At 61.0% G+C, this 115,085-nt stretch carries 107 protein-coding genes and 5 pseudogenes (2 of these 112 cut by a window edge); 79 read left to right on the top strand and 33 right to left on the bottom strand.

Translation table 11 applies throughout. From position 1 onward, the window contains the following. The 4 genes from M3I53_RS16475 to M3I53_RS16460 all read right to left on the bottom strand — a co-directional run. On the bottom strand, positions 1–86 hold the beginning of the coding sequence (locus M3I53_RS16475; protein WP_254316971.1) for a hypothetical protein. The gene continues 808 nt to the left of window position 1, outside the view; 86 of the gene's 894 nt are visible here — the first part of the coding sequence; it begins with the start codon at positions 84–86; the stop codon falls past the left edge of the window. A gap of 396 nt (positions 87–482) precedes the next feature. Continuing rightward, positions 483–1,442, bottom strand: coding sequence for a DUF2971 domain-containing protein (locus tag M3I53_RS16470; protein ID WP_254316970.1), 960 nt, complete (start codon positions 1,440–1,442; stop codon positions 483–485). Positions 1,443–1,682: 240 nt separating this feature from the next. Next, a complete protein-coding gene (locus M3I53_RS16465; RefSeq protein WP_254316969.1) occupies positions 1,683–1,874 on the bottom strand; it encodes a hypothetical protein in 192 nt (63 codons plus the stop codon). Next, entirely contained in the window at positions 1,855–2,403 is a 549-nt protein-coding gene (locus M3I53_RS16460; RefSeq protein ID WP_254316968.1) for a hypothetical protein, read from the bottom strand. Before M3I53_RS16460 ends, M3I53_RS16465 begins: the two co-directional genes overlap by 20 nt. A 2,847-nt stretch (positions 2,404–5,250) precedes the next feature. Between M3I53_RS16460 and M3I53_RS16455 the strand changes: the two genes are divergently transcribed. The 3 genes from M3I53_RS16455 (at position 5,251) to M3I53_RS16445 (ending at position 8,994) form a co-directional block, all read left to right on the top strand. Beyond that, positions 5,251–5,904, top strand: coding sequence for a ParA family protein (locus M3I53_RS16455; protein ID WP_238467015.1), 654 nt, complete (start codon positions 5,251–5,253; stop codon positions 5,902–5,904). A 2-nt stretch (positions 5,905–5,906) separates the two neighbouring features. Continuing rightward, positions 5,907–6,935, top strand: coding sequence for a ParB/RepB/Spo0J family partition protein (locus tag M3I53_RS16450; RefSeq protein WP_254316967.1), 1,029 nt, complete (start codon positions 5,907–5,909; stop codon positions 6,933–6,935). Between the two features lie 1,216 nt (positions 6,936–8,151). Further along, positions 8,152–8,994, top strand: coding sequence for a replication initiation protein (locus M3I53_RS16445; RefSeq protein WP_254316966.1), 843 nt, complete (start codon positions 8,152–8,154; stop codon positions 8,992–8,994). Between the two features lie 4 nt (positions 8,995–8,998). Here the strand turns inward: M3I53_RS16445 and M3I53_RS16440 are convergent, their stop codons facing one another. Further along, positions 8,999–9,634 (bottom strand): hypothetical protein, encoded by a 636-nt coding sequence (locus M3I53_RS16440; RefSeq protein ID WP_254316965.1) that lies wholly within the window; start codon positions 9,632–9,634, stop codon positions 8,999–9,001. A 464-nt stretch (positions 9,635–10,098) separates the two neighbouring features. Here M3I53_RS16440 and M3I53_RS16435 point away from each other — a divergent pair, with 464 nt between their 5' ends. From M3I53_RS16435 to M3I53_RS16420, 4 genes are read left to right on the top strand one after another with little or no spacing between them, the layout of a single operon-like run. Further along, positions 10,099–10,806 carry a type IV secretion system protein gene (locus tag M3I53_RS16435; RefSeq protein WP_254316964.1) on the top strand — a complete coding sequence of 236 codons (708 nt, stop codon included), beginning with the start codon at positions 10,099–10,101 and terminating at the stop codon, positions 10,804–10,806. 2 nt (positions 10,807–10,808) lie between these two features. Continuing rightward, positions 10,809–11,678, top strand: a complete 870-nt coding sequence (locus tag M3I53_RS16430) for a TrbG/VirB9 family P-type conjugative transfer protein (protein ID WP_254316999.1) — start codon at positions 10,809–10,811, stop codon at positions 11,676–11,678. 4 nt (positions 11,679–11,682) lie between these two features. Further along, positions 11,683–12,957 carry a TrbI/VirB10 family protein gene (locus M3I53_RS16425; protein ID WP_254316963.1) on the top strand — a complete coding sequence of 425 codons (1,275 nt, stop codon included), beginning with the start codon at positions 11,683–11,685 and terminating at the stop codon, positions 12,955–12,957. Next, on the top strand, positions 12,950–13,759 hold the full coding sequence (locus M3I53_RS16420) for a transglycosylase SLT domain-containing protein (protein ID WP_254316962.1): 810 nt from the start codon (positions 12,950–12,952) through the stop codon (positions 13,757–13,759). The genes M3I53_RS16425 and M3I53_RS16420 overlap by 8 nt, the downstream gene beginning before the upstream one ends. Before the next feature lie 13 nt (positions 13,760–13,772). On the opposite strand, the gene M3I53_RS16415 is transcribed toward M3I53_RS16420, so the two are convergent. Next, positions 13,773–14,825 carry a transposase gene (locus M3I53_RS16415; RefSeq protein ID WP_254316998.1) on the bottom strand — a complete coding sequence of 351 codons (1,053 nt, stop codon included), beginning with the start codon at positions 14,823–14,825 and terminating at the stop codon, positions 13,773–13,775. A 92-nt stretch (positions 14,826–14,917) separates the two neighbouring features. On the opposite strand from M3I53_RS16415, the gene M3I53_RS16410 reads away from it, so the two are divergent. The 11 genes from M3I53_RS16410 to M3I53_RS16360 all read left to right on the top strand — a co-directional run bounded on the left by M3I53_RS16410 (position 14,918) and on the right by M3I53_RS16360 (position 26,864). Further along, positions 14,918–16,153, top strand: coding sequence for a TrbG/VirB9 family P-type conjugative transfer protein (locus tag M3I53_RS16410; protein WP_254316961.1), 1,236 nt, complete (start codon positions 14,918–14,920; stop codon positions 16,151–16,153). Further along, positions 16,153–16,569: a lytic transglycosylase domain-containing protein gene (locus M3I53_RS16405; protein WP_254316960.1), complete on the top strand. Its 417-nt coding sequence runs from the start codon at positions 16,153–16,155 to the stop codon at positions 16,567–16,569. Before M3I53_RS16410 ends, M3I53_RS16405 begins: the two co-directional genes overlap by 1 nt. Before the next feature lie 7 nt (positions 16,570–16,576). After that, positions 16,577–17,227 (top strand): toxin co-regulated pilus biosynthesis Q family protein, encoded by a 651-nt coding sequence (locus M3I53_RS16400; protein WP_254316959.1) that lies wholly within the window; start codon positions 16,577–16,579, stop codon positions 17,225–17,227. Between the two features lie 2 nt (positions 17,228–17,229). Further along, positions 17,230–18,846, top strand: a complete 1,617-nt coding sequence (locus tag M3I53_RS16395) for a type II secretory pathway protein (RefSeq protein WP_254316958.1) — start codon at positions 17,230–17,232, stop codon at positions 18,844–18,846. 8 nt (positions 18,847–18,854) lie between these two features. Next, positions 18,855–20,153 carry a hypothetical protein gene (locus M3I53_RS16390; protein WP_254316957.1) on the top strand — a complete coding sequence of 433 codons (1,299 nt, stop codon included), beginning with the start codon at positions 18,855–18,857 and terminating at the stop codon, positions 20,151–20,153. Between the two features lie 166 nt (positions 20,154–20,319). Further along, on the top strand, positions 20,320–20,886 hold the full coding sequence (locus M3I53_RS16385) for a hypothetical protein (RefSeq protein ID WP_254316956.1): 567 nt from the start codon (positions 20,320–20,322) through the stop codon (positions 20,884–20,886). Further along, positions 20,886–23,120 (top strand): ATPase, T2SS/T4P/T4SS family, encoded by a 2,235-nt coding sequence (locus M3I53_RS16380; RefSeq protein ID WP_254316955.1) that lies wholly within the window; start codon positions 20,886–20,888, stop codon positions 23,118–23,120. The genes M3I53_RS16385 and M3I53_RS16380 overlap by 1 nt, the downstream gene beginning before the upstream one ends. Continuing rightward, positions 23,117–24,259 carry a type II secretion system F family protein gene (locus M3I53_RS16375; protein WP_254316954.1) on the top strand — a complete coding sequence of 381 codons (1,143 nt, stop codon included), beginning with the start codon at positions 23,117–23,119 and terminating at the stop codon, positions 24,257–24,259. Before M3I53_RS16380 ends, M3I53_RS16375 begins: the two co-directional genes overlap by 4 nt. An 8-nt stretch (positions 24,260–24,267) precedes the next feature. Continuing rightward, positions 24,268–24,867: a type 4 pilus major pilin gene (locus M3I53_RS16370; RefSeq protein WP_254316953.1), complete on the top strand. Its 600-nt coding sequence runs from the start codon at positions 24,268–24,270 to the stop codon at positions 24,865–24,867. A 9-nt stretch (positions 24,868–24,876) separates the two neighbouring features. Then, complete coding sequence (locus M3I53_RS16365) at positions 24,877–26,097, top strand: hypothetical protein (RefSeq protein ID WP_254316952.1); 1,221 nt, start codon at positions 24,877–24,879, stop codon at positions 26,095–26,097. Positions 26,098–26,108: 11 nt separating this feature from the next. Continuing rightward, entirely contained in the window at positions 26,109–26,864 is a 756-nt protein-coding gene (locus M3I53_RS16360; protein WP_254316951.1) for a hypothetical protein, read from the top strand. A 100-nt stretch (positions 26,865–26,964) separates the two neighbouring features. Here M3I53_RS16360 and M3I53_RS16355 read toward each other — a convergent pair whose 3' ends face one another. The 6 genes from M3I53_RS16355 to M3I53_RS16330 form a co-directional block, all read right to left on the bottom strand. Further along, positions 26,965–27,798: a CAP domain-containing protein gene (locus M3I53_RS16355; protein ID WP_309249526.1), complete on the bottom strand. Its 834-nt coding sequence runs from the start codon at positions 27,796–27,798 to the stop codon at positions 26,965–26,967. 366 nt (positions 27,799–28,164) lie between these two features. Further along, positions 28,165–28,533: a hypothetical protein gene (locus M3I53_RS16350; RefSeq protein ID WP_254316949.1), complete on the bottom strand. Its 369-nt coding sequence runs from the start codon at positions 28,531–28,533 to the stop codon at positions 28,165–28,167. A gap of 13 nt (positions 28,534–28,546) precedes the next feature. Next, complete coding sequence (locus tag M3I53_RS16345; protein ID WP_254316948.1) at positions 28,547–28,714, bottom strand: hypothetical protein; 168 nt, start codon at positions 28,712–28,714, stop codon at positions 28,547–28,549. Next, positions 28,715–29,890 (bottom strand): FlhC family transcriptional regulator, encoded by a 1,176-nt coding sequence (locus M3I53_RS16340; protein WP_254316947.1) that lies wholly within the window; start codon positions 29,888–29,890, stop codon positions 28,715–28,717. It abuts the gene before it with no gap. A 107-nt stretch (positions 29,891–29,997) separates the two neighbouring features. Continuing rightward, positions 29,998–31,299, bottom strand: coding sequence for a hypothetical protein (locus M3I53_RS16335; RefSeq protein WP_254316946.1), 1,302 nt, complete (start codon positions 31,297–31,299; stop codon positions 29,998–30,000). Positions 31,300–31,459: 160 nt separating this feature from the next. After that, positions 31,460–32,179 (bottom strand): nuclease-related domain-containing protein, encoded by a 720-nt coding sequence (locus M3I53_RS16330; RefSeq protein WP_254316945.1) that lies wholly within the window; start codon positions 32,177–32,179, stop codon positions 31,460–31,462. A 454-nt stretch (positions 32,180–32,633) separates the two neighbouring features. On the opposite strand from M3I53_RS16330, the gene M3I53_RS16325 reads away from it, so the two are divergent. From M3I53_RS16325 to M3I53_RS16300, 6 genes are all read left to right on the top strand, one after another. Next, positions 32,634–32,975, top strand: coding sequence for a hypothetical protein (locus tag M3I53_RS16325; RefSeq protein WP_254316944.1), 342 nt, complete (start codon positions 32,634–32,636; stop codon positions 32,973–32,975). A gap of 111 nt (positions 32,976–33,086) precedes the next feature. Beyond that, positions 33,087–33,515, top strand: coding sequence for a hypothetical protein (locus M3I53_RS16320; RefSeq protein ID WP_254316943.1), 429 nt, complete (start codon positions 33,087–33,089; stop codon positions 33,513–33,515). Positions 33,516–33,598: 83 nt separating this feature from the next. Beyond that, positions 33,599–34,327, top strand: coding sequence for a hypothetical protein (locus M3I53_RS16315; protein ID WP_254316942.1), 729 nt, complete (start codon positions 33,599–33,601; stop codon positions 34,325–34,327). Between the two features lie 12 nt (positions 34,328–34,339). Beyond that, positions 34,340–34,942: a single-stranded DNA-binding protein gene (locus M3I53_RS16310; protein WP_254316941.1), complete on the top strand. Its 603-nt coding sequence runs from the start codon at positions 34,340–34,342 to the stop codon at positions 34,940–34,942. A gap of 244 nt (positions 34,943–35,186) precedes the next feature. Continuing rightward, on the top strand, positions 35,187–36,323 hold the full coding sequence (locus M3I53_RS16305) for a primase-helicase zinc-binding domain-containing protein (RefSeq protein ID WP_254316940.1): 1,137 nt from the start codon (positions 35,187–35,189) through the stop codon (positions 36,321–36,323). Positions 36,324–36,419: 96 nt separating this feature from the next. Continuing rightward, complete coding sequence (locus tag M3I53_RS16300; protein WP_254316939.1) at positions 36,420–36,638, top strand: hypothetical protein; 219 nt, start codon at positions 36,420–36,422, stop codon at positions 36,636–36,638. A gap of 74 nt (positions 36,639–36,712) precedes the next feature. Here M3I53_RS16300 and M3I53_RS16295 read toward each other — a convergent pair whose 3' ends face one another. The 4 genes from M3I53_RS16295 to M3I53_RS16280 form a co-directional block, all read right to left on the bottom strand. Next, complete coding sequence (locus M3I53_RS16295) at positions 36,713–36,928, bottom strand: hypothetical protein (RefSeq protein ID WP_254316938.1); 216 nt, start codon at positions 36,926–36,928, stop codon at positions 36,713–36,715. Between the two features lie 32 nt (positions 36,929–36,960). Next, positions 36,961–37,116 carry a hypothetical protein gene (locus M3I53_RS16290; protein ID WP_254316937.1) on the bottom strand — a complete coding sequence of 52 codons (156 nt, stop codon included), beginning with the start codon at positions 37,114–37,116 and terminating at the stop codon, positions 36,961–36,963. Between the two features lie 185 nt (positions 37,117–37,301). Then, positions 37,302–37,736: a hypothetical protein gene (locus M3I53_RS16285; RefSeq protein ID WP_254316936.1), complete on the bottom strand. Its 435-nt coding sequence runs from the start codon at positions 37,734–37,736 to the stop codon at positions 37,302–37,304. After that, on the bottom strand, positions 37,733–38,740 hold the full coding sequence (locus M3I53_RS16280; protein ID WP_254316935.1) for a PRTRC system protein D: 1,008 nt from the start codon (positions 38,738–38,740) through the stop codon (positions 37,733–37,735). The genes M3I53_RS16285 and M3I53_RS16280 overlap by 4 nt, the downstream gene beginning before the upstream one ends. 1,102 nt (positions 38,741–39,842) lie before the next feature. On the opposite strand from M3I53_RS16280, the gene M3I53_RS16275 reads away from it, so the two are divergent. After that, positions 39,843–40,973 carry an integrase domain-containing protein gene (locus tag M3I53_RS16275; RefSeq protein ID WP_254316934.1) on the top strand — a complete coding sequence of 377 codons (1,131 nt, stop codon included), beginning with the start codon at positions 39,843–39,845 and terminating at the stop codon, positions 40,971–40,973. 252 nt (positions 40,974–41,225) lie between these two features. On the opposite strand, the gene M3I53_RS16270 is transcribed toward M3I53_RS16275, so the two are convergent. From M3I53_RS16270 to M3I53_RS16240, 7 genes and pseudogenes are all read right to left on the bottom strand, one after another. Next, positions 41,226–41,603, bottom strand: coding sequence for a hypothetical protein (locus tag M3I53_RS16270; protein ID WP_254317002.1), 378 nt, complete (start codon positions 41,601–41,603; stop codon positions 41,226–41,228). 15 nt (positions 41,604–41,618) lie between these two features. Next, a pseudogene (locus M3I53_RS16265) lies at positions 41,619–41,897 on the bottom strand (Lar family restriction alleviation protein); the annotation flags it as partial. A gap of 106 nt (positions 41,898–42,003) precedes the next feature. Continuing rightward, positions 42,004–42,594 carry a hypothetical protein gene (locus tag M3I53_RS16260; protein ID WP_254316933.1) on the bottom strand — a complete coding sequence of 197 codons (591 nt, stop codon included), beginning with the start codon at positions 42,592–42,594 and terminating at the stop codon, positions 42,004–42,006. A 39-nt stretch (positions 42,595–42,633) separates the two neighbouring features. Continuing rightward, positions 42,634–43,698, bottom strand: a complete 1,065-nt coding sequence (locus tag M3I53_RS16255) for a phage Gp37/Gp68 family protein (protein ID WP_254316932.1) — start codon at positions 43,696–43,698, stop codon at positions 42,634–42,636. A gap of 2 nt (positions 43,699–43,700) precedes the next feature. Then, positions 43,701–44,282 carry a hypothetical protein gene (locus tag M3I53_RS16250; protein ID WP_254316931.1) on the bottom strand — a complete coding sequence of 194 codons (582 nt, stop codon included), beginning with the start codon at positions 44,280–44,282 and terminating at the stop codon, positions 43,701–43,703. 101 nt (positions 44,283–44,383) lie between these two features. Then, positions 44,384–45,601, bottom strand: coding sequence for a DUF1173 family protein (locus M3I53_RS16245; RefSeq protein ID WP_254316930.1), 1,218 nt, complete (start codon positions 45,599–45,601; stop codon positions 44,384–44,386). Positions 45,602–45,979: 378 nt separating this feature from the next. Next, a complete protein-coding gene (locus M3I53_RS16240; RefSeq protein ID WP_254316929.1) occupies positions 45,980–46,699 on the bottom strand; it encodes a hypothetical protein in 720 nt (239 codons plus the stop codon). Positions 46,700–47,057: 358 nt separating this feature from the next. On the opposite strand from M3I53_RS16240, the gene M3I53_RS16235 reads away from it, so the two are divergent. From M3I53_RS16235 to M3I53_RS16065, 34 genes are all read left to right on the top strand, one after another. Then, the gene (locus tag M3I53_RS16235) at positions 47,058–48,062 is read left to right on the top strand and encodes an N-6 DNA methylase (protein ID WP_254316928.1); all 1,005 of its coding nucleotides are present in this window, start codon (positions 47,058–47,060) and stop codon (positions 48,060–48,062) included. Positions 48,063–48,281: 219 nt separating this feature from the next. Next, positions 48,282–49,958, top strand: coding sequence for a PRTRC system ParB family protein (locus M3I53_RS16230; RefSeq protein WP_254316927.1), 1,677 nt, complete (start codon positions 48,282–48,284; stop codon positions 49,956–49,958). Positions 49,959–50,038: 80 nt separating this feature from the next. After that, positions 50,039–50,506, top strand: a complete 468-nt coding sequence (locus tag M3I53_RS16225) for a PRTRC system protein E (protein WP_254316926.1) — start codon at positions 50,039–50,041, stop codon at positions 50,504–50,506. Positions 50,507–50,517: 11 nt separating this feature from the next. Beyond that, positions 50,518–50,736 carry a PRTRC system protein C gene (locus M3I53_RS16220; protein WP_254316925.1) on the top strand — a complete coding sequence of 73 codons (219 nt, stop codon included), beginning with the start codon at positions 50,518–50,520 and terminating at the stop codon, positions 50,734–50,736. Beyond that, positions 50,729–50,947 (top strand): hypothetical protein, encoded by a 219-nt coding sequence (locus M3I53_RS16215; protein WP_254316924.1) that lies wholly within the window; start codon positions 50,729–50,731, stop codon positions 50,945–50,947. Before M3I53_RS16220 ends, M3I53_RS16215 begins: the two co-directional genes overlap by 8 nt. 23 nt (positions 50,948–50,970) lie before the next feature. Next, the gene (locus tag M3I53_RS16210) at positions 50,971–51,975 is read left to right on the top strand and encodes a PRTRC system protein F (RefSeq protein WP_254316923.1); all 1,005 of its coding nucleotides are present in this window, start codon (positions 50,971–50,973) and stop codon (positions 51,973–51,975) included. Positions 51,976–51,990: 15 nt separating this feature from the next. Continuing rightward, the gene (locus tag M3I53_RS16205) at positions 51,991–52,719 is read left to right on the top strand and encodes a PRTRC system protein B (protein ID WP_254316922.1); all 729 of its coding nucleotides are present in this window, start codon (positions 51,991–51,993) and stop codon (positions 52,717–52,719) included. Continuing rightward, complete coding sequence (locus M3I53_RS16200) at positions 52,716–53,351, top strand: PRTRC system protein A (RefSeq protein WP_254316921.1); 636 nt, start codon at positions 52,716–52,718, stop codon at positions 53,349–53,351. The genes M3I53_RS16205 and M3I53_RS16200 overlap by 4 nt, the downstream gene beginning before the upstream one ends. After that, a complete protein-coding gene (locus tag M3I53_RS16195) occupies positions 53,348–54,151 on the top strand; it encodes a PRTRC system ThiF family protein (RefSeq protein WP_254316920.1) in 804 nt (267 codons plus the stop codon). The genes M3I53_RS16200 and M3I53_RS16195 overlap by 4 nt, the downstream gene beginning before the upstream one ends. Positions 54,152–54,270: 119 nt before the next feature. Continuing rightward, positions 54,271–54,762 carry a hypothetical protein gene (locus tag M3I53_RS16190; protein WP_254316919.1) on the top strand — a complete coding sequence of 164 codons (492 nt, stop codon included), beginning with the start codon at positions 54,271–54,273 and terminating at the stop codon, positions 54,760–54,762. A gap of 357 nt (positions 54,763–55,119) precedes the next feature. Then, on the top strand, positions 55,120–55,371 hold the full coding sequence (locus M3I53_RS16185) for a hypothetical protein (RefSeq protein WP_254316918.1): 252 nt from the start codon (positions 55,120–55,122) through the stop codon (positions 55,369–55,371). Positions 55,372–55,505: 134 nt separating this feature from the next. Further along, positions 55,506–55,967 carry a glycine zipper 2TM domain-containing protein gene (locus tag M3I53_RS16180; protein ID WP_254316917.1) on the top strand — a complete coding sequence of 154 codons (462 nt, stop codon included), beginning with the start codon at positions 55,506–55,508 and terminating at the stop codon, positions 55,965–55,967. A gap of 494 nt (positions 55,968–56,461) precedes the next feature. Then, positions 56,462–56,929: a hypothetical protein gene (locus tag M3I53_RS16170; RefSeq protein ID WP_254316915.1), complete on the top strand. Its 468-nt coding sequence runs from the start codon at positions 56,462–56,464 to the stop codon at positions 56,927–56,929. A gap of 206 nt (positions 56,930–57,135) precedes the next feature. Next, positions 57,136–57,555 (top strand): hypothetical protein, encoded by a 420-nt coding sequence (locus tag M3I53_RS16165; RefSeq protein ID WP_254316914.1) that lies wholly within the window; start codon positions 57,136–57,138, stop codon positions 57,553–57,555. A gap of 82 nt (positions 57,556–57,637) precedes the next feature. Continuing rightward, positions 57,638–59,158: a hypothetical protein gene (locus tag M3I53_RS16160; RefSeq protein WP_254316913.1), complete on the top strand. Its 1,521-nt coding sequence runs from the start codon at positions 57,638–57,640 to the stop codon at positions 59,156–59,158. A gap of 9 nt (positions 59,159–59,167) precedes the next feature. Beyond that, complete coding sequence (locus M3I53_RS16155; RefSeq protein ID WP_254316912.1) at positions 59,168–59,632, top strand: hypothetical protein; 465 nt, start codon at positions 59,168–59,170, stop codon at positions 59,630–59,632. Positions 59,633–59,883: 251 nt separating this feature from the next. Then, positions 59,884–60,108, top strand: coding sequence for a DUF3717 domain-containing protein (locus M3I53_RS16150; RefSeq protein WP_254316911.1), 225 nt, complete (start codon positions 59,884–59,886; stop codon positions 60,106–60,108). A gap of 123 nt (positions 60,109–60,231) precedes the next feature. Then, positions 60,232–61,257, top strand: a complete 1,026-nt coding sequence (locus M3I53_RS16145; RefSeq protein WP_254316910.1) for an ATP-binding protein — start codon at positions 60,232–60,234, stop codon at positions 61,255–61,257. Positions 61,258–61,370: 113 nt separating this feature from the next. Then, on the top strand, positions 61,371–62,285 hold the full coding sequence (locus tag M3I53_RS16140) for a hypothetical protein (RefSeq protein WP_254316909.1): 915 nt from the start codon (positions 61,371–61,373) through the stop codon (positions 62,283–62,285). A 7-nt stretch (positions 62,286–62,292) separates the two neighbouring features. Continuing rightward, positions 62,293–63,486 carry a VWA-like domain-containing protein gene (locus M3I53_RS16135; protein ID WP_254316908.1) on the top strand — a complete coding sequence of 398 codons (1,194 nt, stop codon included), beginning with the start codon at positions 62,293–62,295 and terminating at the stop codon, positions 63,484–63,486. 267 nt (positions 63,487–63,753) lie between these two features. Next, complete coding sequence (locus M3I53_RS16130) at positions 63,754–64,800, top strand: CpaF family protein (RefSeq protein ID WP_254316907.1); 1,047 nt, start codon at positions 63,754–63,756, stop codon at positions 64,798–64,800. A 20-nt stretch (positions 64,801–64,820) separates the two neighbouring features. Continuing rightward, a complete protein-coding gene (locus tag M3I53_RS16125) occupies positions 64,821–65,207 on the top strand; it encodes a TrbC/VirB2 family protein (protein WP_254316906.1) in 387 nt (128 codons plus the stop codon). Continuing rightward, positions 65,194–65,526: a hypothetical protein gene (locus M3I53_RS16120; RefSeq protein WP_254316905.1), complete on the top strand. Its 333-nt coding sequence runs from the start codon at positions 65,194–65,196 to the stop codon at positions 65,524–65,526. The genes M3I53_RS16125 and M3I53_RS16120 overlap by 14 nt, the downstream gene beginning before the upstream one ends. Then, positions 65,520–67,994: a VirB4 family type IV secretion system protein gene (locus tag M3I53_RS16115; RefSeq protein ID WP_254316904.1), complete on the top strand. Its 2,475-nt coding sequence runs from the start codon at positions 65,520–65,522 to the stop codon at positions 67,992–67,994. The genes M3I53_RS16120 and M3I53_RS16115 overlap by 7 nt, the downstream gene beginning before the upstream one ends. Before the next feature lie 10 nt (positions 67,995–68,004). Then, a complete protein-coding gene (locus tag M3I53_RS16110) occupies positions 68,005–68,754 on the top strand; it encodes a DUF4141 domain-containing protein (protein WP_254316903.1) in 750 nt (249 codons plus the stop codon). A gap of 8 nt (positions 68,755–68,762) precedes the next feature. Beyond that, positions 68,763–69,806: a type IV secretion system protein gene (locus M3I53_RS16105; protein WP_254316902.1), complete on the top strand. Its 1,044-nt coding sequence runs from the start codon at positions 68,763–68,765 to the stop codon at positions 69,804–69,806. Then, positions 69,803–71,203 (top strand): TraI domain-containing protein, encoded by a 1,401-nt coding sequence (locus M3I53_RS16100; RefSeq protein WP_254316901.1) that lies wholly within the window; start codon positions 69,803–69,805, stop codon positions 71,201–71,203. Before M3I53_RS16105 ends, M3I53_RS16100 begins: the two co-directional genes overlap by 4 nt. Continuing rightward, positions 71,200–73,080: a conjugative transfer system coupling protein TraD gene (gene traD, locus M3I53_RS16095; protein ID WP_254316900.1), complete on the top strand. Its 1,881-nt coding sequence runs from the start codon at positions 71,200–71,202 to the stop codon at positions 73,078–73,080. The genes M3I53_RS16100 and traD overlap by 4 nt, the downstream gene beginning before the upstream one ends. A gap of 11 nt (positions 73,081–73,091) precedes the next feature. Then, positions 73,092–73,613, top strand: coding sequence for a hypothetical protein (locus M3I53_RS16090; RefSeq protein WP_254316899.1), 522 nt, complete (start codon positions 73,092–73,094; stop codon positions 73,611–73,613). After that, positions 73,570–73,830: a hypothetical protein gene (locus M3I53_RS16085; RefSeq protein ID WP_254316898.1), complete on the top strand. Its 261-nt coding sequence runs from the start codon at positions 73,570–73,572 to the stop codon at positions 73,828–73,830. Before M3I53_RS16090 ends, M3I53_RS16085 begins: the two co-directional genes overlap by 44 nt. Further along, positions 73,823–74,422, top strand: coding sequence for a DUF4400 domain-containing protein (locus M3I53_RS16080; RefSeq protein ID WP_254316897.1), 600 nt, complete (start codon positions 73,823–73,825; stop codon positions 74,420–74,422). The genes M3I53_RS16085 and M3I53_RS16080 overlap by 8 nt, the downstream gene beginning before the upstream one ends. 234 nt (positions 74,423–74,656) lie before the next feature. Further along, a complete protein-coding gene (locus M3I53_RS16075) occupies positions 74,657–75,550 on the top strand; it encodes an ATPase (RefSeq protein WP_254316896.1) in 894 nt (297 codons plus the stop codon). A 10-nt stretch (positions 75,551–75,560) separates the two neighbouring features. Next, on the top strand, positions 75,561–77,273 hold the full coding sequence (locus M3I53_RS16070) for an ATP-dependent helicase (protein WP_254316895.1): 1,713 nt from the start codon (positions 75,561–75,563) through the stop codon (positions 77,271–77,273). 52 nt (positions 77,274–77,325) lie between these two features. Then, positions 77,326–77,697, top strand: coding sequence for a hypothetical protein (locus tag M3I53_RS16065; protein ID WP_254316894.1), 372 nt, complete (start codon positions 77,326–77,328; stop codon positions 77,695–77,697). 549 nt (positions 77,698–78,246) lie between these two features. On the opposite strand, the gene M3I53_RS16060 is transcribed toward M3I53_RS16065, so the two are convergent. The 3 genes from M3I53_RS16060 to M3I53_RS16050 all read right to left on the bottom strand — a co-directional run bounded on the left by M3I53_RS16060 (position 78,247) and on the right by M3I53_RS16050 (position 80,160). Beyond that, positions 78,247–78,660, bottom strand: coding sequence for a polymer-forming cytoskeletal protein (locus tag M3I53_RS16060; protein ID WP_254316893.1), 414 nt, complete (start codon positions 78,658–78,660; stop codon positions 78,247–78,249). A 13-nt stretch (positions 78,661–78,673) separates the two neighbouring features. Beyond that, positions 78,674–79,462 carry a hypothetical protein gene (locus M3I53_RS16055; protein ID WP_254316892.1) on the bottom strand — a complete coding sequence of 263 codons (789 nt, stop codon included), beginning with the start codon at positions 79,460–79,462 and terminating at the stop codon, positions 78,674–78,676. 83 nt (positions 79,463–79,545) lie between these two features. Continuing rightward, positions 79,546–80,160 carry a DUF1845 domain-containing protein gene (locus tag M3I53_RS16050; RefSeq protein WP_254316891.1) on the bottom strand — a complete coding sequence of 205 codons (615 nt, stop codon included), beginning with the start codon at positions 80,158–80,160 and terminating at the stop codon, positions 79,546–79,548. A gap of 643 nt (positions 80,161–80,803) precedes the next feature. Here M3I53_RS16050 and M3I53_RS16045 point away from each other — a divergent pair. The 16 genes and pseudogenes from M3I53_RS16045 (at position 80,804) to M3I53_RS15970 (ending at position 95,111) form a co-directional block, all read left to right on the top strand. Then, positions 80,804–81,073: a hypothetical protein gene (locus M3I53_RS16045; RefSeq protein ID WP_254316890.1), complete on the top strand. Its 270-nt coding sequence runs from the start codon at positions 80,804–80,806 to the stop codon at positions 81,071–81,073. Beyond that, positions 81,070–82,371, top strand: coding sequence for a hypothetical protein (locus M3I53_RS16040; protein ID WP_254316889.1), 1,302 nt, complete (start codon positions 81,070–81,072; stop codon positions 82,369–82,371). The genes M3I53_RS16045 and M3I53_RS16040 overlap by 4 nt, the downstream gene beginning before the upstream one ends. A gap of 109 nt (positions 82,372–82,480) precedes the next feature. Then, positions 82,481–83,860 (top strand): metallophosphatase family protein, encoded by a 1,380-nt coding sequence (locus M3I53_RS16035; RefSeq protein WP_254316888.1) that lies wholly within the window; start codon positions 82,481–82,483, stop codon positions 83,858–83,860. A gap of 241 nt (positions 83,861–84,101) precedes the next feature. Further along, on the top strand, positions 84,102–84,632 hold the full coding sequence (locus M3I53_RS16030) for a hypothetical protein (RefSeq protein ID WP_254316887.1): 531 nt from the start codon (positions 84,102–84,104) through the stop codon (positions 84,630–84,632). Then, the gene (locus M3I53_RS16025) at positions 84,620–86,941 is read left to right on the top strand and encodes an SMC family ATPase (protein WP_254316886.1); all 2,322 of its coding nucleotides are present in this window, start codon (positions 84,620–84,622) and stop codon (positions 86,939–86,941) included. Before M3I53_RS16030 ends, M3I53_RS16025 begins: the two co-directional genes overlap by 13 nt. A gap of 73 nt (positions 86,942–87,014) precedes the next feature. Next, the gene (locus tag M3I53_RS16020) at positions 87,015–87,197 is read left to right on the top strand and encodes a hypothetical protein (protein WP_254316885.1); all 183 of its coding nucleotides are present in this window, start codon (positions 87,015–87,017) and stop codon (positions 87,195–87,197) included. A 55-nt stretch (positions 87,198–87,252) separates the two neighbouring features. After that, entirely contained in the window at positions 87,253–87,453 is a 201-nt protein-coding gene (locus M3I53_RS16015) for a hypothetical protein (protein ID WP_254316884.1), read from the top strand. 268 nt (positions 87,454–87,721) lie between these two features. Further along, positions 87,722–88,096: a hypothetical protein gene (locus tag M3I53_RS16010; RefSeq protein WP_254316883.1), complete on the top strand. Its 375-nt coding sequence runs from the start codon at positions 87,722–87,724 to the stop codon at positions 88,094–88,096. A gap of 13 nt (positions 88,097–88,109) precedes the next feature. After that, positions 88,110–88,430 (top strand): GntR family transcriptional regulator, encoded by a 321-nt coding sequence (locus tag M3I53_RS16005; RefSeq protein WP_254316882.1) that lies wholly within the window; start codon positions 88,110–88,112, stop codon positions 88,428–88,430. 136 nt (positions 88,431–88,566) lie between these two features. Further along, a complete protein-coding gene (locus M3I53_RS16000) occupies positions 88,567–89,148 on the top strand; it encodes a hypothetical protein (RefSeq protein ID WP_254316881.1) in 582 nt (193 codons plus the stop codon). 119 nt (positions 89,149–89,267) lie between these two features. Then, positions 89,268–89,966 (top strand): hypothetical protein, encoded by a 699-nt coding sequence (locus M3I53_RS15995; protein ID WP_254316880.1) that lies wholly within the window; start codon positions 89,268–89,270, stop codon positions 89,964–89,966. A gap of 688 nt (positions 89,967–90,654) precedes the next feature. After that, the gene (locus tag M3I53_RS15990; protein ID WP_254316879.1) at positions 90,655–91,608 is read left to right on the top strand and encodes an IS5 family transposase; all 954 of its coding nucleotides are present in this window, start codon (positions 90,655–90,657) and stop codon (positions 91,606–91,608) included. A gap of 305 nt (positions 91,609–91,913) precedes the next feature. Then, positions 91,914–92,258 (top strand): RidA family protein, encoded by a 345-nt coding sequence (locus tag M3I53_RS15985; RefSeq protein ID WP_254316878.1) that lies wholly within the window; start codon positions 91,914–91,916, stop codon positions 92,256–92,258. A gap of 55 nt (positions 92,259–92,313) precedes the next feature. After that, positions 92,314–93,738, top strand: a complete 1,425-nt coding sequence (locus tag M3I53_RS15980) for an FAD-binding oxidoreductase (protein WP_254316877.1) — start codon at positions 92,314–92,316, stop codon at positions 93,736–93,738. 228 nt (positions 93,739–93,966) lie between these two features. Continuing rightward, a pseudogene (locus tag M3I53_RS15975) lies at positions 93,967–94,047 on the top strand (histidine ABC transporter permease); the annotation flags it as partial. A gap of 68 nt (positions 94,048–94,115) precedes the next feature. Next, positions 94,116–95,111, top strand: coding sequence for an IS5 family transposase (locus M3I53_RS15970; protein ID WP_254316876.1), 996 nt, complete (start codon positions 94,116–94,118; stop codon positions 95,109–95,111). 423 nt (positions 95,112–95,534) lie between these two features. Here the strand turns inward: M3I53_RS15970 and M3I53_RS15965 are convergent, their stop codons facing one another. After that, positions 95,535–100,982: an AAA family ATPase gene (locus tag M3I53_RS15965; RefSeq protein WP_254316875.1), complete on the bottom strand. Its 5,448-nt coding sequence runs from the start codon at positions 100,980–100,982 to the stop codon at positions 95,535–95,537. Between the two features lie 249 nt (positions 100,983–101,231). Between M3I53_RS15965 and M3I53_RS15960 the strand changes: the two are divergent. From M3I53_RS15960 to M3I53_RS15945, 4 genes and pseudogenes are all read left to right on the top strand, one after another. Continuing rightward, positions 101,232–101,931: pseudogene (locus tag M3I53_RS15960) on the top strand (IS6 family transposase). A 378-nt stretch (positions 101,932–102,309) separates the two neighbouring features. After that, positions 102,310–103,188: a site-specific integrase gene (locus M3I53_RS15955; RefSeq protein WP_254316874.1), complete on the top strand. Its 879-nt coding sequence runs from the start codon at positions 102,310–102,312 to the stop codon at positions 103,186–103,188. Positions 103,189–103,196: 8 nt separating this feature from the next. After that, positions 103,197–104,417, top strand: coding sequence for an IS91 family transposase (locus tag M3I53_RS15950; protein WP_254316873.1), 1,221 nt, complete (start codon positions 103,197–103,199; stop codon positions 104,415–104,417). A 399-nt stretch (positions 104,418–104,816) separates the two neighbouring features. Further along, positions 104,817–106,489: pseudogene (locus M3I53_RS15945) on the top strand (phage integrase family protein). 1,204 nt (positions 106,490–107,693) lie between these two features. Here the strand turns inward: M3I53_RS15945 and M3I53_RS15940 are convergent. From M3I53_RS15940 to M3I53_RS15915, 6 genes and pseudogenes are all read right to left on the bottom strand, one after another. Next, a complete protein-coding gene (locus tag M3I53_RS15940; protein ID WP_254316872.1) occupies positions 107,694–108,461 on the bottom strand; it encodes a glycosyl hydrolase in 768 nt (255 codons plus the stop codon). Positions 108,462–108,567: 106 nt separating this feature from the next. Further along, entirely contained in the window at positions 108,568–109,422 is an 855-nt protein-coding gene (locus tag M3I53_RS15935) for a sterol desaturase family protein (RefSeq protein WP_133191099.1), read from the bottom strand. A gap of 741 nt (positions 109,423–110,163) precedes the next feature. Then, positions 110,164–111,105 (bottom strand): annotated as a pseudogene (locus M3I53_RS15930) (IS5 family transposase). 558 nt (positions 111,106–111,663) lie between these two features. Next, on the bottom strand, positions 111,664–113,010 hold the full coding sequence (locus M3I53_RS15925; RefSeq protein ID WP_254316871.1) for a carboxyl transferase domain-containing protein: 1,347 nt from the start codon (positions 113,008–113,010) through the stop codon (positions 111,664–111,666). Positions 113,011–113,081: 71 nt separating this feature from the next. Continuing rightward, positions 113,082–114,434: an amidase family protein gene (locus M3I53_RS15920; protein WP_254316870.1), complete on the bottom strand. Its 1,353-nt coding sequence runs from the start codon at positions 114,432–114,434 to the stop codon at positions 113,082–113,084. A 23-nt stretch (positions 114,435–114,457) separates the two neighbouring features. After that, a protein-coding gene (locus M3I53_RS15915; RefSeq protein WP_133189702.1) for an NAD(P)/FAD-dependent oxidoreductase crosses the window boundary here: on the bottom strand, positions 114,458–115,085 show its 3' end. Its footprint extends 1,061 nt past the window's final position; the window shows 628 of its 1,689 coding nt (coding positions 1,062–1,689); the start codon falls outside the window, past its right edge; its stop codon occupies positions 114,458–114,460.

Below are 115,085 nucleotides of genomic sequence, written 5' to 3'. Positions count from 1 at the left end.
TACAGCTGCCCAAGATAGGCTGAGACAGCAAGAAACAACGAACCGGCAAGCCATTTGGCAAAAGATGCGATTTTGGTTTGAGCCATATAGTCAGATCAGTTTGTCCGTTTACTTCGCGAAACGCCTCGAAGGGCAAATCACGGTTGGATACCCACGTTTTGGTGATCGGACAAAATGGCTCTAAATAAAGGGGGGATCGCGAATATTTTTTACGCCCGCGTAGCGACTTGCGTTTGCCTAGCGAGAACCGCCCAACGTACTCGTGGCGCCTCTGCCTCGCGCCGACCCAAGTAACCTTCCCTGTTCGGCAGGGCCGCTTTGCGAGCAGAACCGCGGTCTAGAAGGTAAAAAGGGTGGGCCAGTTTGGCGTCCGGTACCCGAGGCGGCCGCGCGTTTTTGGCGGCCTACGCCTAGCCGACCGACACCCCCTGCGGCGTTGGCGACCGTCAGTTCGTAACTTCCATGGGGCAACACCCTCACCGTTAGGCCGCGCCGGAAGCATCAGCGCTGCAATGTTCGGCGGCAGCCGACGGACGTGTGATCCGACGTGATCGTCTGCGCGATGCTGGCCTGCCACGCCACCTTTGTGGCGCCGGCTTTCCGTGCGGGAAAATGCCGATCGCGTACCTTTCGCTGGCGAGATGCGCATCGAAGAGCGCTGGAGACGTCCCTCCGGCTCTGATACGCCGCTCGACAAGCGCTTTCACCGTTTCCTTGTTCTCGGCCGAACATCTTGCACCAAAAATGATCCCCGTCAGCGCACGCCGCTCAAACGGCAGGAGGGTTTTTGCACCGTGCGTGCGCAGGATCCGGCTTTCCTGCTCGTAGGACCACTCGGTACTCTTTGTCAGAAGAGACCTCAGCGCGTCGGTCCTGTCAGGATTGGTCCACTCCATCGATGGATAGGTGTCACCGTATTCGACCGGCAACGCGTACGTGAAGACATCGGGGTCGGCGGGAACATAGAAGACGAGGCAAACACCACGATGGTTGTGCGCGTAGTGCGCCCACATCAGCAAACTACGGGGCGTTTCCGCCATTGAGTAGATCCCGTAGGCGTTTGCATTCAGGTCATACGCTCTCTGCGCCCGTATCTTCGCACGGCCGTGCGTCAGCATATCGCCATGCAGCGCTTCCCGTTGTTTCATGTTGAGGCCGGCAGGCTGCCCTGCCCGCCTACCCTTCGCGCTCGACTTGAGCTGCTCGAGCCTGGCTCTGCGCGCCTGCAAGTCTGCGCTGACGCGGACAACGCATTGGGCATCGAAGGGATCGTTGAACTGCTCGCGCGACGACAGATAAAACGTGGAGCTGAGCAAAAGCGGCTCGAGATGCTGCGCCGAAACGTGACGGTACTTGTAGAGCAGCCGCGGATACCTGCTTTGCTGGTTCAACACACGCCGAACATCCCAGCACGGATCCGGAAACAGTTCACTTTTCTTCATGTTGATAACAGGTAGACGGCAAGCTAAAGGAGGACCCTAGCGCCTCGCCATTCGTTGCTGGTGATCGCTGCAACGATAACCGCGCGGCTGACTTCTCCGGCGCGTTTTAAGAAACAGCCCGGCACAGCAGCTGTTAAATTGCCATAAGGCCAAGTGCCACGGGGTCGGCCGAAGAACCGCCGCCGCGCGCCGCCAACAAAAACGCCACCCGAAGGTGGCGTTGTCGGTGCCCGGGCGGAATCAGTCCTGCCGGGATTCGGCGGTGCGCCGTGCGCGCACGCGCAGCGTCGCGCGATAGATCGGCCGGGCAGGCTGCTTCGGCAGCGTGCCATTCGCCATCGCGGCCTCGGTGTGTTCTAGGACCACGGCAAAGCCGCGCTTCTGCATCGCGACCACTTTCGGGCGCAACCTGCTAGATGCGTTCAAAGCCATAGAATCCTCCTTCGTCAGTGGCGGGCCGCGTCACACACCGGAACGACGCCCCGAATTCGCCCCGGCCAAACCGGCGCGACATCCTATTATAGAGCGAGTCGAGCTTGCCGTTCTGCGGCGCATAGAAATACTGGCGCACGGCCGGAAACGCTAGGGCATGCCCTTCGACGGCCACAGCGAGCACCTCCATGAACTGCCAGATCATGCCGGGGTCCGGCAGCGGCCACGCGCCCGGGTCGAACATGGTGTCCCGGTCGGCGCCGGCACGCAGGAACTTGACGATGCGCGAACCCGTCGCCGGAATGAAGCCATTGTTCCATGCAGTGGCTGTGTCGCGAACGAAATCGGGGTCGTTTCCCGCGTACGCCATGACGTCGGCGAAGAAAACGAGAAACCGCGTACCGGCAAAGTCGATGCCGACCGCTTCCACGGTTAGGTCAATGGGCAGGGGCTCGGTCACGACGATGGCGTCGTCGGGCGGGTCCGGAAACAGGCGGGCGATCAGCGCCGGGGTCACATAGTCGATCATTCGTCGGTCGGGCTTTTTCGCTCCATTGTATCCACACACGGGCTCTCAGGCCCCGCCGCGCGATTCGCGCCGCCAGGCCCGTTGCCGGGTAGACAGCTCTAATTTTACAGGTTTGCCAACATCGTCAAGTCTGATAGCGGGATTATCAGACATGCGGTTTCATTCGCCGGGCCGGGGTCAATTGCGCCAATTCGGACGGGCCGTCTTCGAGGTGAATTAACCCGACGGAGTTGCCGTAACTTGAGGCTGGAATTCGCGGTTCGGAACTGGGCAGACTGGCCGGCGCCACGCTCCTCGTACGATTAAGTCCGCCAAACACCGGGCTTGAGACGCTTGCGACTTGCTACAAATTACGTATCGTTCGATACATGCATGCCTCAAAGACGAGGCCTCCGATGATTGGCCGGTCTTCCCAGTGAAATTTGCTGACCCTCGATCTCGGATTCCGTGAAACAAAACCTTGCGGAACGTCCGAAAGTCCCATCACATATGGTTCTCAGGTCGGATAGCCTGCTCATTCGAATGTTTCACGATTTTGCACCGAGCGCTCCGATTCCATTAAAGCCGCCCGGGGCTTTGCGCCCGGGTTAGGTTAGGTAGGAGCGCGCCCGACGGTCCGCGAGACTGCTCATCGTGTCTCGCTCGCGCTTTCAACTGCCGCGAAATGAGTGTCTGGCGGCGACGACATTGCCACTTTTTGCCTTGCCTGCCGTCGCGCGTCCGAGCGGACACTGCTCCGCGCCGCAGGCGTTTTCTTTGCATTCGAGTCGGTGACGGTTAGTTGTGAAACTCCGCGCGTTGCAGAGATCATGTCGGCTGGACGACAGATCCCCAGGGACTGCGCTCGACGTGGTCGCCACGCTGCGCGCATTTCGCGTTGCTCATAGACTGATGCGGCCCTTATCCCCAGCGTGACTTTATCGACACGGCGGTTGCGTTGATATTGCTGGCGATTGAGCGCGGCGATGCCCCACTCCATGGACCGGGTTCGGAGAAACCAATAGGGATTTGCCGTGAGACCTTTGCGCCAGTCGCCAGCAGCCGACTCAGCGCCGAGATTCTTCCCTGGCCGCTATCCGTACGGGGTCCCGAGAGCGGAAAGCGTAGTCGAGCGCGGCAATTGTCACATCATCGGATGCGTACGAGAGACCCGTGAAACCGAAAACACCCTACTCCCCCGTTCGTTTTTGCGCTGAGAATCGCGACCACACTCGGCGCAGTCCCTTATCAAAACAGACCTGCTTACCGCGCTCCCGCCGGTGATTTATCGTCACGCGAGAAGGGGTGACCACCTAAAGCGTCACTCGATCGTTCCCTCGCCCGCTGCTGGCACTCTTTCAGCGTGGCAGCAGCGAATAACCAAGGGGGCTTCGACGTCGTAGAGAAGATTCTCGATCAACATCCGGCGCGGATCGAGTCGAGCAACGTCTAGCGGAGAAGTCTCCGGGGGAGAACGTCGGAGATAAACTCCGGCTCTATCCCGGAGAACGGATCGTGCGCAGAGCCAAACTGCGACCTTATCCAGGAGTCAGTGACGCCTACTGCCCCGGGCCCCGTGGGATACGTTCGCCTCAACAAGGGGGACTCGCCCGTCTTGTGGGTGGAGAAGGCGAGGCTGCCCGTACGTTTCGTCATCGGGAAACGTGGTGCTTTTCCCGCGCGCACACTGTCCCGACCCGTTTACCAATCATTGCCTAGATACTGCGTACCTGACTTGCCGGTTTCTACGTAGAAACTCGTTTGTGCCGGCCTCGCGCTAAGACGATCGCAGATGGAACGGGGCGCTCACAGTCGCCGGTTTCTACGTAGAAACTGGCCGGCCCCCAGTTAGCATCAAGCTCTCACTCGGTACGTCAAAGGCTCAGTTTCTACGTTGAAACTGCGATCTCCTTCGCCGCAGGGTGTAACGCAACTACGGGACGATGCGCCCCGAGAATTAAATTTAAATGCCACTGATGACCGTTGCCGTACAGAGGGCTAGCGTCAGCCAACCTTCACGGACTCGCCGGCTTTTAATAGAAATCTGCGTGGACGCCGGGTCGGAGCGGAAAGGCCATTCGCTTCTACGTCTGGTTGCCATCTCGGTAATGGGAAGTTTCTACGTAGAAACTCGTTTGTGCCGGCCTCGTGCTAAACCGATTGGAACGGGGCGCTCACAGTCGCCAGTTTCTACGTAGAAACTGGCCGGCGCCCGGCCAGCATCGAACGCTCGGTCGATACGTCGAAGCCTCAGTTTCTACGTGGAAACTGTGCTTTCCTCCCCTGCGGTGGTGCAACGGAACTAATGGGACGATGCGCTCGGTAATCGACTTTTTAAATGTCACCGTTGATCGTTGCCGTACAGAGGAGCTAGCTTCAGCCACCCGTCACGGACTCGCCGGCTTTTACGGAAAGCTGCGTGAACGCCGGGTCGGAGCGAAAAGGCCGTTCGTTTCTATGTCCGGTTGCCATCTCGGTAATGGGAAGTTTCTACGTAGAAACTCTTTCGTTGCGGGCTGTACCACGTCACGCTATTCGCTAAAGCGCGGGGTGTGCCTGTCGCTCCCGAAGATCTACACATTTTGCGGCGTGTGGCTCCGGGGAGAACTCCAACTCAAATCTAATCTCCAAATGACTTCCGTAGCGCTGATCCAAAACCTCCGTTGTTGAACATCTTCTCTCCCGGACCTTCGACACGAGATAACGAAGGCTTCAGGCTCGATTCCCACAAAATTTCATTGAAATCGGCAAATTTCCTTGAAATATTTTGCCGCGCTGCCTAACATTCTGCGAACCTTATATCTGCCGGTTTCTACGTAGAAACCGCAAGTGATGAGTGTCCTGAGCGGAACAACGAATGGAGCCCGCATGGCAGCAAAAATAATTACTGTCTTTAATCAGAAAGGTGGGTCCGGGAAGACGACAACCTCCTGCAACCTCGCCGGCGTTCTCGGCTTAAGGGGACATAAGACGCTGCTCGTAGACTTGGACGAACAAGGCACGGCAACTCTTTCAGTTGGCGCAGCGTCTGATGATCGGCCGTTCCCGGCTGCATTAACGAGCCTGTCTAGAAGTCCACGGCCGGATCGTGAAATCGCAAAATTCGTTGATGACTATGACTTCATAATCATCGACTGCCCGCCGGCGATTCGGTCCAGTGCCCCGTCCGTTGCGCTGCTGATCTCCGATCTTGGTTTAATCCCGGTTGGCGCCTCGGGCGGTAACCTCTGGGCGGTTCAAGAAGCGAAAAAGCTTGGGGTTACCGCTCAGGTGACAAATCCCGACCTAAAGCTTCGCTCGCTCGCCAACATGGATCAAAAGGTGACGATTGTTCAGCAAATATTTGAAGCCGCTGAGCAAGATGAAGATATTCCGATGCTAAAGACGCGTCTGGGCTTCCGGACTGCGTACAAGGAGGCGGAGGTCTCCGGGAGCACCGTTTTGCAGATCCGCGGTGCCAAAGCAGCGCACAAGGAGATCAACGCATTCGTCGACGAAGTACTGAAGGTCCTAGGGGAGTAACGATGGCGAAGAAGAACTTCTCAGCGGCACTGAACGCCGGCGTGCAACGCGATAAGGAACTGCGGGACACGAGCATCGCTTCTCGCTTTGAGCGCGTTGAAGCCGCCCTCGACGGTCGCGAGACGCTTCTGGAAACCGCCCCGGACGAGTCCCCGATCCGGGCGGTGGCTCCCAATACCTACGTAGAGACGCTGGAGCGCGACGGCAAGATTACAGCGATCTACGCTATGTGGCCTATCGACAAGATTGACGATAATCCGCTGAACAGCCGGACCATCTATCAAGAGGAAAAGATTTCGGCCCGTGCCGCTTCAATGGCAAAGGACGGGCAGCTTGTGCCCGCGCTTGCAGCGAGACACCCTAGCGACAATACGCGAACGATACTGATCGACGGACACTATCGAAAGCAAGGGGCACTGCGGAATCGCGGCACCACGTTAGACCTCAAGATCCTGGATGGCCTCGCGCCGATCGATTTCTACAGACTCGCGCGGGCCGCGAACAATGAGCGCGAACAAGAGACGGTCCTTGACGTGGCACTCGGATACAAAAAACTGCTCGACGAGGGCTATGCGAAAACGAACGACGAACTCGCACTCTTGGTTGAGGAGGGAAAGTCCAAGGTCAGTAAGACCCTGGCTGTGCTGGAGCTGCCGACGTCGGTGCAAGAGTTCATCGCTCTGTATCCAGAGCAATTCGGTCTCAACATTTCGTACGAACTCTCGCAATTTTTGAAGGCAACTGACGAACCGAAGACGCGCGAGCTTGCTCAGAAAATCGTCGATGAAGGCTTGTCATTCCTGAAGGTGAAGGCGATACGCGAGGGGCTTTCGCAGGGCCGCGCTCCACGAAAGACGTTCACAAGGCAATACAAAATCTCGAGCTCTGAAGGCGCTTCGATTGGAGCAATCAAGGAGTGGGGTAACGGCAATATTCAGGTTAGTTTGGCCTTGGAAAATCCAGAACGCGCCGCGGTCTATATCGAAGCACTCAAAAAGCTTCTCGACGAAGACGGCCACAAGGCACATTGAACTTCGTTGACGATGTACCCGTGGTGGGCGCCGCTATCCCGCGCGCGCTCCCGCATCCGCCTTCGGGAAAGCTGATGGCCCCCCGCCCGCGGACGGCGGGACTCGAAAGGTGACGTTTTCCGGGCCACGGATGCGATGTATCGCATTGGCAGAGTCGACATCACAGCGTTAGCCCGGGAAACGTCACCTTTCTGTTCAGCTATTCATCCCGTTCCTGTTGAAAGACCGCCCGACACAGAGGGGTTTCGCGCCGCGGGTCGGAAAGCGTCACCTTTCGCGTTTTTGACCTCAAGGACGAGTGCAAGCGCTCACTTCAAGGCACACGTCGGTGATTCTGGGTCGGAAAGCGTCACCTTTCAACCTGCCCATCGGCAAAAGCGGGTCGCCAAACGTCACTTTTTGCTGGGGCGGGGTCGTGCGGGTCGGAATACGTCACCGAGAACTTGACTAAGTTTGGGGGCGCGGGTCGGGAAACGTCACTTTTCGGATTTTGCGCAACTGCACTGGCTCGTCACTTTGCTCGTGACTCAGGTTTCCGGGTCGGGAAACGTCATCTTTTAGCCGCGAAAGCAGCCCGGAATGAGTCACCTTTCGGAGACGGTATCGTCAAAAGCAGGTCGGAATAGGTCACCTTTCCGTCTAGGGCCTCGATTGGGTCGGATAATGTCACCTATGTTCGGAAGGCTGACGGAAAAGTTGTTTGGAATCTGCGAGTTAGTGCCGCCAACACTCAGCGATTGCGCCCAGGTCTTGCCAGCTAACAGAGTGCCTGTGGAGCACTCGTCTCATGGGTGACATTTTCCGACCTGGATTGGCGCTCCTAAGATCGTTTGTCGCGGCGCATCAAAAGTGACGTATTCCGACCTTTGATAGGCTCCGAAGCCCGTTCGAAACCTCTTACGCTCCGCGCTTTGGGCCTTTTGTTGTTTCGCAGCGACTTTATCTAGGCTTCTTTTGTAAGACAGTTAGTAAACTCGTTTGTAAAACCTTTTGTAAACGGTCGGCGAATCTTCGCAACTATTTGTTTATTCGAGATTTTTGGCGTCTACTTTTACTTTTGAGGTGACGCATTCCGACCTCGACGTGACGCAATCCGACCCCAAGTTGACTTATTCCGGTCTGGAGTGGACGCATTCCGACCGTTATCCACAATGGTGACTTGATTAGTGCCGATGTCACCTTATAATTGTGACGTCCATGGTGAGGAGTCACTTTTGTGCCGCGAAAGAAAAAACAACCCGAAGAGCAACCGCAGGTAGAGATTGTAGAAGTTGAACCGATCACAATCGAGAGTTCGGACGAGCCCGCAACGGACGGCGACGGTCGGATCAGGGGCACTGTCGCCATGAGTCGGGCGCTGGTGAATGCTCAGCAAGGACTCTCGCTAAACGAGAAGCGCGTGATGATGGCGGCGCTCCGTTGCGTCGACAGCAAAAAATCTCCTTTCTTGCACGGGCGCTCGAACGGCTATGTCTCGGTTCGTGTGAGAGCGGACGAATTCGCTGCGTTGGCAGCGCTGGCTCCTAGAACTGGCGAGAAGCAGGCAACGGCAGCGTACGAGGGGTTGCGGGATGGTTGCGCGAGCCTCCAAAAGAGAACGCTGACCTACATGGATGGTCCACGGAAGGTATCTCTCAATTGGGTCTGGAAAGCCGTGTACCACGAAGGCGAGGGCTGGGCAGAGATTTCATTCTCGCCGGACCTGACGCCACACATCTTCTTGCTGCAGCGACGGTTTGTGTCGTATCAGATCGAGTTTGCGCGAGGCCTTCAATCACTCTATTCGTGGCGCCTCCTCGAGTTGTTAATGCGCGAGCGAGATCGAGGTCGTTTGCTGATCACCTTGGAGGATTTTCGCAACGTGCTTGAGATACCGGACACATATCGATTCGCGGACATCAAGCGCAGAGTGATTGAGATGGCTGTGAATGAACTGAACTCGAAGGCCGATCTCGTGATCAGTTGGAAGCCCGTAAAGCTCGGGCGCGCCGTAAATTCTCTGGACTTTCAGTTCATCCAGCATCCACAGAGTCGTCTTGACCTAGGCGACGCGGCTTGACGTTTCACCGGGTCCTGGTTTTTGGGCCCGGCGATTTCGTTCTCAGCCGGCGTTGAGCTTTCTCGGCATTGGCGGCGATGTCCGCGTCGAGCGCCGCTTTAAACATTACGAACGCCGTTGAAATAAACGTCTCCACTCGTGGAAGATGCGGTAGCAGCTCATCGAGATCAGGAATATCTACGCGTAGTGACTTTTTGTCGCGCGCCAAGTGAACTTGAATCTTGTTCGGCGCGCGCTGCGGGATTCTATCGAACACGGCGAACTCCAAGATGTCATCCACCGCGGCGTAACCTACACGTACAGCCTCGCGCGCTCTTCGGATGAAAACGGCCTCGCCAATCTTGTCGATCGCGTCCAACAAGAGTGGACCAATGCGAAAGCTGATGTGCTCCGCGCCACCGATAGCGTCGACGACTCCTGATGGAATGCGCGCTAACGCGATCGCTTTCGATACGTTCGGTCTGGAAACGCCAAATGATTCCGCTAGATCACGGTGTGAAGACCATAGGCGCCTCTTAAGCATAGCTTGATAAAACAGGCCAAGTTCGTAATGCGAGGCGGAGTTAGCGCGCATGCGCGCATGGACAGCTATGGCCGTCACTCTGTTGGGAATAGGTTTCGGACTGGTTTTCGGTTCCATGATCGTCAACGTTGTCGGATCTCCAAAGCTTAATTGCCCTGAGTTAGTGTCAAGTGTGGGAGCCCGGAAGTCGTGTTTTTGGGTTGATTGCTTGTATTGATTGCAATAATTGAATTTTAGAATCTAAAAATGTCATATATTGACATGAAATTTGCAATAATCCCGTTTAGGCGCCTAAACGGAAAAGCCTCGCTTCTCGTCGTAACTTAATGTTTTTAAAGGATTTTGGCTGAGAGCGAAAGTGTGAACCGTTTGAACCGAAGGCTACTACCTCTGCGCAATCGGATTCCGGTCAAAAGCTACCGAAAAACTGCACCATTCCGGGTTTAAGCGTTTAGGCGCCTAAACGAAACGGCTTCCAAAATGCTGCTGCCGCAATCGTATGCAAAATAGCTTGTCTTTTGCTCCGGGGACCGACGCCCTGGACTGATTCAATTGACGCGAGCCCACAGTCTGCGCGCGTCATGCCCCTCTTTCGTAGTCGTTCCCGTAAAGAAATTGCCCTTTCCACCGCACCGGGAGGGTATTCCGAAGAAGATCCGGAAGGGATCATCTTCGATCGTGGCACGCGCCTGCGCGTCAGTCTCAACCACTCGAAGATCCTGAACTTCGTTCTGGCCTTCGTCGCGGCCGGCGCCGTGTGGACGCGCCAGCCGCCTCCGTCCGTCGTGAAGTCTTACGGCATTTCCGCCGACGCCGGCGGCCGCCCGCTCGTCCGGCAACTCGCAGCCTACAAGCCAGACGATCAGGCGCTGCGTTCGTCCGTCACCGAGTCGGTGCAGCGCTGGTTCACGATTGAGCCGGTGCTGTCTCCGACCATCGAAACCTCGCGCCTTGCCCGCAATATCAATTCGGTGAAGTCGCAGATGGTCGACAACGGCAAGAACCAGTTCGCGGCCTGGCTCAAGGACGATGCGCCGTTCCAGGAGATCACGCGTAATCCGAAGCTCGTTCGCGAGGTCAAGGTCAGCAGCGTCTCGGTGCTGGACGATTCGACCGTCGTGGTCGAGTTCACGACCTCTACGACCCAGTTTCCCGCCGACAAACCGGTCGACAAACGCTACGCACTCACGCTGCGCTACCAGATCCTCCCGGCCAGTTCGGACGATGCGGTCGGCACAAACCCCTTCGGGATCTACTTCCCGTTCTTCACGCTCCAGAAAACCGCATGACGATCCCGGCATCCCGCTCACTGCTGCCGCTCGCCGCGCTCGCCTGCGCGCTGGCGATTTCCCATCCCGCGATTGCCGCGCGCAAAGTTACGTCGGCTGCCGGTTCGCTCGACGTCGGCGCTATCCTGGGCGACCCGATGAGTCCGGTGAATCCGTACAACTCCGGCACGGATCCGGTCACGATGCCCAACGACGCGCGCATCGTAGTTTTCAACTACAGCCGCGACCAGATCTTCCGCATCATGGCTGCGCCGCTGAAGCTCACGACCATCGAACTTGCGACCGGCGAGAAGCTGATCACCGACCCAGCGATGGGTGACTCCGTCCAGTGGATCATCGACACGGATGGCGCGAACCACGTCTATATCAAGCCGGTAAAGCCGGGGCTTGTGAATACGCTCCACCTCACGACCAACATGCGCGAGTACGACATGACGCTCGTCTCGTCGCCGGTGGGCGGGCTCTTCTACCAGAGCGTGCGCTTTCACTATGCCGAGTCGCTTATGGCCAAGGTCCGCGCTCGCGACAACGCTGATGGGAGTGCCATGGCAACTGGTGCGGGTGGACCGAACGACACTGGCCCGCTCGGTGTCTCGCCCGACAAGCTCAACTTTGACTACAAGATAGACGGGTCTGCGCCCTTCAAGCCGGAGACGGTGTTCGACGACGGTAAGGCCGTATGGCTGCGCCTGCCCGCGGACGCGCCGTTCGCCGTGCCGATCGTCAAGGATCACGGCGATGACGTGAGCCCGAACTTCATCCGTCGCGGGCAGTACATCGTGGTCCAGCAGATGGCCGACAAGATTGTGCTGCGCGCCGCCAACGACGAGGTGACGATCACGCGCCGTCGCCCGGGCCTCTTCGGGTTCTGAACGCATGTCGACGCAGAACTCCTCCCCGACCTCCGACCAGGACCGCGTCGTCAAGGGCAAGTCGCCCCGCAACGCGCTCGTGGCTGTTGGCGCGATCTTCGCCGTGCTCATCGGCGCAATGGGCTACTACTACCAGTCGAAGGCAAGCGACAAGGCCGAACAGCAGGCGAAAGATGACAAGGCAGCAAAGGCCGCCGCCTCCGTCGATCACGGGCCCAGCGGGAACGACATCGACCGGATCATCAGCGATCAGCAGGCCGCAGCGCGTCGCGACGAAGAGCGCGCGCGCAAGGCCGCGGCTGCCGGGGCGTCTGCGCCTCAGACCGCCAGTTCGAAGCCGGCGTTGTCACTCGACCAGTTTGAAGCTGGCTCGCGTACCGCAGACCTGTCGGCTGGCGCAAAGGAAGACAACGTCTACGCCTCGCCGATCTTCATCCCCGGTGTAAAGGTGAAGGCGCCGGCCGACGCGCAGAACGCGGGCGGCGTGAACGGCATCCTGACGCCCCAACAGATGGCGTTGCAGCAAATCGCCGCGCAGCAAGCCGCGGCTGGCAGTGCAGACGCGCAGGCAAAGGTGCTTGCGGCTGCAATGGGTCAGGGCAACACCAAAACCTCGTCGGCAGACCGCGATCTCGATTTCCTCAAAGACGCAAAGGCGCAGTCCGCGTCGGGTGAGGGTTTCCTGAGTGCCGGCTTCGTGGGCCAGTCGGGTTCGTGCACGCTCTCGCCGCCGCACCACATTCCGGTGCTGGTGATGGAAGGGGAGAACTCGGATCGGCCTGGAACCGCCGCGCTCATGGTCGAACAGGACGTCTACGACAGCGTCACGGGCACCTGCCTGATGATTCCCAAGGGGGCCATGATCACCGCGCCGTACCAGAGCGACATCAAGGTTGGCCAGGAGAGCATTCTCGTCGCTGCTACCGAGATGCGCCTGCCCAACGGCAAGCAGGTTCCGCTCTATGGTTCCGAGGGCGCGGACCAGAACGGCTACGCCGGTTTCTCCGGCGACGTGAACAACCACTTCCTGAAGATCTTCGGTGCGTCGTTTTTGACCGCGATCCTGCTGAACCACTTCACCAGCGACACGAGTTCCACCACGACCGGTCCATTGGGCGTCACGCAAGTGGGTAACACGGCTGGGCAGGTCGCGGCGCAGACGTCGCAGTCCATCCTGAACCGCTACCAGAATATTCCACCGACGATCACGATCAAGCCGGGCCAACGCTTCATGATCAAGGTGAACCGCGATATCCATCTGGAGCCGTATCGTGGTTAAGCGCGCCCTCAGTTCTCTCGCGATATCTGCGCTCCTGTCCGGCACGGCGCACGCGGCCTCGATTGCGCAACTCATCAGCCCGGTTTCGCTCGTGCTGTCCTCGAGCGGCGCTCGCGAAGTTGCGGCACTGGACGGAAAGCCTGTGCTGTATTGCGGCCTGGCCGCGTTCGACTCATGGGCGTCGCCTCTCGTTGGGCAGTCCGTGCGTAGCACGCCGGAGCAGGGAATGACTGTCTCTGTCGACGCGCGCGACGTCTCGCTCGCGGGGCTCATGATTCGCAGCGGCTGGCTGCAGCCGGACGAACTCGACGACGAAGCGCAGGCCGCGATCACGGAAGGCCGCGGAGGATGGGCGTGCGCAAGGGCGGAGACGCCCTTCGTGCTGCTGCATACGAGCGTCGATCCGAAGGTGCTTGCGGGCATCGCCCTGAACGAGTCGGCCTACAACGGCCGCGCATGGCCGTGGACGCTCAACGTTGCAGGCCGGGGCTTCTTCTTTCGCTCGCGCTCCGACGCCTATGGCGCGATCCGCGCGCTCATCGCGGCGGGCCGGTGCGACTTCGATGTCGGAATCATGCAGATCAACTACTGCTACCACCGGTGGCGCTTTGCCTCGCCGTGGGATGCCCTTGCGCCCGCAACGAACATCCATGTTGCGGAAGCGATCCTCAACGAGAACTACAGCCGCACGCATTCCATTGCGAAGGCCATTGCCTACTATCACAGCGCCAACCCGGTGCCGGGCAGTGCTTACCTCGCGCGTTTCGTGCGTCATCTCAACCAGATCAACGCGGGCCTTTGACGTCCTCCCCCGCCTAATGGCAGGGGATTCCCACAACCGGCGATGCACGTCCGCATCGGAGAATGTTTAACGCAGCATTGGTATCACGATCATGCACGACACCACAGCTACTGCAGATCCACTCCCTTATTCGCAGTCCCGCGATACCTTTCGGCCGCGTCGTGCTGCTTTTCGAGCCGCACGCCGAACAGGACTGGGTAGAACCGCTTTCGTTCACTTCCTCGAACGTGGCCCCGTGCGCCATCGCTTTATAACGGAGCTTGTCCCGGAAGGACGACCAGGATGCGTCATAGACACTCTTCGCCATCCTGGTTTTGGCGAGTTTTGCAGCCGACACGTTGCCGACCGCGATGTAATCGAAGCGCCGCACCAGATTGAGCGCGAGCTTGTGCTGGAAATCGGCGCGGGCATTCGCAACCTTGGCATGCAGCTTCGCGATATGCCGCTTATGCTTGCGCGCACGCTGTGCCTTCGCCAGCTTGTCAGACGCGCTTCGACCAAACCGGTCATTGGGCAGTTTTTCGCCGGTAGAAAGCGCAGCAAAGTCCTTCAGACCAAGGTCGATGCCCACACCCGCGCGGATCGGACGCGCGGACACGTCAGCGACCTCAATCACGATGTTCAGGAACCAGTTGCCGCGTGCGTCGCGGGCGAAGTTGGTGCCGTCCTTGATCTTGCCTTCGGGCAGCGGGCGGCTGCTGAACACGCGGAACGTATTGCCGGCGAAGCGGAACGAGTCACCCTCGCGTTTGAGATCGCGGCCCTTCAGAGGCAGCCAGCCAAGAGCGTTCCGTCCGCGGTAGCGCAGGTAAGGACGCCGGTGCTGGCTGCGCGACTTCGCGTACTGCTCGCACGTCGCGTTGACCGTGCCGGAATGGATACCAAGTTCCTTGCTCGAGCCTGTTGTCAGCACATTCAGGTCGAAGCCCGTTGGCCACTTCTTGCTCCACTTGAGCGCGTGCTTCTGCGTGTCGTTGCAGAAGTTCCATACGTAGTTCACCGCCCGGCTCTGCGTGTTGAGCAGGCCGTTGAGCGACTTTACGCGGTAGCGGTAGACAAGGATCATGCCGGTCATTTTAACCATGGGATGCCACTGTCAAGCGGCGGCGCTCCGTTCCTCGCCGCCATGAATGACCGGGTTGATCGGAGCCAAATCAGATGACGCGCAGGCTTCTTACTCTCGCGACCTTGTGCGCCATCGGTGCTGCGCAGATTGCCTCTGCGGCAAATACCGACCCGTTCGATTTCGACTACGAGATCGCGGGAGGCATCGCCGAGCGGCCCGCGCTCGTCTTCAACGATGGATCGAAGACCTACATCCAGCCTCGCGCCGGCCAGACCATCTCGGTGACGGGCAGCCACCAGGAAGGTCCATACGTGGTGGTGGAGGGCATACCTGCCACGATCCAGTTTAGCGTCGCGGGCCACACTGCCACGGCAACGTGGAACCGTGCGAATTCGTTCATCGGTGGTCACGGCGTGGTGCCCGGCGCAGGCGACGACCAGCCTGTCGCGTTCTCCGGCTTCAGCGGGCGACTGGCGCTTGTCGGTGACCGCGGGCCGCTCGAGCCTGTGCGAAGCCTCAACGCCACCATGCCTGTTGGCTCGATCGTCAAGGCACTTGTGCCACAGGGCTGGAGCGGCTCCGCGCAGAAAGATGTGGACCTGACGGCGGCGAACCGCTTCGAGACGCAGCCGGGCGAGAACTGGATGCACGCGCTTGATCGTCTGATGACACAGACCGGCCTCTATGCGGACGTCGATTTCGACAAACGCCATGTTCGTCTGCGCCGCGAGGTCGAGAAGTCCGGTGCGCTGGCCTATGCTGCGGCAACGGTGACGCATGCCGACCCGGTTTCGGCAGCGTCGGACGCTGTCGCAGTGGTGCCCACAGCGGAGTCACTGCTCGCAAAGTACTTCGGTGCGAACGCGATCCGCGATGGTGACGACACCCACACGCAGATCCGTTTTGCCGCGAAACCGAAGGATCTCAAGTTCACGCGCGCGGATGGGAGCTCGCTGCATCCGAAGTGGGATGCGGATACGGGCGTGATGACGTTCGACCGTGCGGATCGTTTCGTTGTCGCTGATGCGACGAACCGCGTCGAGGTGGCGCGTAGTGCGGGCACCGTCTATGACTTCCCGGCTGGCAACGGCGCGCACCTCGAAGCCGTATTCGACGAAGGCGGGCAGACGTACTTCAAGTTTGCGCCGACCGTCATCAACGTCACCGTCGCGGACGTGCATCACCTGGGCTCGGGCGAGCAGAAGGGCCGTTTCTACAAGTTTAGCGGCACCTCTGAGCAGTTCATCGTCACAGCCGACGGCAATATGGTGAGCGTGCTTCGCCGCCACGACGTGAAGTACTTCGAGCGTGCGGGGGCGGCTTCGTGATGCGCTACGCCGTCCTGCCCGTTCTTGCGCTTCTCGTTCTGCCCGCCGTGACTCGGGCCGACTGCATCGACGACGCTGCGGCGTACCGCCATATCAGCCCGCGCCTCGTGCGCGCGATCGCGCAACAGGAGTCCGGTATGCGCGCGAACGCGATCAACGTCAACGCGAACGGCAGCGAGGATATCGGCCTCATGCAGATCAACTCCTCGTGGCTTCCGAGGCTCGCACGCTTCGGCATCCAGCGCGAGCACCTCTTTAACGCCTGCGTGAATGCCTACGTGGGCACGTGGATTCTCGCCTCCAACTTTCGACAGTTCGGGCCGACCTGGAAAGCCGTCGGCGCGTACAACGCGACGTCGAGCTCACGCCAGCTTGTCTACGCCAATTCGATCTACCGACGCCTGCAGGGCCACTAAGAAAATCATGAGCAAACACTTCCCGAAGGTTTCCGGCCCTTGCGTCCGGAAGGTCGCGCAGGCGCTGCTTGCACTCGCGTTCGGTGGCGCCGTGACGATGGCCGTCGCTGCCATGCAACCCGACCAGTCGAAGGTCCCCGCGCCCGCCGGCGACGGTTGGCAGATGCTGGGCAGCGGCGGTGCGCCGGCAGCCCCTCAGGCGGCAAGCGCCGGGACCGCGGCGCCCGGCCAGCAACCTGCCCCGGCACCTGTGTCCGGCCAGACGCCGGTCGTGTCGACGGTTCTCGCCTCGGCCGCGCCGATCACGCCGGCCACGCCACAGGCCTCGGCCCCGGTATCCGTTGACGTGAGGACTGTGGTCGTCCCCGGTGCGGCAAGCGGCGAACCGACGGGCATGGTGTCCTTCACGATCACGCCGCAGGACACGAATCTGCGCAACGCGCTCGACCGCTGGCTGCAGACCGAAGGCTGGCAGCTCGCATGGAAGATCGACGACGACCTGCCGGTCGAATTCAACGCATCGTTCTCGGGCGACTTTCGTTCAGTGCTCACGCAGGTCATGCAGGCAACCGACCACATGCGCACGCCCGCACGCGTGTGCGAACACACCAACAACGTCATTCGCGTGATCGCCCGCGCGGCCAACTGCAAGGAGTGATCATGCGCCTCTATCCCATCCGTACCCTGATCGCGGCGGCGAGCGCTGTAGCCCTCGCGGGCTGCGCTGTCACGCAAAGCGATGTCAATGGCGCGTACGACCAGGCGAATGCGACAGCGAGCGCCGCGCTTGGCGGCGCGGGAAATGGCATTCCGCTCGTTGAGATTGTGCCAACCGCGTTCCTCGGCGATCGCCCGGTGCCCCTCGCGTATGAGGCGACGCTGCCCGCTGTGTTCCGCGAGAAGAAGGTGACGTTTCCGCCGAAGCTCGACATGAAGACACTGGCGACGCTGGTGTCGAACGCTTCCGGCTATCCGGTGCGTGTGAGCCCTGACGTGTTCATCGCGCGCGACAGCCTGATTCCGCGTGCATCGAGCGACGGAAAGAATGTGCAGGCGAGCTTCGGCGCGAAGGTGTACGACAACCCGGTGTACGACCAGCCCTGCGAATCGTGCGGGATCGGTCGCTATCTGCACGACGTGACGGAGAACCTCGGCCTTGACTGGTCCTTCGATGGTTCGACCATCAACATCAACCGGTTCGTCACGCGCATGTACCAGATCGCCGCGATTCCCGGCAAGGTGTCGATCGAATCGCGGATGTCCAAGGGCACGGACACGTCGACAGGCAACCAGTCGACCGGTTCGACGGGCGGCGCAAGCACGGATACCGGGTCGTTCTCGGCCATGACGTCGAGCGGGCGCAAGGGCGATTTCGACCAGATCCAGTCGATCGAGAATACGCTCAACCAGCTGAAGTCCCCCATGGGCCGTATCACGGTGAATCCGCAGAGCCGCCTCGTGATCGTGTACGACACGAAGGAAGCGGCGGACCGCATGGGCGACATGCTCAAGCGCGAGAACGCCATCTCCACGCGCCAGGTGATGCTGCGCGTGCGCACCATCCAGATTGCGCTGAATCGCGGCACCCAGTCGGGGGTGAACGCCGACATCGTCTACAACAGCATTCAGGGAGGGCTGGCCAAGTGGGCGGTGACCTTTGCATCGCCGACGTCGCTCTCCTCGGGCGGCGGCACGGTTGGCCTCTCCGTCCTGCAGCCGAACGCGCCCTTCTCGGGCACGAACGCGGTCATCAACGCCCTGAACCAGTATGGCCGCACGGTTTCCGACAACACGGTCTCCAAGCTCACGCTCAATGGCCTGCCGGTGTCGGTGGCGAACTTCCAGTCGGACGATTACCTGCGCACGACCTCACCGTCGTCCGGCAGCATTACCGGTACGTCGAGCGGTGTCGTGGGCCTCACGCCTGGCACCCTCACGACCGGCGACTTTCTGCACATCCTGCCAGCGGTCAACGATCACAACCAGATCCTGCTCGCGTACTGGCGTGACAGCTCGAAGCAGAACGGACCGTTCACTACCGCGGGCGCAGGCTCGGGCCAGACGGCGCAGGCCATCCAGCTCGCACACACGATCGGCAGCAAGGATGACGAGACCATTGCGCTTTCGGACGGTCAGACCGTTGTCCTGTATGGCGCTGTCACGGACACCGCCGACAGCACGACCAACGGGGGCCTCGCCGGTATCACGGGTACGTGGAACAAGTCGCGCACGTTCCAGATTGTGATGCTGACGGCCACTGTCGTGCCTTCGATGTGAGCGCGCCGATGCATATCACCGAACCGCTGCCTGGAGAGAAGCGAGCGCGTCTGGCGTTCGGCCTGGACTGGAGCGCCTATCCCGAGAAAGGTGCGAAGGAAAGCCGCACGCGCTATGCGGGCGACTTCTCCGCGACGCACTACGTCGAAATGAAGGTGGGCGCGGAACTCATCGGCGGTTTTTGCGCGCCCGACACGGGCGAACTCCGTCGGGTAAAGCTGTTTTCGGGTGCTGCGCGCGTCGCGATGCTCGAGCGGGTGCGCGCGAAGCCTGCCGTGCTCGTGCTCATGCAGGACGGCGCGCAGGTGCACCTTGTTCACGTGGTGCGCGGCGCGGTGCGCCACGACGAAGTGGTGACGTTGGGCACAGTGGCGAAGCGGCGCAGCGAGATCGCGCAGCAGAGCGCGAAGCTTGGACTGCCGCTCACGGTGCTGGCCTCGGGCGACGCGATCACGCCGGGCGATGAGCCATTCAGCCCCGCGGAGTTGCTGCAGCAGAAGAAAGCTGGTCGCATCGCGCGCGTGCCTGCGGGCATTCCGAACTCCATCGTCGTGCTGCTCGCGCTTGCGATCGCCGGATTCGGGGCAAAGCAGATGTGGGGTGCGCTCAACCCGCCGCCGATCGTGAACGCGGCACCCAGCTGGAGCCAACTCTACGAAAAGGCGATGCATCAGGTCTTTGCGGGCCGCACGCCGCTCGCATCGCAACTGGCGCCCGACGCACTGGCGTTGCTCGACTACATCGACACCAACCGCAAGGGCTGGCAGTTCGAGAAGGCCGACTGCCCGTCAACGGGCTTCTGCTCGCTGACCTATCAGCGTGCGGGCGGCTCGTTCGAAGACTTCGCGCGCGACGCACCGGCGGCCATGCAGCCCGTCACGTTCGCGCCGGACGGACGGCACCTGTATGCGCGCGGTCCAGCGCTTCCACGGGCAGCCACGCTGGGCGTGACGGGCATGAAGGCCTGGCCCGATGAGCAGCGCCTCATCGAGATGCTGCAGACGCCGCCGCAACGCATGTCCGTCCAGCCGTTCGATATCAAGAGCTTTGGCTACGAGGTGAAGCTCGAACCGAGCCATCCGCTGCTCGCGTCGCCGCCACCAGCAGGCGAGCGGCATAGCGCGCTGCTGCGCGAAGGACGCTGGGAGATCGACGGCTACCGGTGGCAGGCGCCGCTGCTCGCGGCGCTGCCGCCAAACATGACCCTCGAATCACTGAACGTGAAACTCGACACCGCCGCACCCGAGGAACTGGGCAAGGTCGGCATCCATTTCGTTGCGAAGGGCAAATACTATGTCGTCCAATAAATCACTTCGCCTGGCGGTGGTCGCTGCTGTCGTGGCTGCGCACACCGCGTCTGCGGCGACACCGTCTTTCGAGTCGGCTATAGCGCACGCTCCGGCACCCGCCTCCGTCGCAGCGTCGCCGGCATCGCATCCCGCAGTTGCGCCCGCTACCACCGCAACGACGGCAGTGCAGGTATCGCCGCAGACATCCGCGAGCGGAGCCGCAGCATCGACATCCGGTCCGGCCAGCGTGCCCGGAGCAACCGGCGACACGCACCTTACCCTTCGCGATATCGACGACCTCGCACGCAGCAAGCTCACGCGCGCGCTTCGCGGTGACGGTGATGCGCCCGCGAGCAGTGCGGCCGTCACGCTCAAGACGCCCGCGCCGGTGGAGAGCGCTCCGGCGGTTGTCGTGCGACCGTATGTGCCCCGCGCGCGTACCTCTCCCGTCACGTTTGTCGGTGCATTCGCCGACGGCAGTGGGCAGCACGTCCTGTACGACTACAACGGTGCGGTCTATCCGGCGCGCCTTGGCGAGAAGCTCCTCAATGGCTGGATCGCGCGCCGGGTCGACGGCCTTTCGGTCACGGTTGCCGACGGTAAGCGCACATGGAGCGTGCCGATGAGCGGCAACTCACAGGAATCCTCAGCTTCAACGTTCGTGACCGGCGCGGCACTCGGTGACCTGTCGTCACCGTTGCCACCAGGCGTGAACATGGCTCAACCGGTCTCAAGCTTCGGGAGGCACTAATGTCGCTCTTTGGAAATCTGGAAAGCAACGAAAAGCCCCGTAGCGGGATGATGGCGCGCCTTCGCGCGTGGCGCGGCAGCTTCGTGGAGGAGTCGGAATCGGCCGCGCCTGTGGAGCCCGGGTTCGGCGCGACGCGTCCGGTGCGCAGGGGGCCCGGTGCGCCGGCAGGCTCGCTCGGCGCGTATCTGCGCGATGCGGACGTGACCGATGTGGAGGCGTTTGAAAAGGCTGGTGAGGGGGGCGCTCCCGATCTGCATGCCACGGCAGCGGCCACACCCCCGGTTGTGGAGGATGTCGAAGTACGAAGTGCGGAGCCATCCGTTGTCGAAGGCGCGAACGGCGCAGCTGAGGCTGCAGGCGATGGACAGCGCGGTACCGAAGAAGTCGTCCGCGCCGGGGTGCCGACGGAATCGGCGCGCGCGCAAGTGATCGATGCGCATACGCCATTTGACGAAATTCGTGAAAGCGCAGCCAGCGATGAACGGCGCGCCGAGACAAGCGAGCCACGCGACACGCCCGAGCCTGCCGCAGCAGATGGCCACGCGCTCGCGATTCCCGACATCGAGTACACGCCGGTGGGCATGCCGCGGCTGAGTTCGGCCCAGGCGCTCGTCGACTTCAAGCGCATCCTCTGTGACACGACGCCCGAGGCGACGCTGCACATCACACCGGAGGCACGCCGCGAGTTCGTGGCGGTGGACATGCAGGCGGGCCTGGCGGTCGTGATCGCGACACGCGAATTTCATGAGACCGCTCTGTATGCGACCTATCTGAACGACCTCAAGCGCGCGCATATCTCGGTGCGTGAGGAGATGGTGGCGACGGCCGCCGTCATCGCAGACGTCTACGACCGGGCGCGCATCCGGGTGTCGAACCACGTTCCCGAAGGCTCTCGTGCGCTTGCGCTCTTCAGGGACGTCAATGACGCCGCACACGGATACGGTTCGAGCGACGTGCACTGGGAATCACGCGATTACCAGTCTGATGCAGAACTCCGCTTTCGCGTTGACGGCGATCTTTATACCTATCGCCGGATGCCGAAGGCGACCGTTCTGCGTGCGCTGTCCGCCGCCTATCAGGATCTCGTCCAGAGCAACACCAACAGTGGCAATGCATTCCAGCCTACCGCGCCGCAGTCGGCCATGATCCCGCTCGCGCTCGCCACGGCCACGCTGAACCTGCGCTGGCAGAGCGCCCCGCAGATGGGCGGTTTCGACGTGGCGATGCGCATCCTGGACGGCAACTTCCGCAACTACACCGTGCGCATGCCCGACACGATGGGGCTCGAGGAAAGCCAGCTCTCGATCATCGAATCGCTGGGGCATGTCAGCGGTGGTGCCGTGCTTATCTCCGGCGAGACAGGCTCCGCCAAGAGCACGTTGCTGCGTGCGCTTTCGTACATGGTCGATGGGCGCGAGCTCAAGAAGCAGTACGCCGTGAGCATGCCTTCGGAGTATCCGATGCCCTGGCTTTCCGATCAGTCGGTGCCGCGCGGGCTGGACGAAACCGAAGAAGACTTCCGGCGCAAGGTGGCGACAATCATCCGCACGCTCATGCGCATGGACCCGGACGACCTGACCGTGGCGGAAATCCTCGACTCCACCATTGCAGGTCTCGTTGTCGAACTCGCGCTGACCGGCCACCCGGTGCGCACCACGATCCACGCCGACAGCATCATCGGCGTCTTCATGCGCCTGCTGGGCGATCGCCTGCGGCTGGCCGCCGATGAAGTGGCGTCCGACAAGTTCATCAACGCGGTGGGCAACCAGAAGCTGATTCCGTTGCTTTGCCAGCACTGCAAGAAGCCAGCGGCCGACGTCATGAGCCCAGCCGAGCTTGAGCTGCTGCGCACGAAGTTTGGCCTAGATACGTCGAAGATGGCATGCCGCAACGACGATGGCTGCGAGCATTGCCGCAAGAAGGGGCTGTTCACGCGTGACGGCAAGGTGGCGGGGGGTACGAAGGGCCAGACGCTTGCGATGGAGCTTTACCGGCCCACGCCCGAGTTCCTCGAACACATCGTTGTACGCGACTGGCGCGGGGCCGAGGCGGCGTGGCGCAAGGAACGGGTCGCAGGCTTCGATTCGGCCGACATGACCGGCAAGACGATTTATGAGCACGCTCTCTACAAGGCTTCGCAGGGGTTGATCGATCCTCGTTTTATCGACCGCTCGATGAAACCGTTCCGCGTCTACACGGTGCTGCCGGATCGAGACGGGAGGATGCCATCGTGATTGGCCGTGTTTTCTATGGCATCTGCATGCGCCTGCCGCGTGCGGAGCGACTCAAGATCGCCCGCTGGCGCTTCCAGAAGGCGCGCGAGGGCTTCTATCGCGAGTCACGCCTCGACATCGAGCAGGCCACGGGCCTGCGAAACCGCGAGACGCTGATCGAGCGCCTCCAGGTGCTCAAGAAGCGTGCGCGGGATCGCAGGCAGATCGTCTGGCTTGCGTACGACGAGATGGAGGAGCGTATGCGTAAGGGCGATGGGCTCGCGCTCGCGATCAAGCCGTTCGTGCCTGTCGACGAGTATTCGCTGCTGGATCTCGCGTTCGCTTCCGACAAGGATGACGCGGCGCGCCGCGGCTTCGACCTGTGCGAGATGGCGGCTTCCGCCAAGCGCGTGCTGTCGAGCACGACTGCCATTCAGATGGCCTATCCCATGGTCCTGCTCTGCTACATGTACGGCCTGAGCATGCTCTTTGGCGGGATGGTCTATCCGCAGGTCCTCGAGGTGCGGCCGCTCGACCAGTGGATGCCCGCGGGCAGGGTGCTGTACGCGATCGACACGTACTGCTACGACTACTGGCTGCTGAACGTCTGCCTGCTCGCAGCGGGTGTGTTCTCGTACTACTACGGGCTCAAGCGCTGGACGGGAACGTTGCGCAACCGCATCGATGCGACGCCGATGATGTGGCGCAACCGTCGCGACCTGCGCGCCGCGCTGCTGATCGTCTCGTTGTCGGGCCTGCTCGACTCGGGGCTCACGCTCGCGGGGGCGCTTGGGCGCCTGCGCCGGCACGCCGACCCGTGGCTGCGCTGGCACATTTCGACGATGGAACGACGCCTGAAGGCCTCGCCCGAGCTACCCATGCGCGCGTTCGCGACAGGCATCTTCTCGGAAGTGCTCGTCGACCGCATCGCCGACGCAGAGCGTCGCGACAACTTCGTGGATGCGATCAAGTCGCTCGGCCGCAGTTCGCTCGATCGCGTCGTTGAGGCGGTACGCCGCAACGCCCGCACTACCCATTACGTGCTGCTCGGCATTGCCGCGGCGGCGTTTATCGGCATCGGTGTCGGCTCCTACGTCGTCACGGGCGTCACGAGTATGCAAAGCGCACTTGGCGCCGCGACCGGCAACACCTCCAATTAAGGACCTCCATGAAAACCAACGTCTCCCAACGCACGCCCGAGCAGAAGGAATTCCATCGTCGTCTCGGCCGCCTGAAAAAGCAGAGCGGCGAACTGTCGCTGATCGAGGCGGGCGCGGTGCTCGGCGCTGCCGCCCTGCTATCGCTTGCGCTCTTCTACGGCGTTCCGTTCGTGCGCAACATGGTGCAGTCGTCCACCTTCAAGAGCGAGGCGGGCATGTTCCACACGGGCATCCAGAACGCCACCGCGAACGACTCCGACTTTTCGGCCGAGTCGCTGGCGACGCTCGCGCAGAATCACGCGTTCGATGCGGCAGGCGCTCGCGTGGCTAGCGACAACTCCTCGGTGACGGGGATTTTCGGTGGCCAGGTGACCGCGGAACCCGGCACGGTCACGTCGTCGAACGACGCGATCGTGACGAGCTATCCGGTGCCGAAGGCGGTCTGCTCGATGTCGATCAGCGCGGTCGCCGACATCTTCACCGAGGTGACGGTGAATGGCACCGTCGTGTCGAGCCCGTCGACGAAGTTCAGCAGTGCGACGGCGGGCAATGCGTGTGCCTCCGGTGGCGACGTGGCCACGGTGGCGATGTACACGACGCGCAGCTAAGGACCAGGTATGGGCAGCATTATCGAGATGGCGGTTTTCCTCGCGGCGTCCGCGATCCTGACGGTGTACTCGATCCGCGAGGACATCCAGAAGCATCTGGCATCGTTGCTCGCTACTGAAGGCCAGAACGAGGCGGTGATCACGGACGCTCTGGGCCGCTGGGCCAACGAGAACTTCTCGACGCTGCTCACCCAGTACACGCAGTCGGGCAACTCGACGTTGACTGCGCCTACCATTGCGGACCTGCAGACCGCTGGCAATCTGAAGCAGGCGTACCGCGCCGGGCCGTTCTGGGGCGGGACCTACACGATCCAGATGAGCATGCTTCCGGCTGGCTGTACGGAAACGGCAGGCAACTGCCACGTGTCCTGGATCTTCTACCCGTCGCTTCCATACGCGCGGAACGGCAAACCGGACGTGTCGGGCGCGGCGCAGATCGCTGTAGCGGCGAACTCACAGGACGTGCAGTTCGGCTATTCGTCGACCCGCAATGCCGCAACGATCTCAGGACTCAACGGCGCGTGGACCGCAAACAACCCACTTACGGGGACGCCCGCGGCCGCGATTCTGGCGACCAACGGCCAGAACTCCGACGGCAACTCGCTTTACATCCGGCGTGACGGCAGCCTGACGTGGACTGGCGACCAGAACGTCAACGGCGTGAGTTTGCACAACGTCAACAGCATCGACGCGACGGGCACGATCGCAGTGCCCGCGGTGTCGGCGTCAAACGTCGCGGTTTCAAATGCGGTGCGCACGCCCTCGACGCTCTATGTGCAGAATTCTGCGGGCACGGCGCCCGCGCCGATCGACACGGGCACGGCCGCGGTGCATGGCAACGCGACGGTCTACGGCGCGCTGGAGGTGGCGAACACGGCGACGCCTCGCGCGAGCTGCGCCTCGACTTCCGGCACCACGCGCGTCGCAGCCAATGCAGACGGGTCTGGCCAGTTGCTGTCCTGCCTCTACAACCAGTGGGTCCCGGTCAGCGGTCCCGCTCCGCGCTACCAGTACTACACGGTCGGGTATGGGAGCTACGTTCCGGCGCCGCAATGCTCTGCAGGGGGATCCCCCCAGATCCTGCTGGTGCCCCAGAGCTTCAACATCAACACGACCGCCCAGTTCAACGCCTATTCGACCGGGACCGGACCTTGGACTGTCTATTTGACCGACGGCTCGAACAGCAACATTGGCGCACAAGGTGTCGTCGAAACCTACTGTGCTTATTAGGAATAGCAGCCATGAAAAACGGCATGTCGCGCTGGAAGCGCTTTGCACTTGGACTGATTCTGTTGCTCGGCGCGGCGAGTGCGAAAGCGGAGGCCCCAGCGCATTGCTCCTATGGCTATCAGGATTCGAGCTGCCTTGGGCCGCAATACCGAGCGCCGCAGACACCGCCAACCTGCTCGACCGGTGTCGGTTGGACCACGCTCACGCCAGCGAAGTGGATAGGCTCGGGATTTACGCAGCCGGCGTGTCACTACGACGCGCCGCCGACATGCGCGCCTGGATACGATCAACAATCGGCGCCCGTGTGGAACGGATCTGAATGGGTTGGCTTGGTTTGCGTCCCGCAGGCCCGCCAGGTCACTCCACCCACGCAGCTAGCCGCATGTGAAGCAACCGGCAATTTCCCGGGCACGATAGCTGGGACGGTACTTAGACCTCCTGCCTCGCAGTACGCTATTTCTTCCAGCGGCACGATGACAGGCGCGGCTAGCTATAGCAACGTTTATATGCCAGTCATGAATGGCGCAGGTTCAATCGCACCAAATCTCTACTGCAATGGGGCTTATCCCGCGACTACTGGCTCGATGCCTGTTTCCTCGGACGGCAATGTGTACGACATTTTCGTTGCTCAAGCTGGTCAGATTGACGCCAATACCGGACAGCCCGGCATCGTTGCCGCAAGTATCTGCTATCTCCAGACTGGGACGAATAATGTCGCGTATTTACTCCTTGTCGGCATGATGAAAAACCCTGGCACGTGCCATTGATCGCGTTGCAGTGGGTACGCTTTCAGGTGTAGTAAAAAGGGGTGCAGCCTGTGAAGACTGCCCCCCTTTTTTATTGCGACTATCCAGAAAGACTAGCCGGTTAGCTACCGGTCGTGAACGTGCGGGTACGAGTGAAAGGCGTACCGTTAATGGTTCCCGAGACCACCGCCGAATACTTCGTGTTCGGCGAAAGCGGCGTCGCAGGGTAAGCAACCGCCTCGAAAGCTTGAATCAGCTTGTTCGGATCATTCGTCGAATTGAGCAGTTGCAGGTTGATGACGTTGCCCGAAGTGTCGGTCAGCGTTGCAGACGTCAATGCGATCGTGTCGCCCGAATTGGCGCCTAGGGCTACAGCAGGTCCCCAAGCGCCGCTCGTATTGGGCGCGGCGGGGGTCTCGCCAACGACCTTATAGGGCACCCCCGTCGCGCCCTCACACGGGAACATCGTGGGGAGGCTGCCGCTCATCGGCTGCAGATTCGTGACCGTAATGACGCCATGCGCCTCGGGGAAACCGTTGTAAGTCGTCTCGTTCCAGCCGACGCCGATTTGAGTAACCGGCCACACGAAAGCCGCTACATGATAGACCCCGCTCGACCATGCGGTTGCGATGTTCGCGCCGTAAGCGGCTTCGCTCAGCGTTGCGTTCGTGTAGTAGCCGGCGCTTTCGCCTGCCGTTACTACGGAACTCGCGGGATAGCCGACGTGGGTTGCGCGATCCGCATATGTGGCGCCACTGAAGCCCGGGTTGCCCGAAACTTCATCATCAGTGATCGTACCGCCGTTCTTTCCGATGTAGTCCGCATGAGCTTGCGATGCCTGATCGAGAAGTGTGTTTTCCGTCAGTGCCGGGAAGCCGCACGCCTGACGCTGCGTATTGATCTGGTCAAAAATGGCTTGTTGCGCGCTCGCCGATGCGTACTGCGGCGTCGACACGTTGCCAGTCGACGTGGAAGGGGTAGTCGTGCCGGAGCCGGTCGAGCCCGAGCCCGATGACGAGTTGTTGCTGCCCGAGCCCCCGCTACCGCCGCCACCGCCACCGCAAGCGGAAAGCGCCAAAGCGGCTGCAAAGGAAAAGGCGGTGAGCGCGGTGATCTTGTTCTGTTTCATTTTCTTCAGGTCCTTGGTGGTTTAGCTGCGCCCCTCGCGCGAGCCTGATACCAGTTTGCCAGGCCGGGAGCGAAGTCAAGTTCCCGTGGCGGAAGCGGGGCACACTCTAGGGGTAAACGGAAAGAATCCGAAGGTTCTTTAAGCGAAAACTGAAGAAGCCCGCCGGTGAAGCGGGCTTCTATGCGAATTGCGTCAATTTCCGCGCTTGCGGCGCTTTCGATGGAAGACGCGCAGCCCGATGAATGCGGCGACCAGAAGGGCACCGGTTGACTTCGGCGCGATGCCAGCGAGATGGGGAACCGCCTGCCCGCCGATCCAGACCGCCGTAAAGGCGATAAGTGCGTGTGCGACCACTGGACGGTTAAGCAGTGAAAGCATCCTGCTCGGTCGCCCTTCGATCCATCGAGCATATTCCTCGTTGATCTGTTCGAGGTCGCTTGGTGCACCGTGCACTGTGAGCGCCTTGCGATAGAAGCTCTCGTACTGGTCGAAGCGCAGGTCTCCGTATCCGCGAAGCCAAGCCGACGTGCTGTCGCGAACCATCCACGCGAGGTCATTCATCGCAGCGCTCCCGTTAGTGCATCGAGCCTGCGTGCCACGGCACGCCGCCGACCGCGTCAACGATGCAGTGCCCGTCATCTTCGGCGTAGTACGCGCCGGTTTCGGGGTTCTGCCAGCCGAACTGCGCCTTGCCATCGGCGCTGAAGACTACGAGGCCGGCGGGAAGCTCGTGACTTTGCATTTAGACGGCTCCCTTCGCGAGTCGCACTCGGCCCACAAGGGTGTCGCTGCATGCCGGGCAGGTGAAGCTGTTGCGCATTTCGATCTTCGACTCGTTGTTCGAGACGATGTAGTGCGTGCTGCATTCGCGGCATGGCGCGATTGAAAGCCGTGCATCTGCGGCCATCGCTCGGGTGAGGTTGTAGCCACGATCGGTGGCAAGTAATGCGCGTCCTGAGGGGAACAGATGGTTGTACAGATCCGCGGCGGCGATCAGCGCCTGGGGCGTATTGGCGCCCATATTCAGCGCAGAACGATAGAGCCATATGAACACCGTCGAGTGCAGGCGTTGTTGGGGCCTCTCAACGAACCACTGCAGCGAGTTGGGCAGGTTGCCGCACGGGGAGGGTTTGCCGTGAATTGCCATGTACATCTGGCGAGTCTTGCTTTGGGGCAGGCGAAAGAGGGTCGCAGCCGTGCTGGCACGGCATCCGTGCGCCATGAGGGCGGCCGCGTACATTTCGTGAGTTTCCCGACCCAGGCGCAGGTCGGCCCAGTTCGCGGTGTGGGGCAGCTCGCCTGCGCGAAAGGGCGTCGTGGACATGATGTGGTGGGCGACCTGGTCGTAAAGGAGATCGTTCGCGGTGAACTCGAACCAGAATGCCGGAGAAGTGAAGCGCCACTGGAAAAGTGGCAGGTCGCGGATGCGTTCGAGCGCTGTGCGCAGTTTGTATCCGGGCAGTTCGCCAAGGTATCGAGCGAGGTCCGGGGTCATCCCGAGCAGCGGAGCACTCAGGACGCTTGTGTTTGCCACTGCCTGGATCACGTCGAGGAACTGGCGGTTGTGATGCAGGATCGCCTGCGTCGTAAGCGCGTCACGCACCGGCGGCATCTTGCGGCGCAGTTCGTCAACCGCGCGCGTCGTGGGCGTCGCATCGACGAAGCAGCGCCAGTCCTCAATGGTCGGCAGCGATGGCGAGAGCATGAGAAATGGTGCACCGAGGAGGCTTCGCAGCGAACTCTCGTTGCGACGCAGGTGAACGATCTCCTTGACCTCGACGCGATAGATCGCGTTGAACGCTGGGTTCGAGATCAGGACATCCTTGATGTGATCGACCAGATCGTAGTTGATGCCCCGGATTCGTTCGGCGATCCATTGGGGAAGGTAGAGCCGCTCGATGGCCTTGTAGTCATCCACGGACTTGACGTGATTCGGTTCTGTACTCATTTTTTCCAATTCTTATATTTTTCGGTGTCTCTCGCGCGGCCATTCGGTGTGGCCACAATCGCGGAACTCGTTACAGGTTATGCAGCCTTCACTGCGGCGGTGATCTCGAGATGGAACTTGCCGACGAGGTCGCCGAGAGCCTGAAACAGCGGCTTGAAGCGGCCGGGATTGCCGTCTGCGGTGCAAAGAAGCTGTGCGCTGCTGTAGCGCTGTGCGAAAGTGCTGAAGTCTTTCACGAGCGCATTCATTTCTTCGTCCAGCCGTCGTGCAGCTTCGACGGCAGCCGTGCCTTCTTCGAGTTCCGCTTCGAGCTGCGCGCGCCGCTCCGACTTTTCCTCGAGCTCGGCGTCGAGTTCGCGCTTTTTCTCTCGCAGTTCGTCATAGAGATCCTCTAGGCGCTTGAGGTCTTCCTTCACCTGTGGGTCTTGCATGTCGGGCTTGCGCGCACTCAGAGCGAGATTCTCACGGCGCACGGTGTCAAGCTTTTCCTGCGTGTCGTGAAGCTGCTGGTGGAGCGCGCTGGAGCTCTGGCTGCTCAGAGTGAGTTCGTTACGCAAGCGGTCCGTGGCGTCCTGCGCGCTCTTCTGCTGAGAACGCAGCCGCTCGATCTCCTGCTTCAGGCGATTGGTTTCGCTCGATGCAGAGTTGAATTGCTCCATGAGGCCGGCGTACTCGTCGTTTACCGATTCCAGTTCTTCTTTGTCTGCGGCGATACGGTCCCGCTGCTGCCGAAGAATTGCGATCAACTGCTGGACGGTCCGTGTGGACATTTCCGGATCTTGCTTCTTCTTCGCAATGATTTCCTCGACGATGTCGTCGGTGATATCGCTGGCAAGGAGGTACTGCATGTCGGTCAGCCGCAGAAATTCAACGGCGTCGCTGTTCTCGTTGAATCGAGCGTAGGCTTTCAGATGCAGAAGGATCTTGCCTTTCGAGATCCGGTGAAGCTTTTCAAGATAAGCGACTGCTTCCCTGCTCGCCCGTTCTCGGGTTTTCTCGGTGTTTCCATAGGTGGTGGCGTAGTTGGTCTGCACGCGGCGGATCACCTCGCCAAACTTGAACCCGAGATGCATGTGCTCGTGCATGATGCGGCGCACCGATTCGTTGATCTCGGCACTGGTCTGCATCAGGTCCTGGAGCGCCTCTTCCGGAAGCTTGTCGCCAAACGCCTCGCGAGCCGCGAGGGCGATGTCAGCATCCGAGGGCAGGTGGCGGTCGTAGAGGTCTTCGCCGATGCCGGTATCGTCGTTCGGGAGCGTCACGCCGTCTTCCGGGATGGACGGATCGAACAGGGAATCGCTAGATGACTTCTTGTTGCGGTCGTCCTCCGGGATGCTCGGATCGAACGAGGGATCGACAGGTGGCTTCTTGTTGCTCATGGTTATTTTTTCCGTGCGTGTTTATGGAGCGCTATTGGTTCGCGCCGCCATGGACTCTTTGTGCGCGCGCAGGTACAGGCCTAGCGTACGCGTCCATTCCGGCGTAGGTCCGGCGAAAGATGATGAAAAACATGCAGCTTTTGCTTAGTCGCGCGACTATTCATACGGCATTTCCGAAAACAACTTTAGGGTTAACCCGTACACGTTCGTAGTGTTCCTCTAGATCTTTCTCGTCAATTGATGCGTTGTGCATAATTGCTTTCCAGGCAGTACTAACATTGACCGGTTTCTGGCCAGAAAGCCTGAAATTGTGGCGTTTTAGTCGCAGGCAATGCGACAGCTCGTTGCTGTGAATGAGCGTAGGAGGCAGGTCCGGATGAAGCGTGCAATCCGGTGCGGCGAACACACCCAGCCCCTCAATCGTCCACACTTTGGGAAGTTTTGCGTAAAGGAACGCGACCTTCGTCCTGTTCTGGGCAAGGGGCGAGCGGCGCGTTTCGCGCTCGCCGTTGATGGCGACACGCACCAACTCATCACAAGTGGCACCGGGTTCGATCAAGCCAGACCAATTCTTTGTTTCGATCACGAAGAGGCCGAACGGCGTGACTGCAAGATGGTCGATCTCCGCAGTCGGAAAGGCGGTACCCGGCGCGTGGCGAAGAAGCACGGCGCCGTCGTGCAGGTAAAAGTCGTTGCCACACAGGGCCGTGAGAACGCGGCGCAGTTCTGCGCGCACTGCCTCCTCGCCTGCTTCTCCGCGCACGAGCGCGCGTGTGGCGGGTGAGCGATCGCCGAAGCGGGCCGTGCGCTTACGTGGGACGCGCCGGATCAATCGCCAGCCGACGAAACCGATAGCAAGAAGAGCGAAGATGCCAGGCATGAGGACCCCCTGTAGTGATGTTGAGTCCAGTCTGCCAGGGTTTGCGGGAAGTCAAGTTGCGGCCCGGGCGTTGAAGGCGGCGCTCGCGCTCAAGCCCGAAAAGCTGCACAAAAAGTGCACCATTCCGGGTTTAAGCGTTTAGGCGCCTAAACGGACAGGTTGAAAACGGGACGGCCGAACGTAAGCCCACCGGAATTCGCGATCTTTCGATCGCGCACTACCCCGATCGATCCATTAGCCTGAACGTATCCCCGCGTCTAGCACGCATCGAAATGCAGCACGGTACCCGTGCCGCCCCCTCCTTTTACTTTCCGTTTCGCGAGTCCGTTCGCGGTGTCCCGTCCATGGGTCACGGCGAACGCGCTACGCGCCGGTTTCCCTGCTCGACACGAGCATCGAAATCCCAGGCCATGCCTGGCTATCCCCTGGTGCGTTAATTTTTCTGGAGAGAAAAATGCTGAATCTTTTGATCAAGGATGTGCTCAAGTCCCCGGGCAAAGTGCTCGCCTTGTGCCTCATCGTATATCTGGCTGCGACGTCGTTCTTCGTCAGCCTCTTCCTCGTTGGTCTTGGCGTACGCTGGCTGCAGAAGAAGGCGAAAGCCCTCGAGGCAACCGAGCGTGAAGCTGCACGCGAAGCCGCCGACAAGGCGCGCGAGCAGGCACAACCTGAGGTACAGAAGGCTGCTGCCGCAGTGGCTCCTGCTTCGACTGCAACCCCTGTTCAAACGGCTCCGGCGCGGCAGTACGCCAAGTCGGCAGTTGTCATCCCCCTGAAGAAGACCGGGACCGACTAAGGACCCTGTCATACCCCTCCGCCGCGGCATTGCCGCGGCGGCCCCTTGCCCAAGCCGGGAATCCATTCCCGGCCAAGGGTATGCGATTGCCCGGCTTCACCGGAGCAATCGATGAAAGCAGAAGTCGCTGCATGGCAGCTCGACATCTTCGGCGAGGCCTCTCCGGTACTCGTCGTCCCCCCTAAACCCGATCCACTCCCGGATCCGCAGTACTGGAGTCCCGCCGTTCGCGAGGCGCTGGTCGACGCGTTGATTTCACTCGCGCTTGACAGCAGACACGGCGAAACGCTGCCCGAATCACTCATGGACTGCGCATCGTTGATCAATGCGCGGTTGCGCAACGTCAGGGTGGACCGCTCCGCGTACTTCACTGCGCTTGGCTGGATCATGAACTACTGGCCAACTGCGATCCCATATGAGTTCGTCTGTCGCGTGGGCGGCGTCGATCCCGAGACGCTGCAGGAAGTGATACTGGAAAGGCCGTTGCTCAAGCGTGATCTCGAGGAGCTGCGTGATGCCTGTTTCGGCACGTTGCTGTAGGAGGCACCGTGGGCACACATCATCTTTTTCGCGTACTCGCGGACTTCCTTCCCGGACGGTCTCCCAGTGTCCAGGCATCGCCTATGCCTAGCGCACCGCCAACACGCTGCGAACCGCAATCTCCGACGAAGCCGCGCGAAGTCGGGCAGGGCGCATCCAACGAGACGTTCGTCACGATCGGAGGCGTGTTGCATCTTTTCGTTGACGAGGGCGACTGTATTGCACAGTTCCGGCCCGCGTTTGAGGAGACGCCGCGCGAGACTCCGTTCGGGACGAAGATTCTTCCCGAGGTCGCACCGCACTGGTCACTCCTTCGGGAGCATCGCGTTCCGCTCAAGGACGCAATCTCGGTGGCAATTCGTGCGAACGGCGTGCCGACTGCGACCCCTCCGGACCAGCCGCAAGTTCCGATATCTCAGGGCGCTGCAGGCGAAGATGAAACGCAGCATGCGCCCGTGCGGCGGCGGGCGGCGCGAGAGCACGTCGAACGCGGCGACGATAGCCGCGCTGCGACGACCGGCAAGGTCCTTGGCTGGGGTGAGGAGAAATTTCCGAACCGCAGACCGACGGGCAAGCCGTTTTACACCTCGTTCGCCATGCATATCGAAACCGCGATGGGCGAGCGCACGCTCCAGGGTGAAGGCCTGAAGGATGCGATCGCGCAAAGTGGCTGCCGCGTTGGTGATTCCGTTTCGGTTCGTCGTCTCGAAAAGATCAAGGTACCGGCGTTCACCGATGGCGGACGCCCGATCATGAAAAATGGCCAGCAGGTTCTTTGGGACAAGTGGCTCTGGTCAATTACACGTAAATAGGAGCGTTACTCCATGGCATCTGTAAACAAGGTCATCCTCGTCGGCAATCTCGGCGCGGATCCTGAAGTCCGTTATTTGCCCAGCGGCGACGCTGTGGCCAACATCCGTCTCGCGACCATCGACCGCTACAAGGACAAGGCGTCGGGCGAGTTCAAGGAAATGACTGAATGGCACCGAGTCTCGTTTTTCGGACGCCTGGCTGAAATCGTGAACGAGTATCTTAAGAAGGGCTCGTCGGTCTACATCGAAGGGCGCATCCGCACACGCAAGTGGCAGGCGCAGGACGGTACCGATCGATATTCGACGGAGATCGTTGCAGACCAGATGCAGATGCTCGGCGGCCGCAGCGGTGGCGAGCATCGTGAGCCTGGCGGTGATGACGAGGGGTTCGAATCGCGTGAAACCGCGCGACCCCAACGCAATGGAGGCAACGCTGGCTCCGGCTCACCGCGTGCAGCTTCCAGCGTCCCGCCCCGGGCAAGGCCTCCCCAGTCCTCGGCTGGTGGCGGTGCAGGTATGCGTGCGCCCGCCGGCGGTGGCTTTGATGAAATGGACGACATTCCGTTTTCGAGGCCTCTATCCGAGTGCGGCATGGGCTGCTATCTAATCCCGTAAGGGCTCACCATAGCGATCTGCGACTCCCGCAGATCCTCACCTGACGTTTCGTGGCGCGCCTTCGGGTGCGCTGCGCAACGCCTACCCACTGTCGACGGCGCATATCGCGCGCCTCGCTTCCTCGCCTACCTGAAAACTGTTCAAAAGAGCCGCTCGCTTCGCGTGGGCCGCTCCTTTGAGCAAGCGTTTTCACGCCTGTCTCAGGCACCGACCCAACCCACTTCCAAAAATCGGAGAGTGACTAATGAGTACATCTGGACGCGGGCTGCCACCCGAGAAGTACGAGTGGCTGCAACGCAAACTGAAGGAATTCACACTCTCCCCGGAAGCGTGGATTTCGACCTTGATGAGTTACGGTATTTCCGCCGACTGCCTGACCGGTAACGCAAGTTCCTGTCCGGTGTGCGGCGGCGATGACCGCTTTACCTATGACAACAAGAGCGGCCGCGGCGACTGGATTTGCCGAAAGTGCAATGACGGTTATCCGATGGCAGGTGACGGACTTCAGCTGATCGCCCGTGCAAACCGCATGGGGCTGTATCGACTGATGTGCGAGCTCGATGGTGGCTCACCGCCGACGTCACGCGCGCCGCTCAACTCGACGGCGCCCGCGCCCAGGCGCAAGGCCGATCCGGCGTTTGTCGCAAGACGACTGGATGCCATGTGGAGTAGCGCGCAGCCTCAGGCTGTGGGCGATCTGTCGATGCGCTATCTGCAGGATCGTGTGCCTGGCCTCACGGCCGGACCGTCGCCGGCGCTGCGTCTTGGCTTGCTTGAGTATCGCCACGACAAGAAGGTGCTCGGCGAGTGGCCGGGCATCGTGGCGCGATTCGAATTGCCCGATGGGTGTCTTGGCACGCTGCATCGCACCTTCCTCGATCCGGTCAAGCCTGCGAAGGCGACGATTGTGTCGCGGGACGGCGAGATTCTCGATGCGAAGCTCAACGACATGACGCTCAACCCGCTTGCGGGCGGCGCAGTGCGATTGATGTCCCCCATCGACGGGGAGATCGGTGTGGGCGAAGGGCTGGAAACAGTCTATGGCGCACACATGGAGTTTGGTGTGCCGGTGTGGAATTGCCTGAACCGCATCCTGCTCTCGAAGTTCGTTGTCCCGGAAGGTCTCGGGATCAAGGTCGTGCACATCTTCATGGACTTCGATGACATCGATCCGAGGACGCGCCAGTCGCCGGGCGTGAGTGCCGGCCTGGTCCTCGCGAAACGATTGCGTGCTGAAGGCTATACGGTCGTGCCGCACCGACCGAAGTTACGTGGGACTGACTTCGCGGATCAATGGAAGTCGCGCTGGATCGCAGCACATGGAACTGCCCCCTTGGGGCGTCCAGCATCTCACGCATCACGCGTGGCACTGGCCATTTGATTGACGCCGGCCAGTCCGGCATTTTCTTGAACCAGCCCGGTGGGGATTCGTCCCCGCCGGGGATGGACCGTCGGGCTCTTTTCTTTTGAGGTTGAAATGAGCTTTTTCCAGATGAAGGTGGGCAACATGTTCACGATCGTGGCCACCAACGGTGCAGCAAACGGGCACCAGCCAGTGCTCAAATCGGACGCGACTGGCTACGACGTGTTCGATCGGAGCAGTTGCAAGATGGTCTTTCGCGATCAACCCTTCGACGCTGCGTTCGACTTCTGTACGAGACGGCTCTCGTTCGTATCGGCGAAGCCTGTTCAATGATTCCAACGCTAGAAGCAACGGCGGCTCCCACATCGGGAGCCGCCGTTTTTTTTCGTCCATACGAAACGCCTCATCTACAAAAACATGCGGCGACACGTGAAAAGCAGTGAGATCGCGGTGCGCACGGCGTACAGAAATCCCACTGCCCAGGCGAAGCCGACGCTGCCTGCAGTGAAGAGCAGCCTGCCCGAGTCCTGGAGTCCTGCGGCGTAGAGGGCTACGCCGAGCATTGCCACGACATAGCAGGCGAGGGCGACAGCCGCGCGTCGCGCGAGCCAGTGCCAATGCATGAAAGTTGTCCATGCGCTTTCAATCCTGTCCATTACTGTTCCCCAACGTTGTGGGCGCCGTCAAAGAGCACGCCGCCAAACATCCAGCCAGCGATTGCGACCGCGACTAGCGCGCCGATATAGACCCAGGTGAGGGGCTCGTCCAGGCGTTGACCGTGGAGGATGGCGAAGAGACGTTCGTATTCCATGTTGACTGCTCCTTTGAAGTTTATGTACCGGTGCAGGAGGTTGCGCCGGCATCTGATTTGATGATGACATGCCCACACTGAAGTCAAGTCGCGCGGCGCTGCTCACCCTTCCACCGTCCCCTCGGTCCTAATAGGCGGCACGCTCGCGGACACGTAGGGAAAGGGAGAAAAGGGGCAGCGCCTGTTCAATCAAACTGAGCAAACTCATTGCTGAGCGCGTCGCCGAATGCCGATCCGGAGTCGTCGGAGTCGGCAACCCGAACAGTCTGGAACGCGTCTGACGATGCTCCCATTTCGGCTCTCGTTGTAGATGGGGCAATTGGGCCGCGCGACACCACCGCGGAGGTGCCCGTCGCGGCATTCTGCGATGGCGCGACGTCTAGAGGGACCGGGGTCGCCTGCCGAATGTACACCGGTACGGCGGTCGCCTCTCGACGGTCCGGGGCGCCGCGCTCGACCGGGTGAGCATTGCCCATGGTCTCGTCCCATAGCCTGGCTTCAGCGAGCGCGCGGAACACGATTGCGCGCTCGCGCGGCGAGCTGCATGCACGCAGTCGCTGGTAGAGCTTCGGCGAGACAAGTGGATTGACCGTGACGGTCATCTCGATCTTGTCGCTCATGCTACGCGGCGCTCGCTCGCAAGGCGTTCGCCAACAAGCAGGAAACCTCTCGCGTTGGCCGTGCATGGGGAATCGATCACCTCGATCACAATGCGAGGGAACGCATGCCGGATCACGGATGCATAGAGTCCCGCGCCACCGCCGGAGAGGATGATCGATCGCACGTTCCGCAAATGACCGACGCTGTTCTGCATTTCCTTCACGACGTCGGTAACGATCGGACTGGCCTTCTCGAGATAGGGCGAGAGATCGACGTCCTTTCCGTAGAGAAGGAAAGGCTTGTATTCGCGCAGCGCCTTGTCGATAAGCTCAATCTCAGTCACGTTATCGTCTTCGTCCACGGAGATCAGACGCGCGATGCGCTGATAGATCTGTGACGCGCCACCAGGCATACCGCCGCTGCGCGTGTCGTCCATTGCGAAACCGTTCGCATAGACCCAATCGGTCGTGAAATAGCCAACGTCGATGACGAGATGCGCGTCGTCGCGATTGAAGCTGTCGCCACGCGTACTGGCAGCAAATACGAGTGAGCCTAGCGGCTGGGGGATCACGACGACGCGCTCGACGACCACTCGACCGGGGCCGAAATCGTGTGCACCAACAAAGCGGTCCTTGAGCGCGGCCGAATACTTCTTCATGTTGTGCACGGGCAGGCCAAGTACCAGACGGTCAATCTGCGTGATGCCAGCAAAATGGATAGCGCCGAAAAGTAGCGCGGCATAGTTGTCGGTCATCACGTAGTCGTCGGCGAGAGCGCGGCCTGTCTTGCCATAGGCAGCACTCAGCGAAACGTCGGGTCCAACTTCATAGTTAATCCCGTCGATCTTGATAGTGACCACCTTTCGCGATGCGAGAACGCCTTCACCGAATCCAGAGAGCGAGTGGGTTGCAGCGAGCGGGGCGAGTGAGGGAAACATGCCCGTCGCGACCGTGCCGCTCGCTGCGCGGTGAGCGTATTTGGTGTTGCCGTAGCCAACGTCGATAGCGAAGACTGCAGTTTTCATGGTGTCTATGTTCCCTGGTTAGAACGAATCGGGTGAACGGCAAAGTTAGACGTGAAGTCCGACTTCATCCGGGATCTCAAAAGGCTGTGGAGCCCAGTTTGAAATGGCATGTTGCTGAGTCCAGTCTATCGAGCGTAGTGGGAAGTCAAGTTTCCAAAAGCGCGCTGGAACAGGTCATCTTTTGCTCGCGGGCGATTGCAGCGAGCGCCTATTCTTGTCAGTACCTGTCGCGCCCCTGGCGCATCGACCTGAAGTGCATGGCACTTCGCGCGTCCTGTTTCTGGCCAAATCGGCCAACGCCCCCCCGCCCGCAAGGGCAAACTTCCCAAGACTGTCCGCGTGCCACCGTGACGCGGCTTTTTTTTCAATCAGATCAAGTCCACCCTGTCCCACTCTGAGGACCACTGGACAGTGCGATATCCATACGATCGGCGGGTGTCCGCCGGAATGCGGCGCAATGAGACAAAGTGGGTGCGGACAGTTGGACAGTTCGCGCCCTCGGTCTCATACGCCTTACACACGTTCCTTCAGCCCACAGCGCTGGGTGCGTTCACGAAGCCCGATACACCGCGGCGGAGATGAACGTGCTTCGGAACGGGGGAGAGTCTGCACGCTGGCCACGCCAGTGTTTCGCGCCTCCCTGTACGGAAGATAGAACGGTCCGCGCAGCCGTCACCAAAAATGCGCAACAGGAATTGCCCGGCAGTTGGCCCGGGCACCCACAGGCCGGACGGCGCTGTGTGGTGTCCAGATGCGGAAACGCGTCCGGGGGCCGGTCGGGTAGCCACAGCAGGCGGCAAGGCAGCACAGGCAGTAACCGCGGGAAGCGGTTTGCGCGAAGCGCGATCCGGCCCGTGCCGCAGCAAGGTGGACAGTCGGAACGCATCTCTTCCGTGCGTCGGGCTGATCGGATGGAATCGCTAAAGGCAAGGAAGGCAACAAACCCCGCGCCGGGGAATCGGCGAAGCCGCTCAGGCGGCCAGTAACAGCGGTCAGGTCGGTGCGGCCGCAACGATGTCAGGCAGGGACATCGGGCATCACCGACCTGGCCACAGCAATCTGCGCAACTTCGCGCGGAGCGCAACGGCAACGGAGGAAAAAAGTGGCGGCGATACTGAACGTTCGAGCGGTGGTGCGCGGCTACCGGCTGACGCCCGCGATTGCACAGGAGTTGATAGACCTGTTCGATGAGCACGTGGCGACGGTTCACAGCAGGACGCGAGTCAGCGGGAGGTCATTGTCGATCAAGACACAGGAACATCGTGTGCGTGCGATATGCGTCGCGCTGGTCGAACTGCGTGGAGGCGGCTTCGCAGTGACGAGCCCGTGGAACCTGCGGCAGAAGCATATTGAGTGGCTGGTGCGGCGCTGGGTGGATGCGAAGCAAAGCGGCGGGACGATCGAGAACAAGCTCACGTATCTGCGCACGCTCGCCGGGTGGATGAAGAAGGAACACCTGGTCGGCACGCTCGCGGACTATGTGGATCGCAAAGCAAACGGGCTGGAGCGTTCCTACGTGGCCGAAGCGGACAAGTCATGGTCGGGCAACGGTATCAACGCGACGGAAAAAATTGCGGAGATTGCGACGACGTGCCCACGGGTGGCGGTGCAATTGAAGCTTCAGGCAGCTTTCGGACTGCGGATCAGCGAGAGTTTCCTGCTGAGACCGGCCGAGGCCGTGAAGGATATCGAGAACCTTGGCGTCACTCGTGGCACGAAGGGCGGCCGCGAGCGCAAGGTGCGGATCGAAGACCAACTCGCGGTGCTCGAGGAGGCAGCGCAGCTGGCTAACCCGATGACCGGTTCGACGATTCCCGCGGATCGCACGTTGAAGCAATGGGTCGACCGGTACAAGACGGTGCTGCGGAAGCACGGCGTCAACAAGAAGGGGCTGGGTGTCACAAGCCACGGGCTGCGTCATCAGTATCTGCAGGAGCTGTATGAGCGGGCGAGCGGTGTCCCAGCGCCCGTGAAGCTCGCTGGAACTCGGCCAGATCCCGAAGTGCACAAGGAGGCAATGCGCCGCGTTGTCGAGGCTGCCGGCCATAGTCGGGTGACGAAGGCCAACGCGTATCTCTCGACGTTCGCGCGCCAGGAGCGATTGGCGAAACCGTCCCCGACCGTCGAGGAGGCGGCGAAGGCGCTGGAGGCGGCGGGAGGAAACAAGACGCACGCGGCGCGGGCACTTGGGATTTCCAGGCAAGCGCTCTATCGGCTGCTTGGCAACGCGTAGGCGCTATTTGTCTGGAGAAATGTTCGGCTGCGCACTGATGGGAAAAACGCGCTGGCTATCATGGCAGTGCCTTGACGCGGCCAGGGGGAGCGTCGAGTGAGCACTCAAGAACCAACGATACGGGGAAAAAGAGGGCATGGCCGCGAGGCACAATGAAGGCGTGTCTCTCAGGTTCTGGTCCCCTCGAAACAAACACCCAGAACCCATTCAACCGGCCCTAGCGGCCGGTTATTTTTTTGCTTGTCCGAACGATTACCAGCGGTCGCGGTCGGGCAGCGAATCGACGGCGGTGGCGATCCGGTCTTCGAATAGCATCTCGTCGTGCTCGGCGGGCGAATAGATTTTGGGGAACTGGGCGTACGACTCGCCGTCGATCTCAACCCATTTCGCGAGCTGGATCAGTTTCCTCCAGCGTGCCGCGTCGTTGAGCACCGGGTCGATTGGCCATGAGTCAAACGTGACAACGGTGGCATCCACGAGCCGCCGAGCGAGCATCGCAAACATCGGGCCCATCTCTTCCCAGTTGCCGGCGGTACGCGATAGCAGATCGAGGACAGCGGGTATGTCGGCGGCCCCAATTTCTCGCTCGACAAGACGCTGCACGTCGCTCTTCTCGGCTTCGGGGCGCATCAGTCGTCTGTTCCATACGGCTCCACAGCGGTCCATCGCGGCTTTTTCGTCGCGACCAGTAGCTTCCCATGGCGTTTGCATTCCGCAGTCCGCGCAGTAGATACATACCAGGGGTTCGGTCTTCGGGACCTCAGGCGGACGCGGCAGTCGGTCGCCGATCCGGGGAGGCCCGGACATGCGGCCCCACTCCGTGTAGTCATACTGCGGGTTTGGGAGCTTGCAGACCAGACGTTGGGAACGACCGACGGTCGGTCGACCGCCGCAGTGGTCACAGGGAATCAGCTGCTCGTACATGGCGAGGAGTTAGTGGAATGGTAGACCGTCATTATCCACGCAACGCCAGTTTTCAAAGCCGCAAGGTGAGCGGTGCAAGGGCCGCAACTCTGGACGCGGGGTTCAACTACCCACGAAGATCGACGCCGGAGTTATTTGAGTGCTCTTCGTCCCACGGAGCGTAGTCCTCACTGAAACCGAGTCGGAGGTTCCACGCTTCGTTTTCATCTTTGAGAGCAGGGAGCTTCTTGGAGACGTCTGCGTACTCTGGAATCATCGACGCACGGAAGATCAAATCGTCTTTTGCTACGGTGGAGGTGAGGGCCGAAAGTGCCTTGGCCAGTTGGGGCGTGAGCTTTTCGTGAAAAAAGAGATCGGCGATCTCCTCGGGGAATTCAGCGAGGAAGAGCGCCTTGCGCAGGCGAGCCGCGGGGATCTTCACTGCCCTCGCTAGTGCGTCCAACGAGGACCAGATTTCCTCGTCGAGCATCCACTTATAGAAGGACACGTAGACGTGCGGACGGGTGCGGGCCCCCCGGACCATATCGGCATGATAGAAAATCATCGTTTCTCGGACCCACTCCAAGCCGCGCAGAGCAACCAATTCCTTCAGAAAATTGCCAGTGCCCTTTCTCGCTGGGTAATTCTCGGAAGGAATGTTGGCCCCGATTTCATATAGTTCTTCTGGATCAACCCATTTACTCCAATTGCTGCTCACACGGCTCTCCTTGTTTACATAGTGTGATGGTTTCAACGTCTACGGCTTGTCTAGAAAGGAGTTGCGGAGCTCTGGAAAGCCGTCATATGTGCGGCCGTCGAGCGTCCTTCCGGCGTTCTTTTTGCCGCACCGAGAAAGCGTCGGTTCGTCGTCGCGGCGCAGGCCGCCGGCCACGGTCGGCGTCGTGGCGTCGAAACGCCATCCGTGGCCGGACCAAACCGCAGTTCGCTCGGCGCGTATCAGAGGGCCGGCGAAGTTCTCCCTGGGTGCCCACTCACCCCACTGTTTGAACAGAAACGCAACGCCAGCCTTCGCGCACTGCTCGCGGATATCGCGGACCCAGCCGGGATGCATCGGACGGGCATGTGGACCGCTCTCGCCGCCGCAGATGACCCAGTCGACGAAGTCATGCATGCCTTGTTGGTGAATCGGGTCACTTCTATGGCCAGCACAAAGGCCGCAATATCCGTTGTCCATGCTCCCGCCTTGCTCGAACCCTGTGCAATGGGGAAAGCCCGGTACGAGCCAGTCGTTGATGTCGACGGGACCGAGCAGTGGCTCCATGCTCAGAAACTTGATGCGCGCGGGCACCTCGAGCAGCTTGGGGATGTCGCGGTCCGCTTCTTCCTGATTCACGACGGTCGCGCCGAGCCAGACCCCCGGCCACGGGAGCTCGTCCCACGTGTTTAGGCCGTGCGACAACTCGTCGATGACGTCGTTAAGCATGGCGCGGGCATTGCCGATTCGCTTGGTCAGCAGTAGCCAGTCAAGGTTTGGCGTCTGCGCTATGAGCTCGAACAGTTCAACGCGCCACGCCGGATCGATGGCGTTATCAAACACGTCGGCGAGCGAGGCGCAGAACACGCGCTGGCGTCGGCCATGCGTTGCGAAGAATTCTGCGTGCCGCGCGTTCCACTTCAGCGGCTCGCGCCAGGTGGTAGCGCTAGTCCGAAGACGTCGCTGGCCCGCGCCCCAAACGACTTTGTGCAGCCGCTTGTCCAGCAGCTGTTCGGCGTAGCAGTGGTCGCACCCTGGCGAGACTTTGGTGCAGCCAACAAACGGATTGAAAGTGTGGTCGGCCCACTCGATCGTTGTATTTTCCATCTTCAGCCTCGCGCCGCCTTGCCGCCAAGGACGTATTCGCGGATCACTTTCATGCAACGAGCGTCCGCCTGCGCTGTTGCGCCGGAGAGCCAGGACTGATCCAGAGGCGTGCACATGCGTTCGAGGGCGGCTCGCACGGAGTCTGGGACAGGGTTGTCGATGACTTCGCGGGCCAGCCGCTCTGCCTCGTCCAGCGCGGCCGAAACGGCGGTTCGTTCGTTGGAGGGCGAAATTTTCCGAAGATCAAAGTGCGCGGCCGCGAGGGTCCCCAGCAATCGTGCTGCTCGTTGTCGCGATGGTTTAGGTGTGCATCTGCAGAGCGCGTCGGTTTCCAACGTTGCTTCGATTCCTTGGGGCGGGGCGATCTCCGCTGGTAGAGCGACCTCGTCTTCGTAGGCTTTATCGCACAGGGGATGATGGAAACCCTTCCAGTCTCCAAGCCGTCGGCATTTGCACGTGTCGTCGGGCCGCGCTGTTGTAGCAGGCGCGATGGCGGCGACGCAGACGGCGCGGCCGTCCCAGCAATTTCTCTGGTGGGCGAATTTACGGCCGTCGCTGGCTTCTGTTTCGATTGTGTCGTTCACTTTCGCTGTTACTCGCGTCGGATAGAGAGATCGAGGTTGGTTCTGGCGATTCTGCTGAACCGGGCCGGATCGAATCCAGCGCTAACCGAGCGTGGACGAAGTCAAGTGCGCTGGACCGGTGAAGGCAGCCTGGCCTGTCTGACTGTTTGGCGATCGACATTCCACTCTACGGTCGGGATGCCGCGAGCCAATCGCATTGAGCGCTTCTCCGCCTTGCGCTCCTCATAGCTTTCGAGTCCGTTCATGCCGTAGACCTCAATGTGCGTTGCGGGCTGGGTATCGAGCAGCACAAAATCGGGCAGCATTTGATCGCCCTCGGCCATGCGGATGGGCTTCTCGAAGACTCGCCTTAGGCCGACGAGCCGGTTGGCCATTGCGACCTCGTGGATCGAGTCACAGGGAATGAATGCGGCTGAACAGAGCATAGCGGCGAGATCGATGATGACCAGGTGCCCTTTGGTCGTGCGTTCGACGAGCAGGAGGCCAATGACGCGGGCCGTGGATTCGGCGATTGCGCGCCATGCGTGGCCATACTTTTTTGTGGTCTGCTCGATGAGTGCGGTGGACGCGTAGTAGCGCAACTTGCGCTGACGCAGCGTTATTGATGCTCCGTATTTGGTTTCGCCGACTGCGCCAATTTCCCCGAGCACAAGGGCGCGGCGCGATACCTTTCCGTCGGTGGTTATCGTGGCGAGAAACCTTTCAAATTCCGCGTTGATCGCATCGCGCTCGCTCTCCTCGTATCGCCTCATGACGTGCAGGACATCCTGAGCTGACGCGCCATTAATCCGCGCATTTTCACCAAGTCCGCCGAGTAGCATCGCGTTCACCGCGCCCCAGCTGCGGTGATCGGTGGTACCTGCCCATGAGTTGAGGCCGGCGCTGACCCACAAGGTTTGCATGAAGGCCAGCAGGGGACCGGCACGGCGCGATGTGCCGTTGGATGTCGTTTGGCTGCGCGCTCGGGGTCCCGACGCGACTTCACGCTGAATCTGTGAGGCATCCAGTCGCACGTTCAGACCGTCCGTGTCAATGACGATAGCGGCGGTGCTATCGCTCCCATCGCCCGTAGCGGTCCCGGGAGTTTTGCGGAATTCGCATCCCTCTGCGTGATACACGCCATCGTCGGGCCAGCCGGCGAGATGAAAGAGAGCGCCGTACCGGCGGATCACGAGCTTGCGAGGCGAGTCCGTGCGGCAGTGGCACTGCGCGAAGCCGGGGACAATCTTGGCGCGCTCAAGGCGGCGTGCGAAACGTGCTGGATTTTCCTGAACTTCGGTGAGCGGCACTCGCTCGCCGTCGAACGATACTTCGAACATGAAGGGGTTCTCCTGGTTGGGGCGCCGCGAGCAGACTAGGCCACGACCTGGACTAGCCGTTGGGGACCGTGCCAGAAAGAACCATCGTCGGTATTGAGAACGGTCACCATCTCGTTGTCCGCGTCGTGCTGGGTGACGACGCCTTCGCAGGGGGCTGCCGCGTCCGTCGGGTAACGGACGCGGCGAAGGCGAAGCGAGGCAACACCGGAAGTGAAGGCGGTCGGGGACATCGGTCCATCTTCGCGCGGTGCAAACCAGATGGGCGAGGAAAAGCCAGCTAATTTGGCGCTGGTTTCGATTGGACGATCGCCGGAAAGCTGCACAAAAACTGCACAATTCCGGGTTTAAGCGTTTAGGCGCCTAAACGGAGAGGTTGACCTACGCCGACCGTACTCGGCGAAACGACATCGCGCCCGCCGACGGAGTACCGAGAATCAGGCGCACGCGACGTTGAAGGTCCGCATGAAACGCTCCGGACACCGAGAGGGGTGCGCCAAACGTCATCCTCACGCAGCCGAGCAACATATAGAGCATGGCAAAGACGCTTGCGACGCTGCTTGCCACTAGATTCAACCGGTTCGCGAGACTCTGCGCGGGATCTCCGTGTGCCTCCGTCGAGGCTACGAAACTGAGAATAGCGCGGGCGGAGTCAGCCGGATAAACCAGCCATTGCCATGCAAAGTAGACGCTGACCAGAGCGGCCGTGACAGCAAGTGTCAAGACGGTATGACGCCAGATCGATCCCAGGATGCTACTGAACTGTGCGGCGTAGTTCCGCGCATCGCTTGCGACGACAAGCTTCATGTTGGCGAAGAGTGGCTCCGGGACCTCGCCGATTTCAATATCGTTAATGGTGACTTTCATGACGGCCTGATCGTCTGCTTTGGCGACATTCCTGCGCAGTTCTGCAACCTTCACTCGCCGGATGGCTTCGAGCGCCAGTCCGACCACAAGGGAGAAAGCGACGATGCGCGCAACGTTTGGTTGACGGCTTGTGGTCAAGCTAAGCAGCCATAGTACGGCAAGCACCGTCGCCGCAGCCGTGACAACGAAAACGAGCGAGCCTGCCCAGGCGCGCGGCTTTTTCAGATCCAGCATGGATATCTCCTGACAAGAGCGTGGCCCGATTGCCCGCCCGCGTTCATTCTCCGGCGCGCATGGGGTTTCACTCGGCCGGAAAGGCCGCCGATTTGGGCGCGATAGCGAGCCGGAGGTTGTTGCGGAAACTGTTCTCCACAGGCTTGTCCACGGAAATTTGGATAAAGAGGGTGCCCCAAAAGCGAAAGCCCCTGCGTAGCGGCTTTCTTTGTGCGGAAACCGATGGGTGGTTTCCACTTACGATTGCACGATCACCCGCGTCGTCGACGCATCGAACCTTACCGGCGCTGCCGGTTTTTCTTTTTCCCTGTGGGGCATCGCGCCCGCAGGGGCCGTGCCCCTCTTTCACGGAGTCGGCATGAGCAAGAATGCACAACGAAAGCACGAGCAGACGGCTGACGAACATCAGCGCAACCTCGTCGCGCTCATTAACGAGTTTTCCTACGGCCATCATCTCGACACGGTATTCCGCGACTTTGTCGAACTGGCGGCGCTCGCGATCAGCAACAGCGTCGATCGCGCGCAGTTCGATGCGCGAGAAAAGCGCTATATGGAGATCGTCGGGAAGTACAAGCCGGACGAGGTCGCGAGATTCCCGAAGATGCTTTCGGAACTCACGATGTCATTCGAGGTGCGCGTCGCGACGATGACAGGAGCCTGCGCGCTTGGGGTTCGAGGAAGTGGCCTCACCGATGTACTCGGCGAGACCTATATGATGCTCGACCTTGGCAACGCACGAAGCGGGCAGTTCTTCACCCCGTACCACGTGTCGAAGCTGATGGCCGCGATGATCGGCGGTGACACCGTGGCGAGAGCCGACGCGCAGGGATTCGCGCGCGTGCACGAACCAGCATGCGGCGCGGGCGGCATGGTCATCGCAACAGCCGAGGCATTTCACGATGCCGGCCTGAACTACCAGGAGGCAATGCACGCAACCTGTATCGACATCGATCCATGCTGTGTCCATATGGCCTACCTGCAACTGTCGTTGCTCCACATTCCCGCCATCGTCGTGCACGGCAATGCGCTCTCAATGGAGGTCTGGGGACACTGGTTTACGCCCGCACACGTGCTCGGCGGCTGGAGTCACCGCCTGCGTGCACGCAAGGCGTTCGATGCGATGCGCGAGTTGCTGGCGCCCGAGGCCGGGAAGTCTGAAGTCGAGGCGGACGCGCAGCCTGCCGTCGTCGCCGCGCCGCCGACAAGCGACGCGCTCGAGGTCGAAGGGGGCGGAGCGGCGGTGCTTGAACAACCGCGCGCCGAGGGACTCGACATCGCGGACATGTTCGAGGAGGCGATCGCAACGCTCCCTGCGGCGCCTGCCCCCATCTTCGAAGTTGTTGACCAACTCACGCTGTTTTGAAAGAAGGGCCCGGATGAAACGTCCGGGCCCTTTTCCTTTTCCTGAAAGCCATCCCGTATTCGCGATCTTTCCGGCCATGCGCGATGCGCAGGCGGGCTATCGTTGCCATATCTACCGCGCTTCATGCGCATCGACACAGGCCCACGTGGCCTTTCTTTTTTGACCCTTCGGGAATCCTCTTCCCGGTTGGGGCGCGGGTTCCCTCTCTGGAGACCCGCTATGCAAGAGCTTATTCAGCAACCCACACTTCCGCTGTCCCGCATCAAGCTCGGTCGTAACCCGAGAACGTACTTTGACGACGCAGAGATGCAGGAGATGCGTGCGTCGGTGCGTGCTCGCGGCGTTGATACGCCGATTCTCGTTCGCCCGATCGACGATGGATTCTACGAACTCATCGCTGGCGGGCGTCGTTACAAAGCTGCGATGGAAGAACGTGGCGAGAGCTACGAGATGCCCGTTGCGGTGAAGTACGTCGACGAGTTCGAAGCCGAGGAAATGGCGCTCATCGAGAACATCCAGCGTTCCGATATGTCGCCTGGTGAGGAGGCAGTCGACGCAGCCAAGCTCGTCGGTCGCTGTCAGGGGGATCGGGAGGAGGCGGCACGCCGTCTCGGCTGGAGCGTCCAGACGCTCGACAGTCGCCTCGCGCTCATGAACTGCAGTGCGTCCGTTCTGGAAGCACTCAACACCCGGAGCATCAAGCTCGGCCACGCCGAACTGTTCGCGGCCTTCACGAAGGAGCAGCAGGACAAGCTCCTGCCCGTCGTTGTGAAAGAAGGGCACAGTGTCGCGGACCTGAAGAAAGTGCTGGAGCGCGCAGCATGCTCGCTCTCTGCCGCGATCTTCGACAAGGTGGACTGCGCGGGTTGCCCGCACAACTCGGCCGCTCAGGCTGAGATGTTCGGAGAGTCGATCGGCACCGGCAGTTGTACGAACCGTGCCTGCTACAGCGAGAAAACGGAAAAGCAGCTCGAAGCAACGGCCGCAGGCCTGCGCGACGAGTACCAGACCGTTCGCGTCGTTCGTCCCGGCGACAACCACACGCGCATCCAGCTCGTGGCAGATGGTCCAAAGGGCGTTGGCGTTGAGCAGGCGAAGGCGTGCTACGCGTGCCAGAACTTCGGCGCGGCGGTGAGCGGTCTGCCCGACTCGCTGGGCAACGTCTACAAGGGCCAGTGCTTTGATACCGTCTGCAACATGAAAAAGGTTGCGGCACGCATCAAGAGCGAAAAGCCATCGGCACCGGCAACGGCGAAAGCTGCGCCGGCAGCGGGCGCATCGAAGGCCGTGAACGCTGCAAAGGGCGACAAGCCCGCTGCAGCTGCACCTGAAGCGACGACGGTGTCTGAATCCGACCGGGTGAAGGCATACCGGGTCGCGCTCTGGCGCAAGGCGCTGCGTCGCGAGGTCAGTACGGACGTTGCGCTTGCGCGTCAGTATCTGATCGCAATCGTGGCGACTGGCCAGGCACGGTGCATCGACGGCGGTCCGGTTACGACCGTGTGGGAGCGCCTGATTGACGACAAGCCGGCCGTGGGTGACTTCGGCAAGGCCGCGTCGGCAGCGTCGCAGGTCCAGTCGGATCAGCAGGTGAAGCTCGTCGTGGCCATGACGCTCTCCGCAATCCAGGGTGTCGATGTTACGTACCTCACGCAGATGTGCCGTCACCACAAGCTCGACCTCACGAAGCACTGGAAGCTCGACAAGGAGTTTCTGGAGCTGATCACGAAGTCGGAGATGAAGGTGGTAGCCGACGAACTCGGTCTGCGCGCAGCGATGGGCGCAGATCACTTCAAGAAAGTGTTCGCGAAATCGAAAGCTGAAGTGATCGAGGCAATGCTGACCGTCGAGGGTTTCGACTACGTCGGCAAGGTGCTGAAGGTCCTGAAGTTCTGACAACTGCCGTGGGGTTTCCCCGGCACATTCCCTGATACACGCCGCTTTTCTCGCGGCGTTCCTTTTTTCAAGAGGTTTTTATGTTCCAGGAACTCGAAGCATTCGTGCGCGAGACCGGCAAGGTCACGCTCACGATGAAAATGGCAGGCGACCTGATGGCAGTGGTGGTCATGCCGTGCGGCGACTCGAAAGAGGTGGCGCTGCGGCAACCGCTGGTGCTCACGGCGTCGCCGGCCGATCTCGATGAGGGCTTCGTCGAAGCCCTGCAATCGTTCCACGGCGTGCACCGCTCACTCGCGGAGCAGGTAAGCGCCACGAACGAGATCCTGCAGGCGGCTGAAAAGTCGCAGGCGGGCAAGGCGCAGAAGGCGTTGTCGAAGGGATCGAAGCCGGCGCTTCCCGCGCCCGCATCACAGCCCGACGGCAACGACGAGGACGAGTCGCCGGACGACGACAACGCCACTGCGGCGCAGTCGCCGACGGCCGATGCAACTTCGGAGCCGGCAGCACCTGCTGACGGTAAGTCCGATCTCTTCGCTCTTCTGTGAGGGTTCGCACCATGGCAATCAACGTAGCCACACTCGTTCGCGAATTTATCTACAACGGCATGCACTTCGTGGATCCCGGTCCGGCGTTCTCGCCCGATCAGGTTCGCGATCTCTACGCCGCGCAGTATCCGGAACTCACGACCGCCACGGTCGACGGGTCGGAAGTCGCGGGGGAGGTCGCCAGCTACAAGTTCGTCCGCGCAGCCGGTGCCAAAGGCTCCCATGCGTAAGGACGCCCTGCTCAAGGCCCTGTCCGATCCGGACAACGGCTTCAACCAACAGGAACCACCCGAAAGGGTGGTTTTTTTATTCGACGACGAGATGAACAAATGCTCCTCGATCCTCCATACGCTGATCGATCGCTCGTTGACGGCGCGGGCGAAGCCTGGCAACCGCCACGCCTTGCCGCTCCCCGACATCGAACTTCCGCTTGTGTTCTGACGCTGCCGGACATTGCAGCTGACGTGCCGTCCGGCATCACGCTCAGGTGGCGCGCCGAACTCGCCATCAACGACATCGTGCTCGACCAGTTCCGGCACGGGCCGTTGCGTGCGACGGACGTGCAAGCGCCGACAAGCGCGGCGAACGCGTTCCAGCAGGCATTTTTTGTCTGGATGCAAAGGCAGCTTCGCGAGCCGTTGCGCTCTCTCTCGGTCAAGTTCGAGCTTTGCGATACCAACGCCGTCGGGGATCGCCTGGCCTACCAGCACAACGATGAATTCGAGCCGAAAGGTCCGCTTCATCTCGGTGTGAAGCTGACCGATGAGTGGGTGCACGAAATCGGCCCGCTCGCTGAACCGCTCAGGGCCTGTCACCCGCTACTGCTTCACACGCTTTTCTCGCTCGTTGACCGTGTTTCCGGGAAAACCGTCCTCATTCGCACGCCCGGGTGGTTCCTCCAGGAATTCGCCTGCATGCACTGGGGGGGCGACGAGAGCGCGAAAGACGAAGACGTGCGCGAGCTTCTCGTCGCGTATCACGGCGCGGACGAAGAGACGGTGGAGCGTTACCTGCCGTCGAACGTTCTCCCGGAAATCTATCCCGATGAGATCAGGAGGCCGTCGAGACCGGATGGGCGCCGCAGCAGGCGGCTCGAGCTTTCCGAGCGCGAGTTGCTTGAGCTGCAGGCGCGTTCGTCGGGCATGCCTTCAAAGGTGTGTGCTGAGCTCGCCGTGCTTCATCGGCTGCTCAGACGCGCAGGCAAGCGTGCATTGCTGAACACGGGCTATGACTCGCGGCCGATTTATTCGGGCTGCACGTTGATGCTCGCGAGCAACGAGCGATCCCTCGAGATTCTCGATGACTACATGAACGGTGAGTATCAGGCCGGAGAAGCGACCGAATACAGCCGCTTCATTGAATTTTCCAGAACGAAACAGGGCATCCGCGAGCAGTACGCGCAATGGAGCCTTGCCTTCCAGATGCTTCACCACCTCGACCGGCTGCTGGCGCTGGTGGTGAGCCCTTAATCAGGAGTTTTTCCCATGAGTGATGTTTCGATTGGCCGTACAGGCCATGACGTGTCCCTGTCGTCTGCATTGCTGCTCTATGCTGGCCAGAACGGCGCGCACTACGCGACCGTCCACCGGATCGCCGCCGATCGCGTGTCGGGTCGCCCCGTCATCGGGGCGGGCCGTCCCCTCGATCGCCGCGCGCTCGTCGCCACGCTTGTGCAGCTGGAAAAGAGCGCGGCGCCCAAGTGCGAATTTCTGCCCGCCAACCTGTTGGGCGTGTCTTCCGCCGCGGTCACGTGGTGGTGTCCGCCGGCGCCGCGCCGCGTGTTCTTTGACTGCAAGGAACTCGGCAAACGCAGTCGCGTTGTTTCGCATCCGGGGCTGGTGTTTCAGGCCTCGTTGACGGGGTTCCGTGTGTTCGCGCTGAAGGAGAGCGGACGCCCGACTCCGGATACGCCGCTGTTCGAGCCGCCGTACTTCAACACGTGGGACCTCGGCGAGATCTGCATCGGTTCGGCGCAGGTCCCCCGGCGCATCGAGGTTGATGCGATTGGCGGCTGGGAAGATGGCTTTTTCAACTCGGCCTTCACGCATCCGAATCACGGTGGCAAGCGCGTGACGTACGAGGACTGGTTCTATGCGTTCTGGCGCGACATGCTCGACGGCAAGTTCGAGGTGTTTCCGCTCGACGTGCTGGTACCGATAAAAGGTGCAACGGCGGGCAAGCTCGTCGCTGGCGCGATCGGAGGGAAGGCATGAATCCCATCGATTTCGCTCTTCAGCACTCGTTCCCCTCGGTGATGGTGCCCACGCGTGAGCCGGTGGCGCCCATGACCGTGCCGGGCGAGCGGTTGCTCATCGCGTCGAATGGCGTGTTCCTCGAGATCAATCGCCCATGGATCCGTCTGGTTCGTCGGCTGGGGGTGTTTGAGTGGCGCACGTCGGTGCCCTATGGCGAGGCGGCCGAGCTGACCGAACTGGCGTGCGGCTCCGTGCCGGCCGAACTGGTCGCGGGGTTTGCACACATGGCGCGTGCGGCTCTTCCCAACGAGGCGGGCGCATGGATTGTGTGGGACGCGGCAACGGGGGAATTTCGCGTCGTACCGCTTCCCTCGTTGTCGCACAGTCCTGCTCACCTGAGCTACGAACGCCCGGAATTGCGCAGCGGTGAATGGCTGGTCGTGGATTGCCATTCGCACGGCAGCGGAAGTGCGTACTTCTCGACGACCGATGATCGCGACGATCAGCACGACGTGAAGTTTGCGCTCGTGCTCGGTCATTGCCATCGCGTACCGTCAGTCGCGCTGCGTCTTTGTGCGAAAGGACGGTTCGAACCCGCGCAGGCGGTTCCGCAGAAGTGGATGACGGCACTGGAAGGAGAGGTCGCATGAACGGACCCATTCTTCACAAGACGCCGCCCCACATGCTCAACGGACCGTGGAAGGTGGTTGTGGTTGGCGCGGGTGGTACTGGCAGTGCGCTGCTCCCGTCGCTCGCGCGACTGCACCACGCAATGATCGAGCTGGGGCACCCGGGCGGTATCGAGTGCACGGTCTACGACGATGACACGGTCAGCGAATTCAACGTTGGCAGGCAGGGTTTCTATCCCAACGACGTCGGCCAGTACAAGGCGACGTTGCTGGTGAACCGGCTCAATCTGCTGATGGGGACGAACTGGGTGGCTGAACCGCGTCGCATCGATTCGCGGATCAACCTGCACACTGACATCGTCATCGGTTGCGTCGATTCGCGACGTGCGCGTCACGCGATCGTGCAGGCCGCGAGACGGGGAAAGTGCCTCTACTACCTCGATTGCGGCAACGAGACGGACCGTGGTCAGGTCATTCTTGGCGAGTTCGGCAAGCCCCGGCACGACCGGTTGCCCCATGTGGGCGATCTGTTCCCGGACATGCTGAATGCCAAGAACGACAAGGGTGACGATTCCCCGTCGTGTTCGATGGCGGATGCACTGCGCAAGCAGTCGCTCGTCATCAACCAGGCGATTTCGGTGCAGGCTTTCAACCTGCTCTGGTCGCTGTTTCGAAATGGCGGTCTTACGTTTTCGGGTGTGTTCGTGAATCTCGCAACGGGACGCACGAATCCGATTCCGATTGACCCCGCTGCATGGGCGCGTTTCGGTTACGAAGCGCCGCCCATGAAAAAGCCCGCACGCCGTCGCAAGGCAGCGTGAGGGGCACCTCCCGCGAGTCACACAGCGTTTTACGCCGCTGTGTGACTCATACCCCTCCGTAATTATTTCGGCCCTCAGCCCGAGGGCCGACCGTTACCTATTCCTGCAAGGAGCTTCAAATGCATATGTTTTTTTCAAGTACTGTTCAGGCGCGGTTCGGCCGCGCGGCGACGGAACGCACCAGGGCCATGCTGTTCGCGGTGGCGTTGTTCGCTGCGACCGGCCTCCACCGGCTGTGGGGCTTCGCGAAGCCTCACCATGCGTGGTTGCGTGTGCTGGAGGTGCGATGGCTTGGACACTGGGCGCCCAGCAGTATCGAACATCTTGCGGCAGCATTCGCCGGCTGCGTGCTGTTCGTGATGCTGTGGTCGAGCTTCGTGTCTCAGACCACCCGTAACCGCGCCCTTCTGGGGCTCGTGTTTGCGGTGCTGTACGGCATCACGTCCACGTGGAAGTACGACGGTCGCGAGTATCTTGCGACCGGAGATGTCAACCAGTTGGCGCAGATGGTTGCCGACGTGTTCGGTCTGTTGCTGGCGCTCGCGTGGCTGACCTGGCCGGAACGCTCGAACCGCCTGCAGTACGTCCCCGGACGTGGCTACCGTGCGTGATTCAACGCGTCGCCGGAATTCCTGAAACCAACGCAGTCCCGCGAAAGCGGGCTGCGTTTTTTTTCGTCCGGAGCTTCCTAGGTCCGGCAGCACGAACTTCGTGCGCGCACCGCGCGTGGTGCGGGCCGATAAAACATAGGTCGTTTCGGCGAGCATTCCGGCTCGGCACTGGGCGCGCGCGCCTTAGACTGTCCCTATTCCCCGCGCTTTCTGCGCATCGACCTGACCACAGCGGCGTGCTGCTGTGCTTCTTTTTGTCTCACCGGCCGGACCTTCGTCCTGCCGCCAATGCATACCCCGTTGGGAGCCCACTCCCTTCGGGATGCGGCTCCCTTTTTTGTTCAAAGGAGCTGCACCATGCTGAATGTTTCCGCTGCCTCGCAACCCGCCGTGAAGGTTCTCGAACTCAACGGCTTTCGCGAAAAGCAACGCATCACCGCGCAGGATGTCCAGGCAAGTCCCCCGCAGCTTCATGCCGGTACGATCGTTTCCGTCTGGAGCGATCGCACGGCAACGGTGCAGTGGGACTACGATCTGCCGTTCGCTGTTGAACGTCGGCTCGTGAATGCTGGCCACGTCGAACTGCACAATCTGACACGTCATTCGTAACGGCGTGGGCGTTTAGCCCCGCCTTCAACGCTTCACCCGCGCTGGGAGTCACCTCCCAGCCAATTCCCATACCCGTTCGGGCAACCACTGCCCGAAGGGGCTCCGGTTGCCCTCACTACCTTGAGGCAGCCGCCATGATCCGCATTTTTCTCGCCGTCGTTGTTCTTTCCGTTCTCTCGGGTTGCGCAAGCACCGACTTCGGCTCGCCCGACGTCTACCAACGCTCGGATGTCCAGCGCGCCGGTACGCTCGAACAGGTGACCGTCGTTCGCGTTCGCCGCATCACGATTCAGGTGCCGGGCAACAACTCGGGTCTCACGAGCCTCGTGAGCGCAGGTCTCGGCGCCTTTCTCGGCTCCAAAACGATCGGAAATGGCAACGGTCGCTATGTCGCGGCAGCGATGTCCGGTGCCGTAACGGGCTTCGTCGCCCAGCACGTGAGCGACGCGCTCTCGCGCACCGCCGGTCTCGAAATTGTGGTGCGCAAGGCGGATGGCTCGCTTCGCGTCATTACTCAACCCGACGACCAGTTGTTCTCGCCTGGCGATCGCGTGCTCTTCATGGACACAAGCTCGGGCGTTCGCGTCACGCACTGACGTATTCCCTTTGCCGGCCAAAGCCGGCCCTCTTACCTGCCAGGCGGGGTGACTCCTTTCGGAGCACCTCGCCGTTTTTTTTCGAGGCATTTATGAACCACAGCAGCAAGGTTTTCCACGCGTCCCGCGCAAGCGCGGGTGCCGCGCGGGAGTCGGGCGTCAAGCATCATGCGCAGCGTTTCCTTCGCCGTGTTGCCGGCGACCTTCGCCTACGCACTAGCGAACACGAGATCGTGGCAGAACCCGCTGAACGCGGTCGCGGCTGCCGTGTAACGCTTCGCACCGACAGGCTGATGCTCGAGGTCGCCGATGCACCCGAACGCGGTACCGTGGCGGTTTCGTTCCGTACCCGCCGGGGTCGAAAGGACCTGTCTGGCGGCGGGGACAACGTCGTGAGCCAGGAACAGCTTGGATCGCATGCAGGCTACGAGGCCTTTCTAGGCGCTCTCCGTCTTACCAACGGGCTCGACTCGGATCGTCGGTAGGGGGCGGACATGGATATCGTTACCGTGGTCGTCCAGTACGCGGGCGGACTGGAAATCTCGGAAGGCGCCACGCTTGATCCCGTGACCGGGGTCGTGCACGTCTCCGAACGCCTTCAGCAGCTGCTTCGCGAATGCGATACGACAGAGTCGCCGCCTAGACTTACCGTGCTCGTCGGCGGTGCCCGTCATCTGCTGATTCGCGACCGGGCGGAGTTCAAACTTGGCGAAGCTGTCTCAACCACGATCCCACGTACGGTAATCCCGTTCAGTCGGTTTGGGCATACGTGGAACAAGGAACAGCTCCAGCAGTTTGGACGGTTTGTCCATACTCTGTCGGCAGCCTCGATCGTGGGCGCAATCGGTTACTGGCACTCGACGACGAACTGGACCCTAGCCGCCGTGCTGAGTGAGGCAGTTCTGGTTTTCGCCTTTGTGGTACTCTTTTTGAGAGGCATGGATTCCATGAACGGAGAATGAACATGGGTTTCGCACTTTTTACTCTGGTCGTCACGTTAGCTATCTACTTTTACGGTGGCTACATGGCGAACAAGAGCCGCGCGGCGGATCGTGAGCGTCGCTCGCATTCGCACTGAACATTCACTGTAGCGCCAGCTTTCGCTGGCAAATCCCAATCAAGGGCCGCACCTTCGGGTGTGGCCTTTTGCATTTCTGGACCACTTTTCATGCAATCAACTCTTGAGCTTCTCGATGCGCCGGGTGTGCTGGACGCGGCGCCGTTCGATACCACTGGCAAGACGGTAGGGCAGGTCGTCGACCAGATCTGCCGGAAACTGCGAAAGACCGAGCTCGAGCCCGAGTGGGTCGTCGTCGCAAACTACGCAGAGAACGCGAACGATGCGACGTTTGGCGCGAAGCCCGATGCGCCGTGGCCGGAAACGGATGGGCGGCGAAGCCGTCTGTGTCTCTCGGTTTCGATCGGCCGTTCCGAGGGATGGCTCGTGCAGATCGACCACGTTCACTTCGTTGAAGAGGGCGGCGGCAGTCACTGGCTCAGCCAGCCGCTTGTGCGCGCGAAGGTGCTGAACCGCTCGCTCGCCTGGTCGATTGCGGCTGTCGTCTCGCGGCTGCTGGACATCGACTGATCCTCGTATCACCACTCATTCTTTCCCTTGCGGGGCCTTCGCCCCGATGGGTGTTGGCCCCTGCTCACCGGAGCTTTCATCCATGTACACGCTTTCCGTACCCAATGCAGTTCTGACGTCGCCCACGCTCGCCGGTCTCTTCCCGCTGTTCCAGGACGATCGTGTGCGCGAAGTCGATACCTGCTTTATCCGTCTGGCCGGCGCCGAAGCGGGCGAGCGCATCACGCGCTACAACGGCGCGCTGGCGCTGCGTATGCCGGGCACGGCGCGCAGCATCATCAACGAGGCGCTTCACGAGATCCGGCGTGCGGGTTCGTTTGTGCGACCCGACGGCTCACACCGCGAACCGTGGGAAATCCACGCAAGCGACTGGGATGGCCTGTTCGAGTTCGTGGAACTGTGCCGCAATCCGAATCTGCTGCTTTCCTCGGACCAGATCGAGGCTGCAACTGCCGAGGCGCGTGCAGCCGGCAAACGCTTCGTGCTGTCGGACATCTGCATCGAGGCAATGGAGCGGCTGTTCGGGTTCGGCTATTGCGGGCCGCGCCTCCCCGGGACGCGCGACGCACAAAGTCGCCACTCGCTGCACGTCGCGTACGCGCTGCTCGCCAATCTGCCGGTACCGGAAACGGTGCTGCAGGCGTACCGCAACGATGCGGAGGCTTTCCGTTACTCGGAGTGGGCCGACGTGCTCCTCAAGGTTCCCAGCCTGCGAGGCGCAATTTCCGGTGCAAGGCTTCGTAACATTGCTTCCGTGATGCGTCACAACGGCAAGTCCATCAACGAGCAGAACGCCGACATCCTCACGATGCTCGCGCGCCTGCTGCCGGACGAGCCGACGTATCCGCACGTCGAGGACGTCCTGCACGCGCACGGACTCATCGATGACCTGCCGCTGCCGGATACGTTCAGCAAGCCGGTCGACGTTGGCCAGCCTGTCTCGCCGTTGGCCAGTCGCGTTCGAGAACTGGTTGCTGCAAGCGTCTGCCGGCGTGCCGTGGAATTCGCCGACAAGGAGCTGAAGGCCGGTCGCATCAGCCACCGCATGCACCGCCACCGCTGCAACATTGCCCGTCTGGATGAGGGACGGCACACGTTCGAGTACGGGAACCGGATGGCGCGCGCTCTCGCCGAACGCAACGTAGAGTCACTGCTGAAGGTGCTGGACACTTCCGACGAACACAACCGCGCCAGCAAGACGGCGTTCGAGGAAGTGCTCGGCGTAAAGCTGCTACGTCTGCGCCCGGCGGCACGTCATCGCGCGGTGTTCCTGCTGTGCGGCTACAACGAGGCGCAGCAGGCCCAGTGGGAATCGCTGGCTGCACAGCGCAGGGCGGAATCGGAAGCGGAACGCGGACTGCAGGACGCTCGGGAGGCTGCCACCCAGGCCCGCTACAAGGACACTGAGGACGCAGTCATCACGGGTGTGGAGCATGTCGATCGGGCGATCCGCGAGGGCTATTCGACCATCCGTAGCTATCCCCGCGGCGCAAGCGTCAGGTATGTCCTCGCACGCGGCGAAGAGCGCACGGCGCGCCGGCTCAGTGCGAAAGACGGCACGCTCGCGTATGCGCGCGCTGTCCTTGGCACCCTCGCATCATAGGAGGTTGCCATGCGATTCGAACGTGAGCCGCGAACGGAGGGGTACAACTGGACCGCCCGCAAGGAGGCACTGTTCGTGCGCCGGGAAGCGCGTGAGGCAGAGAAGATCGCGCGCGACTATCCGCTGTTCGTCGGGCAGTTCCAACCGCGACCAACGCTGCCAGTTGATGACGAGCGCAAGCGGCGGGAACGCATGCTGCTGGAAAGCGAGCAGCGCTGGCGTGACCTGCAGGCGCGCTTCTGGCGTCAGGCGCGACGCGCGTATTTTGCGTGCGTTCCTGACATGCGCGCGGCGATCATGGCCGAGTGGGACCAGTGGCGCGGACCTGCAAGGCCGCTCTACTTTACCTACGTCGTCGAGAAGCACAACGGCGTCGGCGAAGAGCGAACGCGTCGACTTCGCCAGGAGGAAGCCGCGATTGTCGTCCGTATCCGGGAGCGTGAGAATTCTCAGGCCCGGCTCTCGCTTGCCTGAAACCTTGACCGAACCGGCGCTTGCGCCGGTTTTTTTTACGTCCGCGCGCGGCACGTCGCGCGCGAAAGCTACCTCGAATTGCCCAGCATTGGCCCGTAGCTGATGCGTGCGCGAGCCTAAACTGGCCTCTATCACCCGCGTCCCTGACGCATCGAACCCGCCGGCGCCGCCGGCAATGCAACCCGCCTGGTAGGGACCCCGTCCCGGCTTGGGCGCGGCGTCTCCCGGGCCTTCCGTCAAAGGAACAGCCCATGTATCCGCAACCTTTTGCAGTGACGATCGCCCAGATTGAGTCGGCGATTAATCACTGGCGTGAGCGTCGACCGGCAGCCGCTGAGGACCAGCCGGTACTTTGCGCGGAAGCTCGCGCACTGGCAGACGTCTACGGTCTTCTCATCTATAGCGGCGCCACAAGCGTGGAGTATTCGACGCTCAACGCCGGGCAGCGCGATGCCCTTGCGGCCACTCTGCGCTAACAGCTTTCTCGCGCCTTAGGCGTATCGACCGCCGCGCACGCGGCAAACCAAATCACCCTGTCAGGACAACGTTCCCGACGGGGAAGTTGTCTGCACAGGGTTTTCTTCTTTCAAGGAACCCAAATGCAAGTCAACGCTTCCCAGCTCAATGCACTGCTCACCGCCTACGTTCCGAAGCGCCTTCCGGTGCTCATTACGGGGCGCCCAGGCATCGGCAAGAGCGATATCGTGGCCCAGGTCGCCGACCAGGTCGACCACGATCTGATGATCAGCCATCCCGTCGTCGAAGATCCGACCGACTCGAAGGGCTTGCCGTTCGCGGCGGCCGACGGCCAGTCCGCACGCTTCCTGCCTTTTGGCGATCTGGAACGCGCGCTGCAGCCTCGCAAGCGCCCGTTGATCTGGTTTCTCGACGATCTCGGGCAGGCCTCGCCGGCCGTGCAGGCCGCGAAAATGCAGCTGCTGCTCGCGCGCCGGATCGGCGAGCACAAGCTGCCCGAGAACGTCACGTTCCTCGCGGCTACCAACCGACGTAACGACAGCGCGGGCGTGAGCGGCATTCTCGACCCGTTGATCTCGCGCTTTGCCACCGTGGTGGAGCTCGAGGCGACGATCGAGGAGTGGAGCGCCTGGGCCGTCGCGAACGATATCGCGCCGGAACTGTTTGCGTTTCTGCGCTTCCGGCCGGACCTGCTGTCGGTCCAGAAGACCTCGCGCGACATTGAAGCGACGCCAAGCCCGCGCAGTTGGGGTTTCGTCGCGAAAACGATGGGAGTCGTGCCGAAGGAACTGGAACTGATCTCCCACGCCGGTTCTGTGGGCGAGGGTCCGGCAACCGAGTTGCTGGCGTTCATCCAGATCTACCGGCAGTTGCCGTCGCCGGCAGCGGTTCTCGCCACGCCCGATGTTGCTCCGATTCCCGAGGCGCCGTCGGCGCTTTACGCCATCAGTGCGGCGTTGGCGATGTACGCGAACGAGAGCAATTTCGAACGTGTCGTCATCTACACCGAGCGTTTGATCGCGGCGGGGCTGGGCGAGTTCGCCGCGTTGCTGGTAACAGACGCGCTGCGCAAGACGCCGGATCTCGCGAACACCCACGCCTTCATCAAGGCGCAGGGCGGTCCGATCGGCAAGCTGATTCACGGGTGACGTTTCGCTTCATTCCCTCTCCTCGTTGTTCCGGGCCGCGCACGACGTGCGCGCCCGCGTCGCTTTTCCCTTTCCCGATTCATTCCACTTTCTGTCTCTTCAGGAGTCTCTCCATGAACATTACCGATATTCAATCGCGCGTCATGCTCTGCTCGGTCACCATCTCGTCGTGGGTCGCACGACGCTTCGATGAGAAGGTCACTGAGGAGGTTGAAACCCGCCACGACACCAAGGGCATCGGGCGCTTCAACAAGCGGCTGCTGCCCGAGAACGCCTCCAGCTTCAAGGAGGTCCTGTCGCTCGCCGGGCGCATCCGCCGCTACTTCTATGACCACACGCTGGAGTACAACCAGCTTTCGGTGCGTCTGCTGCCCACTTCCATCTACATGGAATTCTCGACACAGATGCGCAGGATGAAGGACGAGTTCGATCTCGCCGTGCAGGTTTTCCTCACCGACTACCTGGACCTCAAGGAACAGGCCCGTCAGGAGATGAACGGCCTCTTCAACGAGGCGGACTACCCGACGCTCGCGCAGCTTGGCGAGAAGTTCGGCGTACGCATGGCGGTCCTGCCGTTCCCGGACGCCAGCCAGTTCGGTGTCGATCTGCCCGAGGACGTGCTCACGAGCCTGCGCTCTGAAATCGATCAGCACGTCGAGCGCTCGATCGACCATGCGAACCAGGACATCGTGCGCCGTCTGTACGATGCCGTGTCCGCGATGGCCAACCGGCTGTATGCGGCCGGTGGCGTACGTATCGACGTTGCCGACAACGTGCGTGAGCTGTGCGGGCTGCTGCCGAAGCTGAATTTCAGCAACGATCCGCAGCTGAACCACATCCTCGAGCAGGCCAACCGTCACCTTGCCGTGCACAACGGCGTCGACCTGAAGGAATCCGAGGTGCTTCGTTCCCAGGTGGCCGCCAAGGCAACCGAGATCGAGGAACTGATGGAGGCCTTCATGGGCGGCAAGCCGCAGGCAGCGATGCCCAAACCCGGCCTCGCGCCGCAGCTGCGCATCGCGGCGTGAGGTGCGCATGGATACTCGCATCTCGAAACAGCGTTCGGCGTTGGTGATGGACCAGCCGTTTTTTGGCGCGCTGGCGCTGCGTCTGAAGGTAGTCGAGGATCCGGCTTGCAAGACGTTCTGGGTGGACGGAGAGGCGCTGGGCTACAACCCGGCGTATCTTGACACCCTGAACGATCTGGAATGCCGGGGCGTGCTCGCGCACGAGATCCTGCACGTCGCCAACGGCCACTGCTTCCGGCAGGGGCCGCGCGACGCGAAGCGGTGGAACGATGCGTGCGACTACGCAATCAATCCGATCGTGAAGCAGGCAGGGATGGTTCTGCCAGCAGGACACCTCGACGACGCGCGCTTTCATGGCAAGTCGGCCGAGGAGATTTACGCGGTCCTCACGCAGGAGGCGAGGCAAAAGGAAAAGGAGAAGTCTGGCGGCAAACCTGGTGCGCAAGCACCGGGCGCTCAACAGGCACCCGCGAACGGCGCGAACACACCGTCAGCGGCTCCCGATCCCGATGCACCGCCTTCCTGCGGCGAGGTCCGCCCTTATCCGGGGCCGGACAAACCCGTGAAGGAAGCCGAGTGGAAGGTCGCCACGCTCCAGGCCGCGAAAGCGGCCAGGATGCGCGGCAAGCTTCCCGGCGGCATGCAGGCGATGGTGGAGGCAGCAGCGGAGCCATCTGTGGACTGGCGTTCGATCCTGATGCGCTTTGCGCAGCAGGTGACAAACGACGACTACAGCTTCGCGATGCCCAACCGCCGTTACCTGCATCTCGGGTTCTACCTGCCGTCGCTGCATTCGCCGGCGGTGGGTGACGCGGTGTTTGTACGCGACAGCAGCGGCTCGGTCTTCGACGAGACGCAGGCGCAGTTCGCGGCCGAGATCATTCACGTGGCCGAAGTCGTTCGCCCCGCGCGTCTGATTGTGATGGACTGCGACAAGCGCGTCACGCAGGTGCAGGTCTTCGAACGGGGTGACCCGATCGAGCTTGCGCCGGTTAAGGGTGGGGGCGGCACGGCCTTCACCGATCCGTTCCGTCGTCTGGAAGTGGAGGGCCTCAATCCGGCATTCCTCGTCTATCTGACGGACATGGATGGCGACTTCCCCGACGTGCCTCCGTCGTACCCGGTGTTGTGGGCGTCGACGACGCCGCTGCGTCGGGCACGTCAGGCGCCGTTTGGCGAAGTGGTGGAGGTGATCATCTGATTGCCCGTTTTCTTCAACCCGACCCGGCTCACATCGAGCCGGGTTTTTTTTCGCCCATACGCCGTTGCACGCATTGCCCAGCCCGGTCGCGACCGCCGAAAAGCTGCACAAAAAGTGCACCATTCCGGGTTTAAGCGTTTAGGCGCCTAAACGGGTGCGGGGCGACATTTGGCTGCCAAGTCCAGCGCGCAGGCGTTCGGGAAAGCTGCCGAATATCGCTACCCTTTTGCCCGGTTAGCCACGCGGCCGGCCCGGAACAATACCAGCATGTCCGAAGCCGCCGAAAACCCACTGCTCAAATTCAACCGCCTCGAAGAGAGTGCGGTCCGGATGTTCTTCGCCTCGCTTGCGCCGTTGCGCGAGTTTCTCGACGCGCCGGACATCGCGGAAGTGATGGTCAACAACCCGAAAGACGTCTGGATCGAGCGTCGCGGGGTACTCACGCGCGTGCCGATCGAGCTGAATCCGTCAACGCTCTCAGGCGCGATTCACTCGCTCGCTTCCTCGGTGGAGAAGTCGGCGAAGGCGGGCACGGCCCAGGGGATCCTGAACGCGGGGCACGGCAACCTCCGTATCGCGGCCGTCATGCGTCCGACCGCGATCGACGGCGACGCTCTGAGTATCCGAAAACACCGCGACAAACACCTCTCGCTAGACGACTACGTTCAGGCCGGCGCGTTTTCACGCGCGCGCGCGCGCGAAGACGTGGACCAGGAGTTCTTCCGACCGGGCATCGAGAACCACGATCTGCGTCAGGCATTGCGCGAGATCGTACGCGCGAAGAAAAACATCCTCGTTGCAGGCGGCACGTCATCGGGCAAAACGACCCTGCTCAATGCTATGGGCGCGGAGATTCCCGATGAAGATCGGGTGATCACCATCGAGGACACGATGGAACTCAAGCTGCCAGTGCCGAACAAGCTGCGGCTGCTCTCGAATACCGATACCGGGGTGACGACCCAGATGCTCGTTGCACTCTGTCTGCGCTTTCGTCCCGACCGGATCCTCGTCGGCGAAGTTCGCAGCGGCGAGGCCTATGACTTCATCCAGGCGCTGAACACGGGCCACGACGGCGGACTGGGCTCCATTCACTCGAGCACGGCGCGCGGTGGCCTGCGACGGCTTGAGAGTCTCGCGATGCTCGGCGTGCCTTCCGGGACGCGCTGGGACATCTCCGACCTGCGTCAGAACATCGCCAGCTGCTTCAACTACGTCGTGCATTTGAAGCGCACGGGCGAAATGCGGCACCTCTCCGAAATCCTCGAAGTCCGGGGCTATGACAACGGGGACTACATCCTCAAACGCGTTTTCTAAACCACTGGAGTGGACCAACGATGAAGCAGTACCTTGTCTCTTTCCTTCAAAACGCCACCAGCCGGGTGCGCACGGCGTGCTCGCGTCTGTTCAGCCGCCGCGAACTGCGCACAACGCTGATTGCGGCCGCGCTCAGCGCGATCGCCCCCGTCGCGTCCGCCACCTCCACCGATCTGAGCGATCTAGGCCCTGCGACAGACGCGATCTGCCTGATCTCGAACTACATCAGCGGTCCCTGGCTCTTCTGTATCGGTCTGGTCGTCATGATCATCGCTTTCATCGCGATCGCGAACTCGGAAAGCACGCTCGGCAAGGTCCTCGGCAGCGTGTTCGTGGGTGTTGGTCTCGCTGCCTGTGCGATTCCGGTTCTCAAGGACCACTTCAAAATTTCCTATGTCTGTACGTAACCGTGTCAAGGTCAGCCGTGGCCTGTCCCTGCCTCGCCAGATTGGCGGGGCAGACCGGTTGCTCGCGCAGGCGAATGCCTTCATCACGCTCTTGCTCTGCTACGCGTGCGGGTTCGACCTCATAAGCTCGATCGGCTTCATTGGCCTCGGCATGGGGATGCACTTCTTCCTGCGGTGGATGAGCTCGCGCGACCCTTGGTGGCGCCTGGTCATGCTCGTCTACAACCGCTACCCCGACGTCCATGAGCCGACACCGGGCGGCAAGTCGTCTGCCCGCTTTCGGCGTCCCTATGGTTTCGATCAGGATCTGTCATGCTGAAGCCCGGAAAACGGCGTGCACTTGCGCGCCGGCCCATCCAGGAAATCGCCCCATGGATCACCATGGTCACGCCGGACCTGGTCCTCGACAAGGATGGGTCTCTGCTGACCTCGTTCACATTCGAAGGTGTTGACGCCGATACCCCGAACACGAGCGACATCACAGCGGCGCGAAACAACCTCGACAATGCCTCCAAGAACTTCGACCACCGGGTCACGGCGTGGTGGCGGCTTTCGCACCGCAGGGTGAAAGGGGCGATCGACGGCGAATTCGCTTCGCCGCTCGATACTCGACTGGACGCGATCAACCGGCAGAACATCGGGAGCGGGAAGTTCTTTCGCAACTCGCACTCGTTGTCGCTTGCCTTCACGCCCGAGACCGGCTTCAACAAGTTCTTCGAGAAAGTCGGCTACCACCTGAAGATCGGTGGCAAGTCCATGCCCCTTGCTGCCTTCGAGGCGATCAGTGATCAGGTCCTCACGCGCAACGCGTTCGCTTTCGACATCGACCAGTTGACCGCCGACATACGCCGGTTCGAGGGCCTGCTCGATGCGTTCCGTGGCGGCATGGGTCGGCTCAAGATGAAGCGTCTTGAACTGCAGAACGCACTTGCCCATCTGCACCAGACAGCCAATCCTTCGGTGCCGCCGCGGCGCGTGCGGTATCCGGTCACGATGCTCGACACGCATCTGACCGAATCGTTTGTCACCTACGGCGCTGAACACCTGCTGTTCGAGTCTGCACATGGCAAGCGCTTTGCGAAGATCATTGCTGTCAAGGAATGGCTTGGGTTCCAGGAAGCCGCGCTTGATGTGCTCTGCGACGTGGATGCGGAGCTCGACATCTGCGTGATGTACCGGTTCCTGAGTGCAAGCCGCGCGGAAGCCTTCATCAAGTCCGTGCGCAAGTTCTTCAAGGCGGCGGCAATCAACCCGTGGGCAATCCTGAAGCAATTCTTCGCGAAGGAAGAACAGAAGAACGATAAGGGACGCGAGACTCTTGCCGACGAAGCCGAAGATGCGCTCAAGAGGCTGACCGTCGAGGGCGCCCAATACGGTTTCGCGAACATTTCCGTCCTCGTCTACGGCGACACGATGGAGGAATGCGACCAGGCAACCTCCGACGTAGTCGGGCGACTGAGCAACGCGGGCTTCGGCCTCGTGCTGGAAAAGGACAACCTCGGCGCCGCCTGGGCTTCGACGCTGCCAGGACGCTGGGACCAACAAAAGCGACTGCAGTTTGTGGAAACGGCCGCTGTGTCGGACGTCGCGCCGGTGCGTGGGGTACCGGAGGGGCCTGAAGTTAATGAGTGGCTGACGCAACAGTTCGGCCGCAAGACTGGCGCCACGACGATCCTGCCTACGCGCCACCGGACGCTGCAGCGGGTCGTTCTCCATCACCCGGGCGGCCGCTCACATTTGCTGGTCGTGGGCCCCAATGGCGCGGGCAAGACGATGCTGCTGAACTTCCTGCTCTCGCAGATGGCACGTCACGACGCGCGCCGTATCCGCTTCGACAAGGAACGATCCACGCGCATCCCGACGGTGCTCTCGGGCGGCAAATTTATCGACGTAACGGGACGTTACGAGGCGGCGACGCCGATCAACCCTCTTTCGTTGCTGTCGGACGAACGACACTACGCGTATGTCGCGACGTGGGTCCAGATGGCGATCGAGGACGACGCATTCAAATGCACTCCGACGCAGGAACGCGAAATCTTCGAGCGGGTCGCGATGCTCGCGACTGGCTACGCCCCTGAGTACTGGACCCTGTCGTTCCTGACCACACTGCTGTCGGCCGAGTTGCGCGAGCGGCTGCGGATCTGGACGAAGGGGGAGAAGAACGGAAACTTCTTCGACCATGTGGACGATGCGTTCGCGCTCTCGGACAACCTTTCGATCGAATGCGGCGATCTGTTCCAGAACAACCCGGAAGCGGCGCTCCTCTTTACCGATTACGCGTTCTACCGCATCTCGCAGTGGCTGGACGGCACGCGCTTCACCGTCATCGAGGTCGAGGAATGCGGCTTCTTCTTCCTGTACCCACGCTTCTATGCACGCCTCGAACTGTGGGCTGTGACGATCCGGCGTCTGAACGGCACGCTCGCGCTGGCCACGCAGTCGCTCAAGCAGCTCGAGCGGGTCGCGAACTTCGAGGTGCTCAAGGAGCAGTTGCAGAACATCTTCTATCTGGCCAACCCGGACGCGCGAAGCAACATGAAGCTCTACGGCGACGTGTTTGGCCTCAGCGAAGGACAGATCGACATGATCGTCAATGCGATTCCAAATCGCGACTACCTGTGGGTGACGCCCACGCAAACCCGCATGCTTCAGGCGAGCTTCGACAAGGAGACGCTCGCGGCTCTGCGCGCAGATGGACGCGCGCAGAGCGTACTCGACCGCCACTTCACGTCGGGCGATGAGAACTGGGCCGACAACTACATGCGCGAAATGCTTCTTTCTGATTGAGGAACCAAGAATGAAAAAGACCCTTTTTCGTGCCGTCGTCGCTACGGCAACGCTCCTTTGCGTGTCCTCGGCGGCGCGCGCCCAACTCGTGGTGTTCGACCCGACCAACTTTGCACAGAACTTCATTACTGCTGCGAAGGCTGTGAAGGGTGAGATCTATCAGGACACCAACATCGCCTATCAGTACCAGATGATGGCCAACCAGCTGCTGCAGGCCACGAATCTGAACCCGACGGCCATGAAGGCACAGTACGACCAGATCACCGGCGATATTTCGAAAGTAAGCAGTCTCACGTCAACGCTTACGCGACTATACGGGAGCCTGCAGCAGGGCTCGTCCTACGTCACTCATGTGCAGAACCTCATCTCGACGTCGGGCAAGTCGCCTACCCAATGGCTCTCGGACATGAGCGAGCTTTACAAGCAGGGCGATGCGACGGCGACCAACCTGTTCCAGATGGGCAACGACGTGATGCAGCACACGCAGACCCTCGCCCAGCGCCGTTCGGACCTGCAGTCGCAACTGTCACTCACGCCGACCCGGCAGGCGACGGCGGAAATCACGACCCACTACCTGGACATCGTCAGCAGCCAGAATTCCGACATGCTTCAGATGATGGCGGCGAAAACCCAGAACGACGCCCAGCAGCAGGCTTCGACCAATGCCGCGGCGAAGGACAGGCTGTCGGCCGCGCAGTCCTACACCGCACAGCAGGCCGCCGAGCGTGCAGCATTCGACGCACTGCCCAACGGAAATTGAGGGGCAAGATGCGCTTTCGACAGTTCTGGGCCTGCCTCGCACTCGTGAGTCTTGGGCTTCTTGCATCGTCCGCATGGGCCGACGACTCCCCGGCGCTCGGGCAACAGATCACCGAGTCAACAGGCACCACGGTCACACAATCGTCGTCGGGCAACGACACCTTCGGCTCAACGATGACCAAGGGCGAGATCGCCGCCGGCGCTACCAAGGCGGCGGCAAAGGCAGCATCGCTCTTTGCGGCGGCGATCCCGGCGGCGGTCACCGTGAGCCAGAGTATCAAGAGCGAAGCCGACAAGTTCGCCGCAGGCCTGGGCGTTATCACGCTGGTCCTGACGTTTATCCGGTACTCCGCGACCCGGGATCCCGTGTCTGCGTGGGTGACGGTGTTCGAGGAGATCGGGACACTCGGCATCTTTGCGTCGATCTACGTGAGCTACCAAACCTTCGCGCCGGGCTTTTACAACTGGTTCCAGACGCTCGCGAACATGATCCAGTCGGGCGCAGGGCAGGGCGTTTCGTCGTCCATGGCCGCAGCAGGCGGCGCGGTCATGGAGGCTGTCGTCAAGGCGTACAACGGCACGTCGTGGACGAACTACGTCGCGCTCACCATCTCGATGTTTCCGCTGCTGCTCGCCTACATCGTTCTGGTGATTACCAGTATCGTTTTTGCCTTCATGAACAACCTCGGTCTCATCCAGGCCGCGGTCGGGATTGTGATGGGCCAGATTGCGGTGGCGCTTGGATTTTCGTCATACACGCGTGGCTACTTCAAGTCCTGGCTTGACTACATGGTCAGCGCGGGCATGTACTGCGTGGTCTCGGCGATCCTGCTCAAGCTCGTTGCGACGTCGCTCAACCAGGCTATCGACGAAGCAACCGCAATGGGTCTCTCGACGGCGGAAGGTGCTTCATACGTCTTCGACCTTTCACTCTTCGTCTTCCTGCTCTCGTTCGAAATTCCCAAGATGGCAGGGATGTTTGGCGGCGGCGCCAACGCATCTGGTTCGATGATGAAGAAGGCGGCGAGCGTAGCCACGGGAGGTATCCTGTGAGCGCCGCGGCCATGCATCAACCGATGGACGCCCCGGCGCTGCTCGCCGCGCACGATCGCCGCGTCGCGCTTATCCGGCAGGCTGCCAACGAGGCAAGTGACGGCGAGTACCGGTCGCGCTGGGGCGACCTGCTCGCGCGTTGTGCCACGTGGTTTTCGAGCCTTCCGTATTCTCCGGATCTGTACCGTGAGCCCGGTGGGGCGTTTCGCTGCACGGTGGAAACGGCGTTCTACGCGATGCGGCTCGCCGGTGGCCAGAAGTTCGGCACGAACCTGTCATCGGAAAAGCGGCGGCACGTCGAGCCACAGTACAACCACGCCGTATTTATCGCGGCTCTTTGCTCGGGGCTCGATGAACCCTACCGCCATTTTGTCGTGCTTCGAAGCCGCGACCGGGCGGAGTGGAGTCCGGCTGGGCATGGGGCACTAGGACCCTGGCTCGGTGGCGACACATACGCGCTCCAGCGCAGGCCAACGCCGCTCCCGGTCGAGCGGATGCGCACGGCGCTGTTTGCGCAGAATCTCATTGGCCACGAACTGCTTGCCGGGTACGAGGCAGAGGTGCTTGCTCATCTCTTTGGCGCGATCAATCCAACGGTCACCGCGCCACCTGGCGAGTCGCTCGTACACAAAGTCGTGCGCCAGGCCGTCGCGGTCGCTGCAGACTTTGACAAAAAAGCGCAACACGCAGTCTTCGAGGCGGTTCAATACCCTGTACCACCCGCAATCAACGTGGCGGCGGCCGTTCAGCCGGTAGTCACGCCGACGCCTGCGCCAACGGCAGCCGCCGGCACCGCACCCATTGCATCTGCGCCTCCCGCGCCAGCCGCGGTTGTGCGGCCGGTTACTGCGGAATCCAGTGCCGGGGCACCTGCCGAAGCGGAACCTAGTGCCGCTGACGTGCCCGCTCGCGCTCCAGCCGCAACCCCCGCAGCAACGGCGGCGCCCGCTCCTGATCGCGAGGAGGCCGGTGAGCCGTCGCGCTCGCCAGCCGCGTCGCCACAGCCGCGCCCGAAAGACGAATCGCAGCTTGGCCTGCCTTTTTCAGGCGAGAGGCAGCCGCAGCCGTCCGTCGATCCTGCTTCTTTTCGTCCGGCTGGACGCCCAGCGCCCGCGGCGGTGCCCGAAGGGTTCGACCAGGTGCTGGAGGGTCAACCGAACATGATCCGCGAGTTCTTCCGTGCGCTCCGGGAGGACGTTGCCGCAGGTCAAGCGAAGGTGAACTGGACTGAGAAGGGGCTCGCGGTGCCCAAGCGTCTCGTTGGAAGTTACGGCGTGCCGAGTGACACGCTCGTTGAACACCTTCGCAAGCGAGGCCTGCTCGTCGCAAATGTGCAGGCAGAGATAGTGTTCGCGCCACGCGCGGGCGAACTGATCCTTCAGCGGGGCGCCGAATGAACGCGACCACAAATTACATCAATCACTTCCGGCCGATCTACGAATTTCGCGCGACGATCTTCTGGCTGGCCGCGTTCGTCGTGCTTCCATTCACGGGTATGCCGTACGGGTGGGCATTCGGACTCGCTGCGCTTCTGCCGTTGCTGCTTCGGGGTCGGCAGGTGTGGAAAGCGCTGCGCTTTCGCATGGCGATCTCGACCAAGTGGCTCACCACGCTTGACGTGCCGCGTCTCCTGCGCATCCAGAAGCGCATGCGCGAGGAGAGCGATTCGATGTACCTCGGCATGGGTTTCGAGTGGACGCAGAAGCACTGCCAGATCGCGCACGACATCCTGCGTATGCCGACGACGGACATTCCGGGGCTCCCGAAATGGCTGGGCAAGACTCGGCACGGCCGCCAGATCGAGGAGGCGATCGAGAAGATCTTTGCGCCCGCTGACAGTATCCGGGATCGCATGCCGCAGGGCGCGTCGTGGATCCATGGCATGGAGCCCGACAAGGGGTTCGTTCCATTCCACTACAAGGCTATGGGCGGCCATACGGCAGTGGGTGGAACGACTGGCTCCGGCAAGACCCGCACTTATGAGGTGTTGTCCACGCAGGTCATCCATCTGGGCGACGTGCTCATCATCATCGACCCAAAGAACGACAAGGACTGGAAGGCGCGGGTGGAGCGCGAATGCGCGCGCACCGGGCGCAAGTTCCTTTACTTCAGCCAGGCGAAGCCTTCCGAGTCGATTCGCCTGAACCCCCTCGAGAACTGGTCCCAGCCGTCCGAAATCCCCGGGCGCATCGCGCAGCTTATGGAGGAGGGGCCGTTCCGCGATTTCGCGTTCCTGTTCATCGACCGCGCGGTCAAGGGGGAACTGTACGTCGGCGACAAACCGAACCTGCGCTCGATCCTGAAATACGCGCAGGCGGGCGTCGCCAAGCTCCTGGAGCGCAGTCTTGAGCGCTTCTTCCGCGACGCGGGTCTCGCAAATTGGGAGGAACTCGTCGCGACGACGTTGACCCAGATCGGTGGCAAGCCCGGCAGCGTGTCGAAAGTCGATGCGATGGTGCTGCTCTACAACGAACGATATGCCCACGAGGACCACGGTCACGAGGCAATCGACGGCCTCATCGCGACTCACACGCACGATCGTGACCACTACACTCGGGTGATCGCTTCGGTCATGCCTCTGCTGCAGATGCTCGCTACTGGCGAGACGGGTCTCATGCTCGCGCCGAAGGTCGAGGACTTCGAAGACGAACGGGAAATATGGGACATCGATCGCATCATCAAGCAGAAAGCGGTCCTCTACATGGGCTTCGACTCGCTCTCAAACAGCATCGTGCAGAAGGCAATAGCGTCGCTGGTTCTTGCCGATGTCGCCGCAGTGTGCGGCGCAATCTACAACTTCTATAAAACCAATCCCGATGTCGTTCTGGTTATTGACGAAGTTGCCGAAGCGATCAACGAACAGGTTATCCAGATTCTGAACAAGGGCCGCGGCGCGGGCTTCAAGGCGTTCGTCGCGTTCCAGACACGCTCGGATCTGGAAGCCAAACTCGGAAACGCCGCGAAGATGCTGCAGGTTTTGGGTAACCTCAACAACCAGGTCATCCTTAGACTGGAGGACAGCGACACGGCACAGTGGTTCTCGGACAAGGTCGGCGAGACCGCGATTCGGAACATCCAGATTTCCGGGTCCACGAGCCGTGGGAGTGAAGGCCACATCGGTGAATTCAACGGTGGCATCACACGTTCGCTTCAACTGGAAAAGGCTCCGCTCATACCGACTGCGCTCATCCAGCGGCTGCCCAACCTGCAGTACTTCATGCGCATCTCCGGTGGCGCTGTGTATCAGGGCCGTATTCCAATCTTGCAAGGCTAAATAAAAAAGGCATGACTTCCACCGTGTTTAAGAAAATCATTCGCGACTACAAGCTCTCGGGTCATCTCGTCCCGGTGTTCACGCTTGCACCCGAACTGGAACTCGCATGCTCGCGTCTGGCCGACTTCATTGGCGAGCGGTTTGTCGGCGAGAGTGAACCGCTCATGCGCGAAATGCTTGAGGACGGACTGGCTGCGTACAAGCGCGTACGCAAGACCGGCGAGCCACACGTTGCATTCATGCAGGGCCTCTTTAGTCGGTCGCACCTCCTGTACGCGCGTCGATACGTGGCGCGTCAGGGCGAACGACTTCATGTCTGGTCGCCAATGTTTGAACCTGTAACTGTGTTTGAGGCGCGCTTTCCCGATTGCACCACGGAGATGGTCGACGAAGCGTGTCCCGAACGCATCACGCATAAGACCGCCGCCTTCCAGCTTGCCGCGCGCGCGCTCACAGGCGAAGGTTTCCGGCTCTACTTTGAGGACTACGATGTCGCTCACAGCTACCCTGATAGCGCTGCTGTCGGGGCTTGACCCAGACGACGCGCAACGCGCGCTCACGACAGCCGCAGCGCAGGATGACCCCGCCGCACCCGCACCGCGTGAGTTTGCGCGCGGACGGGGCGCCCGGGCGTATGGCCTCGCCATCGTGATCGTCCGCAATCCAGTCCGCTTCTGGTGCGGTATTGCAGGCCTCATCGCGTTCCCCGCGTATCTCTTTTTCCGCGTCGGAGCGTGGCTCTATGGCTAGCAGCCGATTCGTTCGACATGTGAAGTGGTGGTTCTTTGTTGTTCCGCTGCTGGCCAGCGTCCTTCTACCCATCATCCCGGCAGATAGCCTGTTCGCGATCAGCGATGAGGAGTCGCAGTCGGCAGTCCTGGCCTTGGGTGATGAGCGCGCGTCGAGTTCAGTTGACGCGACAAACGTACTGTTTCGGCGGCTCTTCGTGACCACCGGCGCGGTCCAGGCGACACTGAGCGGCGGTGGCGACGGATTTGACGCGGATGGCACCCGGGACTTTGCGCGTGGCTGGGCACGGCATTTCTGGATGCAGACGTACCGCGCGCTCTATCGCGCCATAGTGATGAAGGCGTGGCTCGCGGGAACAGTTGTGCTGTGCATGGCCGGGTGGGTGGACGGCACAATGCGCCGCCGCATACGCGCGGCCGCCGCGGGCTTCGCCAGCCCGCTGTCTTTCCATCTCGCGATGCACGGCATGCTTGTCGTACTGGGCTGTGCGTTTGTCGTCCTTGTGCTGCCGGTGCCGCTCATCGCGCAGTGGTGGACCATACTGGCAATCTTCCTTCCGTTGCTTCTCTGGATTGTCAGTTCGTCGGCCTGACGCGTCCGGCTTAACACTTTCCACTCCAGAAAAGCTCACGAAAAACGTGAGCTTTTTGCATTTAAGCGTTTAGGCGCCTAAACGAGGGCACGTCGTCGCCAGTCCTGCTGCGGTCTATCGCGCGAAAGCCGCTTTATTTCCACGCGTTTTGCCCGCGAGCCCCGCCTGTCCGCCGCAACAATAAGCAAATGCCGCGCGCTGGTGCGCGTGCAACTTTCACAGGAATTCGAAACCATGAGCACCAACAACGAAGACGCTGTCCTTGTCGAAGCGGCGGCATCCGGCACCGGTATCCCTCTCGCGACGACGTCCGAGGCTGAAAACTCGCGCTCCGATGGCACCGCCGTGGTTGGCGCGCCGGGCGTGACGGCTGCAACGGACGGCGCCGACGACGGCGAGCTGGAGACCGAACTGCAGCAGATGGAAAGCGACGCGGCAACGCTGCAGCGCGAAGGCATGATCAGCGACGCGGAGGCCGACGACAAGCGTCAGCAGGTCGAACGCACGCGTCGCTTCTTTCGCGATCTGCCGCCCGCTGAGCGTGCAGTGATCGTCCGCCGCCGCCGCGAAATCGGCCGTCAGCTGCTGGAAAGGCAGCTCTCGGGCGCCGCGATCGTGCCTGCTGCGGTTCGACTGAACCACACGCGCCTGCGGCCGCTTTTCGAGCAGTGGTGGCCGTACCTCAACCGTATGAGCATCAATATGCAACGTTTCGGCGACGCGACCTTTGGCGAGCGCGACAAGGGAAGCGTGAACGCCTGGTTTGAAAAGCAGGTGGAAGCGATTGAAGCATACGTGGATGAGCAGTTGCAGGTCGCGGACGGTTTTCGCGAGCGGACCGAACGCGAAATGACCCTGCGCGGCGATATCGTGTTCCGTCCTGCCGTCACGAAGCCGTCGCTCGAGATCGAGGTCGAGGCGTTCTCGCGCTTCGCCATGCGCCTGCTGTCCGTCATCACGCGTTTCGACAAGGTGATGGATCAATTCGATTTTCTGGTCTGGAACGGCGTGCGCGACCAGTCCGACGTCGATGAGGAAACCGCGCGTTTTCTACGCAAGTTCCATCCGGTTGGCGTGCGCGGCTACATGACCCATCTGCGCCTGATGACCTCCGTTCGCGGCCTCTGAGTGACGCGCCATGCTCGACGGCCTTAACCCCCGGCAGCTCGAAGTCGCACAGGCACAGCGGCATTGCCTGGCCGTGGCGTGCCCGGGCGCCGGCAAAACGAAAACGATCGCGTCCAAGGCCGCATCACTGCTCGCCGCGCCCGGCAGCAGGGTTGGGGCTGTCACATTCAGCAAGGATGCGGCGATGGAGTTGCGAGATCGCATTCTCACGCTTGCCGGCGCAAGCGCGAAGGCCCGGCTGATCGCCGGTACGTTCCACTCGTTGGGATTCAGGCAGATCGGACGCCCGGGTGGTAAGCGTCGCGACATCGCGTCGGACGGCGACCGCACCGGCCTGCTGATGCGCGTGCTTGCCGAGACCGGTCTGAACTGGAAGGTCGAGGAAGCGGTACCCGTCATCGAGCAACTCAAAACGGGCATCACGCACGCGATCGAGGGGTCGCCCGAGGCTATCCTGTACGAAGCATATGAGGACGCACTCGCGCGAAACGGCAAGATCGACTTCCAGGACATGCTGCGTCTCGCGATCGCTGGCATGGAGTCGGGCGATATCGAACCCTACGCATTCACCGATCTGCTGGTCGACGAGTTCCAGGACACTGACCCACTGCAATACCGCTGGGTGGAATTACACGCTGCCGCCGGCGCGCGCGTGACCGTCGTGGGCGACGACGATCAGAGCATCTATGGGTTCCGCGCAGCGATGGGGTTTCGTGGCATGGAGGGCTTCGCCACGAAATTCGACGCCCAACGCGTCGTCCTCGGCAGCAACTATCGTTGCCGGTCCGAGATCCTCGCCGCCGCCGACCGGCTCATCCAGCACAACACAGACCGGATCGCGAAGGTGCTGCATGCGGAAAAGGGTGCGGGCGGTACCGTCGTGGCTCGCCGGTTCAACGACGAATACGATGACGCCGCGGCCGCCGTCGAGGCGCTGAAGCCGCTGCTCGCCGCCGGGCAGTCGTGCGCGATTCTCTCCCGCACCAACCGGGCGCTGGACCCGATAGAGTCAGTGTGCCGCTCGTATGGCGTGAAGTATTACCGCGCGTCAGGCCGCTCCGTGCTCGACCAGCCCGAGGGCGCGCTCATGTGCAATCTGCTGCAAATCGTCCAGCGGATAAAGCTCAACGGTCTGGACGCGGTACTTGGCTATGCGGGCATGAGCACGCGCGACCTGACGGCCCTGCACAACGCCATGGGTGCGACGCTCGCGCAGAAGCAGAAAAAGGATCTGATCGCGTTTGGCCTGTCCGAGGACACCGCAACGGCCTATCGTGGTTTCATGAAGCGCCTTGCAGAATGGCAGGCGCTATGCGAGAGGCAGTTCTATTCACTCGCGCTTGAGGGCGTGCGGGAGTGGATGATGCTGTACGTGCGCAAGGAAGCCGCGGAGCGCGCGATCCTCGCGACCTACGACGTGATTTCCCGCCTGAATGGCTCTTTCAGCGAACGCATCGAGTTCCTGAAGCGGGCGAACAACGAGCCGGCGCCGGATGCGCTGGTCTTAACCACGATGCACAGCTCCAAGGGTCTCGAGTGGGACCATGTGTGGATCACGCGGTCGGAGGAGAACGTGGTGCCCGACCAGAAAAGCCCTGAATCGGAGGAGCGGCGACTGTTCTACGTCGCGATGACACGCGCCCGCGAAACACTCACGATCACTTCGATCCGCAAGAATCCACCCACACGTTTCATCCACGAATCGCAGGTGCCCGAGGTCTGAATGTTATGTGTATTACTTCGCCTGCCGTTCGACGCAGGGTAAGGGGGAAAGCGTGACAGAAGCCGGGATCGGGCAGGCGCCTGAGTGGTTTGCAAGCTGGTTCACTTCGAAATTCAATGTGGCGGTGCCTGAGGCGTTCGCCGCCTATCTCGCTAAGCATCCGAACGGCCTCTGCTCGCAAGCAGGCTCGCTGTGGAAAGCGGACGAGATCGTCGACGCGACCGAAGAGCGCGATCTGCAAGACAAAGGCGTCTGCATGATCGGTACGACAGCGTTCGAAGCGATTTTTATTCTTCGCGCCCGTGATGGCCGTGTGTTTGCCGTCGACAAGTTTGACTACGCTCAGGTCGATGCGTGGTTTTCTGATCTCGACTCGTGTATTTGCCTGCTGGATTTTGAGGAGGCGACGGCTCCACAGGGATGAGAAGCCGGAAGCTGGCTGATGATTTCGCTCGTGCTAGGATTTCCCCCAACACTGGAGGGAAAGCGATGGCTGTGCACGCTATAACGGCGGTTCGGGTGGGTGGGAATCCGGAAAGGGTTACACACGTGCTTTGGGGGCAGGTGTCCGTGAGCGGAGACCAATTTGAGGTCACACCGCACGCATCGCCTGTAATCGAAGTGGTAGACGCACTGGCTAAGGGCGACACCGTCGTAACGGTCTTTCCGCTGGATGGGCAGCGCGTCGCAGGTCCGGAAGTCCGCTCTGTCGTCGACGACGCCGGACGCCAAAGCATCGAGACGGTGGCCACTGATTCCGATGGGGGCCGAAGGCTAACGGACCTGCCACGGCTTGATCACGAATAAGGCGCTCGTCGTGTCGACTTTATCGGTTGGAGTTTACCCCCCCGCCCTCACGACCCGGCGCCGAATCCGTCCCCCAGACTCCCGTCGTCTGAACACATAGGTGGGCCTGTCATGTGTTTCACATTGGAGACAATGACTGCGCCTAACGGTTAATACGACGACGAGATTACGCTGAGCCGGTTGATGCTCGCGGGAGGTGCTGGACGTTCGAGTTCTCGGGCGCGACCGCGCCGTCTATTGTGAGTTCGCGCGCGACGCGTTTCAGCTGACCTTCGAGCGAGGCGCGCTCGCCAAGCCTGATGGTCCCGCAGTAGAAAATGTTCCCTCTCACGCGGCCGTTGATCTCCAGCGAACCGCGTGCGCGCAGGTCGCCCTCGACCGTGCCGTCGATGCGCACGTGCTCGCCCTCGATCTGACCTTTCACCAGCCCGCCTGCGCCGACATGGAGCAGCCCTTCGTTGCTGATCAGGTTTCCGTCGACGATCCCGAATAGGCTAACGCCGTGGTCGAGGATCAAATTTCCCTCGATCGTGGAACCGGGCGCGAGAAGCGTGACATTGAGCGTGTGTTGCGATTTCATGGTCCGGTGTCCTTCAGAAGAGTTGTACGTCGCCGTTGCGCTGCCCCGGTGCTGCCGGAGACTTCGCGGTTTCGACGCTCGGTTGCTGCTCCGTTCGCGCCGGTGAGGTGTGAGGGCGGCCCACGTGACGCACGACTGGTCGCGGCGCCGGTTGATCTTCCTTGGGCTGGGCAGGAGTTACAGCAGCATTCGGCGCGGCAGCCGGCACCGGTTTGACTGCTGCCGGCGCGCTCGTTTGAGGTTGCGGCACCTGCACGACGTGCTGGCGCAGCGGGGAGGCAAGCGCCTTCTGTTCGTCCGGTGCGCTCGCCGACATCACGGGACTCGTCGGCACGCTTTCACGGGTTTGGGGCGCCTGCCGGAGCACGGTGGCCGGATCAACGGCGGCGCTCCAGTTAGCACGACCAGGCCCCGTGAGCTGGTCCTGCGATGTTAGGGCTGGCGCCGATGCGGCCGGCACGGAAGCCTCGGTCGGAATATCCACTCTCGCCGAGGAAGTGGCGTGCAGGTCCGTTGAAGCTGCAACGTGAGAGCGATCGCCGTGGACTAACGGAATGAGGCGGGCCACGCCCATGCCCAGTAAGCCACAGACGGCAGCGCCGCCCGCAACCATAAGCGCCGTGCGGCCAAGCCGCCAACGCGCATTCCACGCCCGCCGCACGGCCGACGTGCTGGCCGCAGGTTCGTGCGCAAGCAGCAGCGGCGCGGGCAGGGCCTTGACCTGATTTTCCAGGTCGATGACAAAGTGTTCGCGGGCAAAGCGCGCATGCAGCGCGTGAACCTCGCGAAGGTCGATTTCCATGGACGTTCTCCTCAGTGGGGTACTGTCGAGCGTAGCCGTCCGGCGTGGAAGTCAAGCCGGAACAATCAGCCGTCTTGCGGGGGTCAGCCTTCGCGGCGCGTGCCGTCGAAGTCGTACTCTTCGTTGTCGGGCACGCACAGCAGCGTGATGCGATTGAGTTTCTTCTCGGCGTTTGCCAGTGTGGCCGTGCATCGCTCCTGGCTAAGCAGGTGCGATGCGTGGGCCGACCATGCGCGGGCGAACAGGCGCTCGTACTGGGTCAGGCACCGGACAAGCTGGCCGGCGAGCGGACGTTTGACTTCGAGTTCAATCGTCTCGTACCGTCGCGGGAGATGGCGAGCGCCGAGCTGCTCGGTCCATACGATCGCCTTCGTGAACCACTCGGTCGTCTCCCGGATAGCGTGGTCGAGCGCGCGCAGCTTGCCGTCTCGAGCGACCGAAATCTTTGAGGCGCAAAAGTTGTAGTCCGAACGGAGAAATGTCCGGACGAAAATGGAGCTGTACTTCAGCGTCGTCACCTGGGCGGAATCCGGGATGATCTTCGCGTAGCGTGTATCGCTCGTCAGGCGCTCGATGGGTTTGAGCCCGGTGCCTGAAGGAACAGCGGTGAGCGGGGCGGGTGCGTCGGGCGCCCCGCCCTGTGCCGCGTTGCCGGGGGTTTCCTCCGGTTGCGGCGCAGTTTCAAGAACGGCGGCCATGATGTTGTTCGGGTGTGGTCTCTCTCACCTGTCATTGTGTTCCTGATTCGTCTGCAGATTTCCGGCAAAAGCTGCACGATATTGGCCACCATTCCAGGGACACACCCACGTTTTTTTGGCGATACTGACTCCATTGCTCGCGTCTCCTGACGCATCGACCTCGACTCCGTAGCCCGGAGTCCATCTTCTGCCTCAAGTCGTGCCTTTACGGCATGCTCCGACCAGCTGGCTGCTGGTGTGGAATATCTCTCGTGCTGAGCGGCTCGCCACCTGCTCCCCTCTCGTCAGTCGTGATACTCGTCGCCGGCCGCATTCATTTGCGCCGCGACATCGTTCGAGCCCGGATATTCGGGTGTCTCTCTCCAGACCCATCTGGGTAGAACGATCGAAGTGGACTGACCCGTGAACCTGCGGCGAAAACTCATGTTTTCGGAAAAGGGCTGTTCGCGCGACGTGATCATGTCGCGCCGGGAACGACCTAACGTTCCCTGCTATGAGCCTCACGGCTCCCTGTGCGCCACGTCCCCGAAAGGGACGTGGCGCATGGGTCATCTTTATCCGAATCCAGAACGCGTTCCTCTTGCCAGGGGAGCGCGTTTTTTTTCGTCCTGTGTTTTTACATTCCCTGTCTGGAGACGCTCCCATGCTTCTTCCCAATGGCCTTGACCAGCGCATCGCCGACACGATCAGCAGCACGATCGAAAGCGAACGCGCGACTACCGACACCACAACGGGCGCCTGGCGCGCGCGCTGTGAGGTCGCCCAGATCGCGATGCTTGCCGACGGCGAGCGCCGCGTTTTCCTGTCCCATATCGCCACACGCCGCGGAGAGGCGGCGGCATCGAACCTGGAGCAGTCGGCCAGCGAGATGCGCACCTCGGCGATCTTCTTTCTTGCGAGGAAACCCTCATGAACGCTGTTGTTCCGTTGGGCGCTGCGCCCGTGCGCAGCATCGTCGAGGAGCGTGCACCACGCGCCCCCGTCATCGGCCGGATTCGTCCCGGCATCAAGGTCCTGACGTCTGCCGCGAGGCAAAACGAACAGGCAGTCAAGCTCTACGAGCAACTCGTCGCTGCTGGCGAGTCATTCGAGAAAATCGGCGACGAGATCGAGCGGCGCTGCAAGCTCAGAAACGCGCTCGCACCGCGCAACGTCCCGTACTTCACCTGCCGTCGATCCGACTTCACCAACCCGGATGTGGCCGACGAAATCCTGCGCCTCTATGGCGAGGATCGCGGCGACGGTCGGAAGCTCTATCGTTTCCCCGTTGTCTTCGCCTTCAACGACTGGATGGCCAACATCCCGAACGAGATGGCGACGTGGGGCACGACCGGGCGGAAGTTCTTCTCCGAGTACGGCGCCGATGGCACACGCTTCTGCAAGCAGTACGAAAAGCCGGAACGCGACGTACGGGCCCAGCGGGCGCAACGCAATTTCGGACCCCGTTCGATCATGCTGCGGCAGGACAACGCGATACCCGACGGCGTGTGCAATCCGCAGGGGTGCCCGCAGTATCAGGCGCGGCAATGCAACCTCTCGGCGCGCTTCATCTTCGCGGTCCCCGAGATCAAGGGGCTCGGCCTCATCGAGCTACCGACGAACTCGATCTACGTGCTCCAGAAAGCGTATTCGGCGATGCAAACCGTGGCGCTAGCGCGGGGCAAGCTCACCGGCACGCGGTTCTGGATCTCGAAGCGCGAATTTGAGATCACGCGAATCAACGAGCAAAGCGAGCCAGTGCGTCAGATGCAGATGCTCACCGTGCTCGACGCGGATATCGACATCAGTGCGTTGCTCGACGGCGCGGAAGATCATCCGCCGGCGATCGCTGTTGCGTCGGAGGCTGCGGCGCTGCTTGAGGGTGCGACCAACGTGTACCCGCTCACGCCAGCAGGAGGGCCAGCAGGTGCCGCGAGCGATGCTCATGAGGTTGTCGAGGGACTCGGCTTGCAGCCATCCGGGTCGCCGACAGCGGAAACGCTTGAAGAAAAGCGCGACCGCATGTCGGACTTGCTCAGCCGCCTCGGACTGAGCGTGGAGGACCGGCAGCGCGACTTCCGGGTCTTCGCTCACGCAACTTACGGCAGAGGCTGGGTACAACGCCTCGCCGACGTCGACGGCATGAACGCTCGTCTCGAAGGCGCACTCGAGAATCGCGAAAAGCTTGATCGCGAAATCGAGAGTGCGGTTCGTGCGGCGATGCGTGACTGACCATGGCCGGCCCCTCGCAGGGCTGACTGACTCTTCCTTCGCCGTACGACGGCGTTCATCCCATTGAGGCTGCCATCCGGCGGCCACTTTTCGTTTACGGAGGTGCGCCTTGAAGATCGCACATTTTTCTGACCTGCATTACTCGCCTGAGCGACTCGACGAAGCGGACCGCTGTTTCAGTTCCGCTACTCACGACGCGATCATGCGAGGTGCGCGCGTAGCTGTCGTGTCCGGTGATTCGACTGACCATCGACTCGACGCTCATTCACCGGCGCTCGTCACGCTCGCGCGTCGGATTCACCGTCTCGCGGCCTCGATGCCCGTGATCATGCTGCAGGGCACGTTCTCGCATGAGCCACCCGGCACGCTGGACATTTTTGCGCTCATGGGCTCGACCAACGAGGTGTTCATCGCAAGCCGCATCCAGCAGGTTGCGTTTGCGAATGGACGCTTCCTCGCATCGGCGGGGCCGTTGTTCAACGAACGCGAATTCGCGCAGGTAGTGGCGATGCAACCCGACGCCGTTTTCACCTGTCTGCCGACCGTCAATAAAGGGCAGTTCGCAGCGAGTGTTGGCGCACTCGTCGCGGCGACGGATCTCGGCGACGTACTCTCGACGTATCTGGCAGCGTCGGGGCAGGTGAATGCGCGTCTGCGTGAAGCAGGCATCGCGACTGTGGGCATCTCGCACGGTACGGTAGTCGGCTGCGAAACGGAGCACGGTGTCACGATGGCGGGGCTCGATCACGAGTTCTCGCTCTCGGCGCTCTTCGACGCGCAGTGCTCGGCGTTCATGCTCGGTCATATCCACAAGTTCCAGTCATGGGAGCGCGGTGGGTCGTTGATCGCGTATGCGGGATCGATCGGTCGCTTTCACTTCGGCGAGCAGGGCGAGAAGGGTTACCTGCTATGGGAAGTGGATACCCATTCGGCCTCGGCTGAACTGGTCCCAACGCCCGCGCGCCGCATGCTTTGCATCGACTTTGATGGTCCGCCCGACATGGAACGACTCGCGCAGTTTGCGAGCGATACTGGCGACGCGTTTGTGCGCGTTCGCTGGCAGGTCGATGAGGAGCACCGGCAGTCGGTCGACCGTGCTGCAATTGAAGCAATGTTCGCGAACGCGCAGGGCGTGAAGCTCGAACCCCGCATTCTCCCGGTCGTGCGCAGTCGCGCACAGGGCATCAGCCTGGAGACATCGGTCGACGCAAAGCTCGGCAGGTGGTGTGAAGTCGCCGACGTGAACGCGGCACCGGTTCTCGAGCGTCTGCAACTGCTCGATACCGGCGATGCGAACGCGATCGCCGACGCCGTGATGGCGCAACTCGACCAGTCGCCAGCGGCCACACCGCTGGCACTTGTCGCGGGCACGCCGTCCGATGCGGTCCGGCCGGACGGTTCTCGTGTCGTTGTCTCGCCCGCGTCCAGCGTGAGCGGGAACACAGGCGAGGCTCTCGACTGGCTGGAAGGCGATCTCTTTGCGGCTTAAGCAGGCAACATTAGCCGCCAACCAGTGGGCGGGGCCCGTACGGCCCGCTCACTCGTGGACACAGCTGTGTCCCGCCAGTGCGCTCGCGGTTTCTCGATGAGCGCACTGCCGGAACAAGGTTCACCCGCGCCACCGGCGCATCGATCGCAGCAACTGCTGCATCCATTTTCTTTTTTGACCCTGACGGGGAGCGATCTCCCGAAGGGGGCGCACTCCGTCCTTTTACTCTGGAGTGTTCCCCATGTTTGGTCTTTATCCCGCTGGTCCCGACTGGGTCCAGCATTTCAATGCAACGTCTCCCGCACGCGAGATCCAGCAGCTTCTCGTGAAGCACGCCGGATTTACTGCGGGGCTTTTCCATCAACCCTACGGTCCCGCGCGCGGTGCCGTGATTGCGGTCCGCCACGGCTTTGTCGTGATGGTCCATGAAGATGACGCCGCCGAGCTTGAGCTCGTCGTGGCGCCTGACGTCGAGATGACGAATCTGCTCTGGTCGCATAGCCACGGCTATGCGAGCCAGTGGTCGCCTCGCGAACTGAAAGCGCTCACGGCGTGTGACAGCTGGGAACAACTGCTGAAACTGGCAGGTACCCGGTTTCGCGCGGCCTGCACGGCGCTCGAACGCGCCATTGACGGCACGATCGTGCCGGCACCTGAGCCGATCGATCCGGTGATCGCCGCGCCGTTCCCTGACGATGACGATGTGCCCTGGCTGCCGTCCGACTACCTGCACGACTCGCCGGTCGGGGAGGGTATGCCATGCGACCGCTGATCCTCACGCTCGAAGGGTTTATCGGTGTGCGCGACGGGATGAAGCGCGACAGCGTGACTCTCGACCTGCAGGCGTTGCCAACGGGGCTGATTGCGCTCAAGGGCGCAAACGGCGCAGGGAAATCCACCCTCATGGACAACCTGCACCCGTACCGCATCATGCCTTCGCACGCCGCGAAGCTCTCCGTCGACGCCTTCTCGTACTGGGACCACCTCTGTGGCGTCCAGGCGCAGAAGATCTTCGAATGGGAGCACGCCAACGTGCGCTACCGCTCAACGTTCGCCTTCCGCAAGCCAGGCAAGACCGGCAAGGCGGAGTACTTCCTCGCATGGCTCGACAGGGCCGGATTCTGGCAGCCGTTTGTGGCGACCGATGGCACACGTTCTGACGGCAAGGCGGACACCTATGACCGCTGTGTCGAATCCGTGTGCGGCTCGCTCGAATCGTTTTTTACGAGCGTGTTCTCCGCGCAAAACCGGCGACCGCTTGCGTCCTACAACGCAGGCGAGATCAAGTCGCTGCTGGCCGAACTGCTGCACATCGACCATCTACGCACACTTTCGGCGAAAGCTGCGGACGTCGCGAAGATCCTTGGTGTCAAGCTCGATGGCATCCAGCGCGAACTCGCGTCCCTGTCCCTGAAGCGCGATTCGCTCGCGCAGATGGAACGGGCGATCACAACGGACGCAGAGTCGATCGCAACTGCACGGCGCGAGCGCGAGGGCCTTCTGGCCACCGCGCAGACGCTCGGGCAGCAGCGCGCCACGCTCGCGGCAAAGCAGGCCGAGTCGGCAACGGCAGAGGCACGCCTGCGCGAACTGGCGAAGCAGCGCGGTGACACGCAAAAGTCTCTCGCATCCATCCAGTCGGATGCGACAGAACTGACGCGGCGCCTCAACGATCGACGCACGACGCTCGTGAAGGGCATCGCCGCACATGAGACGACACTAGCTCAGCGTGCTTCGATCGAAGGCGCGCAGGCGCAATGTGATCAGGCGCAGCTGGAGATCGGAAGGCTGGAGGCGCAGCTTCAAGCGCTTCAATCCGAGATCGCCGGCCTCGAGCCGAAGCAGACGGCGTTGACCGAAGCAAATGCGGCCCTCGAAGGGCTGCAGGCGCAAGGGTCAACGAAGGCTGCGCTGCTCACGATGCTGCAACAGCAAGCCGCCGTTGTAGACCAGGTTCCGTGCGCTGGCCATGCCATGCATGCGACCTGTCCGCTGCTAGCCCAGGCGCGTGATGCGTCGGGGCGGGCTGGTGAACAGCGCATCGCAGTCGAAGCACTTCGCAGGAGCTATCGCGAGAAGAAGGCGCTTGCTGATGATCTGACTCCCGTCGTGGCACGCCTTGCGCCCCTACGCGAACAGCTTCGTTTGGCCAACGTGGCACTCACGTCGGCCCGGCGCGCTTTCGAGTCAGCCACTGCTCTCGCCGCACGCAAGCCGCTTCTCGAAGCAGCCGCGAACGGCATGGCACAGGCAAAGGCGGATCTTTCCGACGTCGATGTGCAACTGGTGCAGGTCGCTGAACGCCGGGAGGCCGAAACGACGCGCCTGCAGGCGGTGCTGCGCGATATCGATGCCGAAATTTCAAGGCTCTCAGCTTTCGATGTCACGGCCGCAATCGGGGAACTCGACCGGCAACTGCTCGCAAACCGGGAGGCCAGCACGGCTCTCGATGCGCGTATCGAGGCGCTCATCCGTCAGCACGCAACGCGTGAAACACAGCGCGAGGCAATGAAGGCGGAACTGGATGGCTTTGGTGCGACGCAGGAGAGGGCGGTACGCCTGTCCGACGAAATCGCGAACTGGAAGCTGCTGGCAAAGGGGCTCGGCAATGACGGCGTCATAGCACTGACGATCGACGATGCTGGCCCCGCGCTCACGCAGACGGTCAATGACCTGCTGCTTGCGTGCTATGGCCCGCGCTTCACCGTCGCGATTCGCACGCAACGCGAGCTCGCGTCGGGCGATCTGCGTGAAGGCTTCGAGATTCTTGTCCATGACGCCGACAACGACAGCACCAAGGCCGTATCGGTGATGTCGGGTGGGCAGAAGGTATGGATCAACGAGAGCCTGACTCGTGGCATTGCGCTGTATCTCGCGCGCAATGCGGGGCAACCGTGCCAGACGTTGTTCAGCGACGAATCAGACGGCCCGCTGGACCCCGTGCGAAAGGTGCAGTTCATGAAGATGAAACGCGAGGTCCTCCGGCAAGGCGGATACGAGCGGGAATTCTTTATCTCGCAGACACCTGACCTTGTTCTCGAGGCGGATGACGTCATCGATGTAGAAGCGCTTGCCGCATGACTTTTCTTTTTAACCCTTGTGGGGAGCGAATCCCCGCAAGGGGCGCTCCTCGTCTCAATCCCGAGGAGCAACCATGTTCAAAAAGCAATCTTCCGTTGTTGGCTGCATCACGCGCTCGGCCCGTGCGGCATCTCCGCGCGCGGGTCGCGAGCACGTCTACACGCTCAATGGTTCGCGCCTGCGCGACGTCTTCGTGGACGGGCAGTGGATCACGGTTTCCGTATCCGATCCCGCAGTGCAACGCGCAGCCGCGTGATCACTTTCGCCGCCCCTAACGGGGGCGGCGCCTCTTTTTTTCTGGAGTCAAACTCATGATGAATTTCTTGATGCTGCTCGTCGCAGCAGCCGGCACCTCAACCCTCGGAGCCTGCACGCATGCGCAGTTGCGCCCGCAGGCAGAAGCACGGGTGATCGTTGTGCATTCGCCGAAGGGCGAGCAGGGCGATTTCCGCATCTGTGACGACGGGCGCGTGCTGGTCTATCCGGCGAGCCACCCGAAGTCCTGTACCTGACGCGCTCTCGCGCTCTTTCCGATAAGGCCCCAGTCCCTTTCAGGGGCCGGGGCCTTCGTCCTTCTGAACGGAGTCCCTATGAAACGACAGATTGTTATCGCAACCGTCGCGGCTTCGCTCGTCGCTGCGGCGTGCCTGTGCGCGGTATCGGTGTATGCCGGGCCGCGGGCATCACTGGCTAGCGTCGGACGAGCGAACTGAATTCCACTCTGACCCAACGGTTGCCAATGCCCCGCGAGGGATGCGCCCCGCCTTCTGGAACCTGACGATGACTTACTCATGCAACCAATTCTCTGAGGACATCGTGCGCTGCCTCATCGATGCCGAAGTGGTAGACGCCGTCGCCTTGTCGGACCCCGACATGGGCAGACAGGCCGACGTTGCGATCGCCGGTATCGTCGCTGCTGGACAGGCAACGCGTGCTGCGCGCTTCATCTCGCTCGTTCTCGCGAGCGACGAATCGCGCGCCGCGCTCGCTGTCACCGGTGACGGCGCCTTCGTCGACGCTCTTCGTCTGGCGGACGCTATCGCGTCCCAGAGCGTGCTTGAATTGCCGCCGGCACGTGCAAACTTTGCTGCGTTCGTCGCGGCGCTGCCTCACGGCCGCGAGTGGGCGAAGCAGATTCGCCTGCGTTCGGTGTAGGATGCGCGCCATCATGTTTTCGGCAACCAACTCCTACCCCAGCGCGCTCACGCCGCCAACGGCCCATCAGCGCGATCAACTGAAATGGCGTCCGGACTTTGCGAGGATTCGCGGAAAGATCTACCTCGCTGTCGCGGACCAGATTGAGCAGGCCATCCGGTCCGGCCTGTTCCGGCCGGGTGACGCGCTGCCCACTCAGCGGAGCATTGCTGACGATCTGGGCTTTCATCTGAACACCATCAACGCGGCGTTCCGTGAAGTGGCACGCCGCGGCCTCATCGAGAGTCGTACACGTCGCGGCTCGATCGTTTCCTTTGAGCCCGCTGCGGTCTGAGCATCATCGCCGCGCCCACCGTTGTCACCGTACCGATCGCACTTTTTTTAACTCGCGGCCTGATCCGCGCCATTTTTCCCTCATGGGGCGACGCCCCGCGAGGGAGTTGCCCCGTCTTTTTCCAGGAGCAACTCGCATGAGCAACGAACAGATTGATGGCGTCGCGCCGGGCATGCCCGTCCTTCAAACGAACGCGCATCTCGGCGACAGCCTTATTGTTCGCGCTGGCATACCGCATCGGGGCGGCAAGCTCGCTTCACATGCGTTCAACGAAGGATACGCCGCGATGGTGTCGGCGAATGCCTTCTGGAACCCCGTACGGCAGGCCTTTCACATTCCTGAGGCGACGGACCTTACGGAACTAGACTTCGCCCTCGATAGCGCTGGCTTCACGGCCATGCAGCTGTGGAAGGCGCGCGGCAATCAGGCCGGGATCGCCGGTGTGTACCCGTGGAGCTACGAGCAGTACGTCGAACTCGCGTCGTTTTGTGGTGCATCGTGGTACGCACAACCGGACATGTGCTGCGAACCCGAAATATCGACTGATCGAGAGGTGATCGACTATCGAATTCGGGCAACAGCGACGATGCTGGAAGGGACCTTACGTGTCGTGTTCGCGTGGCAGGAGCAACTCTTGCGCGACCATGACAGTCGAACCGTGAGCAATCTTGTTCGCGTACCGGTGCCGGTAGTACAGGGCTGGACGTCGAAGCGCTGAACGAAAAGTCCAGATTGTGGGAGCGGCTCGAGGCATATGCAGCCGGCCAGGCGCTGAGCCCGCAGCTATTGCTCTCGCAGATACTCTACTTCAAGCCATGGATTCCTCTGAACAGGAAGATGACGGAGATCGACGCTCTGGTATGGCCGGAAAGGAAGGCACGCAGCGCGCTCCTGCTGTTCGTCGCCGACGAGATTCGTGCTGGCGTTGCAATCAAGAAAACAAGCATGGGCGAATGTGTGGTGTGCCCTGAAAAGGGCATCCGCGCCGTGGGCCGCGATCAGCGACTGACGCAGCCACCCTACTGGGTGCTAAGTGTGGTCGACCGCGATCGTGACGGCAACGTGCGCTTTCGGGAAGCGTTCGCGCAGCACGCGTATTCGTTTGCACGACCAATACCTTTGGACAGCCGGTATGAGCGCGTCACGCTGAAATTGCTGTTTGGCGTCATGGAATGGGTAAGAAAGCACGGCGTCGAGGTGACGCTCTGGAAACTGCTGTTTGACCGGGAGGTGAGGCAGACAGACAAGCCGAGCCTGTGGTGCCGGCCCGACTTTGAACTGACGTTCCGTTCGACGGCAGCCACCGGAGTGGCCCCCCGGCTGCACCGCCTCGTCGTCGAGACAATGGGCGCCGATGATCCTGACTACCTTGAGCGCAAGTCGCGCACTCAAGGAATCATGCAACGACGCGGCATCCTGATCGAGCATCGCGTTGCCGACGATGCTGGCCAGAAGGAGCGGGACGACGTGTTCTTCCGTAGGGTCGCCGCAAAGATCCTGCATCTCGCCGGAGTGCCGCAGGCAAGGGCAGTCTGAACGTTTCACTGCGCTTCGTTATCTACCAGCCTTCTTGATTGATGCCCTCCGCTTCCGGGTGCTTGCCGGCAATATCCGCGCCCTCGCCAGAGCGACGCCGAGTATGACGACCGGAGTAGCGGGCCATGGTTCATTGTGTTGAAGCTGGCCGCGCAGGTTGACGGCTGGGTGGCTCAACTCCGGGCGCGTTTGACATCACGCGCGCCAACTGTCAAGTCGCCTTCGGCCGTTACGCCCGGCCGTCGCCCGGGCGGAATATGCGACTAACGGTCTTCCGCAATTTTCTCCAAAAATAGGCGAAACCCACATGACTCCAGTCTTCAGGCAAAGGGGAGGGCAGCATCTGCCCACGTTTCCGAAAGACGACGCGCGCGTGCGGGTCTTCGAACATGACGAGGCCATATCGCAATGTGTGACCGTCTACGCCGGTTCCAGTCTCAACACCTCGTTTTGAACCCTGCCATCGGCGAGTGCTGCATCGAGGAGGAAGCATTTGCAGGGGCTCGTCGACGAACGATTGTCAGCCTCCCCAACCCACGAATTCACTCCGTTGGTGAAACGTCTTGCATAAATCTGCAAGCCTATGTAATTCGGCAGCGATTCTTCTCCTAGGGAAGGTCTGCAAAAGTCCTGGAGTTGATGTCTGGTTGGCCTATCCTGGAAGAACGCGAGTTAAAGGAGTTCCTCGATGACACAGCTCGGTCTTGGTCTGGATCTTTCAACGAAACGCACGCGCAAGCGGGAATTTCTCGATGAGATGAGGCGCGTTGTGCCATTGTCGAAGCTGATTGCGCTGATCGAACCGCACTATCCGAAGGGTAAGACTGGAAGGCCACCGTTTCCAGTTGCGACGATGCTGCAGATCCACTTCATGCAGCAGTGGTTTGGTCTGTCAGACCCGGCGATGGAAGAGGCACTTTATGACGTGCCGCTGTATCGTGAGTTTGCGGAGCTTGACGAAGGTATGACGCGCTTACCGGACGAGAGCACGATTCTGCGGTTCCGTCATCTTCTCGAAACGCACGGTCTGGCCGCGCAGATGCTCGCACTGGTCAATGAGATCCTGAGTGAAAAAGGCTTGATGTTGAAGGCAGGGTCAGCGGTCGACGCGACCTTGATTAGCGCGCCCAGTTCGACAAAGAACGGCTCTGGCAATCGGGACCCGGAGATGCATCAAACGAAGAAAGGGAATCAATGGTACTTCGGGATGAAAGCGCACATCGGCGTGGACGCAGAGTCGGGTCTGGTCCACACCGTCATTGGTACGGCGGCCAACGTTCACGACATCAATGCGGCCGAAGCGTTGTTGCACGGCCAGGAAAAGGATGTGTACGCTGACGCCGGCTATCAGGGTATTGAAAAGCGCTGTCAGGCGAGTCCGGTACGCTGGCATGTTGCGATGCGACCGGGCAAGCGTCGACAACTGGACCTGAACAATCGTCTGGACGCGATATACAACCAGATTGAGCGTCTGAAGGCTGGCGTACGCGCCAAGGTTGAACATCCGTTCCGCGTGCTCAAGCAGCAGTTTGGCTATACGAAGACGCGGTACCGAGGATTGGTGAAGAACACCGCGCAGATTACGACACTGTTTGCGCTGGGCAACCTCTGGATGTCGCGCAGGGCTTTAAGCAAAGCGTGAAACGCCCGCGGGTTCAGGCCGTGAGTCTCGGCAAACGATGGTCGTCATGTTTGAAAAACCAGACGACCAACCTGCGAGCAAACGCTTACGCCTGATATGCCTAACGTGGAGAAAGATCAGCGCTCTGAAAACGTGTTGTGCAGACCTTCCCTAGATTTCGAACCAGTGCGCGACGCATCGGTCGCGTGATAAGAATACTTAATGGTAGCTTCGCGTGCTGATTGTTGGCGTGTTCTTAATGGTGAGAGTTCAAGTAGATAGCCCTACTGTTGCGATAGAAATTTTTTAGCGAAAGAGGAGATTTCATGATCCGCCGGCTGGAGATTACGGGGCGATTGAGCAAGGTATTGATCGCGAATGGATTCGTTTTTTTGTCTGGGCTAACGGCCCGCGACACTACAGGGGGCGTCAAGGAGCAGGTTGTAGATATCCTCGCGCAGATTGATGACTTTCTGCTGGCCGCCGGCAGTGCCAAGTCCCGTATTGCTGTTGCGAATATCTGGCTTAAGGATGTCAACACCTTCGATGAGCTAAACGAAGTATGGGAAGCTTGGGTCGATAAAGAGCATCCCCCCGCGCGCGCGACGGTCGAGTCGAAGTTGGCAGGGGAAGACATCCTCGTCGAGATCCAGGTTCAGGCGGTGGCCTGAACAGGACACGCGTGATGTTGCCAGAGCGATATACGTTTATCAGAGGGAAGGGAAAATGAATCTGCAGGGAAATGCTCCGAATGATCCGTCCTGGTGGTTTGAGGAAGCGCTCCGCAGCGAGGGGGTACAACCTGCGGCGCCGGCCCTTACCGGGGTGCTCACGGTTGACGTGGTGATCGTCGGTGGCGGGTATACTGGACTGTGGACCGCCCTGGCCCTCAAGGAACGCGCCCCGCATCTCGTCGTCGCTCTCATTGAATCGTCCCAGTGTGGTTCCGGCGCTAGCGGTAAAAATGGAGGGAAGGTTAGCGGATACTGGCCGTCTCTCACCGGAATCGCGGCGAACATTGGCCCAGATGCGGCGTTGGCCGTTGCAAGAGCCGGTACTCGGGCTCAGGACGCTATTCGGCTGTTTGCTACCGAGCCTGGTCGCGACGTATGGTGGCGTGAAAACGGTCATATGCGCGTCTCCGCAGCACCGGCGCAAGACGCCCAAATCGCAACATACCTTGATACGGCACGGCAACTCGGCGCAACGGACACCGTACGGTCGCTGACGGCCGAAGAAGTACAGGAGATTTGCCGATCTCCCGTTTTCCGGGACGGCATATATTTCCCCGAGGGCGCGACTGTTCAACCAGCACGTCTGGCGCGCCAGTTGCGGGCTGCGGCAATCGCTGCGGATGTGAAGGTATTCGAAGGCACGCCGATGATCCGGCTCGACGAGGGAACGCTCAATCGCGTTGTCACCCCTACCGGTGAAATCATCGCAAAGGAAGTGGTACTGGCGACCAATATCGAACTCGCGAAGCGCAGGGAGATCGTCCCATTTCTTACCGTGTTCTCATCCTACGCATTGGTGACGCAACCGGCGCCCGAGAAAATCAGCCTGATGGGCTGGAAGCGGGAGGAGGGCATCACTGACTTACGGATGTTCGTCCACTATTTCCGGAAGACTATCGATGGGCGGGTCCTCATGGGTTCTGGCTCGGGCCCCATCGGATTTGGTGGACATACGTCGGATCCGCGACTGACTACTGACATGGCGTCCGCAGTGCGCGCGGAGCGCGGACTCCGTCGCCTGTTGCCGGCCTTTAGAGACGTTCAGATTGATCGAACGTGGGGCGGTGGCATCGATATCTCGTTCGACCGGCTACCGTTCTTTCGAACGTTATCGGGAACGCGCATCCACTACGCCTGCGGATATTCTGGGCATGGCGTTAATCCCACATACATTGGGGGGCAATGTCTTGCGTCGCTCGTCTTGCGGTCAAAAGACGAATGGAGTTCGCTACCTTTCTGTACGCGAGAGCCACGAGCGCTGCCGCCGGAGCCTTTTCGATATGTTGGCGGGCGCTTCGTACGCTGGGGCATCCTCCGATGCGAAGATGACGAGGAAGTTGGCAAGAGGTCCCGATTGTTACCTCGTGTCGCTGCGGCCATCCCCAAAACGTTTGGCTTGAGAATCGGAACCCGATGATGGCGAGCACATCCATTGGCGGCCGATGCCCGCAGGCGGTGTTAGACCAACGGCGAAGCTCGCTCTAATCGGCTCCGGGAAGACTATCCGGGTATGTCGCACTCTTCGCAATCTGGGCAACGCAGGGTGGCCGTTCATGACCCGTAGGAGGACCACTCAGCGACAAGGGATGTCACCTCATAAGGAGTTCAGCGGCGAAAAAGCCCGATCGGATTTGGCCCGCAGCTGATGGCCGGTACTGTCCGTACAATCGAACTATCGGTGCTGTCCCTTGCGGCCGCGGTTGTCCTTGGACTCATGGGCTTTGTCCGGATGGGGGTATTGCAAAGATGCTGCGGGTTGTGTAAAAGCGCAACGTCATGAAGCCAGCTTGAATAATGCCATATAAAGCCAGACTAAAGACGGGTGAACGGCGCAAGCGCAAGAAGCCGGGGTACCGGGTGACGAACGCGCGGGCGTATAACCAGAGCCTGAGAAAGCGCGGCATGATCAGCCTGTATGTGCCGGGCGGCGATCTGAAGGCGCAGCTTATCAACGCAAAGATCCGTACGCCGGGCGTGTCGGGGCGTGAGCCGACCTACACCACGGCGTACATCGAGCTGATCTTTACCTTCTACCGGCTGTTCGGCTGGGGGATGCGGCAGATCACCGGCTATATGGAGGACTACTGGGAGACTCGCGGGCTGGACATCCCGGTGCCCAGCGCCAGTCAGCTGGGCGAACGGTTCGCTTCACTGGAGGTGAGCGTCACGCAGCGTTGCGAACAGTTGGCCCGACGTCTCGCGCGCGGCGAGACGATCAGTCTCATCGTCGACAGCACGGGATTGAGCTTTGGGCGGGCGAGCCAGTGGTACGAGGAAAAGTACGGTCAGAAGGCCGCGCGCACGCCGTGGCGCAAGATGCATCTGTCGATCGACGCTGACATGAACGTACACGCGATCCGCATCACCACTACAGAAGTATCGGACAGCGAAGGAATGGACGCCGTGCTGCCCGCTGATGTGCCGATGGATCGGGTGATTGCCGATGGCGCGTACTACAGCATCGAGCGTACCGAAGCGCTTTCAGGCACGGGCGTGACGCCCGTCATCCCACCGCCAGCTCACGCTGTCGGACACGGCGAGGAGCGAACCCGCCGGCATGACCAGATCGTCAGATACATCGAGGACAAAGGCATCTATGCATTTCACAAGAAATACGGCTACGGTGTGCGCTCGCTGGTCGAGGCACAGATCTCGCGCATCAAGCGCTGCATCGGCGAGCGCCTGCTGACGCAGGAGCTTGCGTCGCAGGAAGGCGAAGGCGTAATCATCGCCAACCTGCTGAACCGGTGGAACGCCTTCGGCAAACCGGTTTGCGTCAAAAATGCATAGTCGCGTCCATAGCACGGGAACTCGTACCCATCCGGACAAAGCCCGTCTTCTCCAGTTTATGGAGTCGCTGTAATTATGCGTAGTTCGCCGGACCGGAAATCCTCGGGGACCGGCTCGGCGACCGGCGCAGCATTGTTCGGCAACGAACGGCTCCGCGTAATTTGCCGCTGCGTATTATTCCGGCTACACGATCATGCCTCACACGCACGAGCACGGACAAAGGGCCCAGCTGAGCCGCTTACAGCACATCTGAAATTCGCGCCGCGCTGTATCAATTTACCTCCGCGCGCGATGTATTGCGTTGTCGCGATTATGCCAGTGAGCATTTCTTCGTTGACTGGACTATTGGGCTTTGGCAATTGTCGCGCCTTCTGGCCAACTTGCGAATGGGAATCTGGCCGGGATCCCTGCTCAAGACGCTCATTAGGGGACAGCTTGTTCACGATCGACTGGAAGTGTCACCTTGATTGTGGTGCCGGCGCCCGGCGAACTGATAACGTCGATTTCGCCATCCAGCATCAGAACACGCTCTTTCATCCCCGCTAGACCGAACGATCTCTTCCCGGTTGCCAGAACATCGAACCCGACACCGTCGTCGCTCACTTCCAGCAGATAGGCGTCATGTGTTCGTTTCAGCCCGATAATCACCCGATTCGCAACCGCGTGACGGGCGACGTTGGTCAGCGCCTCCTGGACGAGGCGGAACAGGACGATAGCGCGATCCTCGCTCACGACGATGTTCTCGTCCTGCAAGTTGAGGTAACAGGCTGTGCGGCCGTTGCGGTTGAACTCTGCAGCGAGCCACTCGAGCGCTGCCGCAATGCCAGTGTCGAGTGCTGCCGGACGCAGCGATGCGATCACCCCTCTGACGACCTGCATCGTTTCATCCACAAGGGAAATCAGTACCTGGGTCTGCGCGACCAGCTCCGGTCGATCTCGGCCCAACTGCATGCGTAATGCCGACGCCTGCAGGCGAAGCGCGGTGAGATGCTGTCCAAGTTCGTCGTGCATCTCACGTGCGATGTGCTTGCGCTCTTCCTCGCGAGCCATTTCTCGATGTGACGTGAGCTCCCGAAGCATTTCGTAGGACTCGCGCAAACGGCGCTCCGCCTCCTTGAGCACGGTCAGATCAATCACGAAGGCGACGCCTTCTTTCCCGCTGGCATCGAACGCCGCCCGGCCGACCATGACGGGTACACGACTGCCGTCCTTCCGGACGTACTCCTTCTCGGAAGGTTGAATACGCCCGTCCTGTCCGATCTGTAGCAGAGCCTGTTCGGCGCTTCCGCGCCATTCGTCCGGCGTCAGATCTCGCCAGCGTAGATGGGCTGCGGCAAGTTCAGTACGGTCATATCCCACCATGCGCAGAAACGCGTCATTAGCCTCGAGGATGTCACCCTCGGCGTTCCACACGATGATGCCGATGATATTGGCATCGACGAGTCGCCGGATTCTTGCCTCGCGTTCGGCAAGGTCGCGGTACAGTCGGGTATTCTCGAGCGCAGTCGCCGCCTGCGACGCGAGGAGCCGGAGTACCGCACTCCGTGCTGAGGTGAAGGCGCGGGTGATCAGATTGTTTTCGAGGTACAGAGCGCCGATCAGCTTTGCCTGATTCATCAACGGCATGCAGAGAACGGAACGGGTTCGATGCTCGCGGATATATGCGTCCATCGCGAACGCGGGCTCGTTCACGGCATCGTCGAGAATGACGTTCTTCCTTGTGCGCAGCACATGGTGGAGCACCGACTCGGGCATCACGGTTGCGCTTACGGGCACATCCCGCAATTGGACGCGAGGTTTTTCGCCGTCCGTCCCGACTTCCGCTGCGAGCCGCTGTTCGCCCGTATGCGAAAGAATGAGTAACCCCCGCTCCGCGCCTGCCTGTTCGATTGCCGTGCGCATGATCGTGTCGATCAACCTGTCGAGAACGACCTCTCCCGAAACCGCTTGCGATACCCTGATTACAGTAGCAAGGTCAAGGTGTTCGACAGGCGCCCCGATCGTGCTGCCTGGTCCGGGCGTGCGCTCCTCATCCCTGAGATGGGGGAACAGTTCGTCGAGTTGGCGCACCTTGCCTTCGGCGCCCCAGTGTCGGTAGCCCCGGCGCGCGTCCTGCAAATAGACACGGGCAATCTTGTCGAAATCGCGCGCCGCGTAGAAACCGGATGCGAGTTCATTGGCAAGCGCTTCGTTGTGTACAAAGCCGTTTGCGCGCGCGAGGCGAATGGCCTCGTCGTAGAGCCGCATCGCGTCGACATCACGGCCTTCCAGGCGCGCCATCTCCGCGCCCACCAGCGCAGCGCGATTGCCGAAATTCGCCGGACAGTTCTTCGCCCATATCTCCAGTTGCCGGCAATGCGCAGCGATGGCGTCGTGCTGCTGCTGTCGCTCCCCGGCTGGTGCACGGTCGCAATGTGCGGCGAGTGCGAGCGCGCCGTAGAAGTGGTACTCGCACTCCTCCAGGTGCGACGACGAGCTCCAGAGGAGCTGCTGCGCGACCGCTGCCGCATTCACGGCGGCCACATGGTCGCCTGAAAGGTAGCGCCCCTGTAGTTTCCGGATCCAGTACCAGCACGCAGCCGTCGCGAGCGCGGGGTTGGCGGACAAACGCTGTTCCGTACGAAGCTCGTTGAACTCGCCGTAGTCGAAACGACCGAATTTTATCGTCGAGCCGCGGAGCATCCGGATCAGCGCAAGTTGCGTAGTGAGGTTATCGACGACAAGGCCGAAACGCGCCTTCACGGAGAATGCAAGGCCCTGTTCAGCTTCGCGTTGCACGTCGATCAACGGCTCACCGGCAAAAAGCCGGTCCGAAACCACGTGGCAGCAGGTATAGGCGCCAGACGGAAGGTCCCCGGTCCGGGTTGCCGCTTCGAACGCGCGGCGCAGCACCTCGCTGCTGACGCGCACGTGTTTCGTCCAGCGCACGACGTAGAGCGCGTAGCAGAGATACGTCACTGCCTCGAAGCGTTTGAGTCCCCGGCGCTCGACCAGATCGAAACCAAGCTGGCCGAACTGGATACCGGCGTGGTAATCGCCAAAGCGTGGTCCTGCAATCCGGGGGAACATGACGTACGCAAAGCACGAGGCGTCGCAGTTGCCGCGCTCCAGACTAAGACTGATCAGTTTGCATATGGCGAGGGACGCGAGATTCGCGTCGAAGAACCAGGCCGGCCTCAAGAGCTTGCTCAGCACATCGGCGATCGCAAGGGACATCGGATCCGTCATCAATGGCACATCAATGAGTGCCTCGATTGTCCGACCTGCAAGCAGTGACCGGACCGTTTCGTATCCCCGCTGTACGTCGTTTTCGTGCGGGTGCGCTGCCCAGTCAATACCGACTTGCCGGAGGTGGTCGAGACAGACTTCGACCGCGCGACCGCTCCGGTCGAGAGTCAGGTAAACATCCATGCGCAGACACGCAACATGCGCCTGTTCGGCGGTAGTCGTCGCGCGGCTTGACAGCATGGCCAGCCGCTCTTGCGCGTCCGCTAACCGCCCGGTGAGGAACTCGCATTCGGCCCGGTTCAACTCCAGCGCGAAAATCAGTTCATGCCTGCGCTCCCAGCAGTCGCCCGTCAGGTGTTCCGCGCCAGCAGTGAGGTAGGTGAGCGCCGACGCATAGGCTGTCGACGCCTTGGCTCGCCGGGCTGCGCTTAGGTTGAACTCGGCCAGTTGCTCGCGTTCCTGCTGGGAAGTCATCAGCGCTGCGCCACGGTTGAGTTGGCTGACGATCTCGAAGATCGCATCTTCCATTCTGCCAGCGGCGGTTTGCGCTGCGAGCAGCCGCCCGATTCGCAGGTGGGTGTCGGCACGCAAATCTCCCGGAATCAGCGAATAGGCGGCTTCCTGCACCCGGTCGTGTACAAACGCGTACGCGTCTTCCCGTTGCTCGACCAGTTCCTGATCGACTGCAGGCCGCAGCAGCGCTCGAATTTCCCGCGTCGAGGTGCCCAGAACCTTCGGCAGTATCGCAAGCGAGGCGGTGTTGCCGAGGCAGGCGAGCTGTTGCAACGCGCGCTGCGTTTCAGTGGGCAGACGCGCCAGCTTCGCGACCATGAGGTCTACCACGTTGTCGGTGTATCCCGTGCCGTGGATGCGGGGCAGATCCCAGCACCAGCAGGCCTTGTCATGGTCGAAGCTGATGAGACCGGCATCGGCGAGCGCGTGCAAAAACTGGATCACGAAGAACGGATTGCCCGCCGTCTTTTCATGCACGAGGCGGGCAAGCGGTGCGGCGCGCGCCGGCTCACAGTGAAGCGCTTCGACGTTCAGTTGCTCCACGTACTCGCAAGCGAGAGGCGCTAGAGCGATTTCGTCGATCCGTGCGCCCGCCGCCCTGAACGTCTGAAGCTTGCGCAGCAGCGGATGGCTGGCATCCACTTCATTGCTGCGATAGGCGCCGATCAGCATCAGATATTGAAGATCAGAGCGCGTCAGAAGATCGTCGAGCAAATCGAGCGTCGCGGCGTCGAGCCATTGCAGATCGTCGAGAAAGAGTGCCAGCGGATGCTCACGTTGCGCAAACACGCCGATAAAGCGCCGGAAGACGAGTTCGAAGCGGTGTCGCGCCTGATTCGGCTCGAGTTCCGGGACGGGCGCCGGGTCTCCGATGACGAGCTTCAACTCGGGAATCATCTCGGTCACGAGGCGCGCATTCGGACCCAGTGCTGTGACCAATGCGTCGCGCCAGACCGCGAGCTCCGTGTCCGGCTTGCCGAGAAGCGACCGCACCAGGCCCTGAATGGCCTGCACGAGTGTCGAATAGGGTATGTCGCGTTTGTACTGGTCGAACTTGCCCGACGCGAAGAGTCCACGTGGTGGTACCAGCGCCTTGTGCAGTTCACTGACGACCGCAGACTTGCCGATGCCCGAACAACCGGAAACCAGCACGAGTTCAGGCGTGCCGGTGTTGACCACTCGATCAAATGCGGCAATCAGGGCCTTGACCTCGTTCTGCCTCCCATAGAGCTTCTCGGGGATCCGGAGCCGGTCGGGCATGTCGTATTCACCCAGCAGGAAGGCATCGATGTGGCGTTGACGTTGCCATTCGGTCAGGCAACGCCGCAGGTCTCGCTCGACGCCCGCCGCAGTCTGATAGCGCTCCTCGGGCGTCTTTGCGAGCAGCTTCATGACAAGTTCCGAGACGGCAGCTGGGACCGTGTTTACCATCTCGCTTGGGGGCACCGGCTTTCGTGCAATATGGCAATGCACCCATTCCATCGGGTCGGAGGCCATGAACGGCAGGGTCCCCGTGAGCATTTGATAGAGCGTGACCCCGAATGCATAAAGGTCACTGCGCGAATCGATTGAGCGATTCATCCGTCCGGTCTGTTCAGGTGCCATGTAGGCGAGGGTGCCGGCGATCGTTTCAGGCGGCTGCGGTGATTGCCGCTCGCGCGGCAGTTGCGAAGCGATGCCGAATCCGGTGAGCCGCGGCTGCCTGTCTGTGCAGTCAACCAGAATATGAGCGGGCTTGAGGTCCTTGTGGACAAGGCCGCACTGATGGAGCTTGACCAGCGTAGCGGCAATGTCCACGGCGAGCGACAAGACACGCTCCACCCCGACAGGCGCACCGACCAGGCGCTCGAGTGGGTCGCCACCCGGATCCTCGAGCAGCAGGGCCATCCGTCCGTCTTCGCGCACCAGCTTGATGGGGCGCACCGCCCACGCGCTGTTGAGCTGTTCCTTCAGCGCGAACTCGTGAGCGAGGCGATCGAGAAGGGCGGTCGAGGGGTGTTCGTCGGCGCTGCGCACGACCAGCACACTGTCGGTGGCGCCAGGGGACCCGACACGGCAGAAGGTGCGCTCTTCATCCTCCCACAGGACGTGGACACTGAAGCCCGTGTCGGAGCCATGTTGATAGTTCATGTGCCGTCATTCACAGTCAGGCTCTAGCCCTTGATTCTATCAAGATACGTGGCCCTATTCGTCTGTCTATAGCGCGCAGGGCGCGACCGGAGTGGCCCGGGGGGCGCCTGCGCGGTCAGCAACGTCGCTGACTACAGTTGCACGATACCCGGTGCGACGCTGCCATGGCCACTTGTATTTGGGCTCTGGTGCAAATAGCGCGGGGGCGAATCGGTTAAGGTGTCGGGCTGAACGAATTGAGAACTGGGGATGAGCAAGCTGAAGAGCCTGGACGAACTGTTTGCAGGCCGTCACTTTGACCGCGATGTGATCATTCTGTGTGTTCGCTGGTACCTGCGCTACAAGCTTAGCTTGCGCGATCTGGTCGAAATGATGGCGGAACGGGGTCTGGCGCCGGCCCACACGACGATCCTGCGCTGGGTGCAGCGCTTTGCGCCGGAGTTCGTCAAACGGTGGAATCTTCGGCAGGCCCACCGGCCAGTCCTGGCGTGTTGACGAGACTTATCTCAAGCTGCGCGGCAAGTGGGTCTATCTTTATCGGGCGGTGGATCGGGTGGGCCAGACAGTGCCAGGCACGACGTGAAGGCGGCAAAAGCCTTTTTCAGGAAGGCGATCAAACATCAAGGCCAGCCACCGAAGACCATCACGCTTGACGGCTATGCGGCCTCGCACCGCGCCGTGCGCGAGATGAAGGCCGATGGCCTGCTGCCTGAGGACACGAAGGTCCGATCCTCGAAATATCTCAATAATCTGGTCGAGCAGGACCACCGCAACATCAAGTCCCCGGACGAAAGTCATGCTCGGCTTCAAGCGTTTCAGGAATGCAGCGATCACCCTCTCTCGTATTGAGCTGGTACATCGTATTCGCAAGGGACAATTCGGTCTCGCGAAGCTCGGCCTCAAAGATGCCACTGCGCCCGCAGTCTGGGAGGACGTCTTGTCTGCTTGATAAGGTATCCTCTATATAGGAAAAATCTCGTGCAGACCGCCTATTTGCACCAGAGCCGTATTGGGTGGGTCCGCGACGCTTGTGACGCACGCCCGGAGCTTTGACGTACGAAAAAGCCCCGAATCTTGGCATCCCCCCATTGGACACCTGACAGCTGGGATTGTAAAAGATCTGAAACGTTCATCACGAATGGACAGATAAAAAATATTGTACTAAACCGCTGAAGCGGTAGGGGGAGGTGGGCACAGGTCTATGGCTGACGCTTCATGAGGAGGGTTGTCTGGCGCTGAGCCCCAGCGAGGTGGTGAGCGGTGTCGCCAGGAGCAGTATGTGGACGCCCGGTTGGGCATTCCACCTACTGTTTCCAGGAGGTTCGTCATGACTCCGCTGCGCCAACGCATGCTGCACGACATGCAGATCCGCAACCTTGCAGACAACACCCAGAAGACCTATCTGCTGCAAGTCTCCAGTTTCGCCCGGCACTTCCGGCGCTCACCCGAGGTGCTCGGCCCCGAAGAGATCCGTGCCTGGATCATCCATCTGACCAACGAACGCAAGCTCGCGCCGGCCAGTGTCCAACTTGCCGTGGGCGCGCTGCGCTTCCTGTACCGCATCACGCTCAGGCGGAACTGGAGTGACGAGGATTTCCCGTTGCCCAAACGGCCCTTGAAGCTGCCCGTCATCCTGAGCTTCGAGGAAGTGACGCGTTTCTTCGAGTCCATTCCCAGCCTGAAGCAGCGCACCATCCTGATGACGGCCTACGCGGCCGGCCTGCGGATGTCGGAAGTCGTCCACCTGAAGGTCACCGATATCGACAGCCAGCGGATGATGATCCGTGTCCGCCAGGGTAAAGGCCGTAAGGATCGCTATGTAATGCTCTCGCCACGGCTGCTCGAGATCCTGAGACTGTACTGGCAGGACGCTCACCCGCGGGAGTGGCTGTTTCCGGGCAACATTCCCGGACGGCCCATCAGCCGCCATGCCGTGGGCCAGGCATGCGCGCTTGCACGTAAGCGCAGCGGCATCACCAAACCCGTGACACCCCATTCGCTGCGGCACGCGTTCGCCACGCACCTGCTGGAAACCGGCGCCGATGTACGCCGGATCCAGCTGCTGATGGGACATCGCAGCATGGCGACCACGGCACGGTATCTCAAGCTGGCGACGAGCACTGTATGTGCCACCACCAGTCCCTTCGATCTGCTGCCGCACCCTGCACCCATCCCGCCTGAGCCCACACCGCCCGCATACTTCTGAAGCCGGCGATGCGACCGGCGCTCGAGGTGGCGGACATCTTCCGCCGCTGCGGCGAACGGTACCGGCAGACCCATGCCGATGCCCTCAGTCGCGCCCAGCGGCGCGCGATGAGCGCCATCGAGCTGTGCCGCACCGCCGCGCTCGGCGGACATGTCGAGCAGTGCGATACGTGCGGCCATCAGCGCATTGCCTACGACTCATGCCGGCATCGGTGCTGTCCGAAGTGCCAGTCGCTCGCCCGCGCGCAATGGCTCGAACGCCGGCGCGCCGAGCTGCTCCCCTCAATCGAATACTTCCACGTCGTCTTCACACTCCCCGAGCCCATCGCCGCGCTCGCGTACCAGAACAAGAAGACCCTCTACGATCTGCTGTTTCGCACCAGCGCCGAGACGCTGCGCACGATCGCCGCCGATCCGAAACACCTGGGCGCGGAGATCGGCTTCATCACGGTCCTGCACACGTGGGGGCAGAATCTGCTGCACCATTCGCACGTGCACTGCGTGGTACCGGGCGGCGGCATCGCCCCGGACGGCGAACGCTGGCTCGCCTGCCGGCCAGGCTTCTTCCTGCCCGTACGGGTGCTCTCGCGGCTCTTCCGGCGGCTCTTTCTCGACCAGCTGCGCCGCGCGTTCGACGCCGGCGCGCTGCGCTTCCATGGCCAGCTCGAGCCGTTGCGTGACCCGCGAGCGTTCGCCGCCTGGCTCGCGCCCGCCGCTCACGCGGAGTGGGTCGTCTACGCTAAACCACCGTTTGGCGGCGCGGCACAGGTGCTCGATTACCTGGGCCGCTACACGCATCGCGTTGCCATCTCGAATAACCGGTTGCTGCGCTTTGATGGCGATTCGGTGTTGTTCCAGTGGAAGGACTACCGTCACCACGCACGCCACAGGACCATGACCCTGACGGCCGACGAGTTCATGCGCCGCTTCCTGCTGCACGTGCTGCCCGTCGGCTTCAAGCGCATCCGCAGCTACGGGTGGCTTGCCAACTGTCATCGAGCAGCGCGCCTGGCCACCTGCCGGCGACTGCTCGGCGTCGAGCCTCCCGCCGCTGCATCACCTGCCATCAAGGAAGACTACCGTGACCGTTACCAGCGGCTCACCGGCAGGTCACTGCGCCATTGCCCCGTATGCGGCAAGGGCCACATGGTCCGCATCGAAGGCGCGCTGCCTGGCCACAAGTCTGGCATCCTCGCGCGGGCGCCTCCCGATCCGGCCCATGTGCACTGACCGGCATCAGCACCACCCCCGCGCACGTTGCTCTTCCTCCAAGGCGGCCAACGCGAACCGGCTCGTGCCATGGCGTCGTCGCACCCTCACAATGCCGCGAAACTCAGCATTCCTTACCCATTGGCGTCCGCATTTCCACTGTCTTCGCGCGACGGGCCCGGCCAACCGCCCGCTTCTGGCGCGCACCACCCCGTGCGCCTGGCATCACAAATCACCGCGACGATCATTCAATGCCCATAAACGCCAGCGCTTGCGGAGCGGTTTAGCACAAACATTTTTTTGATTACCGATCGCGGACTGGTCCCGATCGGCCTGTTCACGCGTAAGTGGCCGCGATCGCCAACCAAAAAAATCTCTGCTTTATCTGTCCAATCTTGTTCTGAATCTAAACTGGCAGGCATGAAAACGCGTGAGATAGCCCCCATCGCCTTCCCCAGCGACGCTGAACTGGCTGCGCTGCGCGCCTGGTATGCCAGGTTCGACCCTCGAGCGGCCGTCGCGCGCTATCTGGGCGACCGCAAGGCGCCCGGGGCGTCGGCGCGCGGCGTGCTCGGCCGCATTCGGCGCACTCTGGTCGCGTTCGCGACGAGCCGTCACCGGGCTGACCTGGGTGAAACATTCGGCGAGCGATCCGCCGCGTCGGCCGACATCGTCGCACGCGCTATTGAGACATTGCGCAGCCTGCCAGCACCGGTGCCGCACATTGCCGACGAGATCGACCAGTGGTTGCCGCCGCGCGTGGTGGGCGCGCTGCAGGCGCACGGCCTCCGGACGCTGGCCGATCTGACCGTGCGGATTCCGCGCCGGCGCCGCTGGTGGATCGCGATCGACGGACTCGGCGTCGCCGGCGCGCGTCGCGTGGAGGCGTTTTTTGCCGCCCATCCGGCACTGACCGAACGGGCGCGGGCGTTGATCGTCGTGGCACCGGCCGGCGACGTCGTGGCGTGGGAGCAGTTGCGTGTGCCGCACGAAGTCGACGGCTCGCATGGACAGTTCCGCGCACCAAGGGCTGCTTGCCTGCTGAATGCATCCAACGACTACGAGGCGATCCAATCCTGGCTCTCGCTGCACGACTCGGCCACCTCGCAGCGCGCCTACCGCAAGGAAGCAGAGCGCCTGATCCTGTGGGGGATCATCGAGCGAGGCCGAGCGTTGTCGTCGCTCACCACTGACGACGCGATCGCGTACCGGGCATTCCTGCGCCGGCCCACGCCGCGCGAGCGTTGGGTCGGGCCGTCGCGGCCACGCCACAGTGTTGAATGGCGACCTTTCATCGGCGCGCTCTCGCCCCGATCAGCGGCGTACGCACTGAATGTCCTGTCGGCGCTATTTCGCTGGCTGGTCGAGCAGCGCTACGTGCTGGCGAATCCGTTCGCCGGCGTCAAGGTCAAGAGTGACGCGCCGCGTGCGGGATTGGACGTGTCGCGCGGTTTCTCCGAGGGCGAGTCGCTGCTCATCCGCACCGTTGCTGACGGCCTCGAATGGTCCTACGGCTGGAGCGTGCCGGCCGCCCAGCGCGTGCGGTTTCTGCTGGACTTTGGCTATGCAACTGGCCTGCGCGCGAGTGAACTGGTCGGCGCGACGCTCGCCGATATCCGTCGAGATGAGCACGGCGATCACTGGCTGCACGTGCTCGGCAAGGGGGCAAGCGCGGTAAGGTTGCGTTGCCGTCGCTCGCCCGAGCCGCGCTGGATCAATTTCTCGTGCAGCGTGGGCTGCCGGTTACGCCCGCGCGCTGGAACCCGGCGACGCCGCTCGTCGCGAGCCTTGAGGAGGACGGCGCAGGCATCGAACTAAAACGGCTCTGGCGTGTGCTGAGACGATTCTTCATTGTGGTGGCCGACGCGATCCAGGACGAACGGTCAGCGACTGCCGACAAGCTGCGCCGCGCAAGCCCGCATTGGATGCGTCACACGCACGCGTCGCACGCGCTGGCACGGGGTGCTGAGCTGATCATGGTGCGCGATAATTTGCGCCATGCGTCGATTTCGAAGACGTCGACCTACTTGCACAGCGATGAAGTGCAGTGGGCCCGGCAGTTTGATCATGCGTTCGAGGCACGCAAGCGGTAGACCGACTGCAGACCGACGACGCTGGGACAATGATAGTGTCTGTGGGCTGAACACTGCTCAACCAAACCGACAAAAAATCAGAATTTCTCCGCAAAATCATCGAGCTAAGATTATTTTGGCGAAAATTTCGCGATTACCCACACCGGCAAATTAGGCGAAGCGCCATGTAGACGATGGCGACACCGCCGTGTTCAGGCGGGATCGCTCGGGCTGAGTTGTGTGGCAATGGTTCGCATAATGCCCTGAACTTTTCCTACCGACCATGGTGGCCGGCAAGGAGAGGCTGGCGTTGACATCAGTGTCATCGCATTCTGGCTGGGCCATGAAAGCATCGACACGACGCACATCTACATGGAGTCCAATCTTGCGCACAAGGAGGAAGCGCTAGGTCGCTTGCAGCCTGTCGGGCAGCGGACGCCGCGTTTTCACGCAACCGACAAGGTCATGGCCTTCCTCGAAACCCTCTGATTATGCGCACCGCAACGGCCGGGGTCTCATGTTCCAGACGGCTCCCCGGCCGTCGTTTCGCCTAATTTGGCGGTGTGGGTAATCGTTAATATCTGAAGCTTCAGATATTCGCGAATCCCGGCCGACCCTGCTCTAAGCAGCACGAAACAAATGGGCGCGCGTGCAGTGCACCGGTCGTCGTTACATGATGCTCACCCGTAACAGCGGTGGTGGCACGGTGCGTTTCTCGCTCACGCTCAACTGGTCGCAAACGAGCGTCCGGTCGACGGCTAGGCGCCGCTGCAGAACGGCCAATGGATACATGTGGCCGTGACGCTCTCGGGCACCACTTTCACCCTGTATTACGCAATGCGGCCAACTTCGCTACCGCTCTTCAAGCGATAAATCGTTATCCCCGCAAGGCGCGCTAGCCGAATTAGTGGGCACTTTAGCGCTTCTGTGAACACCGTTAGCAGAAAATGTGAGCCGCAACACCCGGCTTCTTCTCCGCAGACTGTGTCAAAGTGATGCCCATCAGATTGGAAATGATGGGCATCACTTCGATGTCGCCCTCAGCCGCCGTCTATAACGGCCGGCACGAGTCGCTTACCCTGCTCCTGCGCCACCGCACGGATCGCTTGACGTCAATCAAATTTTCGCTGTTGGGAAGAACGACGGTCATCCCGGCTGACCGGTTCCGAGAATTCTGCATTACCAGCGGATATAAATATACAGGCGAGGACGGGAGGCGCCGATATCACTCCGCGGTGATGGAGAAGTTTTTGGACGCGAAAGGCAGACCGCCAGGCGACGACGTTATCTCGAAGCCGTACTGAACATCGCCGAGCACGACATCATCGAAATAATTCCGCGACTTGAGGTAATTCATGAATGCCAGCACGTCGAGCGTGGTGTGGTCGGTCTTTTTTGTGCGAAGAAACGAATAGACCGTGTTACTGCTATTGCTGCCCACGTAGACATTCCAGTAAGCGCCCGACAGCTGGACATCTTTCTGAATTGGGATCGCGCAGCCGGAAAACGTCCAGTTCGCGGAAATCGGTTTTACGTTGCCGCAGCCATCAGGGGATCCGGTATAGTTGAGCCAGATCATGATTTCATGCGCGTTGTTTCCGGCCCAGATATCGAAGGTCGATTCCCAAGCGCCGCTAGAAGGGGTGATCGCTGAGACGACAGCAGTCAGCGACTTAAGCGAACTGAGGGACTTGTTGACCGTATATCCGATGTGTGGATAGGACTTGATGTGGCCGGTGTCGGGTTGATTTGAAGAGACGCCCCAGTCAAGGTTGCTGTTGGCCCAGATCGTCTGCTTGCCTGCAGCGACACCTTGGCAGGGCGACCAGACGTCATTGTTGAACGTGTAGCTTCCGTAGGAGCTGGAAGCAAAAAGGAGATCGGACGGATAGCAGGACGAGGCTTCGGGCGAAGTTGCAGACCAGGCCTCGGCCTGTGCTTCTGCACTGCAAACCATCAAAGCTGTGGCGGCACAGCCGGCGAGGAATGGCATTCGCTGCATAAGGTTGCTGTCTCCTATAGGGTCGATGATGTCAGTCGAGATTGGTCTCCCTTGGCTTTTAGCGGCGATATGAGCCGTAACATTGCCGAACTGTCATTCATTCATTCCCTTTGCCACTTTTGATTGCCGGTCGGAACCAGCGGCGTTGGTCAAACGGGAACAGAACGTAGTCGCGAACCGTATGCGGTTCCGGTTGGTTGCGAAGACCCACTTCCGGCCATTCCTCTTTTTCCGGCCAGTATGCAGTGCGAAAAACTGTGTCCCAGATGGTGGTGAAGAATCCATAGTTTTGGTGCCGGTGATGCGATTCCATTGAGTGGTGAATGCGGTGAAACTGGTTATCGCCGATGATGTATCGGAGCGGCCCGAGATTCACACGCGTGCTGGAGTGAGAAAGATGCGCCTGAAAGCTAATTAGCGTCATGGCAACCGCGGGCACGACACCGGACTTGAAGTGGATTAGCGCGAGTGGCAGTGCTACAAACATCGCGTAAACAATCGGTTCGGAAATGTGATGATTACAGTTCCATGCAGTCAACTCGCGGATCGAGTGATGAGTCGCATGCAAGCGCCACAGGAACGGAATTGCGTGCTGCGCGCGGTGCATCCAGTAGTAAAAGAAGTCGCCGGCAATTGCAACCAGAACGCCAGAAAAAACCGCCATAAACACCCCGGCGATCGTGTTGCCGGAATGGAGCAACGCCCCAAAATCCACTGTCAGGAGTGGTTTCACCCCTAGCCATTGCAGCCCCATAGCGTAAAGGTGCCAGATTAATGCACCACAACCGATGCGGATTATCCAGTTCCGCACGCCCCGAATGTATGACGAAAAACTGTAGCGGTAGGCCGGGAAGATCAGCTCGAGTACGACGCAGACGTTAGCGAAGACCATCACGAGCTCAAATGAGTTCACGAAGAACAGGGCCATCTGATCAATATCGACAACGTGCATTCATTTGCTCCGGCGAATCGGCGCTCTATGCGCGAGCCTAGGTAAAAGTGGTACTGGCCAGCCAGCGGCCTGACAGCTGTCGGTTCACAGGTCCGAAACTATTTGGCCCAGCGTATCCTATAAATGCCGGCTCGGCATGCAATTGGAAGTGCGGGCGGTAGTGCACGGGTTGCACCTGGCAGGTCAAGCAACATCAGGACCGTAGTACTTCAAACCATAACAGTGACGACTACACAGCAGGTTCTAGTATGCATCGCTTCGCGCCATTGTGAAAATTGATTGTTTGGATCGGAGGCATCCGCGTTCTAAATGCCGTTTGCACCTCAGTCGTAAGTACTGGCGGCATTCAGCCACAACGGATTTGTTGCAAGAGTTGATTGCCACACTGTTCACCGACCCTGCTCTTCTACGACACGACGGCAATCTGATCGCGGTCGACCGTCATTCCTATACCGCCACAGTGGGGTTGGCGTGGCACGAAACCCACAGCGGCGAGTTCGTCTCTCAGGGACATCTGGGCACTGGGACACGCGAGAAACGACAGCTGGCATTTAACGATTTGATTTTCCTGGCTGCCGCACCGATATAGTCCTACATCATAAATTGAGCGGATGGCGAGGTACGAAAGAACCGACGATCGTTTGTAAGGCGTCCTCTATGGGACCAGTTAAGTGGTGTACTCGAGGCGGCGTTGTTGCATAAATCGAGCATAGGGACGAAGTGGCCTCCATGTTTTCAACCTCAGGCGATACGAACGGACTGCGGGCGGCGAGCGCCGCCATGCGGTTGAGCACGCCTGCACGAATCGATACCTCGGTCGCCTGGGAGCCGATCGCGCGCGCCCACAGGCAGGGGCCCGTGAGTATCTTGAGGCGGTACATCAGGGTCTCTGCAAGCGAGCGCCGGTGGTAGCCGCTCTCTTGCTTCCATTCGCTCCTGCTGCTCTGGGCGATTGCATCGATGGCCGCATTGCGCCACGCCGCACCGGGCGTGCTGTCAGGCCAGGGCATTGCGCCCTCGCGTGGTGGAATAGACGGCGTAGCGGCGCGCGCGGCAATCTGCGCGTGGCACGGCCTGGTGTTGTAGGCGCCGTCGCCACCAGCGGTGTCGATCGCCACGTCAGCGGGAATCTGGTCGAGCAAATCGGGCAGCACTTCGCCATCTCCCTCGTCCTGATGCGTCATCAGCGCGGCGCAAATCTGGCCGGTGTTCGCGTCCATCGTCAGATGGACCTTGCGCCAGGTGCGGCGCTTGGACCAGCCGTGTTTACGGACCTTCCACTCGCCTTCGCCGTAGACCTTCAGTCCAGTACTATCGACGACGAGGTGCAACGGCTCGCCGGTGTGCAGCACTGGCAGCGCGACCTTCAGGGTCTGCGCGCGGCGGCACCGGCAAGCCGGGGAAGGCAAGCTGCCCAGGCTGAGCGCGAACCCTTGGAGTGCGCGCAATGGCAGGCGAAAGACCTGCTTGAGGCCGAGCAACATCTGCACGAGCGCATCCGGGTAGACGCAGGGGCGGCCACGGGCACGTACGTCCAGCTCGGGGGGGCGCCGCGAACAGGCTTGGGTCGATCTAAACCGTCACGTCCCCTCGAGCAATGAGGCCAGCGTTGTACTGCGCCCAGTTCTTGACGCGGTATTCGGCTTTCGAACTCGATTGCTTGCTGGTCGTGTCCTTGCGCATCTTCTCGGCAAAAATCGAGAATGTACGCAGGAAACCGAACTGTTATCAGAGCCACGCCCGTACGGTGTTGCGCGTAAACGTCAGCATGTCGCGGCCAGATTTATGCAACAACGCCACTCGAGGCGGTAATGTCAGAAGTCCCGGTGCTGGACTGACAACGCCGACGATTAGCGGCTGATAGCAAATTCGCTGGCACGCGCGACGGTCTTCGCCACGTTGTCCCCGACAGACGATCGGGTGAAACAGGGACATGCGCGCAAATTACCGACACGATGCAGGAACTCGGGCATGGCAACGTACGTGGAACGTCGCGATGGCAGTAAGGCGCAGGCGCGCAACTTCACGTGAGCACCTGAGTTTCTGCGACCTTCTTCCAAATTCTGCGGCGGCAGTCCGGTTCTATGTAGAGGTAAACGATCAGGTATGGCTGATTGCGCATCGTCAGAGCCTCGATTTTGCTCAAACTTCCTGAGGGCTTTTGATGGTGCAAAATGGTCCTCTTCGAGGCGCCATTGGGCGCGGCCGTACGCTCAAATCTTCCGTGAGGAACAGACCGTGTCACGTCGGAAACAGATATCTGACAACCTGTTGTCTAGTTTCTTCGATTTCTATTACGTCTGTAATCAGGCCATCAGCCTTCAAGAGATTTGGATTCTGGATCTCGTCCGATAGCTTTCGCATAGTGTCTTTAATAGCGCCTTCAGCACCAGACATCACTTTGCTCATCGTGTCCGCGCTAAAAACGCCGATGTGCGCCTGGGGATACGCCAGCACGGCTATTGGATCGAATCCGGGGCCGCTCATCGCATACACGCCGCCGGTGTAGGCTTTTCGGACGACAAGGAGTAGCTTAGGTACGTTGCATCTGACATGTGCTCTGAACAACTCCGCTGCTGCCAAAAATATGCCGCTATTTTCAGCTTCCCTGCCTATCATGAACCCGGGAACGTCGGCAAGGAAGATGATTGGCATGCTGGTCTTTGCAGCAATGTTTATCATCTTTGCCATCTTGGCCGCGGATTTCCGGTGGATGGCGCCGCTGTTGAATCGCGGGTTGTTTGCCACGATTGCCGCGAAATGTCCCTTAATGCGCGCATAGCCCGTCAGTGCTTCTCGCGCGTATTCGGCGTTTGTTTCAGTGAAGCTGCCTTTGTCGACAAAAGAGAGCAGCAAATGATGCATGTCGTAGGGGGTGCGGTGATTGGATGGAATCAGATTTTCAAAATCGACTGCGTCGGGTTCCTCATATTCAAGCGCTGTGTCTTTGACAAGGCAGCGTAGAAAATCTCTTACGCATTCAAATAAACGGCGTTCATCTTTGAACGCGAGCTGAACTGACCCCGAGCCCCTGCAGTGAACGTCTGTTCCGCCAAGCGAATACAGATCTGACTGCTCAGCCAGCATCGCCTTCACCATATCCGGACGGCCCATACATAGAGCCCCTTTCTCAGTCATCAACACCAGATCGGCGAGCATAATCGGAAGAGCCAACGGGCCTGACGTCGGTCCTAGTATTGCTGAGATCAGCAGATTGGCTTCTGCGAAGTCTGCAAGCGACGCGCTGACCCTGCCCATGCCTGCTGGAGACAAAAGCAATCTCGACATATCCGACGAGATTACTTTCGTTGTATCGAAACTGCCCACCTCTCCCGGATGATCCTGAATGTAGATCAACGGAGCCCGCTGGTCCCGGGCCTGATTCACTGTGCTTATGATTTGCTCGGCGGTACGCCATTGTCCGGCTCCCTTGAACATACAGTCTTGTCCACGATTCATGACCAGAAACGACTTGACCGAATTGATTAGTCCCTCGCCGCAGAGGAAGTGGGCGTCCGCTCTTGGATAATGGTCCACAAAGCTACCCGCGTCAAAAAGCATGCTTATTCTTTGCGACGAAATCTGCATGGATTGCTTACCTCCGAGCAGTGCGTGAGCGTTTGGAAGTCCAGCGCCAGCGCGGCTGAAAGTCGCGTACGCTACGAAGCAAGAATCTCTTCCACAGCGGCTGCCATCAGGAGGAGCCGGCGGTCTTGGCCGCGTGCGGCATCAAGGCTTATTCCCACGGGTAATGCATCGTTCGGCGCCACAGGCAAGGTAATGGAGGGCATTGCGACATTGCTGGCGAGGTCGGTGTTGCGTATTACGTCTGCGAACAGTCCTGGACGCTGTGCATCGCTAACGTGAGGAGTGCTGCGCGGGACAGTGGGATAAGCGAGAAAATCGATCCCTTGGGCGTTGAGCAGCGCATTCATTTGTAGCCGCAAAGCGTTAATGTTCTGTACTGCGGCGGTATAGTCTTTCGCGGAGATCAGACTTCCGTCAAGGTGTTGGTGAATGATGCTCCTCACGCACTTGTCATGGATGTTGTCGAACACAGCATTAACCCTACTTCCCCATCCAAACGAGAGCAGTGCGCGCGGAAAGTCCGTAAAAAATTCGTAGACTGGAATAGTAAAAGTGCCGAACTTATTTAATTCGGAAACAACCGCGTCATCGAGGTCGACGCACTGAAAGCCTGCGCGAGTGAGACGCCTGATCGCCTGCCAGCAATGCATCCGAACATCATCATCCAAGTCGTCCCACATGGAGCGTGGAAGACCGATTCGACAGCGAGTATTTGTTTGTTTTGACGGGATTTGGCTATCGGAGCTCAGCAAGTCGTATAGAAACAAAGCGTCTTTTGCCGTTCGCGTCAGGAGGCCCGGTGAATCCTTGGTGCGTGAAACCGGAATGATTCCGGCTGAAGACCAACGGCCACTTGTTGGTCTGAAACCCGCTATGCCGCAAAAGGCCGCAGGTATCCTCACCGAGCCGCCAGTGTCGGTTCCAATCGCCATCGGGACAATACCCGCTGCCACAGCTGCGGCGCAGCCGCCGCTGCTTCCGCCGGCCAAATGGCCCGGAGCCGCCGGATTGCCCACGGTTCCCCAATGGGGATTGACGGACGTGATTCCAAAGCTCAGTTCATGCATGTTGTTCTTGCCGGCGACGACGGCGCCGAGGGATTTGAGCTTTCTGACCACAAGTGCGTCGCGTGTGGCTATACAATCTTCCATGCCCGGTGTCCCGGCGGTTACAGGGAGTCCCTTGACGCAGATATTGTCCTTTGTAGAAAAAGGAATGCCGTAGAGTGGCGCGCCTCTCAGATTGTCCCTCGCTCTCGCGAAGTGCGCCTCCGGGCTGCGAGCACGTATGAAACAGTTTAGATGTGTCTGGTTAGCTTCGGCGTTCAGTGCGCGATCCCGGATCTCTTCCGCTGTAACTGTTCCAGACATTATGACGTCGCAAAGCGATTCAAGAGTGTTTTGAAAATGCATGAAATTTTGCACGTGGGAGGTCGGGGAGTGCGATATTAGTAGCAGTAGGCACTGCGTATATCGTCAAGAGGGTTGCCAGGTAAAAGATCACCCCCGACGCTACGTATAACGGCGCATGCGCTGTTGATCGCTGTCTGCACGGCTCCCTCAATCCACCCACCGGTGAAAGAACAGCCGCATCCTGCCAAGTAGAGCCCTGTATCGCTTGCTGGATCGTTTGCCGTCTGGAATTGAAAAAACAGACGCTGCGAATAGACATCCTCACCTGGGTAGTTGAGCTTGAAGGCGCCGGACGAATGCGGATCTGTCAGCCAGTCATGATGGAGGACGCAGCGTTCATAGTCCTCATCTGCAGGGACGAGGTGACGCGCAAGTTCTGGATGGAAGGTAGACAGGTCGTCGACGAAGCACTCGCACCGCTCCTTTTTGTCTGAAACACTCAGCAACTTGTGAGCGTCGTCCTCCCAAGTGTAGCTGAGCAAAACCACACCCCGACCATCTGGATTGTGAGGTTCGTAATCAAGGCAGTATACGCCTCGTGCGAAGCTGTCAGACTGGATGGTGACGGGCAGTTTCTTGTTTATCCAGAACTTGTCTCGGGTGAGCATGAAGAGCTTTGACGATCCAGTCAGGTGAGTTTCTCTGACTGCTCTGGAAACGTCG

This window comes from Paraburkholderia sp. CNPSo 3272 (genome assembly GCF_024206495.1).
Lineage (GTDB): Bacteria > Pseudomonadota > Gammaproteobacteria > Burkholderiales > Burkholderiaceae > Paraburkholderia.
This window is presented reverse-complemented; position numbering and strand designations above follow the sequence as displayed.

Excerpts from the sequence above, each read along its gene's own strand:
- M3I53_RS16240 (WP_254316929.1), bottom strand. The coding sequence starts at position 46,699 with ATGCTGGATCTGAAAAAGCCGCGCGCCTGGGCAGGCTCGCTCGTTTTC.
- M3I53_RS16290 (WP_254316937.1), bottom strand. The coding sequence starts at position 37,116 with ATGGAATACGAACGTCTCTTCGCCATCCTCCACGGTCAACGCCTGGAC.
- M3I53_RS16105 (WP_254316902.1), top strand. The coding sequence starts at position 68,763 with ATGCGCTTTCGACAGTTCTGGGCCTGCCTCGCACTCGTGAGTCTTGGG.
- M3I53_RS16225 (WP_254316926.1), top strand. The coding sequence starts at position 50,039 with ATGTTCCAGGAACTCGAAGCATTCGTGCGCGAGACCGGCAAGGTCACG.
- M3I53_RS16390 (WP_254316957.1), top strand. The coding sequence starts at position 18,855 with ATGCATATCACCGAACCGCTGCCTGGAGAGAAGCGAGCGCGTCTGGCG.
- M3I53_RS16185 (WP_254316918.1), top strand. The coding sequence starts at position 55,120 with ATGCTGAATGTTTCCGCTGCCTCGCAACCCGCCGTGAAGGTTCTCGAA.
- M3I53_RS15925 (WP_254316871.1), bottom strand. The coding sequence starts at position 113,010 with ATGCAGATTTCGTCGCAAAGAATAAGCATGCTTTTTGACGCGGGTAGC.
- M3I53_RS16410 (WP_254316961.1), top strand. The coding sequence starts at position 14,918 with ATGACGCGCAGGCTTCTTACTCTCGCGACCTTGTGCGCCATCGGTGCT.
- M3I53_RS16040 (WP_254316889.1), top strand. The coding sequence starts at position 81,070 with ATGAACGCTGTTGTTCCGTTGGGCGCTGCGCCCGTGCGCAGCATCGTC.
- M3I53_RS16195 (WP_254316920.1), top strand. The coding sequence starts at position 53,348 with ATGAACGGACCCATTCTTCACAAGACGCCGCCCCACATGCTCAACGGA.
- M3I53_RS15970 (WP_254316876.1), top strand. The coding sequence starts at position 94,116 with ATGCCATATAAAGCCAGACTAAAGACGGGTGAACGGCGCAAGCGCAAG.
- M3I53_RS16020 (WP_254316885.1), top strand. The coding sequence starts at position 87,015 with ATGTTCAAAAAGCAATCTTCCGTTGTTGGCTGCATCACGCGCTCGGCC.
- M3I53_RS15950 (WP_254316873.1), top strand. The coding sequence starts at position 103,197 with ATGCGACCGGCGCTCGAGGTGGCGGACATCTTCCGCCGCTGCGGCGAA.
- M3I53_RS16200 (WP_254316921.1), top strand. The coding sequence starts at position 52,716 with ATGAATCCCATCGATTTCGCTCTTCAGCACTCGTTCCCCTCGGTGATG.
- M3I53_RS16055 (WP_254316892.1), bottom strand. The coding sequence starts at position 79,462 with ATGGAAATCGACCTTCGCGAGGTTCACGCGCTGCATGCGCGCTTTGCC.
- M3I53_RS15965 (WP_254316875.1), bottom strand. The coding sequence starts at position 100,982 with ATGAACTATCAACATGGCTCCGACACGGGCTTCAGTGTCCACGTCCTG.
- M3I53_RS16435 (WP_254316964.1), top strand. The coding sequence starts at position 10,099 with ATGCCCCTCTTTCGTAGTCGTTCCCGTAAAGAAATTGCCCTTTCCACC.
- M3I53_RS16300 (WP_254316939.1), top strand. The coding sequence starts at position 36,420 with ATGAGCTTTTTCCAGATGAAGGTGGGCAACATGTTCACGATCGTGGCC.
- M3I53_RS16050 (WP_254316891.1), bottom strand. The coding sequence starts at position 80,160 with ATGGCCGCCGTTCTTGAAACTGCGCCGCAACCGGAGGAAACCCCCGGC.
- M3I53_RS16140 (WP_254316909.1), top strand. The coding sequence starts at position 61,371 with ATGAACATTACCGATATTCAATCGCGCGTCATGCTCTGCTCGGTCACC.
- M3I53_RS16180 (WP_254316917.1), top strand. The coding sequence starts at position 55,506 with ATGATCCGCATTTTTCTCGCCGTCGTTGTTCTTTCCGTTCTCTCGGGT.
- M3I53_RS16280 (WP_254316935.1), bottom strand. The coding sequence starts at position 38,740 with ATGAAAACTGCAGTCTTCGCTATCGACGTTGGCTACGGCAACACCAAA.
- M3I53_RS16460 (WP_254316968.1), bottom strand. The coding sequence starts at position 2,403 with ATGATCGACTATGTGACCCCGGCGCTGATCGCCCGCCTGTTTCCGGAC.
- M3I53_RS16165 (WP_254316914.1), top strand. The coding sequence starts at position 57,136 with ATGCAATCAACTCTTGAGCTTCTCGATGCGCCGGGTGTGCTGGACGCG.
- M3I53_RS16365 (WP_254316952.1), top strand. The coding sequence starts at position 24,877 with ATGGGCAGCATTATCGAGATGGCGGTTTTCCTCGCGGCGTCCGCGATC.
- M3I53_RS16000 (WP_254316881.1), top strand. The coding sequence starts at position 88,567 with ATGAGCAACGAACAGATTGATGGCGTCGCGCCGGGCATGCCCGTCCTT.
- M3I53_RS16130 (WP_254316907.1), top strand. The coding sequence starts at position 63,754 with ATGTCCGAAGCCGCCGAAAACCCACTGCTCAAATTCAACCGCCTCGAA.
- M3I53_RS16380 (WP_254316955.1), top strand. The coding sequence starts at position 20,886 with ATGTCGCTCTTTGGAAATCTGGAAAGCAACGAAAAGCCCCGTAGCGGG.
- M3I53_RS15980 (WP_254316877.1), top strand. The coding sequence starts at position 92,314 with ATGAATCTGCAGGGAAATGCTCCGAATGATCCGTCCTGGTGGTTTGAG.
- M3I53_RS16330 (WP_254316945.1), bottom strand. The coding sequence starts at position 32,179 with ATGCCTGGCATCTTCGCTCTTCTTGCTATCGGTTTCGTCGGCTGGCGA.
- M3I53_RS16125 (WP_254316906.1), top strand. The coding sequence starts at position 64,821 with ATGAAGCAGTACCTTGTCTCTTTCCTTCAAAACGCCACCAGCCGGGTG.
- M3I53_RS16115 (WP_254316904.1), top strand. The coding sequence starts at position 65,520 with ATGCTGAAGCCCGGAAAACGGCGTGCACTTGCGCGCCGGCCCATCCAG.
- M3I53_RS16465 (WP_254316969.1), bottom strand. The coding sequence starts at position 1,874 with ATGGCTTTGAACGCATCTAGCAGGTTGCGCCCGAAAGTGGTCGCGATG.
- M3I53_RS16135 (WP_254316908.1), top strand. The coding sequence starts at position 62,293 with ATGGATACTCGCATCTCGAAACAGCGTTCGGCGTTGGTGATGGACCAG.
- M3I53_RS16345 (WP_254316948.1), bottom strand. The coding sequence starts at position 28,714 with ATGCAAAGTCACGAGCTTCCCGCCGGCCTCGTAGTCTTCAGCGCCGAT.
- M3I53_RS15985 (WP_254316878.1), top strand. The coding sequence starts at position 91,914 with ATGATCCGCCGGCTGGAGATTACGGGGCGATTGAGCAAGGTATTGATC.
- M3I53_RS16170 (WP_254316915.1), top strand. The coding sequence starts at position 56,462 with ATGGATATCGTTACCGTGGTCGTCCAGTACGCGGGCGGACTGGAAATC.
- M3I53_RS16070 (WP_254316895.1), top strand. The coding sequence starts at position 75,561 with ATGCTCGACGGCCTTAACCCCCGGCAGCTCGAAGTCGCACAGGCACAG.
- M3I53_RS16370 (WP_254316953.1), top strand. The coding sequence starts at position 24,268 with ATGAAAACCAACGTCTCCCAACGCACGCCCGAGCAGAAGGAATTCCAT.
- M3I53_RS15935 (WP_133191099.1), bottom strand. The coding sequence starts at position 109,422 with ATGCACGTTGTCGATATTGATCAGATGGCCCTGTTCTTCGTGAACTCA.
- M3I53_RS16025 (WP_254316886.1), top strand. The coding sequence starts at position 84,620 with ATGCGACCGCTGATCCTCACGCTCGAAGGGTTTATCGGTGTGCGCGAC.
- M3I53_RS16405 (WP_254316960.1), top strand. The coding sequence starts at position 16,153 with ATGCGCTACGCCGTCCTGCCCGTTCTTGCGCTTCTCGTTCTGCCCGCC.
- M3I53_RS16335 (WP_254316946.1), bottom strand. The coding sequence starts at position 31,299 with ATGAGCAACAAGAAGCCACCTGTCGATCCCTCGTTCGATCCGAGCATC.
- M3I53_RS16010 (WP_254316883.1), top strand. The coding sequence starts at position 87,722 with ATGACTTACTCATGCAACCAATTCTCTGAGGACATCGTGCGCTGCCTC.
- M3I53_RS16425 (WP_254316963.1), top strand. The coding sequence starts at position 11,683 with ATGTCGACGCAGAACTCCTCCCCGACCTCCGACCAGGACCGCGTCGTC.
- M3I53_RS16030 (WP_254316887.1), top strand. The coding sequence starts at position 84,102 with ATGTTTGGTCTTTATCCCGCTGGTCCCGACTGGGTCCAGCATTTCAAT.
- M3I53_RS16005 (WP_254316882.1), top strand. The coding sequence starts at position 88,110 with ATGTTTTCGGCAACCAACTCCTACCCCAGCGCGCTCACGCCGCCAACG.
- M3I53_RS16215 (WP_254316924.1), top strand. The coding sequence starts at position 50,729 with ATGCGTAAGGACGCCCTGCTCAAGGCCCTGTCCGATCCGGACAACGGC.
- M3I53_RS16220 (WP_254316925.1), top strand. The coding sequence starts at position 50,518 with ATGGCAATCAACGTAGCCACACTCGTTCGCGAATTTATCTACAACGGC.
- M3I53_RS16205 (WP_254316922.1), top strand. The coding sequence starts at position 51,991 with ATGAGTGATGTTTCGATTGGCCGTACAGGCCATGACGTGTCCCTGTCG.
- M3I53_RS16315 (WP_254316942.1), top strand. The coding sequence starts at position 33,599 with ATGCCTAGCGCACCGCCAACACGCTGCGAACCGCAATCTCCGACGAAG.
- M3I53_RS16015 (WP_254316884.1), top strand. The coding sequence starts at position 87,253 with ATGATGAATTTCTTGATGCTGCTCGTCGCAGCAGCCGGCACCTCAACC.
- M3I53_RS16235 (WP_254316928.1), top strand. The coding sequence starts at position 47,058 with ATGAGCAAGAATGCACAACGAAAGCACGAGCAGACGGCTGACGAACAT.
- traD (WP_254316900.1), top strand. The coding sequence starts at position 71,200 with ATGAACGCGACCACAAATTACATCAATCACTTCCGGCCGATCTACGAA.
- M3I53_RS16320 (WP_254316943.1), top strand. The coding sequence starts at position 33,087 with ATGAAAGCAGAAGTCGCTGCATGGCAGCTCGACATCTTCGGCGAGGCC.
- M3I53_RS16245 (WP_254316930.1), bottom strand. The coding sequence starts at position 45,601 with ATGTTCGAAGTATCGTTCGACGGCGAGCGAGTGCCGCTCACCGAAGTT.
- M3I53_RS16440 (WP_254316965.1), bottom strand. The coding sequence starts at position 9,634 with ATGGAACCGAAAACCAGTCCGAAACCTATTCCCAACAGAGTGACGGCC.
- M3I53_RS16045 (WP_254316890.1), top strand. The coding sequence starts at position 80,804 with ATGCTTCTTCCCAATGGCCTTGACCAGCGCATCGCCGACACGATCAGC.
- M3I53_RS16150 (WP_254316911.1), top strand. The coding sequence starts at position 59,884 with ATGTATCCGCAACCTTTTGCAGTGACGATCGCCCAGATTGAGTCGGCG.
- M3I53_RS15995 (WP_254316880.1), top strand. The coding sequence starts at position 89,268 with ATGACGGAGATCGACGCTCTGGTATGGCCGGAAAGGAAGGCACGCAGC.
- M3I53_RS16285 (WP_254316936.1), bottom strand. The coding sequence starts at position 37,736 with ATGAGCGACAAGATCGAGATGACCGTCACGGTCAATCCACTTGTCTCG.
- M3I53_RS16450 (WP_254316967.1), top strand. The coding sequence starts at position 5,907 with ATGGCGAAGAAGAACTTCTCAGCGGCACTGAACGCCGGCGTGCAACGC.
- M3I53_RS16080 (WP_254316897.1), top strand. The coding sequence starts at position 73,823 with ATGGCTAGCAGCCGATTCGTTCGACATGTGAAGTGGTGGTTCTTTGTT.
- M3I53_RS16455 (WP_238467015.1), top strand. The coding sequence starts at position 5,251 with ATGGCAGCAAAAATAATTACTGTCTTTAATCAGAAAGGTGGGTCCGGG.
- M3I53_RS16145 (WP_254316910.1), top strand. The coding sequence starts at position 60,232 with ATGCAAGTCAACGCTTCCCAGCTCAATGCACTGCTCACCGCCTACGTT.
- M3I53_RS16085 (WP_254316898.1), top strand. The coding sequence starts at position 73,570 with ATGTCGCTCACAGCTACCCTGATAGCGCTGCTGTCGGGGCTTGACCCA.
- M3I53_RS15940 (WP_254316872.1), bottom strand. The coding sequence starts at position 108,461 with ATGCCATTCCTCGCCGGCTGTGCCGCCACAGCTTTGATGGTTTGCAGT.
- M3I53_RS16060 (WP_254316893.1), bottom strand. The coding sequence starts at position 78,660 with ATGAAATCGCAACACACGCTCAATGTCACGCTTCTCGCGCCCGGTTCC.
- M3I53_RS16400 (WP_254316959.1), top strand. The coding sequence starts at position 16,577 with ATGAGCAAACACTTCCCGAAGGTTTCCGGCCCTTGCGTCCGGAAGGTC.
- M3I53_RS16090 (WP_254316899.1), top strand. The coding sequence starts at position 73,092 with ATGACTTCCACCGTGTTTAAGAAAATCATTCGCGACTACAAGCTCTCG.
- M3I53_RS15955 (WP_254316874.1), top strand. The coding sequence starts at position 102,310 with ATGACTCCGCTGCGCCAACGCATGCTGCACGACATGCAGATCCGCAAC.
- M3I53_RS16255 (WP_254316932.1), bottom strand. The coding sequence starts at position 43,698 with ATGGAAAATACAACGATCGAGTGGGCCGACCACACTTTCAATCCGTTT.
- M3I53_RS16310 (WP_254316941.1), top strand. The coding sequence starts at position 34,340 with ATGGCATCTGTAAACAAGGTCATCCTCGTCGGCAATCTCGGCGCGGAT.
- M3I53_RS16395 (WP_254316958.1), top strand. The coding sequence starts at position 17,230 with ATGCGCCTCTATCCCATCCGTACCCTGATCGCGGCGGCGAGCGCTGTA.
- M3I53_RS16295 (WP_254316938.1), bottom strand. The coding sequence starts at position 36,928 with ATGCATTGGCACTGGCTCGCGCGACGCGCGGCTGTCGCCCTCGCCTGC.
- M3I53_RS16160 (WP_254316913.1), top strand. The coding sequence starts at position 57,638 with ATGTACACGCTTTCCGTACCCAATGCAGTTCTGACGTCGCCCACGCTC.
- M3I53_RS16415 (WP_254316998.1), bottom strand. The coding sequence starts at position 14,825 with ATGATCCTTGTCTACCGCTACCGCGTAAAGTCGCTCAACGGCCTGCTC.
- M3I53_RS16110 (WP_254316903.1), top strand. The coding sequence starts at position 68,005 with ATGAAAAAGACCCTTTTTCGTGCCGTCGTCGCTACGGCAACGCTCCTT.
- M3I53_RS16230 (WP_254316927.1), top strand. The coding sequence starts at position 48,282 with ATGCAAGAGCTTATTCAGCAACCCACACTTCCGCTGTCCCGCATCAAG.
- M3I53_RS16325 (WP_254316944.1), top strand. The coding sequence starts at position 32,634 with ATGCTGAATCTTTTGATCAAGGATGTGCTCAAGTCCCCGGGCAAAGTG.
- M3I53_RS16155 (WP_254316912.1), top strand. The coding sequence starts at position 59,168 with ATGCGATTCGAACGTGAGCCGCGAACGGAGGGGTACAACTGGACCGCC.
- M3I53_RS16470 (WP_254316970.1), bottom strand. The coding sequence starts at position 1,442 with ATGAAGAAAAGTGAACTGTTTCCGGATCCGTGCTGGGATGTTCGGCGT.
- M3I53_RS16270 (WP_254317002.1), bottom strand. The coding sequence starts at position 41,603 with ATGCGCCCCGAAGCCGAGAAGAGCGACGTGCAGCGTCTTGTCGAGCGA.
- M3I53_RS16075 (WP_254316896.1), top strand. The coding sequence starts at position 74,657 with ATGAGCACCAACAACGAAGACGCTGTCCTTGTCGAAGCGGCGGCATCC.
- M3I53_RS16190 (WP_254316919.1), top strand. The coding sequence starts at position 54,271 with ATGCATATGTTTTTTTCAAGTACTGTTCAGGCGCGGTTCGGCCGCGCG.
- M3I53_RS16305 (WP_254316940.1), top strand. The coding sequence starts at position 35,187 with ATGAGTACATCTGGACGCGGGCTGCCACCCGAGAAGTACGAGTGGCTG.
- M3I53_RS16360 (WP_254316951.1), top strand. The coding sequence starts at position 26,109 with ATGAAAAACGGCATGTCGCGCTGGAAGCGCTTTGCACTTGGACTGATT.
- M3I53_RS16120 (WP_254316905.1), top strand. The coding sequence starts at position 65,194 with ATGTCTGTACGTAACCGTGTCAAGGTCAGCCGTGGCCTGTCCCTGCCT.
- M3I53_RS15990 (WP_254316879.1), top strand. The coding sequence starts at position 90,655 with ATGACACAGCTCGGTCTTGGTCTGGATCTTTCAACGAAACGCACGCGC.
- M3I53_RS16350 (WP_254316949.1), bottom strand. The coding sequence starts at position 28,533 with ATGAATGACCTCGCGTGGATGGTTCGCGACAGCACGTCGGCTTGGCTT.